Raw genomic sequence first — 115343 nt, 5'->3', positions numbered from 1 at the left:
ACCGATAGCTTGATTACCCTTATCATAAGAAGTCAAGCTGACTGATAGATTCAAAGAATCTCCATTTAAAATGACTCTTGCTGTACTGTTAGTACCTGCAGTAATACATGCAGCCAGTCTACCAGTCGTACCATTGGTTTCATTTTTCATCACCAAAGTCTTGGTGGAACTAATCTCTTCATTGTCAAAAAGATTACGTCCACCTGGATACCAACTATATCCATCTACTTCATAATGTGAATGATAATAATCAGGTGAAGGATAAAAGGATTGAATGAAAGATACAGAATCTATAGTTTTAGGGGTATCTTCACTTTGAGTGATAAAATAATAGCCATAGTCGGAATATGGATTACGCGTACGACGTGTTGCTGTTTTGGAAGTCCAACTGATAGGTCCCTGAGCATAAAAAAGACGTTTTTCCCCTACTGTACAAGTAGGAACCTCCTGTAAATCATCGTAGTATCTAAGCGTATCACTATGAAGTGCTTCATATTGAAGTTTACCGCCATAACCATAAATTTTAACCTTACTCAAATCAGAGAAACCAGCTTTACGGATAACAGCATCTGTTAATTGAAAAACTCCAGATTCAGGAACTCTAATCTTAGCCCATGAACCCTGAGCGAGGACAGAATGTTCCGCATAACGAGAACCATTCCCTTGAGCTACACGCAAAATAGACTTTTGAATACGATTTTTCTTTTGCGATGTTATGGTTAACATAAAGCTAACCAACATCTGATATTTATTATTACGATAAACAATCGGCAGAAAGCTTACCGTAAATCTTCCACGTCCTCTGAAGACAGACAAGTCTGTATGAATTACAGGAGAGGCAGGAAGAACTTCACCTGATAATCTCTGATAAGAAGCTATATCTTCAGAAGTCATATCCATATATTCAGGATAAGACAACTCTGCAGTATAAACGGAATCTTGATAATTCCCCACCAAAGGAATCGTATGTACAAATTCCTGCAAAACAGAATCTAACTTCACATTTTCCGTTGTCAAATTAAAAAAGCGTTTGTGCTTTTGAGCAGTAACGTTCAAACTACACAAAACTAAAAATAGAAGTATAACTCTGAATGCCTTCATGGATAAATTTTTCTTATTTACAATAAAAATCAAGAACCTTTCTATCTTCTAGATAACCTTCCAAATGATCATCAATCTGAACTGGACCACATCCTGTAGGACATCCTGTATAAAGTAAATCGCCCGTCTTTAAGGTAAAATACTGACTGATATAGGCAATAATCTCATCAACCTTATAAAGCATATCACAAGAACATCCTTCCTGCACAGTCTTACCATTGATGTCAAGATGAAAACGAGTCATCTGAATATCTTTTATTTTGTCAAGCTCCATCCAGTCGCCAATAACAGCAGATCCATCAAACCCCTTTGCAAGTTCCCACGGCTGACCTTTTGCCTTCAATTTAGCTTGAAGCTCTCGAGCTGTAAAATCAATTCCAACTGTTACAGCATCATAATAACGTGAAGCGAAGCGAGCTGGAATACTTTTACCCAACTTACATATTCTAACCACAAGTTCAGTTTCATATTCAATACGTCCCATATGATCAGGGATAAAAAAAGGCTTATGGTCTTTCAACAACGCGGAATCAGCTTTTGTAAAAATAACAGGTTCCTCTGTTTTAAACAACGAACCATGCAACGCTTTATTGTGCTGCAAATAGTTCATACCTATAGCAAATATCTTCATAATCGTTCTAATTTTTGACGACAAAGATACATAAAAAAATAATACCAACAAAAAAAGAGTCGGAATAGAAATTCCGACTCTTCATATTGATTATCCCTAAAAGGATACAAATTAATCTGCAGAAAGTGAGAAACGCTTGTAGTCAGTGATCTTAAGATCCTTGTCCTGACTTGCCATCCACTGAGCAACAGAAGCCTTATCGCCGTCACCGAACTGGAATTCCTGATCAACGAGACAGTTCTCCTTGAAGAATTTGTTCATACGACCTTTAGCAATATTCTGAATCATCTGCTCGTTCAATTTGCCTGCAGCCTCTTCAGCAACTGTCTTCTTGATATCACGAGCCTGCTGAGCCTGCTCAGGAGTCAACCAACCCTTAGCTGTGTTAGACTCAATGTGATCATCAGAATCAACGTGAGCTGGATTAATGCCAGCCTTTTTCAAAGCTACGTTAACCTGACGCTCAATCTGCTCTTCCTTAGTCTTCTCAATAGCAACACGAAGTTCTTCGTCCTTAACATTCTGAGGAACGCAAGTTTCGTCAAGAGCAACTGGCTTCATAGCTGCTACCTGCATAGCAACCTTATGACCAACTTCCTCGTTGTTATTATTGAGCTGAACCATAGTACAAAGAGTATGCTTGCCCATGTGGTCATAAACCTCAACATTTGCGCCTTCGATAAAGTTGTAACCATCGATTTCCATCTTCTCACCAGAGATACCAGAACGATGCTTAACTGCAGTTTCTGCGTCATCACCATTAGCAAGTTTCAGAGCCTTAACCTCGTCTATAGACTTAGCCTTAGCAGCGATAGCAGCATCAAGAATTTCTTCTGTCAAACCGATAAAATCCTTACCTGCAGCAACGAAGTCAGTTTCACACTTGATAGCTACCATAGCAGCGAAACCTTCACCCTTCTTTACAAGTACACAACCATTTGAAGTCTCACGATCAGAACGCTTTGCAGCGAGTGCAAGACCACGCTCACGAACGAGCTCAACTGCTCTATTGAGATCACCATCAGCCTCAGTCAGAGCCTTCTTACAGTCAGCAAGACCAGCACCTGTCATCTTACGAAGCTTCTGGATATCAGCTATTGATACAGCCATTTTAAATTCCTTATATTTTATTGATTAATACTAATTACTCAGCCTTAGGAGCCTCATTTGCAGTCTCTTCCTTGCGAGCCTTACGAGGAGCACGCTTCTTATCAGCTGCCTCTTCCTTCTGCTCAGCAGAAGCCTTTTCGTCAGCCTTTTCAGCCTTACGCTCTTCAAGACCTTCAGCGATAGCGCCACAAACAGCACTCAAAACTACCTCTACAGAATCCTTAGCGTCATCATTAGCTGGGATAATGTAATCAACGTTCTTTGGATCTGAGTTTGTATCAACGATTGCAAACACTGGGATACCAAGACGCTGAGCTTCCTTAACAGCAATATGCTCCTTCATTACGTCGATAACGAACAATGCGCTAGGAAGACGGGTCAAATCAGCAATAGAACCAAGGTTCTTCTCCAACTTAGCACGCTGACGTGTAATCTGAAGCAACTCACGCTTAGAAAGGTTAGAGAATGTACCATCATTCATCAACTTATCGATGTTTGTCATTTTCTTAACTGCCTTACGGATTGTAGGGAAGTTAGTGAGCATACCACCTGGCCAACGCTCAATAACATAAGGCATATTAACAGAAGCAGCCTTTTCAGCTACGATGTCCTTAGCTTGTTTTTTAGTAGCGACAAACAGAATCTTCTTGCCAGACTTAGCAATACCCTTAAGAACTTCAGCAGCCTCGTCAATCTTAGCTACTGTCTTGTTCAAGTCGATGATATGAATACCATTACGCTCCATGAAGATATAAGGAGCCATAGCTGGATTCCACTTACGTTTGAGGTGACCGAAATGGCAACCTGCCTGAAGTAATTGGTCAAAATTTGTTCTTGACATTGTCTTTTCTTTTTTAATTGTTTACTTTCTTTTTGAATTCTAATTTTGCCTAGAATCAGCCGGCAAGTAGTCTTTAAGAATCTTACCGGTTTAGATACTAAACTGTTCAGTTTATTCCTAAGGGGAATATTAACGCTTACTGAACTGGAAGCGAGCACGAGCCTTAGGCTGACCTGGCTTCTTACGCTCTACAGCACGGCTATCGCGTGTGAGGAATCCAGCATCCTTCAAAGCTTTCTTATCTTCTGCGTTAATCTTAACGAGTGCGCGAGCAATAGCAAGGCGAAGTGCCTGGCTCTGGCCAGTGAAACCGCCACCGAAAATATTAACCTTAATATCATACTTACCCTCAGCATCGAGCAACTGTAATGGCTGCTTTACTACATAACGAAGAATTGCTGATGGGAAGAATGTTTCGATATCTTTCTTATTAATTGTGATCTTACCGGTACCTTCTGTAACGTAAACACGAGCTACAGCGCTCTTACGGCGACCAATTGCGTTGATTACTTCCATCTTTGTCTTAATTATTTATACTGGTTAATATCAATTGTCTTAGGCTTCTGAGCTTCCTTATCGTGCTCAGCACCCTCGAAAACATAAAGATTGTCCAACAGGGCACGACCTAAACGACCCTTTGGAAGCATACCCTTAACAGCGTGACGAAGAATTTTGTCAACACCATCCTTGCGCTTGCGAAGCTCCTCTGGAGTATTGAAACGCTGACCACCAGGGTAACCAGTATAACGAGTGTAAATCTTATCAGTTTCCTTTTTACCTGAGAAAACTACCTTTTCAGCATTGATAATGATTACATTGTCACCACAGTCCACATTAGGTGTGAAACTTGGTTTGTACTTTCCGCGAAGCAGCTTAGCAACTTTAGAGCAGAGACGACCTACAATCTGATCGCTGGCATCAACTACGACCCACTCTTTCTTAGCTGTTTCCTTGTTAGCGGAAATAGTCTTGTAACTTAAAGTGTCCATTTTAAAAATTAAATTTACTACTAAAAAACTAATTTATTTAATACTATTGAACGAGCAGAGACCTCGCGGCGCCTCCAGTCTAAAAGAGACCATCCACAGCATTCTCTCTGCCGCTTTCCTGATTCACTAACAGTGATACCCGGCCAAAGATAACACGATTAACACAAGAAAGCTGTGAAGACTCTAAGATGCATCTTCACAATTCAGAGTGCAAAAGTACATATTTTATTTGAAATAACCCTTCTACACATTCTTTAGAAAAAGACGTTTTAAATACTATTAACAATATTATGATTATTTAAGTAACTATACACACAACGTAAGTGATACATTTTAAGTATCTTTGCACACATAATCAGTATAAAAATATATGAACCCTATTACTCAAACGATTATATTATCAGCTTCAGCACTACGTCTGATTCCACATATAGGACATTACATGGCTCATCATAAGTTGTTTGACAATGATTTAAGACAGGTACAAGATAAAAAGGCTACTGTATTAAACTTTATCAAAGCGATGACCCGCGAAAAGACTTTCAGAAATCTCTTTTATTATCGCATGGGGGAATATTTAAGCATATTTATCAAATGGCTGTGTCCACCCGAGACAAGTCTGCATATTTGGTGTCCATCCATTGGTGAAGGAGCTCATTTCGAACATAATTATTCTACCTATTTAAATGCAGAAAGCATTGGCAAAAATTTCTATTGCCTACAATTGGTCACTTTAGGAACAAATCATCATAATGGCGAGGAAGGAAGACCTACAATTGGTGATGATGTGAAGATTATGACAGGAGCAATTGTTATTGGCCCTATCCATATTGGCAATAGAGTCACGATTGGAGCTGGTAGTATCGTTCTCAAAGATGTGCCTGATGGGTGTACAGTAGTGGGTAATCCTGCTAAAATAATTAAACAGGAACAACCAGAACAGGAAAAAGATTCGTAATTTTGCAAACATTATGTCGGAAACATTAAAAGAGAAAACAGCTAAAGGTATGTTTTGGGGAGGAATGAACAATGGCATACAACAATTGATCGGACTTGTCTACGGAATCATACTAGCACGACTTGTTGCTAAATCTGACTTTGGTGTTATGGCAATGATTAATATTTTCCCATTAGTTGCCAATGCTCTCAAAGAAAGTGGATTTACAGCAGCATTAGCCAATCTTAAAAATCCTACCCATCGTGACTATAATTCTGTTTTTTGGTTTAATATCATTATAGGCTTCTCTGCCTACATTATACTATTCTTCTGTGCACCACTCATTGCTGAATATTATCATAACCAGGATATTGTAGCACTTTGCCGTTATTCTTTCATCTCGATACTGCTCTCTAGTTTTGCAACAGCTCAGTCCGCTTTTCTTTTCAAAAACTTAAAAGCCAAACAAATTGCGAAATCAGGAATGGCAGCTATTATTATATCAAGCATTATTGGAAGTATAATGGCTTTCCTAGAATTCGGCTATTGGGCTTTAGCCACACAGGGAATTACCTTTGTAGGAACAGATACACTTCTGAAGTGGCACTATTCCTCATGGCGACCTACATGGAACTTTGATTTCGAGCCTGTCAAAAGCATGTTTCGCTTTTCATTTAAAATTCTAGCTACTAATATTATAAACCAGATCAACAATAATATCTTAAACATATTATTAGGTAGACACTACTCGAAAGTTGAAACAGGAGTATATAACCAAGCATATAATTGGAACTTTAAATGTTTCTCTCTTGTACAAGGCATGATTCAACAAGTAGCGCAACCCGTTTTGGCCGATTTAAACGGAGAAGAAGACCGACAACTCAAGGCTTTCCGCAAGATGATGCGCTTTACCTGTTTTCTGACTTTTCCTATGCTACTTGGTTTTGGATTAGTATCTCGCGAATTTATTATCATTACCATTACAGAGGAATGGGTAGCCAGTGCCGAACTACTACAAATACTTTGTATCAGTGGTGCAATACTTCCACTATGTACATTAATGTCAAATTTGGTCATCAGTAAGGGGAAATCAGGTATCAATTTTTGGGTAACCATTTCACTGGGTCTTGCCCAAATTATCACTATGGCCCTGATTTGGCCTTATGGCATCCATACTATGGTAGTCTCTTATGTGGGGCTCAATCTATTATGGCTTTTCATCTGGCATTTTTTTACAAGCAAATTAATTCACTATAACATTTTTCTATTTTTAAAGGATATCATGCCGTTTGCACTCAGTGCTACAGTTGTCATGATAATTACTTATTATTTAACAAGAAACATCGAGAATCTATATATATTATTGGGAGCACGTATTCTAATAGCAGCATTACTCTATTTTGCCGTTATGAAAATAGCACGTGTAAAAATACTCGATGAATGTTTATCTTTCGTATACTCTAAATTCACAAAACTATGAAATTAGCCTTTCTCATATCCGCCCATAAGGATGCCAAGCATCTTAGAGACTTGATAACCAGTTTACCTAAAGGCTCTGAATTTTTCATCCATATTGATGCCAAGAGCAACATTAGGAATTTTGAAGAAAAGGTATATGGTGACAACATCCACTTTATTAAACATCGAGTTAATGTAGTATGGGGAAGCATCAACGAGGTAGAATATCAGATGGAGTTAATCCGCGCAGCTTTATATGAATGCCAAGCAGACTATCTTATAACAATGAGTGGCATGGACTATCCTGTTTGGAGCAACCGTGCCATTTTGGATTACTTCTACAAAGCAAAAGAAGAAGAAAGAGAAATACTACAAGGGATATCCATGCTACACCAAGGAAAACAAGCACAGGAATATCGCCATTTTAGATTTTTCACATCAAAACCTTGGAAAAATGGAAGTATTAAAAATAAATTTCGTGTAGCGCTAAGACATATGGTTGCAGCCACCCCTATACGCAAAACCCTACACATTCACTGTCCAGGAAAGACCTACACTTTATACAAAGGAGCAGCTTGGTGGGCCATCACTCCTAAATTAGCAAAATATATCTTGGACGAATGGGATTATAATAAGCATCTTGTAAACTATTTCAAGACTAGTTTTTGTCCTGCAGAAACTTTTATACAGACCGTTGCCTTTAACTCTGATTTCGCTTCACATTGTATGATTGAAGAAGGAAAATATCAAAGTTTGGAAGCTATTACCCCATTAACATACATTCATTATCATCCAGTAATTAAAATTCTAACAGAAGAAGACTATCCAAAGATCAAGGAATCGAATAAGATGTTTTGTCGAAAAGTCATCTCAAAAACAAGCTATAAGCTCATGGATTTGATTGATAACGACAGAAATAAGGAAGAAGCATAAATATAAAAAAGCATGAAGATATTAATCAACCAAATGCCCAAATTAGTAAAGAAGTCATTCATATATGCTTTCGGAAAAGCAAGGGCCGATATCAATACTGCATTTACAGAATGTGGATATCCTGTGGAAAATGTAGAATGTGTATTCTACAAATTTCCATTTAGAACAAGTTTGAACATTTTATTCCAATATCTCAAATTAGTTCATAAATACAAAGGACAACACGAATATATATTTCAATATCCGGTATCTTGCGACAAAGTTTTTCTGACAATAATAAAATACCTCCATGCCAAAGGCAACAAGGTAACTATTCTCATTCACGATATTCAAACTTTCAGATATCGACAAAATCATGAAAAGGAAATTGCGTGGCTAAACTCGGCAGATCGCATTATCGTGCACACAGAGGCCATGCAAGCTATCCTTCAAAAAAATGGAGTTCACACACCTATGGATATTCTGCATCTTTTTGACTATTATTCAGACGACGATTTTCTTCAAGAAAAAGAGATGCTATCTCATCGGAACGAAGTGGTCTTTGCAGGTAACTTAGCGAAATCTCAATTTCTACCAGCATTATATAAAATGCCAGTACAGAAAATTAGTTTCAACTTATATGGTAACAAGGATAACTTAGACCTTTCATCCTTTGCTCATATTAACTACGGAGGAATTTTCAATAGCGACCATACTGGAAAGATAAAAGGTGGTTGGGGACTAGTCTGGGACGGAAAATCCATTGATACTTGCAATGGTCCCTTAGGAGAATACCTAAGTTATAACCTTCCACATAAACTATCGCTATACCTAGCAGCTGGACTCCCCGTTATCGTATGGAAAGGATCGGCTGTAGCACCCTTTATCGTACAAAATAAACTCGGTATAGCTGTCAATAGTATACAAGAAATTGAAAACATTATATTACATACTTCAGAAGAAACTTACCTGAATTATATCTATAACTGCAGACGACAGGGAAAGATTCTGAGAAGTGGTGGAATGATTAAAAAATTAATACAATAAACCAAGCCATATGAATTATGCACTTATTATAGCTGGAGGATCTGGCAACAGAATGGGTCAAGATATCCCTAAACAATTCATGCACGTAGACAACTGTCCTATCATTATTCATACCCTGATGGCCTTCCAAAAACATCCTGATATACAAGGCATTGCTGTGGTATGTCTAGCAGGATGGGAAACGGTTTTACAATCGTATGCCAACCAGTTTAATATAACTAAGCTAAAATGGGTATTCCCAGGAGGCGATAATGGACAGCAATCCATTCACAATGGCATATTCGGGTTAAAGGAACAAGGATGTAGTGAAGACGATTTGGTACTCATTCACGATGCCGTTAGACCATTAATATCACAAGACATCATTTCTTCCAACATTGCCATCTGCCAAAAATACGGAAATGCCATTACCGGTATACAATGTAGAGAAGCGATTTTAGAGAGTGCCGACGGCTTTACCACAAATCGAAGCATACCTAGAGACCAACTTATTCGCACACAGACGCCTCAAACTTTTCGCTTAGGAGATATTATCCAGGCACACCAGGAAGCTATAGAACGTGGTATCACAAATTCGGTTGCTTCATGTACACTATATGCAGAGCTTGGTGGCAAAGAGATGCATATCGTTGCTGGCTCTGAAAAAAATATCAAAATAACAACTATTGAAGACCTTGAGATTCTTAAAGCTCTTATGCAAATTAGACCTGAATCATGGCTCAAATAACACCTTATCAAAAAGATATTCTCTCATTATTCCATCAAGGAAACTTTCTTGCCTCATTAAATACTGGAAATATCCTTGTGGCTGGTGCAACTGGCCTTATCGGAAGCTGTATCATAGACATTTTGATGGCTAACCCTGACAAGGGCTATCACGTATATGCCGCCGGCAGAAATCGAAAAAGAGCACAGGATAAGTTTAGTCTCTATTGGGAAGATGAGTATTTCTCATTTATCGAAATGGATGTAACCCAACCTTTACAAGGAGACATCACATTCGATTATATCATCGATGCAGCCAGCAATGCTAGTCCAAACTTTTTTAAAACATCTCCCGTTGAGGTTATATTATCCAATATCAATGGTGTATCCCACTTGGCAAATTATGGAAAAAACCATGGACTTCAACGAATGGTTTATATTTCTTCTGGTGAAATCTACGGAGAAGGAAATGGACAAGAATTTAATGAGAAAGATAGTGGATATGTTGACTGTGCTTCATTACGTGCTTGCTACCCGTCTTCTAAAAGAGCGGCAGAGACTCTGTGTGTGGCTTACGCAGAAGAATACCATATCGATATCGTAATTGCACGTTTATGCCATACTTATGGACCTGGATTTACAGAATCGGACAATCGTGTATATGCTCAGTTCATTCGTAACGTACTTCAAAATGAAGATATCGTTTTGAAAAGTAAGGGGCTACAATATCGCTCTTGGCTGTATGTTATCGATGCAGCTCACGCAATACTACAACTTTTACTGAACGGGAAAAACAAAAATGCCTATAATGTTGCCAACGAGAATTCAAATATAACAATTCGACAATTGGCAGAACTAATAGCAGAAAGCACAGGACACCGAGTTATCTTTGATATTCCGAATGATGCTCTACAAGGAAACACAACACCTATAACCAAAGCTTCATTCAATACATCAAAGATTCAGGCAATTGGATGGAAACCACTATTCAATATAAAAGAAGGAATCAACCATACCATAGAATCTGTCAAGAAGGTTTAATCCTTCTTGACAAGTTCTGGTTGAATATAGACCGAATGAAATTTCCGCTTTTCCACAGGAGGAATTTCCATATAGTTACGATAAATATTTTTGAGATACTGATCAGGATTATGTGGCGCTGAAAATTCCAAGCCTTCAAACTTGATTACTGAAACTGGCAATACCTGATCACGCTCATGGGTTATACCATATCCATTGATAATCGGTATATTAGCATAACGCTTAGACTTCACCAAGCAACAAGCTAAATTCCAAAGCCCCGTATATAGATAATATTGAGCACCAAACCAGAAGAATTCAGCAAAAGAGCGCAAAGAATATCGATGCAAATGATGAAGAATAGAATTACTTTTAGAAATACCTTTTGCTAGTTTTTTTATCATAGACTTAGATATCCCAGGATGTTTCGTAAACGGAAATATATCGACATAGATACCTTTTAGATAATCGGATTCAAAATTATCACCATGTTCAATATATAAGGAGTTTAAATCACGCACCTTTACTATAGGCTCTTTTGATGACGGATCATTCCGGGGAGACTGAATGGCCAAATGTGCGGGTAATTCACGAGCAGCAATTTCTTCAAACTTCAACATATCATCATAGCCCATAGCGATATCAATATCGTCATCCCAAGGAATAAAGCCTCCATGCCTTACAGCCCCAAGCAACGTACCACCATCCAACCAATAATCTAGATGATGACGCTTACAAATTTTATCAATTTCCTGTAAAATGCTCAACTGCTTCAACTGGCAGGCACGCAAGTTTTCTTGACTATAGGCTCTTAAGTTTTCGTGAAAATCCATCATAACGTCAACATATACTTAGTAATCAAAACAATATTATAAACAGCCATATAGCTTGTCAAAATACCAACTAATAATCTAACTATCTTACTAGCCTTATTTTTTTCATTGAAGCGCTGGAATAGAAAGCTGATGGCTATCGGAATAATAAACAGCCAATGACATCCCATAATATAAACTTCATTCAGTCCAAATCCCAAAACAAAATGCAAACCAGTTTCAACAGAGATCCATGATAATACCATTAACATAAACTTATCTCGGATACCAACAACTAAGCCCGCCAAAAATAAACAGATAATTAAACCTTCCAGTACATAATTAATCCACCATTTGTAATGCACGACAGAAGGACGCCCAAGGTAAATATCTTTCAACAACCATTCTTGGTGCAAAATGATAGATTCGCCAAAGAAATTTTCAATAGCGGCCTGTCCACGAGGTGCTGATAAATCAGACCATTTCAACATTCCCTTATCTGCGAAATGTTCACCATTAATCTTCTTTTGGAAGGCCTTTACCTGCTTACTTTTCTCAGCCAATTCTGGATTTTTTTTGATTTTTTCAGCTTCTATCTTACGACCTTTTTCTTCGCGAGGTATAACATAGTTCTCATGTTGATAATAATAGGCGCCATAGAGTAAAGAAGCTGGAACAACTAGAACTAATAATACATTTTTCCAATGAAATGTACGCTTACCATCCACAAACCACACTGCAAGCAAAGTCTTAAAACCATTGGTTAAGGTTACACCTGCTGTAAGCACAAAAAGAATAGCCGCTTTATACCATTTATAAGGAGTATGATTTCGAATGTGCATACCTGCACTATACAATGTAAAAGTCAACAAAAATAGTGAGAATATAAAATGATCTGGCGACATCGAAGAAGTTAATATCGTAGCAAAAGAAAACATCATTGCTACCAGCAAATTACTATCTTTTTTAGATAATGCTAAAACTTCTCTAAAAACACGGTACATAAAGACCACCGAATAACAAGCTGCTATCATAATCAATACTGTCATAATGAGGATAGCCGCATTGAAATTATCGGTCAACTCCATGATACCTTTATTTAAACCATAAAAAGGGTAATAAAAAAGGGATATCAAAGGATGACGAGATAACACATAGAATACATCCCATTTATAAATCGTCATATACGCATAAGGATCATAACCTGATAATAACAGCTTATTATTATACAGACTCCAAGCACCTACTAAACCACCCCTGGTAAAATCATCAAAATGTACATATAGCATGAGCGCATTTAAGAAAGCAAAAACTAACCCAGCTATAACAACCAATCTTTTTTCTTCTTTTTTTATTCCGAATATTTTAAACGGATTTAACATGCCTTTTATTTTAAACAATTTTGACGCAAAAATAGTTATTTTTGACGATACAAACAATTTATTGCTATACTTTTTGCGAACATCCTAGAAAATCCCTACTTTTGCATAAAAGAACTATATGAAACAACCAGCCAAAATCGATATTGCCGTTTTAATGCTTTTTTTTAACCGTTCTGAATCTTTTGAAAAAGTATTCAAAGAGGTTAAGAAAGCTAAGCCAACCCGTCTATTTTTGTACCAGGATGGGCCTAGGAACAAGAACGATATGCCAGGTATCCTTGCCTGTCGTGAAATAGTAAAAGACGAGAATATCGATTGGGAGTGTCAAGTGGAACGACACTATTGCGAAAAGAATCAAGGATGTGACCCTTCTGGATACCTTTCACACAAATGGGCTTTTTCCATGGCTGATAAATGCATCATACTCGAAGATGATGTTGTTCCATCTCAATCCTTCTTTCCTTTTTGCAAGGAGATGCTAGATAAGTATGAAAACGATAACCGCATCACCATGGTCTGTGGTTTCAATGAAGATGAAATCAGTCCCAACATTCGGGAAGACTATTTTTTTACGTCCGTCTTTGCTATTTGGGGATGGGCTTCTTGGAAAAGAGTAATCGACCAATGGGATGACAGTTATTCTTTTTTACAAGACCAACAAACGGTACACCAATTAGAAACACTTATTAAAGAACGCCATTTTCGAGCTGATTTTATGAAAATGTGCCAAGATCATGCACATAGTGGAAAACCTTACTTTGAAAGTATTTTCTGGTCGACCATGCTTTTAAATCATGGTCTAGCCATCATGCCTACGAAAAATCTTATTACGAATATAGGTGCAACCACTGACTCCACTCATTATTCGGCCTTGCAAACTATGCCAAAAGCGCTTCGTTTCATCTTTTCCATGAAACAATTTGAACTGGATTTTCCCTTGCGACATCCTAAATATATTATTGAAAATATCGATTATAAACATAGTCTATATCGAAGAAACGGTTGGGGACACCCTGGACTGAAAATTGCGCGTTCATTGGAAGAATTGGTTCTCAACTTGAAATATGGCAACTTCAGTTTTATCCGAAAATCTATTGGAAAACGAATCTGTAAATGGCTAGGCAAAAGTAGACATATTTAAAAGCGCAAAGGCCATGTCAAGTAATGATACAACAGATACCCATGATATAGCCATAGATACAAGGTTATAACAAGCATAAATCCAAAGATAGTCCATTGCGCCCGAGATGGCAGATGACGATACAAATAACCTATTCCTATTGGGATAACGTACACCCAATGGCAGGCCATAATATACACTTCATTAAGGCCAAAGCCTAGTACAAAATGTAAGATTGTAGTATACAGCAAAATTACACTAAGTATCCATCCACATCGTTGTTTTCTACCCAACCAAAGTCCCCAAACAAATAGCATACAGAGTATTGCTTCCACCACATATTGCAGCATCCAGGAATAGCGCACTATAACAGGTCTTCTAACCAGTACATCACCCAACAAATATTGCCGATGTAACTGAATAGACTCTCCTAAAAAATTCTCAACAACTATATCTGTATAAGATGCATATTGATATACATCCTTCATCTGTTGCTGCACGGGATTACCCCACTCTCCCAAACCGTATTTTAAACTCAAACCAGTAATCATTAATAAAAATGTAGGCAACAGAAAAACAGGTATCCAAAAGCGGGGAGAGAAAGTAGATTTTCCATTAGTTATAAGAACTATAAACGCCACGATGATGCCATTACTTAGAGTTACACCGGCTGTCAAAACAAAAAGGATAGCAGCCTCAACTACACCAAAGGAAGTCTGCTGCTTTATTTTGCGACCACTTCGATACAAGGTGAGTAAAAGTAAGAACAAGGAAATGGCAAAATGATCTGGTACCAAGATTGCCACAAGAATATAAGCACACCCAAAGAAAAAATAAGTTAGGGTAATAGCAAATATTCGCTTGATTCCTATTTGTTCTACCAATATCCGATAAAGAAAAATATAGCTATAACAAGACAATACTATTAAGAGTACCCCTATTAGCAGTTGACAGCAATTTACCCCCGTTATCCACCACAACAACCGATTGAAAACATACAAAGGATACATCATCCAAGCCAATAAGGGATGTCGAATAACATCATATCCCTGATGCCAGTCAGTAAGCACACTATAGGTAATTGGATCAAAACCAGACATGTGAAAATTATTCATAAACACATCCCAATTGTGTGCATCATAATCAGCAAAAAGTACAAAAAACTTACTGATTATCAAACTGTGAAAAAAGATAATAAGTAAGAGAAAAAGCAAACTAGGTATACGTTCGTCCGCTTTCAATTGAAAGATACGAATAGCCTTCATCATCTCAAAAGATAACTGTTGAAAAGTATGCCGTTATACAGCAATAGAAATATTGTTAATGTCAGTACCAAAAGCCTGATCATAATGAGCACCTTGCCCGAGAGACGCTTAAAAAGATAACCTATAGCGATAGGTAAAATTATTAAATAATGAGGCGACATGATATACACCTCGTTGATGCCAAAACCAAGTACTACATGAATGAACACATCCATAGCAAAGAAACTGAAAGCTAACCAGAAATAGCGTTCACGAAAAGCACACAATATCCCCATGATAAACAAAAGGAAAATACAGATCTCTACACAATAATTACCTACCCATTTATACTCAACTATAACAGGCCGACGACTCAATACATCTTCTAAAAGATGGTCTTGATGTAATTGGATAGCTTCACCAAAGAAATTTTCGACCAAACTTTTACCACGCGGTGTCGTTATATCAGTCCACTGTGAAAATTCACCATGAGCAATAGGCTTACCCTGGTGCGCAAACATAGCCTTTTTATTTTTGCGTTCATTCTTTTTCTCTTGTTGCTCTGCAAGCAAATGTTCAAAGGCTTGTTTTTGAACCAATGTATCTTTGATATGGGTTGTATCCCTAAAAGCTTTCAGTAATTTTGTTCGTTCCTTCTTCACCTTTATAGCCTTCATCTCTTGTCGATGCAAAAAACGAGGTTTCTCATAATAGTTCCATTCCAATCGACTACCTATCCACAAACAAATTGCTGGCAACATAATCGCAAAAACTAGATTAGTGGGCTTCCAAAATTTCTTTCCATTTACAAAGAAGTTTGCTAAAAATACCTTAATGCCATTATTCAGGGATATACCACCAGTAACAAAAAATAAAATTATCGTCTGCCACTTGGTAAACGGTTTTCCACTTACCATTTTCACACCTGCTACATACAAAGTTAGTAACAACATAAACATAGACATGATAAAATGGTCAGGAACAACCGAAGCTATCATAATATATGCCATACTATACAAGAAAACAGACAATAAAATAGCATCCAAGTACTGTAACCCTAACAGCTCTCGCAAAATACGATAAAGAAAAAGAAATGCATAAAAAGCACAAAACAACAGAATCGCTCCTACTATAAATTGTACGCCATTATGACCTGTTAGCGCAATAACACCTTGATTAAGCTGATAAGGCAGATACATGAAGAAAGCTAACAACGGATGCCTATAAATATTATACTCTGTCCACCAATCAGAAACGACGGCATAGGTTAGTGGGTCAAAACCTGATACGTGGAATTTACTTACAAATAGCCTATGATAATTAGAATGAACTGCTATAAACTGATCTACATATTTATTGATGAATAAAATATGCCAAAAGAGTAGATACACAAGCATCACACAAGCTATACTCCGCTCTTCTAACTTAATTTTAAATATCGAGAAAAAGCTTTTCATGAGAATCCTATTATTTCTTCAAAAAGAATCTTACTAAGATAAAATTAGTTGGAACTGTTATGCAAAACATCGGAATCATAGCCACTTGTTTCGTTACACCTATTCCCACAAATAAATTAAGTATCAAAGTTTGCAAGGCATAATTAACGACATGCGAAAAAGCGAAACCTGCACCTCGTTTGGCACTAGCTTTCACTCTAAAGGTATAATGAGTACTTGCTATAAAATTAAACACAAAACTTATGAAATAGGCTATAGTATTGGCAATTGTAGCAACAACATTGTCACCCATATTTAACATTACTTGCTCCATCACATTTATTAGAAGCAAATAAATGAAGTACTGAATAGCAACAGCGATAACACCTACAACTCCAAAGCGAACAAGTTCACCAAGTTTCTGCTTCTTATCCTTATCGAAATGGTTTATAATGTCCTTGATCTGCATATTCTAACAATTCTTTATCTCCTCGACTATCGCCAAAAGCTTTTATTGAGTATGTTTGGCGTGGTTCATTTAATACCTGTTTTAATCGGTTCACCTTCTCCTGTCCATAACAATTGGGGGTGATGAAACGTCCTGTTAATTTTCCATCTCGCACTTCTAGTTTTGTACCTAACACCTGAAAGGAATCTTCAGCCGAAAAAATAGTAGAGAAAAAAGGGCGTACCCAGTTATCGATACTGGCACTAATTACCAAAATTTGATCTGCTTGTTTTTTTATAGACTGAAGATACTGAAACGCCTGAGGGCGGAAAAGAACATGTTTATCTCGAGCAAAATCATGGCACAGGGTATCAAAAGTCGTAAGCGACATGCCCTGAAAATAGAATGCAAATAATTGTTGCTTAGCCTTACCATTATCATACAAATGCAATTTCATCAAAACTAACAAAGGACTAAACAATAAGAATCCAAATATAAAGCGGAATGTACCCTTACTATATTTGATGAATTCCAAAAGAGTATCCTTATAGGTCAGCGTACCATCGAAGTCAAAAACATATATACTTTTCATGTCACTAGAACACATAGATAATCAATAAGAAGGCTAATACCCAAGCTAATAATACACACTGGGTAAACCGATCGCGTAGAATAACCTTAGTAGGGTCACCACTCTTCTTATCCACGACCGAAACCTGAATATAACGCAATAATCCTACTAAAACAAATATGGATGTAAGATAAAGATAATCGGAGTGAAAATTTTGAATAACCTCAGGACTAACCGTATACATAATATAACATACTAAGGTAACCGAAGCTGTTATCGTTATTGCCTGGTTGATAAACGTAAGATTATAACGAATCGTATTCTTACGAGGTGCCTCTCCTGTTTTTTCCATTCGCAGAACATCATCACGACGTTTAGCAAAACTCATAAAGAGGGTAATGAGGAAAGTCATCAACACAATCCACTTACTAAGTACAACGCCAACCGCAAAGCCTCCGGCCAATAATCGAAGTACAAAACCAAAAGCTACAATACACACATCAATAATCGCATATTGTTTTAATTTAGCGCAATAAGCCAAATTGAGGAGCCAATAAAATAAGATGATACTACCTGTCTGATAAGCTGAAGCGATAGGATTAACACGTTCATTCGGAAGTAACAACAATAAAGACGATGCACTCATAGCCAACAAGAACATTAGTCCCATCAGTCCATAAGCTTGAGGAATCGTAATATCACCAGCAGCAATAGGACGTTTACACTTTACAGGATGACGTCTGTCATCTTCTACATCATAAATATCATTAAAACAATAAATAGAAGAAGCCGCAAAGCTATAGGCTAAAAAAGTAATAAGACCAGCTAATATAGAATTTGTCTGAAATATTACACCAGCAAAAAAAGCTGGACCAAAAACGAAGAAGTTTTTTATCCATTGCTTAGGTCTAATTAACTTAAATAATTGATTTATATTTTGCATAAACTTTGTAATTTCGAACTAATCCAAACTACTATTTTCATTAATATCCATGAAACCGGAAGGGTAATAGCTACACAAACCATAAATATTGGCCAGTATCCCCACGAATGTGGCAGATAATCGAGTACAAAATGAATATGTATCAAATAACACTCCAAACTAAGAGCTCCAATAAAAGCAAAACCCTTATTAACGCATTTTGGGGTACGTCTAAATACTCGATTCAATAACAATATTGTTGTTATAGTCAAAGGTATATACAACATACGCTCCACATAAAGTGGAAATGCTCCATGTAAATGCTGTTCAAGGAAAATACTCGACAACAGAGTCATCAAAAACATGAGCCATATCATCCAAATAGAGGCACCATCCATCGTCTGCTTCTGACGAACCATCTCTCCCATGTTTATTCCGATGAAAAATATAGGAACCCGACTCCAAAATATTTCCAAATGGCCTACTGCATGATGGATTGGTGTTACATATTGCACTAAAATACACCACATGATCATCACAACAGGAAGCCAGCGATAGATAGGATGCTTTCTTATCAACTGCATGTAAGGAGGTGCAAACAAATATAACATCATTATAGCTGGAATGTACCAGAAATTCAACTCGTCATACAACCAAAAACCTATATTAAACGTTATTTCTCCGATAAGATAAGCCCATGCCTTAAAACTAAAACCATGAAAATGAGGAATATAATAGAGACTCGCAATAATAAGCCAAGCAGGATAAATACGAAGGAAACGACGTATATAAAAATGCTTATAAGATGGATTCTTTACCCATGAAAACCACAAACCTATACCACTCAGAAAAAGAAACATATCCACACCAACATTTCCCATTCTTCGCAATCCAAAGAATGCATCCCATCTAGGAAGACTGACATGAAACAGTATAATAAACAACATGGCTGCTCCCATCAATTCACCACGATACTTGCTGATGTTTGCTAGTTCTATATCCTTTATTTTAAGCATTGTCATGTATTATTTCGGTAATTTTTCCATTAATAAGTGAAATACCCATGCCAGACATAAACTGACTATCGCATAGATTAACAACCCCGTATACATATCACCGTTTCTGCTGATCACAATGAATATCTTACGTGTAATAGGATGGCTAACAAACAATGCTGCACTGATACTTCCCACCCAGTTTAAACGATTAAACAAAAAAGAAAAAATAGAAAAATGAGAAGCTAATGCTGTAAGCACCTTAACCATACCCACACTAAATGTGCAGACAAAAACTGGAACAAAATACCAAGTTTGATAGCTATAGCTGCCTGCTACGATAAGTATCGCTGAAACAACCACCATAATTGCATTTTGTTGAGTACTAAGCTGCTTACCAAAATGTGCATACAATAAGCCTAAGCCAAAAGGTAAAACACCTCCTATTGAGCTATAGCGGATATAATTTAAGGTTTCACCCTCCGGATCACAGAAGATCTGAGCTAACCAACAAACAACCATTGCTCCTACTGTCCATTTCCAACTACGACGATAAAGCAACAGACGATAAATGATATAGAGCTGCAGCATAAGACCAAAGAACCAATAAGGACCTGGCCAAATATGTCGGTCAGGATTTACCAAAAAGTTATTGACAAGACCTAATTGAGCAACAACATCTATTACACTATAATTCCACGGTCCTGGAGTTAGTCGATCTACCATGAGGAATGCAACAAAACCCACAATCATCATTTTGAATAACTTCATAAAATGATAACGTATAAATTGAAAAATGGAGTCATGGTGCTTTTCCAAATAAGCTGTACTTTCGTATTTACAAACTAGACCGTAAGCACTTAAGAAAAGGAATATAGGTACTCCATAATGCCCGAAGAAAGATAGCAGATGCATCAATATTTTTCCATCTGAATGCACCATTACTTGGGTAAACCAGTCTACATTATGCTGAAAATACTGATATTCGTTTTCTTTTACTATTGGATTGAGCCAATGACAATAGTTATGCAAGAATATGCCAATTATGGCTATTCCTCGTAAAACACTGCATTCACTTCTTGTAAGAAGTTCCTTTTTCATAGTTATTTCTTTTTCGTTGCTTGATCGCGTAACTTATCGTAGTCCGTAGTACCTTTCAGTATTCTTGGACGATTTTCATTATAATTTGGACTCAAAACATTATATTCTGCATGATAATCCTTGGCATGAATACCTCCCAAATACAATAACATATGAGGTAGAGCATCAGTCATAAACCTACGTTTTTTAGCTTCTATGATCTGCTTATAGATTTGCGGATGTCTATGCGAGAATTTAGGAGAACAGTAAATCCAAAATGGTATCTCAAACTCATATTTTGCCAAAGGATAATCGATAGATGAAGAATGATTTCTACAGATAAATCCACGATTCTCTTCATAACACTCCTCTCCATGATCAGGAACATATACTACAACCGCATCCTTTTTCCTGAATCGCTTGACAATCTGATTAACAATAGAGTCATTATAATAAATGGCATTGTCATAATAACTCAACACCTTACGTTGTCTATCGGTAAGTTCAGGCCGTTCCTCTTCATAACTAGAAGCCCAAAAATGACTTCTACCTTTTGGATAACGGTCTTTATAAGTAACATGCTGACCTATCAAGTGGAATATCACCAAATTATGGTGTATCGTATCTCGTCGTTTCTCTGCTAACTGTATTTTTCCCTCCTTTACAAAATTATCATAATCGGCGAGAAGTCCCTCATCATATTGATGCAGTTCTGTATTTCGTGTATCAAATTGAGCTTTATCCAATGTCGGATTATTTAAGAAAAAGCCACCACTAAAGTCGTATACAGCTTCTTTAGCTTTAGAAAGAAATTGATTCGTCAAAAAGGTTACATGATAACCCGCTTTACGAAACAACTCTGGGAACAATGGATAATCACACCATTCTCCTTTTTGTCCGACTACATGAAGAGAGAACATATTCTTAAATACGAAGCTCGTAAGATTCCAACACGTAACCACATCCGTAAATTTCACTAACTGCCCAGACTTTTCCAGTTCAACTTGCCTTGGAGTTGTGTCTTTGAAATAGCCATATTGCTGAGAATGATGTCTACTGTAACTTTCACCAATAATAAGAACTATCGTAGGAGAAGTATAATCACAGCTATCAACCTTGATTTTATCTGTAGCCGCTATTAATTGATCAATTTGTTGGGATGCTAGAGAATTAGCATAAATACTAAAGGCCAGTCGAGTTATTGGCACATATAATACAGCATGATCACGCTCTGTCAACGTATGTTCCACCTCTCCGATAGTACTTCCTGTCATCAGTTTCCATGTTGCCACTTTATTATGCAAACTTGTGAACAAGCCACAAAACAAGAATATTACACTAGCCATACCAACATAAGGTGCTATCTGATCACGAATATCCTTCAGACGAGCTACAAAAAGCAGATACTCTCCATATGTTGACTTTTGCGCCTGACGATAAATATAAGGTAGCAAGGATACTATAATCTGCACAAGCAGTAACAATAAGATGAAACCTACTTCGCTAAATATAATATCCGGTGATACTAAAGATGAAATAAACTCACCAGCCTCACGGCTATTCGTTTCTCCGACAAGAAGCAACATCGACGGATTTAGGGTTGAATCAAAGTTTACATAACAGTAAACATCCGCCAAAGCTGTAAGATAAAGGATAACATAAATGATCTGTCTGAACCAGAAACGAATCTTTCTAGGAATAATCATCAATGCCAGACACGTAATATACATATCAACAAAGAGTTCTAGATAAAGATTCGCATATAGAGAAGCTTTAGGTGGCGTCGTTATCCATGCACTCATCACACCTAAAAAATACATGAAAACAAATAGAGTTAAGTTTGCCTTGATAGGGACAAACAATCTATCAGAGAAATTCTTTAGCAAAGTCAAGATTTTCATAAGCACAGAGTTAATCTTTATAATATTCAATGACCTTATCATATATTTGATCTGGCACCAAACCTCGAACAGACAAACCTAATTTTACTTTTTCTCGTATTTCAGTGCTACTAATATCCAAAAGAGGGGTATTAACTATTTTCACACATGCAGGTAACGATTCGATATTCATTGGCGAATTTCTACGGGGATAAACAACCACTGGATAGCGATTGAGTATCTCCTCATAACCATACCAACGATCAAAAGCCACCCAATTGTCTGCCCCTATAAGTAATACAAATTCATACTGTGGATACGTAACTGAAAGATAACGTAAAGTATGAAGCATATAAGAAGGTCTTGCCAAGTGAAATTCCACATCACTTGCTTCCAGTCCTTCCTCGTCTTTCAAGGTTTCTTCGACCATTTCCAATCGCTTATCATCATCCAAAAGATTTGATGATTGCGCCTTAAACGGATTCAACGGAGACACAACAAACCACACAGCATCCAAATCTGCCAGTCGAAGAAGGGCTTTAGCCAACTTTACATGACCTACATGGATGGGGTTGAAACTGCCTCCGTAGATACCTATCCTTTTTGGATTCACTATTTATAGCTTATCGTTACTTCTCTAGAAACGCTTTAACCAAGTTAAAGGTTTCCTCCTCTGCCTTAGCCAAATCATCATTTACAATGATATGATCAAACTGAGATGCAAAAGTCATTTCATAATCAGCTTTTGCCAATCGCTGCTCAATGACTTCAGGAGCATCGGTTGCTCTCCCCTCAAGTCTTCTTCGCAACTCTTCTATAGATGGAGGCTGAATGAACACACTCAAAGCACGCTCACCATAAAATTTCTTGATATTGCATCCACCTTTTACATCTACATCAAAAACCACATTTTGACCCTGTTCTGTCTGTTTTTCTACCTGAGACTTCAAAGTGCCATAAAAACGATCTTGATAAACCTCCTCGTATTCCAAAAATTCATCACGAGAAATCTTTTCACGAAACTCCTCAGCTGTCAAGAAAAAATATTCTACACCATTTTTTTCTGTACCACGTGGAGCTCGAGATGTACAACTAATAGAAAAACCTAGATTAAGCTCTGGGTGTTCCTTCATCAAATATTGTACAATAGTACTCTTTCCAGAACCAGAAGGAGCACTAAAAATGACTAATTTTCCTGTTGCCATATTTAGAGAGCATTTAATACTTGTTCCTTAATCTGCTCCAATTCATCTTTCATCTTAACAACGATGTTCTGCATCTCTGCCTGATTACTCTTAGAACCAGTTGTATTAATTTCTCGTCCCATTTCCTGAGCTATAAAACCAAGTTTCTTACCTACAGGCTCATCCTCATTCATGGTTTCGCGGAAATAATTGAGATGGTTGGCCAAACGCTGTTTCTCTTCACTAATATCAAGCTTTTCGATATAGTAGATCAATTCTTGTTCTAAACGATTTTTATCATAATCTACTTCAGGTATTTGCTTTAGACCTTCTACAATACGATCACGAATTTTCTCAACACGCGATTTTTCGAAAGGTTCAATACTCTTCATTAGGCTCTCGATATTATCGATTTTCTCACTAAACTTCTTTTGTAAAGCCGCACCCTCCTGTTTACGGAAACTAATCAAATTATTGATAGCTTCTCGAATCGCTTGACAGGCAACAGCCCATTCTTCTTCTGAAAGTTCCTCTACATCAGCTTTAGAAGCGACATCTGGGAAACGAAGCAAAGTATAGAACCAATCCTGTGGCTCAGGAATACCTGTTTGAGCAGAAATTGATTTTATTTGTTGATAATAATTTTCGACAAGTTTTGTATTAATAGTAGAAGCGTCAGCATCTGCATTCTTTTCAATCCAAATAGAGAAGTCTACCTTACCACGTTTAAGGCTAGCAGCTACTTCCTTACGGATTTCCATTTCTTTTTCACGATAAATAGGGGCGATACGAGTTGAGAGGTCAAGCGACTTACTATTCAGTGACTTAATCTCAACATTAATTTTCTTTTCATTGTAGGTTACGACTGATTTACCGTAACCTGTCATTGACTGTATCATAATTACTTTCACGTTAAATTTCTGCAAAAGTACAAAAAAATGCGAGAAAAAACGTAAATTTGCACCTTATTTAAGAATAATATTTGTTTATGTCGTGTATATTAAACATTGAAACGAGTACCGATGTATGTTCTGTAGCTGTAAGTAACGACGCAGAATGCATCTTCAACAAAGAGGACCACAGTGGCCCTAACCACGCTGTCAACTTAGGTGTTTTTGTAGATGAAGCCTTATCTTTCATAGACAATCACGCCATCCCTTTGGATGCTGTTGCAGTGAGTTGCGGACCTGGTTCATATACAGGTCTTAGAATCGGTGTATCAATGGCCAAAGGTATTTGTTATGGTCGTAATGTAAAACTTATTGGCATTCCTACCTTGGAAATTCTTGCCGTCCCAGTACTTCTTCGCGAAATGGCAAGTGAAGAGAATGCTCTTCTTGTACCGATGCTCGATGCTAGAAGAATGGAAGTCTATGCTCAGATATATAACCGAGCTTTGAAAGAAATACGACCAATTCAGGCTGACATCGTTGATAGCAACACTTATCAGGAATATCTCGACAAAGGACCAGTTTATTTCTTCGGTAATGGCGCTGCTAAATGCATGGAAACGATAAACCACCCTAACGCACACCTTGTGGAGCATATTGAGCCTCTGGCCAAATATATGTTCCCATTAGCTGAAAAACGCATAGCAGAGGGGAAATTTGAAGACGTTGCTTACTTCGTCCCATTTTATCTAAAGGATTTTGTAGCCAAAATGCCGAAAAAATTGTTATAACATTGTACTAACAAGAATTATGAATATAGAAGGATTAGACTACAACACCCAACGGGAAAGACTTGTTTTACCTGAGTATGGTCGTGAAATACAAAACATGGTCAACTACTGCCTTACTCTGACCGACCGTCAAGAACGTCAGAATTGTGCAGAAAGCATTGTTGATATCATGGAGCGCATGATTCCGCAAAACCATACAGATGAGGACTATAAGCAGAAACTTTGGGATCATCTCGCCATAATGAGCAATTTTCAGCTAGACATAGATTATCCGTACGACGTAAGTCAAGCAGCTAGAATAGCCACCAAACCTGAACCTATGGAATACCCAGAGGACAGAAATCCTGTCCGACACTATGGAAAGATGCTGTTTGAAATCTTTGAACAGTTGAAAACGATGGAACCGGGAGAAGAACGCGATGAACTTATCCGTATTACTGCCAATCAGATGAAACGTAATCTGGTACAATGGAGTCATGGCAGTTGTGATGATGAAAAAGTAGCTGACGACTTAGCTCGCTATACTGATGGAAAAGTACAATTGGATCTTGACCATTTCACATTCGACAAAATCACAGAACGTGAAAATGTAAGCAACAAAAAGAAGAAAAAATAAATATGGAGTCTTTTGTCATAGAAGGTGGACATCCACTTAAAGGTACAATTACCCCCCAGGGAGCCAAAAACGAAGCCTTACAGGTTATCTGTGCAACACTACTCACTTCAGAACCTGTACGCATCAATAATATCCCTGATATTCTGGATGTTAACAATCTTATAAAATTGCTTCAGGATATCGGTGTCAAGGTAACTCGGCACAATCGTCATGAATATACATTCCAAAGCGATGAACTCAACCTAAATTATCTGGGGAGCGAAGAGTTTGTCAAGAAATGTTCTCAACTCCGAGGAAGTGTATTGATGATTGGTCCGATTTTAGGCCGATTCGGAGAAGCTACAATTGCCAAACCTGGAGGTGATAAAATTGGTCGAAGACGCTTGGACACTCATTTCATTGGTTTTAAAAATCTTGGAGCTGAGTTTGTACGTAATGAGGAAAAAAATGTCTACCAACTAAAAGCCAAACAGCTAAAAGGTTGTTATATGTTGCTCGACGAGGCTTCGGTTACCGGTACTGCTAATATCATCATGGCTGCCGTAACAGCTAAGGGCAATACTACAATCTATAATGCAGCTTGTGAGCCATATATACAGCAACTATGCCACATGCTCAACGCAATGGGAGCAAATATCAGTGGTATCGGCAGTAATCTCCTCAATATTATCGGTGTGGACAACCTTCATGGTACAGAACACACGATTCTACCAGACATGATTGAGGTAGGTTCATTCATTGGCATGGCAGCCATGGTGGGAGACGGTATCCGTATCAAAAACGTTTCTATCAATAATCTAGGTATCATACCTGAAGCTTTCCGCCGAATGGGGGTGAAGATTATAGAAGAAAATGATGACTTAATTATTCCAAAACAAGAACAGTATGTTATCGATTCTTTTATTGATGGTACTATCATGACTTTAGCTGATGCACCATGGCCTGGGCTCACACCAGACTTACTCTCTGTACTGCTGGTAGTTGCTACACAAGCCAAAGGTACTGTGCTGATACATCAGAAGATGTTCGAAAGCCGATTATTCTTCGTCGATAAGCTTATAGACATGGGTGCCCAGATCATACTTTGTGACCCTCATCGTGCTGTTATCGTAGGGCACAACAGAGAGAAAACACTGAGAGCAGGCCGTCTTACCAGTCCAGATATCCGTGCCGGTATCGCTTTGCTGATTGCAGCTATGAGTGCTAACGGTACAAGTACTATCGCTAATATCGCCCAAATAGACCGAGGCTACGAGGATATCGAGAATCGTCTTAACAATTTGGGAGCTAAAATACGTCGTATCAATGATTAAAGAAGAAGACATATATAAAATAGGTAAATTGGGAAAACCTCACGGTGTACAAGGTGAGGTTTCCTTCCACTTTACTGATGACGTTTTCGATCGTGTTGATGCAGAATATCTCATCTTAAAGCTAGATGGCATTTTTGTACCATTCTTCATGGAAGAGTACCGTTTCCATGGAAGTGAGACGGCTCTGATAAAATTTGAGGATATTGACAGTCAGGATAGAGCTAAAGAACTGACTGGTAGTGAAGTCTATTTTCCACGTCACCTATCGGATAGCGATGAAGAAAATATCTCTTGGGCTGAAATCGTCGGTTTTGCACTGATTGATGCTGCCACAGGTAATACTATTGGTACCATTCAGGGGGTAGACGACTCCACCATAAACACGCTATTTGATATCGAGACCGAGAATCATCAAAATATCCTTATACCAGCATCAGACGACTTGCTGCAGCAGGTAGACGCAGACAAGCGAGAAATCATAATGAATCTACCAGAAGGAATTTTAGATTTAGATTAATGAAAAAACAACTATGTATACTTGGTAGTACAGGAAGTATCGGTACACAGGCACTCGACGTAGTACGTCAGCATTCAGACCTTTACGAAATATACTGTCTTACTGCCAATAACAGTGTAGAGAAACTAGCACAACAAGCTCACGAATTCAATCCTGCAGCCGTTGTTATTGCTAATGAAGACCATTACAAGAAACTGCAAAATTTACTGAGCGACCGTCCTGATATCAAGGTATATGCAGGCCGTGAGGCCTTAGAACAAATTGTCGAAGCAGAACCTATTGATATGGTCTTGGCTTCAATGGTTGGTTTTTCCGGACTCATCCCTACAATCAATGCGATTAAGGCACGTAAAAAGATTTGTCTAGCCAATAAGGAAACGCTTGTTGTTGCTGGTGAATTAATTTGTAATCTCGCTCAACAGTATCATGCTCCTATTCTACCCGTAGACAGTGAGCATTCTGCTATTTTCCAGAGTTTGGTAGGCGAAGACGAAAACGAAATAGAAAAGATTCTCCTGACTTGCTCCGGTGGTCCGTTCCGAAATTTCACACAGGAACAAATAGAAAAGGTTACAGCTGCAGATGCCCTCAAACATCCTACATGGGATATGGGTGCCAAGATTACCATCGATTCTGCTACACTTATGAACAAAGGTTTTGAAGTAACGGAAGCAAAATGGCTATTTGGTGTACCAGCAGACAAGATAGAAGTACTTATCCATCCACAGAGCGTAGTACATAGCGCCGTACAGTTTGCCGACGGAGCTGTTAAAGCTCAGTTGGGTGTACCCGATATGCGCTTGCCTATCCAATATGCATTCTCTTTCCCACAGCGAATTCATTTAGATGGTGACCGTCTCGATTTATTCAAGCAACGTAATTTGGAATTTTTCGAACCAGACACCCAAAAGTTCAAATGTCTGGCATTAGCATTCGAAGCTATCAAAAAAGGTGGCAACATGTCATGTATTGTCAATGCTGCCAACGAAATAGCCAATGCTGCATTCCGCCGCAACGAATGCTCTTTCCTTGATATCGCCGATATTATCGAAACGACCATGGCTAAAACTACATTCAATAATAATCCTGATCTTGATGTTTATCTGCAAACAGATGCAGAAGCACGAAGAATCGCTCAAGAATTAATAAAAAAATAAATAATGGAATCATTTTTGATCAGATTGCTACAGTTTATGCTGTCAATCTCTCTCTTAGTATTACTCCACGAAGGAGGCCATTTCTTCTTTTCTAAATTATTCGGAGTTCGCGTAGAGAAATTCTACTTATTCTTCGATGTTACAATTGGAAAATGGAAAGGAAGTATTTTCAAGTTCAAGCCAAAATTTGGTGACACCGAATATGGTATGGGATGGCTTCCTTTAGGTGGTTATTGCAAAATCTCTGGTATGATCGATGAAAGCTTCGATACAGACCAAATGTCAAAACCTGCTGAAGCATGGGAGTTCAGAAGCAAACCAGCTTGGCAACGACTTCTTATCATGATCGGCGGTGTTACTGTAAACTTCTTTTTAGCCCTCTTCATCTACTCCATGGTTATGTTCACTTGGGGTGAAGACTTTATTCAGATGAAGGATATGAACCTAGGTATGAAGTTTAACAAGGAAGCCAAGGCCCTTGGCTTTCAAGATCACGATATCCTCATTGGAACTGATATCCGCGAATTCAAGGAGTTTAATGTCGACGTTTTTCGCGATTTGTCAGAAGCTCATCGTGTAGATCTTCTACGTAATGGCAAAAAAATGAGTATTGAGCTCCCTGGTGATATCAACTTATTGAGCATGCTGAAAACATCTCCTGTTTTTGTTCGACCATTCCTTCCTGCAGAGGTCGATACCGTATTACCAAATGGACCAGCTGCCAAAGCCGGTATTGTAAAAGGAGATAAATTTATTGCTATCAACAATAAGAAGATTGATTCTAGTAATGAACTAGACGAACAACTAGGACGTCTTGATGACCAAATGGAGAGTGTTACTACTCACAGAGACAGTCTAAAACTCAGAACTATCAGTTTGGTTGTTGCCAAGGCTCAAAGTAGTAAACTGGATACTTTAAACATGGTATTAACCCCTGATTTGAAATTTGAGATTGGCTGGAAATCATTTGCTGATATGTACAAAGTAACTCATGTAGATTATGGTTTTTGGGAGAGCTTCCCTGTAGGAACATCCTATGGATGGAATGTACTCAAAGGCTACGTTAGCGATATGAAATACGTATTTACAGCTGATGGTGCCAAGAGTATCGGTGGCTTCGGGGCTATCGGAAGCCTCTTCCCTGCTCAATGGGACTGGCACCAATTCTGGTTAATGACAGCTTTCTTGAGCATTATCCTGGCCTTTATGAATATTCTACCTATTCCTGCACTCGATGGTGGACATGTACTGTTCTTGCTCTATGAAATGATTACACGCAGAAAACCAAGTGAGAACTTTATGATTAAGGCTGAATATATTGGTATTACTATTTTATTTATTCTGCTCATCATAGCCAACTTGAATGACGTGTTACGCTGGCTCGGCTTTATGTAAGCTAAAATAAATACGATATCCTAAAAAGCTAAAATGATAGCTTTTTTGCAAAAATTACGGATTGTAAGTTTGCTACTCAAATAAACTTGCAATCCGTGATTATTTTTTTTAAATTCATCACTTTTACTTTCAATTTAACATTTTAACGGTTCCTAAACTAAATTTACCGAAAGATTTTCCATTAAAAATCTTACATTTAGAAAGCTGTTTTGTAATTTTGCAACCAAATTGATAGGGAAATTACAAAAACATGAATCAAATGCAACTAAAAATGGAAAATGGATTGTATAATGCCAGCAATGAGCATGATGCTTGTGGTGTGGGTATGGTAGTCAACATCCACGGCAACAAGAGTCACGAGCTTGTTGACAATGCATTGAAGGTATTGGAAAACCTCCGACATAGAGGTGCTGAAGGTTCTGATGGAAAGACTGGTGATGGAGCCGGTATCCTACTACAGATACCACATGAGTTTATTCTTCTTCAAGGCATACCTGTTCCTGAAAAAGGAAAATATGGTACAGGACTTATTTTCTTACCAAAGGATGAGAAAAAACAGCAAGCCATTCTCTCCATCATGATTGAGGAGATCGAGCGTGAAGGCTTATCACTAATGCACCTTCGCAACGTTCCTACCAACCAGGAGTGCTTGGCAGAAGAAGGACTCGCTACAGAGCCTGATATCAAACAAGTATTTATCACAGGTGTTACTGATAATAAAGTTACTTCTTTCGAACGCACGCTTTATACGATTCGTAAAAAAATAGAAAGAAGAGTTGAGGACAACGACTTTTATATCTGCTCTTTATCAAGCAAGACTATTGTATATAAAGGTATGCTCTCAAGTTTACAACTTCGTCAATACTATCCAGACTTAACAAATAATTATTTCACTAGCGGTATGGCCTTGGTACACAGTCGTTTTAGTACCAATACCTTTCCTACATGGAGTTTAGCACAGCCGTTCCGCCTAATCGCTCATAATGGTGAAATCAACACCATCCGTGGTAATCGTAGCTGGATGCAAGCACGCGAAAGTGTCCTTTCTTCAGAAACCTTAGGTGATGTTAAAGAGATATCACCTATCGTACAGCCTGGTCTGAGTGACTCGGCTAGTTTTGACAACGTCTTTGAGTTCCTTGTAATGAGTGGACTTTCATTGCCGCATGCTATGGCTGTTATGGTACCTGAAAGTTTCAATGATAAGAACCCAATCTCTGAAGATCTCAAAGCTTTCTATGAATACTATTCTATTCTCATGGAACCATGGGATGGACCTGCAGCCTTAATGTTTAGCGACGGTCGTTTTGCCGGTGGTATGCTCGATCGTAACGGTCTTCGTCCTGCTCGTTATACCATCACAAAGAACGATACCATGGTTGTAGCAAGTGAAGCAGGTGTAATGGATTTTGAACCTAGTGAAATTGCAGAAAAGGGACGTCTTCAGCCAGGTAAAATTTTACTGATCGATACCGAAGAGGGTAAGATTTACTATGATGGCGAGATTAAGAATCGATTGGCTCAAGAACATCCTTATCGTCAATGGTTGAATACCAATCGTATTCAGTTGGAAAAAATCCGCACAGGTAGAAAGGTTGAGAATAGCATCGAAAACCTTACTCGCAAAGAACTGGAATTTGGTTTTGGTGAAGAAGATGTCGATGGAACAATTGTACCAATGGCTACCAAGGGGCAAGAGCCTACTGCTTCTATGGGTAATGACACACCGTTGGCTGTACTTTCAGACAAACCACAAATATTCTTCAACTACTTCCGCCAGCAGTTTGCACAAGTTACCAATCCTGCTATCGACTCTATTCGCGAGAACCTCGTGATGAGTCTTACTGAGTATATCGGCCGTGTAGGTAGTGGTATTCTCAATCCTGATGAAAGTAACTGTAAGATGGTGCGCCTGCCTCATCCTATTCTGAACAATTCACAACTTGATATTCTCTGTAACATTAGATACAAGGGATTCAACACCATCAAACTTCCTATGCTTTTTGAGCGAAGCAAAGGCGAAGAAGGACTTCGCGAAGCTCTCAACTCTCTTTGTCAACAGGCTGAGAAGAGCGTGGACGATGGGTATAACTATATTATTTTAAGCGATCGCAATGTTGACGAGGAACATGTTGCCATACCATCTCTGTTAGCCGTAAGTGCTGTTCACCATTATCTTATCAATGTGGGCAAGCGTGTACAAACAGCCTTAATTGTTGAGAGTGGAGAAATCAGAGAAGTAATGCATGCCGCATTGCTATTGGGCTATGGTGCATCAGCTCTCTGTCCTTATATGACATACGCCATCCTTGATGACCTTGTAAAGAAAGGCAAGATACAGGAAGATTACCACACTGCTGAAAGTAACTATATCAAAGCTGTCAAAAAAGGTCTTTTCAAGATTATGGCTAAAATGGGTATCAGTACCATTCGTAGCTATCGCGGTGCACAGATTTTTGAAAGTATCGGTCTCTCTGAGAACCTTTTAAAAACCTACTTCGGCACTCAGATATCTACCATCGGTGGTATCGGACTGAAAACAATAGCCAAGGATGCCATAGCTTTCCACGACCAGGCTTTCGATCAAAAGAAAAAAGTAGAATTCTTGCCTAACATGGGGCAGTTCCACTATCGCAAGGATGGTATTGAACATGCTTGGAATCCTGAGACTATTGCCACACTGCAGCTATCTACTCGCAAGGGCGATTACCAACTCTTCAAAAAATTCAGTCAACTGGCTGATAATAAAGAGCGTCCTATATTTATCCGCGACTTCTTTGATATTAAGCGTAACCCTATCGATATCGACAAAGTAGAACCAGTAGAGTCTATCGTAAAACACTTCGTTACAGGTGCCATGAGTTTCGGAGCTTTGTCTAAAGAGGCACACGAAGCTTTAGCACTGGCGATGAATAAACTGGGAGCCCGATCAAACACAGGTGAAGGTGGAGAGGACAATGAACGCTTCCATGGCGAACAGGATGGTATCAGCCTCAACAGTAAAACCAAGCAGGTAGCCTCTGGACGCTTCGGTGTTACAACCGAATATTTGGTAAATGCTGAAGAAATACAGATTAAGGTGGCACAAGGTGCTAAACCAGGAGAAGGTGGACAATTACCTGGTTTTAAGGTAAACGAAATTATTGCCAAAACCCGCCATTCTATCCCTGGCATTTCACTCATTTCACCACCACCTCACCACGATATCTACTCTATCGAAGACTTAAAGCAACTCATCTTCGACTTGAAGAATGTTAATCCTAAAGCAGCTATTAGTGTCAAACTTGTTGCAGAGAGTGGTGTCGGAACCATTGCAGCCGGTGTTGTAAAAGCTAAAGCAGATTTGATCGTCGTTTCTGGTGCTGAAGGTGGTACCGGTGCTTCTCCTGCTTCAAGTATGCGCTTTGCTGGTATCTCTCCTGAAATTGGTATTTCAGAAACTCAGCAAACTTTGGTTAAGAATGGTCTTCGCTCATTGGTACGCCTACAGGTAGACGGTCAGATGAAGACCGGTCGTGATGTTATCATGATGGCTCTTCTTGGTGCTGAGGAGTTTGCCTTCGGTACCTCTCCTCTAATTGTTCTGGGTTGTGTAATGATGCGTAAATGTAGCCAAAATACCTGCCCTATGGGTGTTGCTACTCAGGATCCTCGTTTGAGAGCACATTTCAAAGGCAGTTATAAGTATGTCATTAACTACTTTACATTCCTAGCTCAAGAGGTGAGAGAGTATTTGGCAGAAATGGGATACACTAAACTTAGTGATATCATCGGACATACTGAACTCATTGTACCTAAGAAATCGGGCAATGAAAAATGGGACTCACTCGACTTTACTCGATTACTCTTCAAGGAAAATAGCGAAGATACTTTGTACTGTAGTAAAACACAGAAACATGAACTCGACGGTATCCTCGATCAGCAGTTGATTGCTGGAGCTCAGAAGGCCATTCAGGATAAAGATGAAGTAAACCTCGACTTTGCCATCCGCAATACTAACCGTGCAACTGGTACCATGCTCAGTGGACTTATCGCTGAGAAATATGGAGAAGAAGGATTACCTGAAGGTACAATTAATGTGAAATTTAAAGGTTCAGCCGGTCAGAGTTTCGGTGCCTTCCTCGTAAAAGGTATCGACTTTAAGCTTGAAGGTGAAACCAATGACTATTTTGCTAAAGGCCTAAGTGGTGGCCGAATCGCCGTGCTTCCTCCAAACCGTTCAAACTTCAATGCTGAAGATAATATCATCGCTGGTAATACTGGTCTTTATGGCGCCACTACCGGTGAGGTATATATCAATGGTAAAGTTGGCGAACGCTTTGCTGTTCGTAACTCTGGAGCCATTGCTGTAGTAGAAGGTGCAGGTGACCACTGCTGCGAATATATGACTGGTGGTCGTGTTGTAGTGCTAGGTGAAACTGGTCGAAACTTTGCAGCAGGTATGAGTGGTGGTGTCGCTTACGTATGGGATAAAAACCACAACTTCGACTACTTCTGTAATATGGATATGGTTGAGATAAATCTGGTAGAAGAAGCAAGTTACCGTAAGGAATTGCACGAACTCATCCGTCAGCACTATCTCTATACCGGTTCTAAACTAGCTAGAACGATGCTTGATGACTGGAATCACTATGTTGAAGATTTCATTCAGATAGTTCCTATTGAGTACAAGCGAGTTTTACAGGAAGAGCAGGTGAAGAAGTTGCAACAGAAAATTGCTGATATGCAACGCGATTACTAATTCAAAAGACGAGGAGTAAAAAAAGTTATGGGAAATCCTAGAGCATTTTTAGAAATAAACCGTAAGGAAGCCGGACACAGACCGGTTCACGATAGAATCCACGATTTCGGTGAAGTGGAGCAAACTTTAAATACTAACGATCGACGTCAGCAAGCCAGTAGATGTATGGATTGTGGTGTACCTTTCTGCCATTGGGCATGTCCTCTGGGCAATAAACCACCAGAATGGAATGATGCTATCTACAAAGGCGACTGGAAGTTAGCTTTCAAGTTGCTGACAGCCACCAACGACTTTCCTGAGTTCACTGGACGAGTATGTCCTGCACTCTGTGAGAAAGCCTGTATTCTTAACTTAATGGATCACGAACCTACCACTAACCGTGAAGATGAGTGTTCCATCATAGAAAAGGCTTTCGAGGAAGATTTCGTTCAGCCTCGTATTCCTGAGCGAAATGGTAAAACCGTATGTGTAGTGGGAGCAGGTCCGGCAGGACTTTCTGCTGCTACCCAGCTCAATCAGATGGGTTATCAGGTTACTGTCATCGAGGCTCGTGAAGACGCAGGTGGTCTGCTTCGCTTTGGTATTCCAAATTTCAAACTGAACAAGATTATCATCGATCGCCGCATGGAGGTACTTCGCCAAGAAGGCATTATCTTCCAATTTAATACTAAATTAGTTGATACACCAGCTAAAAAGGGTGAAGAGAAAAAGGGCGAAATCGCTGATGATATCCAAAACGACCCTACTTTAGGTCAGGATAAGACGGTTACAGCCGAGGAACTCAGCAAGCAGTATGATGCTGTCGTAATTACCACAGGTACTCCTACTGCTCGAGATCTCAAGATTCCTGGACGCGACTTAAAGGGTGTATACTTTGCCCTTGAAATGTTGTCTCAACAAAACCGTGTACTCTACGGACAAGAATTCAGCAAAGATCAATTGGTTAATGCAAAGGGCAAAGACGTACTTGTCATCGGTGGTGGTGATACCGGTTCTGACTGTATCGGTACAGCTCACCGTCAAGGATGTAAGAGCGTTACACAGATTGAGATTATGCCTAAACCACCCGTTGGTCCTGATGATCCAAACAACCCATGGCCAAACTGGCCACGAACCCTCAAGACTACCTTCGCTCACGAAGAAGGTTGCGAGCGAAGATGGAATATCAATTCTTTGGAATTCTTAGGCAAAAATGGTAAACTCACTGGTGTCAAAGTACAAGAAATTACTTGGGAGCCTAACCCTGAAGGTGGTAGACCTTTAATGAAACCTGCCAAGGAACCGGAAATAATCAAAGCCGATATGGTACTTTTGGCAATGGGATTCTTGAAGCCTAACCAACCTGAATTTCCTGAGAATGTCTTCGTAGCAGGTGATGCTGCTAACGGAGCTAGCTTGGTGGTACGTGCCTTGGCAAGTGGTAGAGAAACTGCTGCTAAAATAGATAAATACTTGCAAAAGTAATTATCCCTATCAAATATGCATTGCAGAGGGTGAGGTATCGGTGGATATCTCACCCGTTTTTTGGGGCTTAAATTTATCTGTTATATTTAAATTTAGTTGACACAAACTGTCTTGTGATTTGCTTATTTATAATTAGCATTGCTAAAATGTTTCAAATATGGCTATTTTTGTAATATTTTCTAGGTTGTCAAGTCTTTTAGGAAGTAGCGGACACGACTGACAAGGTTTTCAGTACGATTTAAACAATGTTGACAAGTAATTCTGTTTAACCTGGTAAAAACTGTCAAATGAAATTAGGAAAAGACAATTGTTTTGTCAACCTGAATAATACAAAGCAGAAACACTATGTTTACAAGTTAAAAACATCATGTTTACGTGTTAGAAACATAGTGTTTATACCATGAAAACATAGTGTTTGTCAGCTCAAGTGTAAACTTTTACCTATCACCGGCTATGGCTTTGCTGGAACTAAGGGTAGAATGTTGTAGTAAGATACCAAATAGTCAAGCCAAAAGTTGAAGATATTGAGCTAGATAACGATTCCTAGTAACTATGTTTGGGGGATATTTTTTAAAAGTCTACCATAACAGACTGTAGAAGCCAGTAGTTATTCGCCGATACCACTGTGTAACAGATTTTATATTTTATTTTTCGATAGTGTCATTATACATAATAATTATTAAAAAACAAACTATAAATTTAAGTCTGTAAATTATGATAATAAGAAAAAAGTGTTATCTTTGCACTCAAAGATAAACCTAACCTAACAAACAATGAAAAAATTACTATTATCCGCTTTAACACTATTAACCGTATCTTCGACATCTCTCTTGGCACAAAACTTAGTAAAGGGAGACTATGGATATCTCTATTGTCACATGAGTGATAAAGGCGAATGGACAGCCTACGCTGTAAGTCGCGATGGGTATCACTATCAGGATATCAACGAAGGTAAACCTATCTTTGACGCTAAAGAGCATGCACGTATCGAAGGGGGAACACGCGATGCTTACATCACTCGTACACACGATGGTAAGGGGTATCTCATGGTAACAACCGACATGTGTGTGGCTAAGAGTCATAAATGGGATAACTATGGCATTGACCTCCTCAAAAGCGATGACATGATTCATTGGACTAGTGTTACCTTCGACTATCGCAAAGGTCAGAATATATTCTGCGATCCACAAGCCCCATCACCTTATAAAGACTGGTCTACTATTAATCGTGTATGGGCTCCACAGATATTCTGGGATCCAAACTATATCTGGGAGAATGGTGAAAAAGGTGGATACATGATCTATTACTCGATGCTTAACCGCGCAGAAGAAGGCTATGATCGTATGTATTACAGCTATGCAGATAAGACCTTTACCAAATTAACTACACCAAAGCTTCTCTTCGACTGGGGCTATGCTACAATTGATGCTGATATTAACTATCTTCCATCCGACGGCAAATTCCACATGCTTATCAAGAAAGAAGGTGGCAAACCTGGTATTTACACGGCTACCAGTGATTATCTGAATCATGGATGGGGTGAACCAGTAGAACATGATTATGTAAGTTTTGAAGGCAAAAAGAAATGCGAAGGGTCAAGTGCATTCCAGTTAATCGGTGATAAGACTTGGCGTGTAGCTTATATACAATATAGCGACAATCCTAAGCATTATCGCATCTGTAAAGCCGATGAAAATCTACGCAATTTCCACGATCCCGTGGACATCGAAGGGGTTACCGGTCCTCAGCACGGTAGCTTTATGCGCATTACCAAGAAAGAATATAAACGCTTGCTCAAATGGGATCAGAAACTTAAAAAATAAGAAACGCCTTAACAAAAAAATTAAATCGCACTGTGATCTATAGAAATCTCAGTGCGATTTATTTTTTTTATTCGTAAGCTTCCTCATGTACACCCCGAACGGCACGTCCACTAGGATCATTCATATTCTTGAACGATGCATCCCAGGCAAGTGCTTCTGCTGTACTACAAGCCACACTTGGCACAGATGGAACACTCCTAGCAGCACTGTCACTTGGGAAGTGCTCGGCAAAAATACTACGATAATAATATTCTTCTTTATTCTGCGGTGGGTTGATAGGGAATCGCTCTTCTGCATGAGCCATCTGCTCATCACTAACGGCAGAACTGGTAATCTGCTTCAATGTGTCTATCCAACTATATCCTACACCATCACTAAATTGCTCTTTTTGTCGCCAAGCAACTTCTTCTGGCAACATATCAGCAAAAGCTTCACGCACAATTTTCTTCTCCATTGTCTGGCCCGGGCACATCTTTGCCTCTGGATTAGTACGCATAGCAACATCAAGAAACTCTTTATCGAGGAATGGCACACGTCCCTCCACACCCCAGGCACAAAGGCTCTTGTTAGCACGAAGACAATCGTACATATACAATTTGCTCAACTTGCGAACCGTTTCCTCATGAAAAGCTTGTGCATTTGGAGCTTTGTGGAAATAGAGGTAACCACCGAAAATTTCATCGGCGCCCTCACCCGAAAGTACCATTTTGATGCCCATCGACTTAATAACACGAGCCAATAGATACATCGGTGTAGAAGCACGTACCGTAGTCACATCATACGTTTCTATGAAATAAATAACATCGCGTATGGCATCTAACCCCTCTTGGATGGTATAATTTATCTCATGATGTACAGTTCCGATATGATCAGCCACCAATTTAGCCTTAGCTAAATCGGGTGCTCCCTTCAAACCTACAGCAAAAGAGTGCAAACGAGGCCACCAAGCACGGGTTTTACCGTCTTCCTCGACACGATGTTGAGAATACTTCTCGGCAATTGCAGAAATCACAGAAGAATCGAGACCACCACTTAGAAGCACACCATAAGGTACATCGCTCATAAGCTGACGCTTCACAGCGTCTTCCAAGGCATCATGAATGCTCTTTACACTAGATTCATTATTCTTAATGTTATCGTACTCAAACCAATCGCGGCTATAGTATCGTTTCATACCAAGAGCACCACTCCAGTAAAAATGACCAGGAAGGAATGGCTCATAACGGTCGCACTGTCCTTCTAAAGCCTTCAGTTCACTCGCACAATATACTTTACCGTCTTTATCATAGCCGATATAAAGAGGAATTACACCGATAGGATCGCGAGCTATGAGAAAAGTATCAGACTCGACATCATAAAGTGCGAAAGCAAAGATTCCACTGAGTTTTTCAAGCATTTCGGTCAAACGGGTTGGGGTAATTTCGCCTGTAGCTTTCATCTCACGATACAATGCCAAGATTACTTCGCAGTCACTTCCGGTCTGAAACTGGTATTTGTTAGCAAACTCCTTACGTATTTCAAGATGGTTATAGATTTCACCATTAACGGCCAAAACCTGTTTTTTATCAGGCGAAAACAAAGGCTGCTTACCCGATTCTGGATCAACAATGCTCAATCGTTCATGAGCAAGAATAGCAGAACCGCCACAATAGATACCACTCCAGTCTGGTCCACGATGACGAATTTTCTGACTCATCCTCAACGCCTTCTGCCGCCATTCAAGAGTTTGCTCCTGAATATTAAAAATTGATACTATTCCACACATATTGGTAATGATTTAAGTTGCACAAAAACTCCAGTGCCTTACACTGGAGCCATATTTTTTAATTAGAAATCTAACATTAGTTGTAGCAAGACTCACCATGCTCGTAGATATCGAGTCCTTCTTCTTCTATTCGCTTGTCTACTCGGAGACCTTTTACACGCTTGATGGTATAAAAGAGGATAAAACCGCTCACAGCTGCCCAAAGATCAATACATACAATACCCAAAAACTGAGCACCTAAGAATCCAAAGCCATGACCATAGAAGGCTCCCTCACTTACACTGAGCAGACCTGTAAGCAATGTACCAACAATACCGCAGATACCGTGAACAGAACTTGCACCTACAGGGTCGTCAATATGAAGTTTCTGATCAATAAATTCGATACCATAAGGCAAGATTATACCGCAAATAAGACCGATAATAACGGCACCAGTAGGCGATACCATATCGCAACCAGCTGTAATACCCACCAAACCGGCAAGAACACCGTTGAGCATCAATGAGAATGATGGTTTGCCATATTTAACCCAAGACAAAAGCATAGTAGCAATACCACCAGCAACAGCAGCAAGGTTGGTGGTCAAGAATACGTGAGAGATAGCTTCACGGTTTACAGCACCACTAGCAGCTAACTGTGAGCCAGGATTGAAACCAAACCACCCAAACCAAAGGATTAAAACACCTAAAGCTGCAGCCATAAGGTTATGACCAGGAATTGCTTTGCTCTTACCATTCTTATCGTACTTGCCCAAACGAGGACCAAGAATAATGGCACCTATCAAAGCTAATACACCACCTACAGAGTGAACAATAGCACTACCGGCAAAATCGTGAAATACTGTACCGAAGGTGTTCATCATAAAACTACCCTCTTCACCGTTACATAGCCATCCGCCACCCCATGTCCAGTGACCTTCTACAGGGTAAATAAGCAATGATATAAAGAAACTGTAAACACAGTACATTGAGAACTTGGTGCGCTCTGCCATAGCACCAGAAACTATGGTTGCACTAGTAGCGCAGAATACAGTTTCAAAAATCAAGAAGCCTTCTGTAGGCAAACCTGCACTATTGGTATAAAAAGAAAGATCACCAAAGTTTGGCATTCCGATAAAGCCCTGACCATCAGAACCAAACATAAAACCAAAACCTACAAACCAAAAAAGTAACGAACCGACCATAAAGTCAACAAAGTTCTTAAAGAGGATATTGGCTGTGTTTTTACTACGGGTAAAACCTGCCTCACAAAGAGCGAAACCCGGTTGCATGAAAAAGACTAACATGGCTGCTAAAAGCATCCAAATGGTATCGATTGATATTCCTAAATCTTGTACTGTCATTGTTGTGTTTGTTTTGTCGTTAATAATAATGTGCTGTGTTGTTAATAAGATGAGCTTTTACTTTTCCTGTTCGGCATTATACAAGGCGATATCTCCACGCTCACCTGTACGGATTCTAACCGTATCTTCTACTGGAATAACGAAGATTCGTCCATCACCGACCTCACCTGTTTGAGCAGCTTTCTGAATAGCCGATATTGTACGCTCTACGTTTTTTTCTCTTACTACAACATTAAGAAGTACACGTTCGATACTGCTTGTATCGTACATGACACCTCTGTAAATACGTGCCTGGCGCATTTTACCTTCACCACGAACGTCATAATAAGAAAACCATTCGATATCTGCAGCTAGTAAAGCTTCCTTAACATCGTCAAATTTGGTTTTTCTAATGATTGCTTCAATCTTTTTCATGATTTACCTTTCTTTTTATTGATTAAAACCTCTATTGGTTGACATTTTGTAAATTCAACACTGCAAATTTATAACTTTTTGCTATTATATCACACAAATCAGATTCATTTTGAAAGAATAAATTTTATTTAACTTACAACCTTTAAACACTAAACAGCAAAATACTTACAATTTGTTCTATATTTGCATATATTTAGTATCAAATTATAAGATAATGAAAAAATATTTTGGAATATTGATTATTTTTGTATTAAAAAGACGACATTTTGTTGTACATTTGCAAACGTAATCAAACAAATGGTAACAGGAATAAAAGAAAGGGACACAAAATGTCAAATAAGATAAGATTTACAAAAATGCAAGGAGCAGGCAATGATTATATCTATGTCAACACCTTGGCTTATCCAATACCTAATCCAAGTTTGGCTTCACAAATATGGAGTAAGTACCACTTTAAAATAGGAAGTGATGGATTGGTACTGATAGGAAGACCTAGCGATCCCGCCAAAGCTGATTACTCCATGCATATTTATAATGCAGACGGATCTGAAGCTATGATGTGTGGTAATGCCAGCCGATGTATTGGCAAATACCTATATGAAAAAGGACTGACTTTTCAAGAGGAAATCAGACTGGAAACTCTTTCGGGAGTAAAAATACTGAAACTCCACCTTATAGATAATAAGGAAACAGGAAAAACGGAGGTTGAATCGGTAACCGTAGATATGTTAGAGCCTCAACTCGAGGAAAAAGCCCAGTATAATGCAGAAGTAGGAAAAAATATTCAGATAGAAGACAGGATATTTAACGGAACTTTTGTTTCAATGGGCAATCCACACTACGTAATATTCGTTAATGATATTGACACCATCGACATTGCTCGATACGGAAGTAAACTTGAGGTGCATCCTGCTTTTCCACAACGATGCAATATCGAATTTGCAGAAGTAAGAGCTAACGGAGAAATCAGAACCCGTGTATGGGAAAGAGGTAGCGGAATTACCTTGGCCTGTGGAACTGGTGCCTGCGCCACTGCTGTAGCAGCTGCACTGACCGGACGAGCTGAACGTAAAAGTAAAATCGTCATGGATGGCGGAACACTCGAAATAGAATGGAAAGCGAATAATAATCATATATATATGACTGGTCCGGCAGCTTTCGCATTTGAAGGTGAAATCGAGTTACCTGAATAAATAGAAGCAAACTTATAACAACAATAAAAAAAGAAAAAATATGGCATTAGTTAATGAACATTTTTTGAAGCTTACAAACAATTATCTGTTTGCAGACATTGCAAAAAAAGTAAATGCCTTCAAAGTATCACACCCTAAGAAGAGAGTGATTAGCCTAGGTATTGGTGATGTAACCCAACCTCTTTGTCCTGCTGTAATAGAAGCTATGCATAAGGCGGTAGATGAAATGGCCGTACAGGCAAGTTTCCGTGGATATGGACCAGAAAGAGGTTATGATTTCCTACGAGAGGCCATCGTCAAGAACGACTATGCTCCACGTGGTATCCATCTCGACCCTAATGAAATTTTCGTCAACGATGGTGCCAAGAGTGACACGGGTAATATACAGGAAATCGTAAGATGGGATAATAATGTAGGTGTTACCGATCCGATTTATCCGGTATATATCGACTCCAATGTTATGATAGGTCGTGCCGGAATATTCGAAAATGGTAAATGGAGCAATATTACCTATATGCCTTGCGACGATACGAATAATTTCGTACCACAGATACCAGACCATCGCGTCGACATGATTTATCTGTGCTATCCAAACAATCCTACTGGTACTGTATTGACCAAAGAAGAACTAAAGAAATGGGTAAGTTATGCGATTAAGAATGACTCGATTATCTTCTATGATGCTGCTTACGAGGCTTATATACAGGATGAAAACATACCTCACTCTATCTATGAGATTAGAGGTGCACGAAAAGTAGCTATCGAGTTTAGAAGCTATTCTAAAACTGCAGGATTTACTGGTGTACGCTGTGGCTATACTGTAGTGCCTAAGGAACTGACTGCCACTACTCTCGATGGTAGTGAACGGGTAAGCTTGAACCAACTTTGGAACAGACGACAGAGTACCAAATTTAATGGTACTAGCTATATCAGTCAACGTGCTGCTGAAGCCATCTATACTCCTGAAGGCAAAAAGCAGGTAAAAGAAACGATAGATTACTACATGACCAACGCAAAGATAATGCGTGAAAGTCTCACTCGACTAGGATTTAAGGTATATGGTGGTGAAAATGCACCTTACTTATGGGTGAAAACACCAAACAACACAGAAAGCTGGAAATTCTTTGAGCAATTGCTCTATGGAGCATACGTAGTATGTACTCCTGGTGTGGGATTCGGCCCTAGTGGAGAAGGATTCATCAGACTCACCGCATTCGGTACACGCGAAGATTGTAAAGAGGCGATGCAACGTATAGCCGATTGGGTTACTCAGGTATAACCTTATTAACGTATTCTGAAAACACCAAACTATCGGCTAACAACATACACAAACACTAAAAATAATATGATTATGAAAAATCTGAGTAAAATGGGATGCATGGCAGCCATAATGCTAGCCTGCTCCCCTGCTGTTAAAGCGCAGGACGAAGTAGAAACAACAATTGCTGCTGACTTTGTGAACGACTACGTATGGCGTGGACAGCACTGTGGTGATGTTGCAGTACAACCGACATTAGGCATTGGGTATAAAGGATTATCACTGACCGCTTGGGGAAGTATACCATTGACCAACACTGACGATAGCAAAGAGTTCGACTTGACACTCGCTTATGCTACAGGAAAATTCCATGTTGGTGTAACAGATTACTACTTTTCATCAGCAAGTAACTTCAAAACAGGAGCTACTGTAGGAGACAAATATTTCGCTTATGGCGCTAATAGCACAGCTCACACTTTTGAAGCAAACATCGGCTATGACTTTGGACCTGTTTCCATCGACTGGTATACCAACTTTGCCGGCAACGATGGCAGAACACTCGATGGCGATCGGGCATTTTCATCTTATTTCGAGTTGAATGCTCCATTCAAATTTGCCAGCTGTGATTGGAATGCGACCCTAGGTGGTGTACCATATCATGCTGAATTCTACGGTGCCAACAACGCTAGTGGCTTCGCTATTTGCAACGTATCTGTCAAAGCTACCAAAGACATTAAGATAACTGATTCTTTCAGTGTACCAGTTTTTGCAGCCATCAATACTAATCCAAGTTCTCAGAAAGCTTACCTCGTATTTGGCTTTACCCTTCAGCCATAAATAATATACACAAACGACAAAGATATTAATCAATAAAAGATTTCCAAGATGACAAATTTAAGATTCGGTGCTGTAGAATCAGCATCCAAAAGAAAGCCTGTTGAAGTGCTTTCACCCGTAGAAAGACCATCCGAATACTTTGGTAAAAAAGTATTCAACCGACAGAAAATGTACAAGTACCTGTCAGCAGAAGTTTATACCAAGCTCATCGACGTGATTGACAACGGTGCTCAACTAGACCGTTCTATCGCTGATGAGGTAGCAAAAGGTATGAAGCGTTGGGCTGATGAAAACGGGGTTACTCATTATACTCACTGGTTTCAGCCATTGACAGAAGGAACAGCAGAGAAACATGATGCTTTCATCGAGCACGATGGCAAAGGTGGTATGATTGAAGAATTCTCAGGCAAGCTCCTTGTTCAGCAAGAACCTGATGCTTCGTCATTCCCTTCTGGAGGTATCCGTAGTACATTTGAGGCTCGTGGCTATTCTGCATGGGATCCTACATCACCAGTCTTCATCATGGATGATACTCTTTGTATACCTACAATATTCATCTCATATACCGGTGAGGCTCTGGATTACAAGGCTCCATTGCTCCGTGCATTACATGCTGTCAATGTAGCAGCTACCGATGTATGCCACTACTTCTATCCTGACGTCAAAAAGGTTGTAAGTAATCTTGGTTGGGAACAGGAATACTTCCTAGTAGATGCAGACCTCTATGCAGCTCGTCCAGACCTTGCCTTAACCGGTAGAACCCTTATGGGCCACAGCTCTGCCAAAGACCAGCAAATGGACGATCACTACTTTGGAACAATCCCAGAGCGTGTACAAGCGTTCATGAAGGATCTTGAAATTCAGGCGCTCGAACTCGGAATTCCATGCAAAACCCGTCACAACGAAGTTGCGCCTAATCAATTTGAATGTGCTCCAATCTTCGAAGAAACTAACCTTGCTGTAGACCACAACATGCTTTTAATGAGCCTCATGAAAAAAGTTGCTCGCAAGCATGGCTTCCAGGTATTGCTCCACGAAAAACCATTCGATGGTATCAATGGTTCTGGTAAACATAACAACTGGAGTCTTTCTACCGATACCGGTATACTGCTCCACGGTACAGGCAAGACACCAAAGGATAACTTACGCTTCATCACCTTCATTGTAGAAACTCTGATGGCTGTTTACAAGCACAATGGCCTGCTCAAGGCTTCTATCATGAGTGCTACTAATGCACATCGTCTTGGCGCTAACGAGGCACCTCCTGCAATCGTATCTTCATTCTTGGGCAATCAGGTGTCAGAAGTACTTGATCACCTAGAGAAAACTCCTACTAAGGATATTTTCAATATCGAGGGTAAGCACGGTGTAAACATCGACATACCTGAGATACCAGATATCATGCAGGATAACACTGACCGTAACCGTACTTCTCCATTTGCCTTCACGGGTAACCGCTTCGAATTCCGTGCTGTCGGTTCTGAAGCTAACTGTGCTAGTGCTATGATTACACTGAATACTGCAGTTGCAGAAGCATTACAGGATTTCAAGGTACGAGTAGACAAGCTTATTGCCAATGGTCAGGATACTATTGAGGCTATCATTGAGGTAGTACGCCAAGATATCAAGACATGTGCTCCTATTCGCTTCGATGGCAATGGATACTCTGACGAATGGGTAGAAGAGGCAGAAAAGAGAGGCCTTGATGTAGAGCGCTCATGTCCTGTAATCTTCGACCGCTATCTGGACGAAGCTAGCATTAAGATGTTCGAAAGCCAGGGTGTCATGAAGAAGAACGAACTCGAAGCTCGTAACGAGGTAAAATGGGAAACTTATACTAAAAAACTACAGATAGAAGCTCGCGTATTGGGCGACTTGAGTATGAACCACATCATCCCTGTTGCTACACACTACCAGAGTCAATTGGCAAAGAACGTTGGCAACATGATTGCTATCTTCGGAGCCGATGAAGCTAAAAAACTAAGCGAACGCAATATTTCTATCATCAAGGACATCGCCGAACGTACTGCACTTATCGAAAAAGGTGTAGAGGAATTGGTTGAAGCTCGTAAGAAAGCGAACAAGATAGAAAACGAGCGTGAGAAAGCTATAGCTTATCACGATACTGTAGAAACTAAATTTGATGCCATACGTTATCAGATAGACAAACTTGAATTGGAAGTTTCTGATGAACTTTGGACGCTTCCTAAATATAGAGAATTACTCTTCATCAGATAAAGATTATTGAACAATCTATTTCTTTTATTGGTTGTTTAAGTTTGCTGCGGAGTGTCATCGTGACGATGACGCTCCGTTTTTATTATGTTAAAATCAAAAAAAACAATGCATTATAAAGACGAAAATCGAATAATTTAAGTAACTTTACGGCTGACTATGAAATTCTTCCATTCGAATGAATAACTATTACTCTACAAAAAAGAAAGGACCTCACACATGAAAAAGATACTAACTTTAGCAGTATTACTCATCACAACCTGCACAGCATTTGCAGAAAAGATACAATTCAATGTTAAAGGCATCGTTGATAAGAACACATCAAAAGTATTGTTTTATATCAACGACATGAACCGAAATAATCCTCAAATAATACCTGTAAAAAATGGAAAATTCTCTATTACAGGCATCGAGGAACGCAATGCGATACTCTATTTCATGAGTAGTGAGACCGCTGGCGTCATCGCCATGAACGATGGAGAAGACTTAAATATCGATTTAATTAAAGATAAAATCATATTTGGGTCAACCGCAAATCTTGAACTCGACAACATGCTGCAAAATATAAATAGCCGTGCTATCCAATTTGACCCCGTAGCTGAAATTTTCTATAAGACAGAAATAGCAGGTACTGAGAATAGTAAATTGGAACGAGAAATGGCCAACTATTATACCCAAACTTCAAACATGGTAGTGAATTACTGTTTAAAACATCAAAATGATGTAACTCCTGCCTACATTATCAAAGAATTTTATTCGCTTCTGAACTATAAACAATTTGAGCAAGTGCTTAATCCTAATTCGGCCTACTTTTCTCACCCTGAACTCGACGAAGCAAAAGGTGCATTTGCCATGCTTGCCAAACGCAGACCTGGTATCAACTATCATGAATTAAACATGATTGATGCTAATGGGAAACCTGCTAAATTATCTCAATACTTGGGCAACCATTATACCTTAGTAGATTTTTGGGCTAGCTGGTGTGGACCATATGAACAAGAAGTTCTCTATCGTAAGGACGCCTACAAACGTTATCATAACCTGGGTTTTGACATTGTTGGTGTATCGTTAGACAGCAAAGAGAATTTTTGGAAAGATGTTATCAAGAGTCAGGAGCTAAACTGGATTCAGCTCAGCGATTTAAAAGGATGGGAGTCTGAAGCTATCGTAAAATATGGATTAAACATCATCCCTGCAAACGTACTGATAGATCCCACAGGCAAAATTATAGCAACAGACCTTACCGGACTTGACCTTATGGACAAACTCGCAGAGATTTATCAAAAATAAGATATTAATAATAACCCTCGACAACGCTTAGCATGTCGAGGGCTATTTTGTTTAAATTCAAAAGTACCCAAAGGGTGTATTACGATGAATATTATTTCAAATAGAAATTAAAAGAACGTACGAGTGATACACCATCTTCTTCAGCTTTTACCTTGACGGTAAACAACTGATTGTGAGCATTGTTTTTTACTACTAGTTTTTTACCTTTAACAGTAGCTATTCCCTCGCCATCAGCTTGTACTATTGTATAAACTGGCTTTTTGTATCCACGGAAATAAGTTGCTAAGTCTATTTTCGCTTTACCATCAATCTGGAAATTTGGTTCTGCTATCCAATTAAGATATTCCTCAAGATTAGTAAAATGATTACCACTCTTATCACCATTATTATCAGCTACAGTAGGATTAGTACCATACGCCTTTTCCCACCAATCTGGCATACCGTCTTGATCTGAATCCCAACCAGCAGGACGAGAAGCTGTTATTATATTCAAGCCCTCAAAACCTTCAGAATCGCTCTCACGGTCTATCAAACCTTTCTTGTGAGTATAGTGACCTTCTGTAGAAGTTTTACCCTGTAATGTTTCGTCTATCATACGAACATCATGGTTATCAAGTTCAGGCATATTACAACCTACATCAGACAATACATTTTTATAAGCAGCCTCAGCTGATTCTACTTTTGCTAATGAAGGGAAGAAAGGATGATTACGGAAGACTTCCCAATCAACCTTCTGCTTATTCTTCGTACGAATCTTCTGCAATGCTGTTTGATCAGTTGTCTTGGTTTGGTCGAGGTTCTCACGAATATTACCACTCATATAATAGCTCTGAGAGCCTCCTCCTGTACCTTCAAGATCTGCACAGAGCAGGATAGGCTGTGTAGTGGCAGGTCCCATCTTATAGTAGTTGCCTACGAAATTTACCTCGTGCGCTCCACCATCGGTAGCCCGTGATCCCCAATTGTAACATACATTATTAAAGAGATCAAGATGACCAGCATACTTACCATCGAGCAATCCACCACCCATACTCCAGTTTCGACCATTATTATGAGCCAAGAGGTTATGATGGTAAGAAGCTACACCTTCTGGTGAACCTCCACCTATTGTAGCAGCATAACCATGTTCTACATAACGGTTACTCTGCTCCACATAGTGACTATGTCCTGCAAAGTTTAACTCTTCGGAGATCAAAGTATGCTGTAATGTAAGATTCTGCGAATTTCGACTAGAAAAGCCTTCATCAATAGCCCATCCGATAGAACAATGGTCCATGATAGAATGATTGTTGCCTGCCATTCCCATACCATCCATCGTGTTCACATTGGCACCAGTACCAGTCCACTGATCTCCACCACCTAGACGAAGACGAATAAAACGGGTTATACCATCGTTGGCCACACCGAGAGCTTTCGAACGGAACAAGATACCACGACCTGGAGCTGTCTGTCCTGCTATCGTTACAAAAGGGGCATTAACAGCCAATCGACTATTCAATGTAATAACACCGGCCACATCAAAAACAATAGTACGTGGACCATTAACATGGGTAACACCATAACGGAATGTACCTGGTTTATCTTCATCTGATAGAGAAGTTACGTGATACACATCACCACCACGGCCACCAATAGCATACTTACCGTAACCTTCAGCACCAGGGAAAGCTATACGACGAGGTTGGAACATCCAAACCTGTCCTTGGGTAGTTTTGCCTTCTTTGGTTACATCAATACGCCAATAATATTTCTGCATGGGTGACAAGCCTGTCAAATCGTAAGAGGTTGCTGTGGCTGATAAACGAATATTCGTTCCACCACCATGCTCTAATACTTGCTTATCAGTTGCCCAATACAATTGTTGTGAATCTGCTCCATTTACAGCAGCTTTCCATTGCAAATGAGCCGTTCCACCATCAGCACCTGCATGAATATCATTATTTGCTGGGAATGGAGAAGATACCATGTTGTCTGCATTAGGAACATCCAATTCCAAAGAATTTATATAAAAATCAGTAGTACAACTATACTCTATGGTAGCAGTGGTACCCGTAAAAGTGACATACGATTTTGCTGATGATACACGTGTAGCCTCGCGATTACTCTGTGGGATAGAAGCGACTTTCTTACCATTTACGGCAACTTGTATATCAGAGAGATTGGTCAATCCATCTGTGTTATTATGGTAAACCTGCAAAGAATGTTCACCTTCTGGCAATCCCTTGATGATAACAGTAATAGAACGCTTTCCTGCTTCAACTCCGTCCACATGAATACCATCATTTACCAAACGGTCTTTAGCTATCTGTCCTTTATACCATCCTGTACGTACAGAATGATTTTTAGACGTATTCTTGATACATACTTCTACCTGACCATAGTTTCGACTATCCGTAGCATTAGGGGGTAATTCAGGAAGCATCCAACTCGTAAAACCATCTGCAGAAACTTCCGCAGTACGTCTTCTACTCTGATCCAAATCAAAATACTGAGCCTGTGCACCTAAAGCTGCCATAAAGCATAAACCAAAACCAAACGCACGCTTAGTTATCCCCAAAGAGATACGATTGTTTTGAATAGATTTTTTCATCTTTGATAGTTGTTTTTAATTCATTTATCAAGACTTTATGCTTCTCAAAGCCCTTTTACGAGCACACGATGGACATAAGCCTTTCATCATATAGTTTATAGAATTCTTTTCAAATCCCTGAGGAAGCTGAACTTGAGGTATTGGCGTATCTTCAAAACAAAAGATTTTACGACACCCCTCACAATAAAAATGGACGTGTTCATCATCATCGCTGTCCTCACTATGACTAAAACAAACTTCATATTTAACATTTCCATTGCCATCTTCCATATCATGTACAAGATGATTTTCACGAAATAAAGCTAATGTTCTGGAAATATTCGATTTATCTATCGTAACAATGGCTTCTTCTATTTCTTTAAGAGACATCGGATACTTGGCAACAGCAAGCGCTCTTAAAATAATTATTCGATTAGCTGTTGGTTTGATGCCATGCAGTTGCAACAGATTACCATATTGTGATTCTTCCATGCTTATCAATACTCATTAGTGACATGCCAAAGTTACAATTTTTTATAAAACAGCAAAAAAAATATCTGACCAAAATTATTTAGTCAGATATTTCTTTTGCCATGCCTTATAATAGTCTGGTTTATCTATCATCAGTTGGCCCTGAGGATCAATAAAAAGCTGAGTGGTTGTGGCTTTAATGCAAAGTTCATGATCGCTTTCACGATAGATTTCATAACGATAATCCAATCGAGCACCACGCTTATGAACATAATGCGTATGAATTTCGGCTACATCATTAATACGAAGAGAGGCAAAATATTTAATATGCATATCATATATTGGTGCATAAATGCCCGCTTCTTGCATTGTCGCATAACCGATACCCTCATAATGACGTCCAAAAGACTCTCGACCATCTTCGAGATAAGCAACGTAAGAGCCATGCCAAGCAACACACATAGAATCGATCTCGCTAAACTTGACTCTTACTTTGCAGATATCTTCTAAATCCTGCATCGCTTAAGGATTAAAGACTTTATCATTTACACTGCCTCCAAAACGGAAACCTGTGAAAGCATACTTGGTATAACCACCACGACGGTCTTTCATGCTCAGACTAACAAGAGCGTTAGTAGACTTGTTGATAACCAACTCAAAAGAACTAAACATCATACGACGCTTCTCTTTTGCGTTTGCTGCAACTGGCACAATGGTTACTAATACATTGTGACCAGACTGAGCTACTGATACGCCAGAGAGTTTAGATATATCAGACTTACCACCTGAAAGCACACTATAAAAAACTGACTTGAAGGTAGCAAACTGAGCACTAATCTTACTGTTAGCAACATGCTTACGACCCTTCATGACCATTGTAAAGGTATTGCCATTCATAACCAACTGATCCTTACCGCCATTCACAGAAATACAGACCTTATCAGGATCTTTCATATACAAAGAACCTGTAGCAGTAGTATTCTTGGTCAAAGCAGCATTATGCTGGGTCATCGTTACATTTGCGGTTGCAGTCTTAGCACTTTTAAATTTGGCTACAGCCTGAGTAAATGCTGCTTCCTGTGCGAAAGTAGCTGTTACTGCCATCATAGAAAGCAGCACAAACAAAACAATCTTTTTCATTTTCTTAAATACTTAAACTAATATTATTGATATATACTTAAAATTAAGTATAAAGTCCACCATTGATAGAGATCACGTTACCTGTGATGTAACCTGCCTCTGGTGATGCCAAATATCCTACAAGACTAGCTACTTCCTCTGGTTTACCAAATCGGTTAGCAGGTATCGTCTTCTTCAACGCAGCCTCATCTAGACCATCTACCATATCTGTCTTGATAAAACCTGGAGCTATGGCATTAACCGTAATATTACGACGAGCTACTTCCTGAGCCAAAGCTTTTGTAGCACCAATAATTCCACCCTTTGCTGCAGAATAGTTAGTCTGACCAGGAAGACCTTTCAAACCACTCAAACTTGCCATATTTATGATACGGCCAAACTTATGAAGCTGCATGGCTGGAAGAATGGGTTGAGTTACGTTGTAGAAACCATTTAAAGTAATCTGAAGCACGGTAGTCCAGTCTTCTGCTGGCATCAAAGCCATCAAGTTATCACGACGAATACCAGCATTATTAACCAACACTTCGATATATTCATCAGGATGAGCTTGCTGCCAAGCCTCGATAGCACCACGAGTCTGCTCTAAATTACTTACATCAAACTTGAGCAATTCTCCATCTTGACCTTCCTGACGTACCAGCTCGAGTGTTTCCTCTGCTGCATCTGTCTTATTCACATAATTTACAAGGATATGATATCCCATCTGTGCAAGGCGTACACATGCTGCACGACCTATACCACGGCTTCCGCCGGTTACTAATGCGTATTTCATTTTCTTATTGATTGAGTTTCTTATATATTGTTTCTTTACCTAAAATCTCTGCACATGTCATCAAGGCTGTCATCGTTACACCATGTATACCATGGACCATCAAACTTTGACCTGTTAGCAAAAGATTGGGAACAGGGGTACGAGGTGACAACGTAGTCAACATCGGATTATTGTAATCTTTTCGAAGACCATAAGCAGACCCTTGCGATGTAAGGGTATAATCGCGATAAGTTAATGGACTGCTAGAATACACTTCGCTGATCTTCCCTGATAAGCCAGGAATAACACGTTCTGCTAAAGCAATACATTCCTTGATCTTTTGGGTCATCAATTGCTGATACCCTTCCCCACGTCGACCTACCTTGCTATCAGCCCATTCTTCACACTGACTCCATAACATAGGAGTAAGCAAATCTATCTGCCGAGCATACTTTTCGCCATTTTCTGGAACACGACAACTAATCATGACACCTCTTACTGGACCTTTCTTCTGATAGAAATCCCAAACATCAGGCTGATCATAAACAAACTGATTATAGTTGAAATATTCTACACTTTCTGGCTGAAGAACGATTGATGCCGTAAACATACCAAAAGTATTTTCCATTCGACTGATACGTCTCCGGAATATCTTCTTAATATATTGGCTTTCTTGAATCATGTCAAAAGTAACTGCAGGATGAACATCGCTGACAAAGAGATCTCCTTCAAAGCATCGACCATCCTTACATATCGCAGTTACAATCTTCCCGTCTTTCTCTACTAATTGTTCTACCTCTGCCTTACAGAAGATTTCTCCACCATTAGCTTTAATATCACGAAGCAACGCATCCACTATCAGATTACCATCACCTTTTAAGCGCCAGCTACTGGCAATATAACTGCCATTGCAATGAGCAAAGGTAAATAAAGGTAGCGTTTCCTTCCGAAGTTCCAACTTTAAAGAGCTACCTGAAAGGATATTAATTAATAGTTCGTTATGAATAATTTCATGCAGATAATCCCAAGCACCTGTGGTAAACATAGGTGATCCGACAGGAGAATTGACCATATCTGCATGAGAGCCAAATAGTCCTTCAAACTGATCACGGTCGCTGCGCTGAAGCATTTCTACATATTTTTGCAAACCCTCTCTTTCCTCTGGAAAGTCTAAAGCTAACTGCTCTACAAAAGCTTGATATCCCTCAGCATAACGATAAGTACGTTCACCGATGGTAATACGGTCAAAACCATCCGCATCCAAACGTTTCCAAGGTAAATTCAACAAGCCCAACATCTTGAAAGGCTTATACAAAGCCTGTCCTTCTGCCAAACCTCCCACATAATGAAGACCTGTGTCAAAAGACAGACCTTTACGATTATAACTCTGCAAACAGCCTCCAGGTTGCACTTCTCTTTCGAGAAGCACTACTTTTTTTCCTTCTTCTGAGAGGATATGAGCACACTCCAAGGCACCCAGTCCACTTCCTATGATAACAACGTCGTATTTCACGCTTACGGGTTATTGCTTTTCTTTACGAGAAATGAATTTAAATAAAGCCGGTTGAAGAACATAGGCTAAGACAACTGCCGATACCAAACCTACAAGTGTTGAGAAACCTACAGATTTGATAGCAGGGTGAGAAGCCAAAAGCATAGAACTAACCGTGATGACCAAAATAAAGGCACTGAAGAAAATCGCAGACTTATGAAGTCCAAGCAATTTTTTATTTTCCTTACCTCCAATCAATCCATTCATGACAAAGATACTATAATCTACGCCAATACCAAAAATAAATGTAGAAATAATGATATTGATAAGATTAAACTTCATATCAAAAATATCCATAGCACCCAAAACGATAAGCCAACTTAAAATAATTGGCATAAATCCTAAGAGTGTATATTTGATATTGAAACGGAAGCTGAACAATAATACAACGAAGACAAATACCATTGATATCCATTGCAGTATGTTGAAGTCACTATTCAACTTCATCAATGTGTCCTGAGTATAGTAACTCGTATCCAATACAAGCATATTCGGCTCATTGGCTATAGCATCACAAATACGCATATAATCACTGTTGGCTCCTACTTCCGAATTTTTGTCGTACTTCACAGAAGTAAACAGTAAATACTGTCCTGCATATGTTTTCTCCATCAATGTAGACTGATAACCAGCAGGAATAATTCCTGATTTGTATAAAGGATCTGGCTCATAGTCTGCCTCTACAGCCTCAAAAAATGGTTCAAAGGCATCTGTGCTAAAGCCGACCTGAGGGGCTGTCATCGCAATCAACTGACGTACTTTTCCTACTCTGCTTGGAGTCCAGAATTTCTTCCAGGCATCAATACGCTGTTGTTGTACCTTCTCTGATACAAAGATCTGGTTTGTGCTTGTATAGCCTTTAACCAACCCCAGTTTCTGAAGTGAATCTAACTTATGTTGAAGTGCATCAAAATGCTCTATAGCTTCCTCCATTGTTTTACCAGAACTGGCAAAATATGTAGAGTGAATGGCCGATTCTGTCTTCTGTGTCTGTAAGTTTTCAGAATAAACTACCTCAGGAGAACGATAGCCCAGATTATTCATATCTGAATCAAACTGAGTACCATGTATCGCATAAGCGACTACACAAATTAACGTAACCACAATAATACCTGCAAGAAGTGGCTTTTTTTGGTCAAACGGATAAGCATTAATACGATCGATAAAACCAAAGGCTTTCTTGTTGATACGGTTTACCTTATCATCAAGTAATTGTGGCAAGAATATTAAACTAAAAAATGTAGTGCCTGAAATAGCAAATGCTGCAAACAGTCCAAAATCTTTCAACAGGTCGGTATTGATAAAAATAAGTCCCATGAAAGAACCTATTGTTGTCAGACAACCCAAAAGAACAGGTACTGTCTCATCTCGCAACACTTTTTCCGGATCATTGACATACTTATAATGCGTCAGCACATGAAGTACATAACTCATAGCTACGCCAAGAACAATAGCACCAATACCTAAAGCCAACAAAGAGAACTGTCCCTCTATAAAATACATCATAGCTAGTCCAAAGACTGCACCAAATGCCACTGGCAATATTAGTAATGGCAAAGTATCCCAATTGCGGAAACAAATGAAAATAAATGCCAACACAAAAATAAAGGATCCAAAAACAGTAGTAGTTAAATCCTTCTTTATGGTAGAGGAGTTATAGTAGCCACTAGCAGGAGTGCCATGATAGACTATTTTTACTTCAGGATGTGAAGTTTTAAATTTCTCTATTTGCTGGTTAAGCATCTCAAACATAGCAGACCCCTGTCCCGTATTCGTAGCAGAATATTTCGGTGTTATAAAAGCAATACACACAGAGGAATCTGGTACAAAGAAATGTTCGTCAATTGTCTTATAACTGCCTGCAGAACCCGCCATAAGAGGAGCCATCTGCTTCATTAAGACACTTCGGATACCTACAGGATCCATCTGAATTAACTCAGGAAAAGATGAACCAAAACTCCCTGTCATATCCTCCCGATTGGTAATCATCTGTTTATTAAAATGTTCAACAGTGAGCATCGAGTCGATATGTGCATACACTGCAGTATCAATATATGCAGGGAAATGTTCCTGCATATAATCTACAGCATCAAACATCACATCCTCAGGTATATTATAAAACACATCACCTATAACCTGTTCGCCCTTAGGGCGCTTGGCATCCTGAGCATTCAGAGAATCTACAAAAGCATCACAGGCTCTGGCGATTTTTTGAGGAGTAGCTCCTTTTTGCCCTTCAAACAACAGGAAAGTTTTATCCTTAATTCGAAGGCTGGAAAAAGCTAATTTTGTAGTACCATCAGCATTCTTAGATGATGGCATCAACTTGTTAATATCTTCTTCAAGGTTTATTCTAGAAGCAAAAAAGCCGAAGAAAATAAACAAGAAAATCATCGAAGCCCAAAAGATAGGTCGATGATTATGAAAATATTTATAGATCTTTATAACAAGTTCGGTCATATCATTTCACCCTTGAAATCCATATATTGCTGCTGAGCATCAGCAATACTGGCCAATACCTTTACACTCGATTCACCTTCTTCAACATGAACCGTAACATCCAATGTAGGACAGACTGAAGGAGAAGCTACTGCTGTAAGACGGCAGCGGTCGAGCTTATTCATCACCAACTTTCTGCCGACTACCTGCATCACGCATTCCTTTATCATCTCTATATTGCAGACACCTGGAGATACAGGATTACCAGGGAAATGCCCCTGATATACATCGCACTCAGGCAACAGCTCTACATGGAATACGATATTATTATCCTTTTCTTCGCGACTTACTACACGATAGAACTTATTGAGTAATAGCATATCCATTATTTTTCTTCGTCAATATAGATTTTCATTTGTGTATCAGCAACCTTCTCGTCACCTACATATGTTTCACCCATAATGATGGTAACACCCTGTACTGTAGCACCCATAGTTATAGTCGTCTTCATGACATCACCAACAGATGGTCGATGATAACAATGAAAACGTTTGATTTCACCTATATAGCCTACAGGAGGTTCTGTAGCCCCTTCTGCCAGTGCACGATATCCGGCAAAAGCAGATGCTGACTGAGCTATATGCTCAATCATACCAGGCTCAGCCATCTTACCATCTTCCTCTATAAAATAATTGTCGACCTTGACAGTAAGGATGGCAACAGCATTGTCACCATCCACACTATCTAATCGGTCGACCATCATTATAGGATTGCGCTGAGGAATAAGCGCCTTGATATCTTCTGTAATCATTTATTTTTCAACATGACTATCAAGATAGTCGTAAAGATCGTTGAATGTATCAATCTTACGAAGATCCTCTACAGGAATCTTCAATTTGTAAGTATACTGAATAACTGCTACAAGGTCAACAAGACTCAAGCTGTCAAGATTCAAAGTATCCTTCAAATTTGCTTCAGGAGCAAATGTGCTTTCTTCTACTTCGAACTCCTCAGCCAATACAGAATTAACCTGCTTTACAATGTCTTCACGTGTCATAATAATTTTCTTTTTAGTTTATTTTATCTATCGTAAATACAATAATTATAAATTCTTCACTACAAGAGTAGAATTAGTACCACCAAAGCCGAATGAGTTAGAGAGGAACATATCGAAATGCTGTTCGATGGTTTCTGGAATTACATTTACTGCAGCTGTCTCTTCATCTGGATTTTCAAAGTTGATATTACCTGCAATAAAGTCATTTTTCATCATCAACATGGAATAAATCATCTCACTAGCTCCTGCCATCCACATCTCATGACCTGTCTGACTCTTGGTAGAAGTAACTGGCACCTTATAATCACCGAAGATGTCAGCAATTGCTAATGCTTCACGACCGTCACCTGCATGAGTAGATGTAGCATGTGCATTAACATAACCGATCTGACGTGGATCAAGACCACCATTCTTCAAACAAAGCTCCAAAGAACGAGTTGGACCAGCTACATTAGGAGTAGAAATATGATCACCATTACCTGAAAATCCCCATGACATCACTTCACCAAGGATTGGTGCACCACGTTTTACAGCTGACTCGTAGTCTTCCAAAATAACAGTAGCTGCACCACCACCAGGAACCAAACCGTTACGGTCTCTATCGAATGGGCGACTAGCCTTAGTAGGCTCATCCTCACGAGTAGAGAAAGCCTGAATACCATCGAAAGATGCTACACTGTACATATTAGCTTCCTGAGCACCACCACAGATTACATAATCCTGCAAACCCTGACTAATCAACATGGCTGCCAAACCGATAGCTTGAGAACTCGATGCACAAGCTGCAGAGGTTGTCAAGTTGATACCACGCAATTTGAACAGGCAAGCAAGATTCATTGTAACAGTAGAGTTCATTGATTGGAAAATAGCTCCACTACCACAAGCTGAAGTATCCTTAAACTCACGGAACTTATCGAGTGCATGCATTGTTGCCTCAGCAACAGAGTCATTACCATAAATGATACCAACCTCATGTGCATCGATAAAATCCTGATCCATCTTGGCGTTTTCTAAAGCATCCTTAGTTGCCATATAAGCATACTGAGCTTCTTCTGGCATAAACTGACGCATATTACGCTTGACGAAAGGCTTCAAGTCTGGTACCTTGATATCAGCACAAAGAGCAGAACGGAATCCTGCATCTTTACGTTCCTGACTAAAAATGATACCACTTTTTCCCTGATACAGAGAATCTTTTACTTCATCCAAGGTTGTACCCAGGCAAGACCAAATGCCCATACCTGTAATTACTACTCTTCTTTTCATATTTATCATCTCCTGCGTTTTGAAGATTTTTATCTTCAGCACTACAGATTAATAGCTATATATATTTTATTGAATACTCTTTTTATAACAACGTCTTCTCTTGATAATGGATGGACCAAGTGGTTTCCATTGTGAGAGCTCTTTCACGTTATCCTCAAGTTGGGGACCAGTTTCTGCAAATTTAAATCCTAACTTATTATATTTAGGTATTAAATCATCAAAAAGTAAAGCATTTACACCCAATCCCTGCAAATCTGGCCGAACTGCTATCAACAAGAGTTCTACAGTGTCTTCTCTTTTCCATTTCAAGCTCTTCAGTAAATGATACCATCCCAATGGAAACAATTTACCATTTGCTTTTTGCAAAGCATGAGAAAGAGAACCAATCGTTACTGCAGCTGCAACGATTTCACCCTTATTGTTTACTACCATCGGAAGCAAATCCAAATTTAGCAATGGCAGATATTTGTCTACGAATTCATCAGCCTGCTCTTCTGTCATTTTTGAAAAGCCAAATAATGGAGAGTAAGCTGCGTTCAATAATTCAAATAATTTATGACCAATATTTTCCTGGACGAATTGCTTTTTAGTAACGCATTTAACTTGCAGACCAAACATTTCTCCAGACAATTTTGATACACGAGCATACTTGGCTGGTACTTCCTTGGGAACATCTACCCGAATCGAAACCCAGTCAACTGCTTTTTCGTATCCTAAAGCCTCCATATGCTCTGGATAATAAGCATAATTATAGTAGGTAACCATCGAACTTAATTTATCGAAATCTTCCACAAGCATACCTTCTTTATCAAAATCGGTTATACCCAATGGACCTTCGACATTATCCATACCATGATTCCTACCCCAGTTTTCCACTGCTTTCAATAAAGCTTCAGAAACCTGATGGTCGTCTACAAAATCGAAATAGGCAAAACGCACTGTTTTCTTATTCCATTTTTCATTGGCATGGTGATTGATGATACCAACAATTCGGCCTACTACTTTATCATCCCGATAAGCTACAAAGCCCTGTAAATCTGTAAATGCCAACCCCGAATTCTTTTTCGGATCGAACATATTTCTCATATCCATATCCATGTCAGGTACATACTGTTTACAATCAGCATAAAGCACCTTAGGAAAAGCGATGAAATCATTCTCCTCCTGCTTGGTATGGATAGGAATTACTTTAATCATTCCCATATTGGGTGCAAAATTACGTAATATAATTGAAATCACAATATTCTAAAACTCTTAATTATTGGTCTTATTAAGAATTTTTAAGTATATTAATATCATAACTGTTACAGAAATTAATGAGGCGGAAATTCTCAATTAGTCCACCTGATTTCATATGTTTACTGCTAAAATTGACAAAATGTACACAAATATAACGATATCAAATAAAAAGAGCAAGTCATAACTAGATTTTTCCTACAAAAGCCGTACGTTTTATAACATTTTTCATTACTTTTGCACACAAAAATGAGGCTTAAAGAAAATAATAGCAAACTAAACAACATATAAAAGCAAAAATGGCAAACTTAAGATTTGAGGCTGTAGCCGAAGCCGCTAAGAAAAGGCCAGTCGATGTAAGAGTCCCTATTGAGAGACCTTCTGAGTACTTTGGTAAGTATGTTTTCAACCGACAGAAAATGTACAAGTATCTGCCTTCAGACATTTACGCCAAACTGGTCGATGTAATGGATAATGGTGCTCGATTAGACCGTAGCATTGCCAATGCTGTAGCAGAAGGTATGCGACAGTGGGCTATAGAAAACGGTGTAACACACTATACGCACTGGTTCCAGCCTTTAACCGAAGGTACTGCCGAAAAGCATGATGCTTTCGTAGAACATGATGGAAAAGGCGGTATGATTGAAGAATTTTCAGGAAAACTACTTGTTCAGCAAGAACCTGATGCTTCTTCTTTCCCTAACGGTGGTATCCGTAATACATTTGAAGCACGTGGTTATTCTGCTTGGGATCCTACATCTCCTGTCTTTATCATTGACGATACACTTTGTATCCCTACTATCTTCATTTCGTATACTGGTGAAGCACTCGACTATAAGTCTCCATTGCTTCGCGCTCTCCACGCTGTTAATGTTGCAGCTACTGATGTTTGTCACTATTTTGATCCATCTATCAAGAGTGTACATGCTAATTTAGGATGGGAACAAGAATATTTTCTCATTGATTCTGCCTTGTATTCTGCTCGTCCTGACCTGATTCTTACAGGTAGAACGCTGATGGGACATGATTCTGCTAAAAACCAGCAGATGGACGACCATTATTTTGGTACAATCCCAGAGCGAGTTCAGGCCTTTATGAAAGAATTGGAAATCCGCTCTCTTGAATTGGGTATTCCTTGCAAGACTCGCCACAACGAGGTTGCTCCTGGCCAGTTTGAGTTGGCTCCTATTTTCGAAGAATGTAACTTGGCTATCGACCATAATATGCTTCTCATGGGGCTCATGAAAAAAGTGGCTCATAAACATGGGCTTCATGTTTTGCTCCATGAAAAACCTTTTGAGGGCATCAATGGTAGCGGTAAGCATAACAACTGGAGTTTAACCACCGATAATGGTATTCTCCTCTATAAAAGTGGTTCTACTCCAGAAGAGAATCTTCGTTTCGTTGTTTTCATTGTCGAAACATTGATGGCCGTTTACAAGCATAATGGTTTGCTTAAGGCTTCTGCTATGAGTGCTTCTAACTCTCACCGTTTGGGTGCAAACGAAGCTCCACCTGCTATTATTTCTTCTTTCCTCGGTAAGCAGCTGACTGAACTTCTTGACCATGTAGAGAAAGCTGATAAGAAAGCCTTATTTGATGTGGCCGACAAGAAAGGTGTTCAGTTGGATATTCCTGAAATTCCTGAATTGTTCATTGATAATACCGACCGTAACCGTACATCTCCTTTTGCCTTCACTGGTAACCGTTTTGAATTCCGCGCTGTAGGTTCTGAGGCTAACTGTGCTGCTTCTATGATTGTATTAAATACGGCAATGGCCGAAGCTCTCACTAACTTCAAAACACGTGTCGATGCACTTATTGCGAAAGGTGCTGACAAGAAAGCTGCTATTATCGATGTTCTCCGTGAGGATATCAAGACGAGCAAACCGATTCGTTTCGATGGTAATGGTTACAGCGATGAATGGAAGGAAGAAGCTAAAAAGCGTGGTCTCGACTGTGAATCATCTTGCCCTCTATGCTTCGATAACTATTTGCACGAAGACAGCGTTAAGATGTTCGAAGACTTCAATGTACTTCACAGAAATGAGCTCGAGGCTCGTAATGAGGTGAAATGGGAAACTTATACCAAGAAAATTCAAATTGAGGCTCGTACCATGGGCGATATTGCCATGAACCATATCATTCCTGTAGCTACGCACTATCAAAGTCAGTTGGCTAAAAACGTACAGAGCATGATGGAAATCTTTGGTAGAGAAGAAGGTGAAAAACTTACCTCTCGTAATATCAAGATTATTAAGGAGATTGCTGAACGTACAGAGAAGATCGAAACCTTCGTAGAGGAATTGGTCAATGCTCGAAAGGTGGCTAACAAGATTGAAAGTGAACGTGAGAAAGCCATTGCTTACCACGACACAATAGCACCAAAGATGGAAGAAATCCGTTATGAGATTGACAAACTCGAGCTCATAGTTTCAGATGAGCTTTGGACACTTCCTAAATATCGTGAAATGTTATTCCTCGACTAATTTATTTGAAAAGTATTATACCAAAAGGTTCAGCAGAATAGTCTACTGAACCTTTTTCCGTATATATGAAAAAGGGGAACCTTCTATCTGTAGAAGGACTCCCCAAATTATGGTTTTATATAACTTGATTTAGAAACGATATACAACAAAAGACTTAGCTGGAATGGTTATATTAACCACATTGCCTGAAACATCAAGTGAAGATTCCACTGGCTTCACAGCATCCTTATTTTTCAAGGTATTCTCAGCATGCAGATCATTGGCATGTAAAGTAATGACCTTCGCACTCTTCACATTCTTAGCTCCCTTCAGATTTAAAGCTATAGTCTTATCCTCACCGGCAGCATTCGCAATCTTTACGATGTAATTCTTAGTTGGAGCATCATATACTGCTGATGCATAGAGACCATCCTCACCTTTAACGACTTGATCATTTTCTGTTAGTTTCAATACATGAGTACCTCGATTCGTACCATAGAGCATCTGTACATACCAGTTAGCACTGCGTACAGAATTTAAATTATCAAACCAGATCAAATCTGGACGCCACTGCCATCCCTCTACATGAGCGAACAAAGGAGCATAGGTAGCCTGATAAACAACATCTGCATTACGTTCCAAACCCGTCATGAAAGCTGCTTCAGAAAGAGCAGCCTCCCATGAGTTCGGATCACCCTTAGCATGAGCTGCATATTCTCCTGCAAAGACTTTAGGACCCTTACGGTCGTAATTATCATAACGACCTGCATTCTTAAAGAACCAGTCTGGCGACATATAATAATGTTCGTCAACCAAGTCAACCCCTAATTTACGCATTTCTTTCCATCCATAATCAAACTTATCGCCATCAGCAGAAGGACCACTTGAACCACAAATCTTGATATCTGGATATTTTGCACGAATCTGCTTGACGAACTCTGCCAGGCGAACTGGATACATCTCACCCCACTGCTCATTACCAACACCAATCTGCTTCAGATGAAATGGTTTTGGGTGCCCCATATCAGCACGGAGTTTACCCCATTTACTCGTAACCGGACCATTGCAGAATTCTATCAGGTCAAGCGCATCATCGATATACGGTTGCAGGTCTTTCAGAGCTACATGCGCATTTACATCCTGATCTTTATTCTGATACTGGCAAGCCAAACCTACACTAACTACTGGTAATGGCTCAGCACCAATCTTCTCAGACAAAAGGAAGTACTCATAAAAGCCCATACCATAAGTCTGATAATAATTAGGATACATACGATGAGGGAATGTATAATTCCATCGATTTTCGTTCAATGGTCGATTTTCTACGTTACCTACACTGTTTTTCCATTGATAACGTGTTTCCAAATCTGTTCCTTCTACGATACATCCACCAGGGAAACGGAAGATACCAGGATGCAAATCTTCCAAATCTTTTACCAAGTCTGCACGCATACCATTCCAGTTATCTTCCGGGAACAAAGATACATGGTCTAAATCGACGGCATCACCAGACATCAGGAAGATTCGCATTAAACCTTTCTGCTGTGTTTTATTAGAAGTCAGTGTGGCTGTATATTTAGTCCATTTATTGGCAGTTACAACGATGGTATCACGACTGATTGGTACATTATTTTCACCTACCAGCTCTACACGAAAACGAGCTTTTTTACCTTGAAGATTGTTAAGACGGGCATAAACAGAGAACTCATACTTCATGCCTTTCTTAAGCCCCATGCCAAAGAAGCCACGATTTTCCAAACCTGTAAATTTCTGATTATGACCAGCATTCGATAATGTAACATAATGTGGATTACGTTCGAAAGCTGGTTTCACATCACTAACGGAAACGTTTCCAAAGGTATTCCACCCCATTAGACGATCAGGAAATTCAAAACTTCTGTTTTCCACCATTTCAGCATACAGACCACCATCTGCGCCAAAGTTGATATCCTCAAAGAAGATACCATACATTGTTGGTTGAATTTTCGCACCAAGTTTATTAGCTTGTACAGTAAATTGATGTGTCTGAGCACTTGCTGGCAATGCTGACATTGCAGCAAGAAGCAATGCTGATAGTAATTTAGGTTTTTTCATATTGACTAATTATTTATTCTTTAGGTTATTTGCAAGACAAAGTTATTGATTTTATCAAAAAAAGAGGTGGACATTATACGCTATGAAGTGGATAATATCCCCTCTTTTTTTCTTTTTATTATAAAATAGGAGTCAGAACAAAACTAAACTGATAATCTGCAGCAGGAACACGATAAGGTTTCAAAGGCCAAGCACCCCAACTATTAGTACCACCTACACCCATCTGCGCCTTATCAATGCAAATATTCGTGTATACAGATTTCTTCACCTCGTAACTATGTCTCTGCTGTTTATCAAGGCCTTCATCCAAATCTGCAATATTATAATGTAAAGCAGACATATCGCCGATACGCTGATCTACTGGAGTAAACAGCAAACCGACACCATTAGCATCTGTCTGCTTCCACCATCCGATATCAGTTTTGGTTCCAGTTTCTTGTGGACGTATATAAGGGAAGAACTGGTCATCAGTATTCTGTTTCCAGGTTCCCATACGCATACATTCCTTACGATCATTATAATTTTCGATAGGGCCTCTACCGTAGTATTCTATCTGACTCATCTGGTAAGGCATATTCATCACCATACCAAAACGGAACATATCACTTACCTTTTCTTCAGGTGTCATCACCAGCTGTTCTGATACCATTATTTTTCCATTTGGAGCAATGCGATAAGTCATCTCGAAACGTGCCTTTACTTCTGGCATTTCATAAGATGCACGTACCAAAGCCTGTTTTACACCTTCCGATTTTTCTATCGTTACATCAAGTGCTTTCAGATTAAACTGAGGATTCTTCCAAGCTGCAAATTTCTTCTGCATACCTGCACCCATATCATTATCGGTTACAGCACGCCAGAAGTTAGGCTTCAAACTACCTTCTTTACCCAATAAGTCTTTACCTTTTACTTGATATTGCGCCAACCAACCTGTTTTTTTGTCGAAGGCAATAGTAGCTTCATCACTCTTGAAAGTGAGTAAGTTGCTCTTATCATCCTTCACAACTTTTATCTTACCGGTTCCTACACTATTAGCAGAAGCTATTGCTATCTTTTGCTTTTCTATTTCCAATTGGCGATAAGCGATAACCTGACCTACTTTCATCAAAGGTTCAGATTTCTTGAGTTTGAAATCGATATTCAGATAACTATCGTGTCCATCCTCCACCTGATATGGCAAAGTTAGTTCCACAGTCTGTTGAGGGGCTATTTTCAGATCGGCTACCGTTCCTTCTTTTACTATATGACCGTCTACCAAAAGTTGCCAATCCATCTTGACATTCTTCAAATCTTTGAAGAAATTCTCATTGTATACACGTATCTTACCCTGCTTAGCATCTACGGCCTCAGCCCAGATATTCTGATACTGATAAGCCAACTCGTAAGCATGAGGATTCAGCTGACGATCAGGACCAATAATACCATTACAGTTAAAGTTGTTATCACTGGCATCATAGCGATTATAGTCACCACCATAAGTATACTTTATCTTATTCAGTTCGCTATATGGCGTCTTTTCATCTACCTGTATACTCATTGGCTTAACAATTTCACGATGTAAGCCTTGATCTACAAAATCCCAGTCGAAACCACCCTGAAACTTCGGATATTTGCGTATCAACTTCCAGTATTCTGCCAAATTACCACCAGAGTTACCCATGGTATGATTATATTCACACTGAATCAATGGGCGAGTACGTTTCTCATCTTTAGCATAATTTTCGCAAGCATCCACTGGGAAATACATTGGACAGAATATATCTGTAGCTTTTCGATCCATACCAGCCTGCTCGTACTGCACTGGTCTCGAGTTATCCTGAGATTTAATCCAGTCATAAGCATCTTCAAAGTTCTTGCTATAACGAGTTTCATTACCCAAGCTCCATACGATAATGCTTGGATGATTATAGTACATAGACACATTATGCTGATTTCGCTCTAAGATCTGCTTCGCAAACATAGGTTTACCAGAAGGTGCATCATCACCATAACCGAAACCATGACTTTCTTGATTGGCCTCTGCGACAATATACAGACCATACTGATCGCATAATTCATACCAGATAGGGTCATCAGGATAATGGCAGGTTCTTACCGCATTAATATTCAGACGTTTCATAATCTGAATATCCTGTATCATTCGTTCACGACTTACCACATATCCTCCATCTGGGTCCATCTCATGACGGTCTGCACCCTTAATCAAAATAGGTTGACCATTGACGAGCAACTGTGAATTTTTAATTTCTACCTTACGGAAGCCCACTTTCACTGCTGTTGCCTCATAAGAAACCTGAGGTTTAGCTGGGTCATTAAGACTAACTTGCAGGGTATACAAAGTAGGAGTTTCTGCAGACCACTTCTGAGGATCAGCCACCTTAAATTCGGTTTTTATCTCTCCCACTTTAGCATAATTTATCTGTTTTGCCTCTACTAATTTTCCTGAAGGGTCAAAAAGACGTACAGTAACCGCAGCCTTACCTTTTACTTGCATAGCTACCTGTAGCGTTCCATCCTTATAGTCATTGATCAAATCAGGTACGATACGAATATCAGAAAGTTGATTTTGCTTATTCTTGGCATAGAGATAACAGTCACGAGCTACACCCGAAAGACGCCAGAAGTCTTGATCCTCATCGTAGCTACCATCACACCAGCGGAATGTCTGAAAAGCGATCACATTCTCACCTTTCTTCAAATAAGGTGTAATATCAAATTCTGCAGCTACCTTACTATCCTCGGTATAGCCTACATATTTGCCATTAACCCACAGATACATATTTGATGTCACAGAACCAAAGTGAGCAATAACCTGTTTGCCATCCCAATTCTCTGGAATCTTAATGATACGTCGATAACTGCCCACATGATTATCCTTAACCGGCACTTCAGGAGGATTATTCTGAAAATGACCTCTCCAACCAAAACCGATATTCACATATTCAGGATCACCATAGCCATTCATTTCCCAGAGTCCGGGTATTGGGAATGTTTTCCATGAAGAATCATCAAAATCAGTTTTCCAGAAATCAGTTGGCCTCTGGTCGGCATTAGCCACCCAGTTAAATTTCCAGTCACCCTCTAAAGAGCAATAATTGGCCGATGCCTTCATATCGCCTTTCAGCGCTTTTTCAGCTGACTCATACGTAAAGAAGTTTGTATGAAGCAGATAGCGGTTAACCTCATTAACTTGCAAGTCGTGCCATTCAGTAAACGTTGGTTGTAATGTTTTTGGTGTTTTAGACTTAGCAGCACATGCTGGAGATACAGACATCGCTGCCAAGCATAAAGCGATAACCTGATTTGGTTTCATAAAGTTTAATTTAAGTTAGTTATTAGATTTTTACAAAGATAATTATTTTTTTGTGAAGTAATCTGTGTAAAGTGTACTTTTTACTATTTTTATTATTTTAAAGATTGAAGTTTGGTCATAATGATGGTATTGGTTATATTTGCAATATCAACAGTTTTAATGATATTACACAAAATGGAAAATCCTTATATCAAGCAATATCCTGATCTCATGTCAGGCAAAAAGGTTATGTATGTACATGGCTTTATGTCATCTGCTCAATCGGGGACGGTCAAATTGCTACAGGACTGTATGCCGAATGCACAGGTTATTGCCGAAGATTTACCGCTTCATCCTGAAGAGGCAATGCAGTTGCTTAAAAATCTCTGTGACACAGAAAAGCCCGATCTTATCATCGGTTCTTCTATGGGTGGTATGTTTACCGAAATGCTTTACGGATACGATCGTATCTTGACTAACCCGGCTTTTCGCATGGGCGATACAATGTCGAGCAGTACAGGTAAACAGGTTTTTCAGAATCCGCGAAAAGACGGTGTACAGGAATTCATGGTAACCAAGGGATTGATTAAGGAGTACAAGGATATTACCGAACATTGTTTCGAGGGAATCAACGAAGAAGAGAAACAGCATGTATATGGTCTCTTTGGTGATCATGATCCTATTGTCCACACTTACGATCTTTTTCTGGAGCATTATCCTCATGCCATTAAGTTTCATGGTGAGCATCGTCTCATAGATAAAGTGGTGCACCATTATCTCATACCAGTGATTCGATGGATAGACGATAAGCAGAATGGTAAGGAGCGACCTATCGTATACATTGCCTACGATGCCCTGCACGATGCCTTTGACAATGCTACATCAAGCATGCATAAAGCCTACGAAATGTTGTTGGAATACTATCAAGTATATATTGTAGCTTCTGCACCAACTAACCAGCATGACTATATCACCAAGGTACAGACTTGGGTAGAAGACTATTTGTCAGCACCAGCCTTCAACCATATTATCTTCACCAATCAGAAAAATCTGCTGTATGGAGACTATATGATTGATCCGCTACCCGATGATAATTTCATGGGTACCAACATTCAGTATGGTAGCGATGAATTTAAGACTTGGGAAGAAATTATTACTTTCTTTGAAAGGTTGGGGGGACAATAATATCCTTTTCTCTTGACTTCGGATACACTTTCAATTCTACAATTTTTCCTTGGTTCAAAGTAGCTTCTACTGTTGTCTGCTTTGAACCATGTAGTTTAAAGTGTACATTCCAATCCTGAGGCCAAGCTGGGAATATATATATTTTGTCGCCACTTTCTTGCAACAGCATTTCTTGCATACCAATCATACCACTTCCTCCCCAGTTATGATCTGGTGTCCAGTCATGACCAGGGCCCCAGAAAGCAGGAAAACGATAAGGTCCGTTTTTCATTTTCTCGGTATTCCAATAAGCAGCATCCTCTGTAAGTCCTAAGTCTGCAGCCCATATATTAGCTTGCTCCCAACTCACAATACCTTTAAACTTCTTGACATACGGATCATATTTCCAAGTATTAATAGCGATATCAAGACTATCCTTGCCAACTCCAAAAAGACGCCAAGGATATACAGGATAAAGCATCGTTGGTTCTACATTGTTCACTCGGGCCCACACCTGTGCAGGTGCGATAACCTGATGCCCATCTACTTCACGATAAGATATATCGGGCCATTGCTTCAAATATGCCTGATATTTTTTTATTTCTGTAAAATCTGCATGATGTAGCTGCAGATAACTCAAAAGACTTTGGGTTACTACTTTTAATCCTGCTACCGTAGACGAAGGATTATAAGCCATCTTAAAGGTTTCACCACCCGAACCTGGATAGATAATCAGTTTACCGTTCTGATCAACTTGTTTATTACCAAGTTTCTTGGCTATATAACGATAATGCTGGTCAAAGAAATCGAGAGATGATTTAATCCATGGGATATAAGCAGAAATATCCATACCGCCATAGCTTTCTGCTTCGAGAGCCATCTGACAGAACTCTAACACCGTATCCCAAGTATATTCCAACCACGCATTGTACTCCATACCTGGATCGAAATCTACGGGACGCTTCAAGCCGTATTCATCATGCTCTGGTAATCCGAAATTCTCGATTTGCTCAGTGAAAGCTGCTCCTTCATGATTCCAGTATACCTGACTACGCAATTCTGCATTCTTAAGGATACGAACATAAAAATCGAGTTGACTCTTCAGGGCATCATAATCGCCACTCTTCAACATGGGCCAATATACCAATCGCTGATTTTGAGCTGTATGCGTACCGCCTCCCCATCGACGATAATCAGGGGTATAAGTCGATTTAGCATCTACATAATGTGGTTCAAAGGTAAACAGACCTCCATTAAATTTTGTAGGCCATTGTCCATGGGCATTACAGCCCAACATATAGCGAAACAGCGTATAGTTGCGAGTAATTTCTTCGGCCTTGCCTTGACCTTCTATGCAACTGCGATTCCACCAGGCATTCCACCATTTAATGGTATTCTTAAAGTCTTGTTTGGCTTGAATGCTTTTGCTCGTTTGCTGCACCTTAGCCTTCCACTGTGCTACCGTACCCTGCACATCTGCCAGCACAATATCCAAGGAATACTGGCGAAGCGGTTGCTTGGCAGTATAGCGCCATCCCTGATAATCTACTTGCTGATATACACCTTGATAAGTACCTTGAAAAGTAAACTGAGGAGCAGATAGTTTTCCACCAAATATCAAGCGACCTAACGGATTATACATTTGCGGTATATAAGCATTGAGCTTCTGCTGAACAGCAGTTGCATCAAAAACGGTACTATCTGGATTTTGATGATAGAAAGTGAGTTCACTCGGTTTAACATCAAACTGATCTTGATGGGTCATACACCCTTTAGGAACTCTGAATTTATAAGAAGACTGGAAACACTCACCCTTACCGATAGCACGGTCATGATGGCGCCAACTTTCAAAGTTACAGGTAACACTACCTTTTTGCTCCAACTGTACTTCAACATGAATTACCGGTTTGAAGACATCTACCCATAGGGTAACACGCTGGCTACCATCATCCACCACCATATAGCCATCTTTTAATACAAGACGCTGGGTAAAAGAAGCATTCGATTGAAATTTATGAGGCAGCTGAATACGGAAACGACCAACTTTCAATAAGGTATTATTCTCGTCAAAATGTCCACTACGATTTACATAAAACAGCAAATCACCATTTTCCACCCATACATTCATACCAATACTGCCTCCGCCTACAGGCATAGACTCAGACGAATTCAAACTTGGCTTATGCCATACGAAGTCAGCAGGAAGAGCATATCCCAACAAGCTACAACCTATCAGGTATACCAAGAAAAAAAGTTTCTTCATTTCACATTGTTCTTGTCAAACTTACCATTCTATGATAACAACCTGATCTATTACAAGGCTGCAGCACGTAATTTCAACATGCCTCTATGCACGAGATTACGCACAGAATGATAATTCATATTCATGATTTGGCAAATTTCATCATACTTTTTCTCATCAAGATAATAAAGTTGCAAAGCCTCACGCTGACGTGGAGTCAATGCCTCCATCAAATAAGCCACTTTATTCTTTTGATGTAATGATTTTTCCTCTTCAAGATAATCGGTTTCTACATCAACTACCGACTTTCTTTTATCCGCACAATCCAAGTCTACAGATGCATTATAAGACACTTTACGAAACTCATCAACCAGACGGTTACGCAAAGATATTACTAAATAAGAACTTAAACGCTTAACAGCAGGAGATTGGCGTTTATCGAGTAAACGAATAAAAACATCTTGTATACAGTCTTTCACTAACTCTACATCTGATGTTAGGCAACACCCGTAGTTCAGCATTAACTGAATATACATATCATACAAGTCAGAAAAAGCAGAAGCGTTTCCTTCTTGATAGGCTTGTAGTAATTCTAAAGCCCGCTGATCTTTGTCAATAATAGTAGAATTCGTCATTTAGGTAAGTTGTATAGGTTTGTTTGTTGATTGCAAAATTACGTAAATGACGTATGAATGGCATGCAAAATCAGATATAAAAGTGGTAAAAATCGGTATTTACCTACTTTTTTATCCCATTTTAGACTTCTAAAGCTACTTTTATGCGTTTTTTTAAGGCTATCAATTCTTCTTGAGGTATGCAACATTCTTCTTCATCCAAATGGAGCAAAATCTGCTTAGCTTCATCAATATCCTCCTGCGTTGGATGTAAATGAGAAGAATATTGAATATCTCTTGGCATCAGATTTCCATCCAAAATGGATTTAAGGAATTGTGGATCTGCTAATAGATTATACACGTTTTCGGTCATAACAAACTCTCTATTTATATGTCTCTACTATATATTGTATAAGTAAGACGTACGAATTAAAAAAATGTCCCCAACAAATCCGAAGATTCATTGGGGACTTATATAATTAACCTCTAATTTAGTTTTTGGCTTTCCACCAGTATACACCTTTCTTGTCAAGATATTTTTTCATATTACTACGTATACTATTCTTTAAAAGTAGAGTCATATCACCTGTCTTTTCATCAATCTGATACAGAGAACCAGAAGCTGATGATAACCGGTTTATCAGGTCGGCATTGCCTTTCTCTAGATAGAATACGGCATCACCCTGACGATTAGCCATCATACTATTGCCTTCTTCATGATAGGTCGGCTGCATAGAAGCAACCGATTTGAGGAAGGCTGTATCTGTAACAGGGAGATTTGGACAAGAGCCACCAGCCATCAATACAGCCCAGGCCATTTGTGGATAACCCGATGCATAATACACGACAGCCTTGTTTGGATAAGCTTTACGATATTCACTTACCCCACGATAGACATGATCGAAGGTTATCTTACCCGTACGGTTTTGGCGCTGGAACTGACGAGGTGCCAGATTCAAGCCACCACCCGGCTCATAGAGTCCTTTGGCATGATAATACCACTGTTCAATATTGATAATATCCACCACTTCACTTCTGGCTTTATCTTGCAGAATAGCATCCTGTACATCCTTATTAACAGCCAGAGCTACCATAGCCTTTTTACCACGCTTGGCTTCCCACTCCTTAACGGTATCCAACCAAAATTGTACAAAAGCAAGTGGTCCTGTAAACTCTTCACCGATAGAATGGATGACATTCGGCTGATCGGCAAACGCATCTAATACATCCATGATATACTTCTGATGCAGATGCTTACGAACAGGATCTGTCAGGTCATAGAAGTAATCAGCCATAAAGATACGTTTATCACCTGTAAAAGGAACGGGCTCTGGGAATCCTGTATGATTGATATTATTAGCTGTACGCCAAGGACAGTCTACCCAGTGAGCACCGGCTTCTAAGATATTATGTTGAAAATAGTGTTGGTTCAGGAGGAGTAATCCTTGTGAAGCACCCTTCTGGGCAAACTCGTTCAGACGGGCATAATACCAAGGATTGAGGCGTTCCATATCATATTTGCTCAGACCATCCCATGCTTTTCCTTCACCACTGCGGGCTTGTGGCTGCTCATAGAATGGGCCCCACACATCACCATCACGACGACGAACACGCTCATGGTCATCTCGACGGCGATCGTACCACAAACCATAATTCTGCGCATAGAGTACGGTATGACTGTTGACCATCTTCTGGATAACACTATCCACACGGTCTGTGCGCCCATCACCTTCCATACCTGGTACAAAACGAGTCAGACCATATGGCAGTTTAGGGAAGGCTGAATATTTTACGCGTCCGTTCCACCAAGGTGAATTATGACGATTACCCACTACAAGGGCATGATCCATGACGAGTTTACCATTCTCGATAGCAAAAGTATGATTCACCTGATTGATAGGTTGCTCATCTTTGATGCGATCTACAGCGAGTGCACCCTTTGCAGATACAGATGCCGTAAACTGTGCACTATCTATCCACATATCCATCGTCATACGAGGCTGGTGTGCTTCGCGAGCCATTTGTTGAGCTACCTCTATTGGTGGATTGCTCGAAGCTCCCGTATTACGCACATAGGTACGGGTAATCGATGAGACGTCATGCCCCAGGCGCTTACCTAATTGCTGTGCGAAAAGGCTCCATGGCTTCACATGGTTATTCAGCTCATCATAATAACCTGTACCCGAGAACTGTGCCCACGAACCATAGACATAATTAGCCGAGCCATCTGGCAGACTATCAGCCTGAATCGCAGCAGCAGAACACTGATAAGCTGTACTGTTGGCAGTATTCCATCCTGTACCATATTTCTCTAAACGAAGATTACCCATACGGATATCATCGCCATCAATATCAACGATATCAAAGAGTAACCCCGTAGCCCAAGAACCGATACTACCGCTAAACCCATGCGAATTGCGACTTTCACACTGTACAAAGGCATTAGGACCGGCAGCTACTATACCTGCAGCAAAATCGTTGATACCCTCTTCTGAATACAAACGTTGGAAAAGACATTTTTCTCCAAAGGTGAGGAAGGTACGACGACGATAACCTCCTAATTCGGATACAGGATGCTTAGACGTACAGTCTTCTACGGTAATCTGTGAACCACTACGTTGAACGACAACAGCTGAACCCGATAGATTTCTGAAATCGACAAGACGTACCCAGCAATCTTTAGCATGGGCGATATACACTCCATTCCAGGCATGGTCTTCGTCCATGGCATACTTAGTATGATAAGCTGACTGTATCGTGAGATTTTCTACACCAGCATTCACGATTCGACCAGACCAACGATACAAAAGTACCTTACTGTCTGCGTCAGAAGCCTGAAGTTCCATACTCAGAGGAGCATCAAGGGTTACTTGATTTCCTTGAACATGGGTCACCGTACGGCTCCATTCCACATCTGCCTCGCCCGGATGCCAGCCCCAGTAGCCCATATCCTTACCACCACCGAAACTTGCACATTGTAGCTTGTTGATCCAACTCTGAGTAGACGGGCGATAAACGACGACTTCTGTGCCTGCCTTGATTTGGCTGATCGCCTTACCCGACAAGGATAGTTGCTTATTACCTAAAGCCACAGAACCCGTAATGGCCAAGGTATCTGTAATCTGTCGGTTGTCTTGTCCCTCTACATAGACTACAGCGCCACGGTCAACCCCTTCTTTCAGCAACACCGTTTTTTGACGGTCTGAACCACGAAGTACAACTCCACTTGCCGATATACGAAGAGCTTTGCTCAAGTGATAGGTACCAGGAGCGAGCAATACTGCTCCACGGAGCCCCGTCTTCTTGTCCATTTTTTGTCGAGCTACATAGTCGAGAGCTTTCTGTATACGAGCACTCTGATCACCTGTTTCACACGACACATACACCTTGACTGGAGCATTAGGGATTGCCTGTTCACACTGGCGATAACCTACATAGCTATAATCTAATGGGAAGGGTTGTGCAGACACCTGCACAACCCCTAAGGCAACTAATACTATAATCAATAACTTTCTCATGAAATTACTTTTTCTGAGCTGCAATACGCTTATTCCAACCTTCACGCTCTTTATTGAGGTCATAACCTCGCTGAGAGAGCCAGTTGTTAATACGTCCCTTATACTTGCCAAACCATCCATGTTTAGCTTTTGATGTACCTGCATCTACAGCAAATTCACGGGCCTCTTTCAGCCAGTTGAGTATCTGCAGTTTTTCATTTTCCTTGAGAGAAGGAATCATATCCTGATAGGCCTGATAAGTTTTAGGCACTACACCATATGTCATACCATCTTTCACGGCTTCTATCTCCTTGTCAGAAAGATAATTGCCTAAAGCTGCCGCAAATTCAAAGTGGTGTCTATAGAGTTCTGCCTGCAGAGCATCACCCTTCAATTTATCCTCACAATCACTCAGGTAAAAATAACGGTTACAAACGATGTTAACTACATTCTTACGAGTATAGTCGCTGGTCAGATTCAGACCATTAACTATTTTCTCAGATCTACCGAGGATACTTTTTACATAGTCAGCCTTTCTTCCGACACTGTCCAAAGCTACCTGTGCATGAACAGATGCCGAAAGCAAAACTAAACCTATAATAACTAACCCTTTTTTCATATTTGTTCGTCTTACATCAACTTACCCTTTTCGGCAAGTGTATCGTAATTGTTCTTTACATTAGTCCAGTCTACCTTCTTCTTGGTATCGATAGCGTTGATATACTTTTCGATGTTGGTATAACCGTCACCGTTGATATCGCCATTAGCATCTGATGGATCATTAGGATTCAATCCGTTAGCTACCTCCCACTCATCTGGCATACCGTCGCCATCGCTATCCTTGTAAGGTTTTACCTTCTTATACTGAGGGAAACCACCCATCTGGCTGATATCTGTGATGATACCAAGCTTATAAGAGTCGTTCTCCATACGGCGATACTTGAAGTAGCCTTCTGCGTTCTGTGACTTCTTTGACAAACCGGTGACATCACCATAAGGATGCTTCTTATCAAACTTCTTAGCGATATAAGGCTTACCGGTACGAACTTCTTCTACGATACGTTCATCGATAATATCACGGCATGGTACCATAGCACCTACGTTGTCGAGTACCTTGTCAAAGGTCTGCTCCTTAGGAATAATAGTCATGTATGGCATAACGAAAGGCTCATTGCTACGCATCAAAGCCTTTACATCGTCACCGATTACACCATCCTTATCAGCGGTCTGGATACCACCATTCCAGTTGTCTGCTGTTACAGCAGCATTACCTTCCATGATGTTACCTTCGGCATAGATACGGCCAAACTGTGGATAAGGGAAGAGGTTCTTACTACGGCTTTCGCTCTTCACAATACGATAAGCAATATTACCTTCCTTAGGTGTAGCAGGACCTGGTTTGTAATAGTTGTTAATGAAGTTGCTCATGGTAGAGAACTCACCACCATCACAAGTACGATGTACCCAGTTATAAACGATGTTATTCACAAAGTTGAATACACCACCCCAACCGATAGAAGGGTTACGACCAGTATTATCAGCCCATACATTACGCATGAACGAAGCATTCTCACCACCAATGGTACTACCGAAAGCATGGTTATAGGTATCGAGAGCCTTAGCAGAAATGGTATTCTGAATAGTTACATTCACAGTTGGCTCTTTGCGCATAGGTTTACCATCGCCCATATCAAACATATGGCGGTAGAAAGAGATATTCTCATCGAGACCCCACTCGCAAGAGCAGTGGTCTATCATAATATTACCTACAGGATTACCACCGAAGCTATCCTCACGGTTCCATACATTGGTATTACCACGGCGGAAACGCATATGACGAACGATAACATCATGTGTATTTACTTGGAATGACTCACCAGAAATCTGGATACCTTCACCGGGAGCAGTCTGACCTGCGATAGTGATATAAGGAGCACGAACAATGATAGGGGTCTTCAGTACGATATTACCCGATACATTAAAGACAACGATACGAGCACCACCCTGTTCACAAGCCCAACGGAAAGAGCCTACACCATCATCATTCAGATTCGTAACGGTAAGCACTTTACCACCACGGCCACCGAAGGTATACATACCACCACCTTCTGCACCTGGGAATGCAGGAATCTTAGCCTGACGCAAATCGTATGGACGGAAAGCCCATGGCACATAAGGACGACCTTCCATAGCTTCTTTCTTTACAATAGGAAAAGCTACAGCCCATGCTGAGTCTGAATGAGCTGTCCACTCCTTACGAAGATTCTCAAACTTTTGCTGAGCCTCATCTGTAATTTGAGGGTACTGTGCCTTCGCTATATTTGGAGCCAAGGCCAGAACACAAGATGCTAAAACTAATTTCTGTTTCATCTTCAGTTAATATATTGTTTTCTGTTTTCTGTCAATAAGACGATAAAGTGTTGTTTTTGTAACCTACATCTTTTTTGTTTCTATTTACTTTTAAATAATATTTCTCTTCTGTTTATCAATAATTCATTATTTTTGTAACCGATAATAATGCTTATCCTAATCATTAATCTATTAACCTTTTCAAAAAAATAACACAAGATTAGCATGAAAAAAATCATCTTGATGACTACTGCTGTCGCAGCAGCTTTATCCGCTCATGCACAAATGATTGATTTTGACCTACCAGGAAAAACGACCATGGGCAAGGATACCGAATTAAATTACACCTCATGGGCCGTACCTCGTGCCACCAGTGATACCAAGTCGTTCGATAATGGCGTATCGATTACGATTACAGCCGGAGGGGCTGCCTCTGCTGTAGGAAGTAATTGGAACAAGACGTATGTAGAGAGTAAAGGGCTTCGTGTCATCGCTGATGAAGTCGTGGCTTGTAATCTGGTTGATGGTAACATGGTGAAAACGACCGAAGGAAGCTCTTCGCTTATTCTCACCATTACGGGGCTTAGTGCAGGGGTGCATACGCTGAAAGCTTATCATAACAATTCTGACTTAGACCAGTCTATGCCCGATGTAGAAGTTCGCGTTAATGGACAGGTGGTGGCGTCGGGCAAGCCATTTACTTCTGGCGCAGAGAGTACCATCGAGGCGGGTTCTTCGTATATTACCTTTACGGCCAAAGAGGGTGAATCCGTTGTGATTACCTATGCCACCACTCCTGAATCGGGCAAGACTTACTCTACAACGAGCATGATGCTTAATGGACTCGAATTTGATGTGGCTGCTATGACAGCTACAGATCCGACTCCATCTAATCAAGATTATCATGCCGGACAGGAAGATGGCACGGTACAGTTCTCTTGGACTGCTGCCGTAGGAGCCGTAGCTCATAAATTGGTACTGGGTACCGACTCTGCCGAGGTAGCACAAAGCGATGCGTATCTATATGAAGGTGAGAACACTTCTTTTACACAGACTGGTCTTTCCTCCATGCAACGTTACTGGTGGCGTATAGATGAAGTGGATGCTGAAGGTAACATCTACCGGGGTACACCATGGTCATTCCGCCCTTGTCATTTGGCTTTTCCTGGCGCCGAGGGCTATGGCCGATATGCATTAGGTGGTCGTGGCGGCTCGGTTTATCATGTTACGAATCTCAACAACGACCATAACCCTGGGTCACTGCTTTATGGACTGACAGACATCAGTGAGCCTCATACCATCGTCTTCGATGTATCGGGCATCATCGTTATGGATTTTTCTGCAGTCTTTACAAATCCCTATATCACCATTGCCGGACAGACGGCTCCTGGTAAAGGTATCTGTCTGAAGGCTTCTAATGTGAATATCGGTAGCGATAACATCTGCCGATTTATGCGATTCAAGCATGGATATGGTGATACGGGTAATGCTATGGGAATGAGTGGTGCCAACCATAGTATCGTAGACCATACCACAGCTGCTTGGGGTACCGATGAGACGGTATCTGGACGTGGTGCGCTGAATGTATCTTTCCAATATTCAATGATAGCCGAAGCCTTAGGTATCGCTGATCATAAGAATTATTCTGCGGGCACGAATCATGGCTATGCAGCTACTATCGATGGGCGTATCGGTTCATGGCATCATAATCTCTTACTCAACTGTGAGGGACGCAACTGGAGTATGGGGGGTGGTATGGATGGGCAAAATCGTCCTATCGGTGGACTCGATCTCTTTAATAATGTATGCTACAACTGGCATAGTCGTACCACCGATGGTAACTGCCATGCTGTAAACTTCGTGAACAACTACTATAAGATGGGGGCCGATACCAACAAGAAAATTCTCTTCTCGCAAGATTTCGAGGATGCCATAGCTCCGGACGGTGTAGATCAGGCTTACGTAAGTGGTAACATCCGTGAAAATAAGAACCATACACTTACTTACGACAAAAAAGGGGAAACTTACAAGGCTACCGGTAATATACCTACCACTTATAAGTATCTAGTAGACGAGCCTCTCTTTGCTTCTTATGCCACCATTCACACTGCAAAGGATGCCCTTAAGATAGTTACCAGTGATGGTGGAGCAACCATGCCGATGCGCGACGACCAGCATCTCCGTGTCATTCGGGAAGCCATAGAGGGTACCTATACCTATACAGGTTCACGCTCTGGTATCAAGGGGGAAATCGACCATGAAGATGATGCTGGGGGATGGGAGGTCTATCCTGAAGAACATCGCTCTGCCGACTTCGATACTGATCAAGATGGTATGCCTAACTGGTATGAAAAAGTTATCAACAGTGATATCAACACGGCTAATCACAATGATGACCCTGATAACGATGGCTACACGCTTCTCGAAGATTATCTCGACTTTATGGCGCATCCTTACCTGATAGTAGCGCCTAACGAAAGTAAGACCATCAATATGAAGCCTTACTTCCGTGGCTTCTACGGTTTCAACGGTGAGACTTCTGAACCGGTCTATTCCATTACCTCCAATAGTCCCCTTTTTGTCGCTACCGTATCCGATTCTATCATTACTATTCAAGCGAAAGAAGAAGGTGGAATCGGCATGATTACAGTTAAGGTTACCGATACCGATGGTGCAAGTTTCGAACAGCAATTAGGCATCGCCATTACAGGTGAAACGACAGGTATTCACACGGTATGGAATGAGGATCAGATTGAAGTTGCCAAACGGGAATTCTTTACGCTAGACGGCAAGAAAGTGGATAAGTTTGACGCTCACAATGTATACGTCATGAAAATTACCGATACAACCGGTAAAGTGTATTCGATGAAGGTCATCAAAAACTAACAAAGCCAAAAGTACACAAGTATTTGAATTTAATTGACATAAACCGTCTTGTAGTTTGCAAATTCGTAGTCACTATGATAGAAGACCTCGAATATGCGAATTTTGAAGCATTTTCGTATCTACCTGAATATCAATATGTTACAAAAAATCCGTTTCATCGGTTTAATAAATGGGCGACAAAACCCTAGGTCCTAGGGGTCGAAAGCTTAGGGTTAACACGATAAAGTCATAGAGTTTAGCGAACAAAGTCTTAGGTTTCGACCCCTAGGAGCTAGGGGTTTGTCGGGAGAGAGCGTCGAGGGGTGTAGAAAATATCAAATAGGCTGACCAAAAGTTGAATATTTTGAGCTAGATGACGATATTTGGTGGCCATGTTTTTTTTGATATTTTTTTGAAAGAAAAGAAGGTATTCTGTCGAAACAGAATACCCTCTACATATATGGTGTTATCTAAATTACTTCTGAACGAACTTCTTACCGTTCTGAACAACTACACCTTTGTAGTTCTTGCTAACCTTCTGGCCTGCGAGGTTGTAGATAGGAGCATCCGCATTGTTGTCAGCAGCAGCAACAACCTTAACGGATTCAATGCCAGTAACCAATTCTTCCTTCGTCTTGCCTGGAGCGAAAGTATAGCCCTGGAAACCAATCTGAGAGTTACCCTGGAAGAGCCAATATGTCTTGCCGGCTTTAGCATCAATGATCACATTACCCCAGAAGTTCTGATTACCTGCACCTATAACCCATTCACTATTTGATGCACTTCGGAGAGCTACAATCTCATCGTTGGTCAACCATTTTTTCTTGCCTACTTGTTCAGCAGTTGCTTTACCAGCTGTGACATCGTCTTCTGAATAGTTCTGACCATTAATATATCCCTCTACCAAATAAGGAATAGCCTGCTTGGTTTCACCGTCAACAAGGAAAGTGGTACGATTACCTTTGTTAGCCCAAATACCCACCTTCAGAGCACCATCTACAGCTGTAGTAATTTTATAATAAAGACCACTGGCTGGCTCACCACCAGTAGCAGGATCAAAAGCGGTAACTTTTACACGATAAGTTCCAGTACCTACACCATCTGAAAAAATTTCTTCAGCAACCATAGATACAGCAGGTGTTCCTGTACCAGCAACATACCAGAAATCAATATCACCCTGGTTCTTCGCTTCCCACTTGATATCTTTTGTGGAATTGATAGATACTAATTCATAAGTGTGATCTGCTTCACTAATCAAATTTCCGATCGTTATATCCTGACCACCTCCAGCAAGGTCAGCAGGATCACTTGAGCCTACTGCTTCTACCGTAACATTTGTAGTACCAAAATTAACTTTAGAACTTCCGTTTGATACGTTTGTTGCAACTCCGTTACTACCTACTACTGCTGCATATTCTGAAGACAAAGCAGAATTAGTAATAGCGCTATAAGACTCTGTCTGAGCATTTACACCCATCGCTACAAGAGCTACTGAAATAAGAGTAAAGATTTTTTTCATAGACTTTTAGTTTAAATTGTTATTAGATTTTTATTTTTCATGATCCTTTATAACTATAAAACGTATTTTACACGAATTATGTCATCACAAATATAGTATCTTTTTCATAAAAAAAGAAGGCCAACTGAAAAAAAATCAGTTAGCCTTCTTTTTTTTGATATTATATTACTGAATTATTCACCAGTAAATGGGTCGAATGTACCTGCTGAACCTACACGGTCTGCCCAACCGATGGTCTGAGGCATATTCAGGTTATTATTCATGGCACCCATAGAGAGACCTAAGAAGTAATAACGTGGAAGATAGTTAATATACAAAGGTACCTTGTTAGAATCATAGCTATCACCCTTCTTCTGCTTGTAAACCAGGTTTTCAGTATACCACTTCTTCAACACCTCTTCCTGTGAATGAAGGTCTGACTTGCGAAGGTCGATAGCTGCACAACGCTCTACACCTGCTTTGGTCAATGGGTCTGAATCGTATGTAGTACCACCTACGCCATAAGTATCAGCTGTACGATACTCCATGTTCTCACGACGCTGACCATTCATTGGGGTTATGCCTAACCATGTACAGGTATTTCCACCCCAACCGGTTAGAGTCCATGAAGCTGGAGCACCGTCAATATTCTTGAAGTTTGCACCACCATCGAAAAGCAACCAACGACGCATATCATCGAAACGCTTACCCTCGTAAGCGAATTCAATCTGACGCTCATACAGGATAGCACTCATACAAGCGGCCTGATTAGAAGTAAGGTTGCTCTGCAAACCATAGTTATTCGCTGCAGTATAACCTGCACGGGCACGAATCTTCTTCAACTGCTCTACGGCATAGTCTAAGTCGCCTGCACCGCAAGCAGCTTCAGCAAGATTCAACAGAACTTCTGCATAACGAATCTCTGCATAAGGAGCTGCAGAATAAGCAAAACCTTGCTTCTGGCTTGACTGGAAGTTGTACAGTGGAGAACCATTCACATCGTAATCGTCAGAACGCTTACGAACGTAGATACCACAAACATCACTTAACAAGTTGTCTGCACCATAGTCGTTACCACTCTCTACGTCACCAGCATCACTGGTATTGGTATACCATACATAGTTCCAAAGCTCGTAGTTCTGGCCGTTGTTATATGATGGGTTATTGGCATTCTGTACTGTAGGATCACCATTATATGCCCAACGTACACCAGGGAAAGCGAAGGTACGATAGAAACGTGGGTCACGGTTCATGAATGGATAGTTATGAATATCGGTCTGTGTAGATGCAGAATCTGATCTTTCAAGCAGTGTATAGTTACTGCTACCTGCAGGAATCTTACCATCAGACATCGGGAACAAGTCTACAAGCATTGCTGAAGCATTGTAACCGCTACCGGTAGTATTCTTTGGACGAATATAACGCTCCCAACTGTTGTTCTTCTGACCGTCACCACTCAGCAGATTATTGTAAAGAGTTACAAACACAGCCTCCTTAGACTGTATCTGAGAGAACTGACCAGCAAAGTCTGAACCATTCACATTATTGCTGGTGGTATACAAGCCGTAACCGCAAGCATCGATAGTAGTAAGGTCTTGCTTCATGGTGTTGTAAGCACTGGTCCAACGCTCTGTATCGTTGGCACGGTTGAAGAGAGGACTGCACCAAAGCATGAGTACACGACCCTTAAGAGCCAGCGCTGTACCTGCAGATACACGACCCCAGTCGCTACCACTCCAGCCACCTTTAGAAGCAAGCAGCTCAGCAGACTTATCCAAGTCTTCTACGATAAACTCAATACACTCTTTGGCTGATGAGCGAGGAGTATAAGAATCTGAAGAAACATCCTGTACCTCCTTAATGATTGGCACACCACCATACCACTTGACTAACTGATAGTAGCACCATGCACGGAAGAAGTATACCTGACCTAGAAGCTCGTTCTTCTGACTTTCGCTGAGCGTACCCTGCTCAATACCAGCGATACAGTCGTTGATATTACGGATACGACCCCACACAGAAGCCTGAATATTATTCAGGGTATTCTGGAAATAGTCTGGGACATTTCCATTGGCTACGCTCATTTCCTGCTGAGGGTTAGTAAAGACGGTGAAGCCACTGAACTCCTCAGTAGACTTAGACTGCTCATCCTTGACACCCGTGCAGTTATACTTCCAGTTAGCTTCAGCATTTGCATCAGGCAGACACCAGGCATAGATATCATTGACACGTGCACTTGCACCGGTATAATCAGCATATACTTCAGTTGGGGTCACGTTATCATAGTTTTTCTTCTCCTCCAGAAAGTTGTCGCTACAAGATGACAAGGTCATCGCTGTCATCAACCCAAGTCCTAGAGTATTAAATATATATTTTTTCATTTAGAATCAGTTTTAATAATTGAACGACTTCTGTTAGAAAGATAAATTGACACCAATGGTGAACTTACGCAAAGTAGGATAGCTACCATAGCTACACATTGGATCAATAAAGTTATCTGGATATGGATTGTAGAAGCTCAACAAATTCTGTGCTGTAACATTGAAACGGGCTGACTGAATACCAATACCAAGACCTGAAAGCCATGCCTTTGGTACAGTGTAAGCCAAAGTGATACGGCTCAAGGTTACACGGGTATTGCTAATTCTCCAGAAAGAAGAAGCGACAGCATTGATATTGGTATAAGCCAAACTTGGATAATAAGCATCGCGGTTAGCAGCTACAACTACATTACCAAAGCCGTCTGTAATATCCTGATATACATACATATTGTCTACGTTCCAGAATGAAGGCATGTTGCTGGCGTCAATACTAGAATAGTATGGAGAGAGGGCCATAGAAGGCATCAAGCCATAGCTACCCCAGCTTGCTTTCAACTGTGCAGAGAGTGAGAAACTCTTGTAACTTGCACTCAGGTTAGTGGTAAAACCATAAGGGTTGCTTGAACGGGTAGACAAACATACCTGGTCGTCGTCCTTGTTTACGATACCATCAGGTTCACCCAAACCGTTAGTACCACGAACATCCTTATAGATTAACATACCTGGACGAACCTCATCCTTAGACAAGCCCATGTAAGAAGTAATGTTGTACTTCTCGAAATACTCATTGATTTCCTGGAAACTACGGAACATACCGAGGCACTGCATACCCCAAACACCGACGTCTGTACGAGAACCACGGGTAATCTGGCGATAGATGTACTCTTCTTCGAAGTCCATATTCAGCACCTCGTTATCAGAGTAACCGGTATTGATACCAATCTTATACTTGAAGTTCTTACCGATCTTATCGTTCCAGTCCAAACCGATCTCATAACCCCAGCTATTCAACTCACCCAAGTTAGTAGAAGCACTCTGTGTACCTACTGTACCAGGAATAGTCTGCGCAATGTTCATCAACATCTCACGGTTCCACTCACGATAGTGGTCGAAGGTTACACCCAGACGGTTATCAAGTGTCTTGAAGTCGATACCTAAGTTCATCTTATATACCTTATCCCAGTGGATGTCTGTGTTTACAGCTGAGTTATTCTTGTTAATGGTGATACGTTTACTTGATGAGGTAGAAGCGTTTGTACCAAATACGATACCACCGCTGGCATCCTGAGCATAAATTTGCTGCCACTGCCATGGTGAAGCATTATCACGACCGGTCAAACCGAATGAAGCACGAACCTTCAAGAAGTTCACCCAAGGTGCTGCTTTCTGCATCCAGTCTTCTTCACTGATAACCCAACCTGCACTAACTGAAGGGAAAGTTCCCCAGTAGTTCTGTGGAGCAAACTTGGTAGATGCATCAGAACGAAGCAAGAATTCTAACAGATACTTATTAGAATAAGCATAGTTGATACGACCGATGTAAGAAAGAGTACCAGACTCACTTCTGGTAAAGGTCGTATAATTGGTTGTACCCTCTGCTGAGTTAGACTGTCCTGTAGTGAATGAATATGGCTCAGAAACATAACCATATAAGTATTCGCTCTCAGCCTCAGACTTCTCGATAGAGAACAATGCGCCGATATGGTGCTTACCGAAGTCACGGTCATAGTTTACAGTGAAGTTCATCTGATAGTTGTCGGTACGAACCATGTTACGAGACAGGAAGTTACCGTTGGCAATCGTTGAACTTACAAAGTTAGAGTCGTCATAGTAAGAAGTAACATCCTCATCACCTACTGGTGTATAGAGGTGGCTGCCACTACCAAAACGATTCTGCATCTTATATAATGTGTATGAAGAACCATACTCATTATTCTTAGAAGTATTGATACTCTTGGCATAAGAGAACTTCAACTTTAAGCCCTTCAATACGCTGCTCCAACCGAAATCATAGTTCAAGCTACCGTTGATATTCAGGTTAGAAGTCATGGTCTTACTATAGTCACCATTATTCTGAAGCACGTCATAAGCATAATTCTGGATAGAGTTCGCACTTGAATTGCTTACACCATAGCTATAGATATCATAACCATTTACTGATTCTGGGATATAACGAGGACGCATCAACAGGGCACGATAGTCGTTCTCATCATTAGAACTAACTACCTTAACCAATGACTTATTCTTCTTACCATAGTCGCCTGAAACATTCAAGCTTGCAGAAAGCCACTTGCTGATCTTAGCATCTACACCTGCACGGAAGTTCCAACGGTTATAATCTAATTTACCAAGATTACCATCCTGATCGAAGTAAGAGATACCACCGAAATAGCTTACACGGTCTGTAGCACCACTGATGTTAGCACTATGCTGCTGTGTAAAACCACTTGACCAATACTTATCGAGCAAATCGTAGTTGGTATTCTTCATCGCTGCAAGCTCATCAGCCTGGAACAAATCGGTAGTACGGTTTAAAGAAGTATTGGTAGGGTCAGCACCCTTAACAGCATTATAGAGACGACCATACTGGTATGCATCAAGCATCTTAGGAGTACTTACAGCATCGGTAATACCGAAGGTACCACTATAGCTGATACGAGGAGCACCCATCTTACCCTTCTTGGTCGTTACGAGGATAACACCATTAGCAGCACGGGCACCATAAACAGCAGCAGAAGCATCCTTCAATACAGAGATACTCTCAATCTCTGAAGGGTCTAGGTTATTGAAAGCCTCAGCACCTAAGTTCTGGCTTGAGTTACCAACTTTTACATCATTAGGATAGATATAACCATCGATAACGAAAAGAGGCTGCTGAGCAGTAGAACCGATGTCACTCAAAGAGTTAGTATCACGAATATAAATGGTAGCACTCTCACCTGGACGGGCATCACCACCACTCACACTCATACCATTGACCAAACCGCTCAGTGTAGAAGCTAAACCACCTGCTGAGAGGTCTGCCACATCGTTCATATCGACTGTAGCAACAGAACCGGTAAGGTGAGCTTTCTTCTGAGAACCATAACCCACAACAACAACTTCGTTCAAGTCTGAAGAATTTTCTTTCAGCTGGATCTTACCACCAGTGGTGTTCATATCCTGATAGCCGATGTAAGAAACAACTACAGACTTGCTACTACCCGGAACAGAAATGGTATAATTACCTTCCAAGTCTGTAACCACAGCAGTCTTGGTACCAGGAATTTTCACAGTAGCACCGATAACCGGCTCACCATGCTCATCAACAACAGTACCCTGAATCACACGATTTTGGGCCATTGCAGGTACAGCACAAGTAAGTGCCATACCTAAAGTCAATGTCTTAATATATTTCTTTTTCATTTTCCTTGTTTTTTCAGATTTAATTATTCTGCAGTCAACCAACGTGGGTCACCTGTCTTATAAGACAACTGTTCAGCACCCTGTGGAGTCAGATTACCTGCAGCAGGATTAACCAAAGCAGGATCAGTAGTCAAAATCTTACCTGAATCATCGTAAGATTCAGAACCTGATTCAGCAGCACCATCAGCCCAATATGTATTCAGAGCAAAAGTAGCACCTGACGTATAAGAAGAAGCTGCTTTTTGACCCAAAATACGACGAGCAATGCCACCACCACCAACACAACATTTAACGAAAATATTAGCTTCTACATCAAATGTTGTATTTTTATGACCAGCAAAGGCTGAATAATTACAGAACTGACCACCAGAAATACCTAAATTATAGAAGGTATTATTAAGTAGGTTAACACCCTGCTTTTCAGTAGCTCCATATCCGGCACGCTCAGCACGACCACTATTGTTATACTGGATAACATACTTAGCACTAGATGCACCGGTATTATACAAAGAACTGTTCTTTATGGTCAGACTTTTAATGAAACCTGCCTTATAATAGAAATAAGCCTGAGACGAAATAGATGAAGTAGAAGTGAAGTGTACGATAGAGTTATCCATCAAGAAGTTGTCTAGACAGTACTTCACATTATTGTCATACATGAACTTATCGTTCACACCTTCGAACTCACAGTTAGTAATATAGAATGTACCATCCTTGATAACATAGTAATTATTTGTACCACCGAGCAAGTTCAAGATAGATGCAGGAGCATCCTTGCTCAAAGTAATAACAGGTTCAGAAGATGCAGAATAATCGAAGTATAGATTCTTCAATGTCATCGTAGTTGCAGTACGAATACCGGCAGTCTCAGAAGCCATAACGACTTTAGCCTTATTCGTCTTGTTCTGACAACGAAGCATCACCTTATGTGTACCAAAATCTATATAATCAGATAAGGTATATTCTGCACCACCTTCCAAATCGTAAGTAATGATATCAGAAGAATCAGGAATAGCATTCTGAGCAAAATATTCAGTTAAGTTAGTTCCTGCAGGAATAGTAGTATAAGAAGGAGAGAATGTAGAGAAACTTACTACAGTAGAGTCTTCTGCGGTAGTATTACCTAATTTCTCATCACCCAAAGTACGGATACTGAAAGAATAATTCGTATCCTCCTCACGGGTTACGGCAAAAGTATTGTTATCCATGAGTGTATCCTTGACCACTACGGGATTGTCAGGATCAGTAACATTCAGTACATGGCAGTTATAGCCACCTGCACCTTCAACGATATTCCATGAGATAACAGTTTTGCTACCATCTGAAGAAGCAGTAATAGTGATATCATCTGCCGAAGGTGATAGCAGTTGGGTGTTAGTGACATCGCGCACAAACGATTCGTCTTCATCGAAACCGTCTGTAGCGCATGAGCCCAAAATGAGCGTACTCATTGTTGCCAGGGCAAATGTACCAAACCAACGCCTTGTAATGAAATGATTTCCTTTCATGATTGAACGTTTTAAGTTTAACATTGTTATTATTTTATTATATTTTTCTTTTTGAGTTGTTTTTAAAAAGATTGATTTTCTTCATTTTTAAGGTTTGTCTTTCAGAAATATATTTTTTAAATATTCCACATTTCTCGAGAAATTATAGTTTACATCTCGTACCCGTTTTACATCTCGGCTTCGCTCTACGACAAGCCATCCGCTCCACTTCATTTGATCAAGGGTCTTCTTAATCTTTGGTAAATCTATCTCTGGATCATCTGGAAGATTGACGCTGTCGGTATTCGTCGCATGAATCTGAATGATACGGTCTTTTCCCAACTTTTTCAGTTCCTTGCAGATATCTCTGTTGTTATCGGCCGCATCCTGAAAATTATAATAGATCTTGATACCATCGCTCTTGATTTCCTTCAACAGTTGGATAGAAGCCTTGGCATCCAATTGGGTACGGATACCCACCGTAACCCCCTCTGCCTTAGCCATTTCACCAATGTCGTGAAGATAGGCCACAAGCGTATCGCGTTCAGCCCCTTTCTGCTTCCAGCCGTTACCACTACCACCCAATGGCAGAAAGGCAACCTGAGCATGAAAAGCCTTCATGGTCTGAAAACAATCACGAAGTAAGTCTCTATAATTCTGACGTTTGATAAGATTTTGGGCAAAAAAACCACTCATCGCTATAGATGGCACCTGTACACCCAAAGAATCGGCAGTATGACTGAAGACACGAGCATCTTCAGCATTACGGAAACGATTCTCAAAAAGTACACGTTTGCCTAAAGGCCCCATATCCACCTCTACACCATCAGCACCCACCTCACGGGCTTTACTGAATTCGCCAAGTTTCTGTCGCTTAAGAATCATCCAATCGCATACAGCAACCTGATAGCGCGGGGTATTCTGCGCTTCTACAGGGATTACAGGCATCGACATCAATGCCGATAATGCAATTAGCTTTATAGACTTTACAGTCATTAGGTCAAAAGTTATATTTTTAGAAAAAATGATTTAAATCTAGCAAGAAGACGAATGCACCTCATTCTTGTCATCACTTTTTCTAAAAATATTTTAAGATTCTATATATTTTTTAATTTTGACCCTTTTGGAATTCACGTGGACTCATATTATATCGCTTTCGAAAACACTTTCCGAAATAACCTGCATCGCTGAAACCTGACTGATAGGCAATATCAGAAATACTCATATCTGTATTCTTCAGAAGCTCTATCGCATGATTCAACTTATATTCCTTCATATAATCAGAAGGTGAACTTTCGGTCAACGCTTTCATACGCTTAAAAAAGGCACTACGGCTCATGCCCATTTTCACAGCAAAAAGATCGACATCAAAATCTGAATTCGTCAGATTCTCTTCTAATACTTTTTTTACCTGATTCATAAATTCCGCATCTTGTTGCTCCAGGTAAAAAGTTCGCTTAAAATCAGATATTTTTGACTGAATATAAATATTGTTTTTAAGCTCCAGTTGATAACGGGCATAACGTATCGAAAAATAAAGAACGACACAGAACAGAATAAAATATAAGGTATAAGCCCACCAGGTGGCCCACCATGGTGGCAAAACAATAATCGTCATCTCACGACTACTATTGCGATTGGGATTAGAACTGTCTAAAGCTTCTACCACAAAAGTATAAGTACCTGATGGAACATTGGTATATGAAGCAATTCGATTGACTCCATTATAGTGCCAGTCGGTATCATATCCTTTCAACATATAACGATAGTTCACATGACTCTGGTTACGATAATTGAGCGCAGCAAATTCCAGCGTAAACATCGACTGGTCATAATGCAGCACCATAGAATCTGCATATACAATAGAGCTGGTGAGTATCGGATTTTTCAGACGATAGATATTCTGATTGTTGACGGTAGCATCGACAATATATACAGGACAGATGGCATCTGTGGTTTTCAGCTGCTGTGGACGAAAAGCCAAAATACCTTCTTTACATCCCATCCAGAGTTCTCCGTTACGATTGTTGATAGCCGATGATTCCTCCATTCTTACTTTTGGGAAGCCATCGTAACTGTCGAACGAACGAAATTGTTTTTTCCTAGGATTATAACTCGTTATACCATGATCGTTTCCTAACCAAATAGTGCCATAAGGATCTTGTAGCATGGTAATAATAACATCATTCTGTAACCCTTCTTTCTGACCAAACATCTTGAAAGCTGGGCTATGAGTATCTACATGATACTCTGATATCTGATTGAGTCCGCCACCAAAGGTACAAATCCATATATTACGATCCGTATCTTTGTATAAGGCATAAATATCACTGTTGGCTAAAGGATTCATCCCCCTTCGGCGATAGGTTTCAAAAGAGACTTTACGGATATCACGGAAACTTACAGGGAAAGACATCAAACCATCAATGGTACCTACCCAAAGACGCCCTTGTGCGTCTTCGACCATATTACGAACCTCCATAAACTGGCCATAGCCGGGGTATCCCTGCATGCCATGATATTTATTATAGAAAGATATTTTACCCTGTTGCTCATGCATCAGATTGAGTCCACCGTCAAGAGTACCCACCCAAATACGGTGCTTACTATCCTCGAAAGTTTTATAGACATCGTTTCCGCTTATCGAACTTGCATCCTTCGCATGATGACGATAATGTACAAACTGATATGAACCAGGCTTGGTGACATCAGGAATAGCCTGCACTAATCCGTCACCTTTGGTAGAAAGCCAGATACGGCCTCGATGATCTACCATAATATCATATACACTTCCTATACCATACTGTTCGTAGGTATATATCTTTTTCACATGCCCTTGCGCATCGAGCACATAGAGATTCTTATTGCGAGAGCCAAACCATACATCACCATTAGCAAACTGGTATAGACCCTTCACACCATCTCCATTTTCTACCGGCATCGGGATAAACCGGAATTGATGATTACGAAAACCAATCGTATAAATACCATTATTGGTAGACGACAACCACAAGATACCATCCTTATCAAGACGCATGTGAAAAAAACGATTACTGCCATCTGTATCTTGCATACCAGGAGCAGCAGTAACATTCTCAGCCTCCATCGTATGGTGATTGATATGAATACACTCTCCTGCAGGCGTCAGAAAGAATACACCATTCGCTCCAGCATCACAAAAAGTAGGTTGCGTAATCTTACCAAATAAAGTAAACGGATAATGACGGGTTACTTTCGTCTTAGGATGATAATATACTAAAACCGACTGATTCTTCATGGTCCAGCGACCCCCATATCGGTCGACATAAGTATGATAATGCTTGAGCTGTTGAGCAAAATAGGCTTTCCAGTATGCCATAGACGACGGTCTGCCTGTCAAAGGAACAGAGGCTATTAAGAAATTGGTACCTATCAAATTAGCACGTCCTTGACGCAACTGTATAACATCGTCTAAAAGTCTATAATCGAAACGATTAATATGCTTACGTGAATCTACAAGTAACTTCACGGATACCCTACCATGTTTATCAGTAGAAGCCAGCAGAAGATTCTTATCCTTGGTTAGCAGAAGCACATTTCCATAACCATCCGGTTGAATCTTAATAACCTGCAAGTTACGGGTAACCGGTTTCAACTCATCAAATACATCTTTGAAACGAGCCGTTGCACAGAAAAGTACAGACAGCTTCCAATCGAGTGTCTTAATCCATATATTGCCATTACCATCCTCTACCAATGTTTCCACCTTTCGTGGTGATGGATCAGAATTAAGACTAAATGCACTCGTATACGTACGGAACTGTTTACCGTCAAAACGAGTAAGACCATACCACGTGCCTAACCAGACAAAACCATCTCTTGTCTGAAGAGAACAATTAACGATATTGTTTGGTAAACCATTTTGAGTAGTATAATGATTTACCAAAGCATTCGTAAGACTTTGAGCTTGTATATTTATCATACACAAGCCCCAAGCCAATATGATCCATAGAATTCTTCTCATTGCGTTATCAATCCGTACATAATTATAACTCAAAAGATGCTCTATTATTTTGTTATACCAAAATCAGCCTGCTGATCTTGTACTTCCTTCAACATTTGAGCTTTCTGCTCTTCGGTAAACTGTTCACCAGTATACTGCATTGTCGCAGCTGTCTGCACCTTTTTAATAGGAGCCTGTTGAGGTATCATACAAAATGTACCCGTGTATGGTACAGACTCGATGTCGAGGTCTGCTGGTGTAGGAGCATTCGTACCAGGGAACTGCACTTCTGCATGAATATGAATCTTACCAGCCTTACGAGTAGAACGAAGCAACATAGGAGCTGATCCCCACTCTACCAAACGAGGGTTGGCATTGATGGTACCATCATCGATGATTTCACCTTCACCGGTCACCGTAAAGCGAACATACTCTTTAGCCGGACGGCGAACATGACCACTATCATCGATAACCTCAGCCACAACAACCACAAAATCACTACCATCAGCTACCAGATTTTTGCCCATAGTATCGACATACAAACGTAAGTGATTGCTTCGACGAGAAGGCATCTTCTTGGTAGAACATACCACCTTGCCATCAATAATACCTTCGGCTATCATATTTACCTTATGAGGTGATTTCTGCTTATAACTAAGTTCACGAGCTTCCCAGAAATCCCAAGCATGCTTAAATACCACAGGAGCATTATAGGCCTTGTCTACCGGGTGGGTAACTGGCAATGTCGTAACATGAGCACCATCAAATGTAGTAAGACGTACACTGTCGCAATTAGAGAAGACCACCACATTACTATCAGAGAACTGAGTCATCTCATTGGCGATATACACCATCGGTTCATTACCAGCCTCACGCGCATTACGCTGAGCAGCAAACATATAATACGCATATTTGGTTTGGCGGAAAGCATCATAAATACCACCAAAATAAGGATCAGGATGATAACCACGCTGATGGTCGAACGGATGCCACAGACAACCGCCTAAGAATAATCCGGTAGTACGATGCATCTCACTGGCAGAATTAGCCAGCGAAAAAGCCTGAGTCAACATCGCCTGCTCGCCCCAACTACGGCTGGCACGATTCAGAGCATTATGAGCATACCAGTCATCAACATTCTCACCAAACTCACGTGTCAATATATTCTGACGTGGAGCATCAGCCTTTTCATCGTCTCCCGGCCATCCATAAACAACATCATAGTTATCACGAACCCCCTTAGAATGTACATCGGCAGCAGCTACCGGACGATATGGATAAGGATATTCTTCCTTGGTTATCTGCAGAGATTTCAATGAGAAGTCTTCTTTGAAAGGAGTCTCATTGAGAATTGGCTCCCACATCAAAACGCATGGATGATTACGATCACGTCGAATAATATCACGGGTATTCTGCAAGACACGAGGCTCAAACTTTGGATCTTTACCAAAGAACTGCCATCCCGGAGTAGCAACAATAATAAAGATACCCAATTCGTCGCACGCATCCATAAACGAAGGATCTTGTGGATAATGGGCTGTACGAATAAGATTAAAACCTGCATTCTTCAAGCGAAGCACATCTCGCCATTGCTGACTGTTAGGAACGGCATTGCCTACATAGGCAAAATCTTGATGGCGATTGGCACCTACAAACTGACGATAACGCTTACCATTGAGCCAAAAGCCTTCTTTACCCTTAAATTCAAAAGAACGAATACCGATCTTGGTCATACCACCATCAAGCACTTGCTTGCCTTCTTTGACACGGGTAACAAGTCGATATAGATAAGGACGTTCAGGCGACCATAACTGTGGACGCTTTACAGTAGTCTGTTGATAAGCTGTCTGCGCACTATTCGGCTGTAACACCACCTTATTGGTCATCTTCTTGATAACCTTACCTGCTGCATCAAGGATCGTGTTTTCAAGAATTACTGTTTTTGTCGCTTTACCCGCATTAAAGAGTTCGGTATTAACCAACACCCCTGCAGACTGTTCAGAAATATGCTCATAATGAACGAAGATACCTCCACCTGCTTGCTGATTACGCTTGATGGCATTGGTAATATACACTTGATTCTTGGCAATAAGCCATACATCACGATAGATACCACCATGATAAGCAAAATCTAACTGATACTGAGGTTTGCCTGGAGGATACGTTTTGTCATTGGAATTATCGGCCTTTACAGCAATAACGCACTTATCGCCTTTTTTGATACCAAACCTATTCAAGTCTATCATAATCGGCAAATAACCACCAAAATGCTCTTGGGCTAACTTACCGTTAACATAGACCCACTGCTTACCCATGATAGCTTCGAAATAAACTTCGAGGTTATTGGCAGGAGCTACGAAATGCTTACGATACCATGCCACGCCTTGATAGTTACGACAACCTGAAGCCTCAGAAGGCTCAAGTTTCACACAATGAGGGGTAGATACAACTTCCCAATTTCGGTCATTATACGCTACAGCCTCAGCTCCAGGAGCATCACCCAAATGAAAACGCCATTCTGGATTAAAATTCCATACTTGTCGACCTTGATTGGCTATCGGAAACAAACCAGCTACAGATGTTTCATCCATCGCCTGAAGACTGAAACAGCAGAGTAAACCAATTAATAAGGTATAGAGTCTCTTCATTTCGTTACTATGAATATATGTCGCCCTACAGGGCTTTAAATTGAAAATCTATATAAAATAGGAGATATCCCTCCATGCTTATTTTTCCCATGTATCGGTACGGAAAGAACTAACAGGCAAACCGTCATGGAAGAGGTCACCTTGTACCCAGTTCTTAAAGGCATAGCGAACAGCAACCGGCTTTTTCACCTTATCGCTCTTCACATAGACACGATTGCGTGAGGTCCATGTCTTGGCAGGATAAAAGACCTTATCCTCACCTGCAACCTCAAACAAATCACTTGAAGGACCATTCTGGAAATATACCCATTCTTTACTTCTGTCAAAAGCTACAACAGCGGTATCATTATTAAATTCAACATGACTATATGTTGCAAAATCAGGAAGTCCTTGCACCTTATAAGTATTAGACAGAGCCAACACTGCTAATCGTTCTCCTGCCTCACGCTTCTTGCGAGGATGTATACCATATTCTAATCCTGCATCCATCAGTACAGCCATACGACTATTAGGAACCATCTTCTCTACCATAGCCTGCTGCTCGCGAAGAATAGCACTGTTATAATCCCACTGAATAAGATCATAATTATAAGGAGCTATCTGACAGTAATAGAATGGGAAATCTCCTTGATTCCAATCTTTACGCCATCCCTTGATCATCGTAGAAAACAAGTCAGCATAATTGCCGGCACGATTTACATTATCTTCTCCTTGATACCAAATAGCACCCTTCAGCGTATAACCAATGAGTGGTCGAAGCATACCATTATAAAGAGCTGTAGGACAACGTTGTTGTTTCTTATCAACATCTTCTTGACTCCATGGTAGAGTAACTGTTGGAAAATCTTTCTTCAACCAGTCTTTGGCCATCCAAGCCTCACAAGCACTACCACCAAAAGCGGTTACGATGAGTCCTACAGGTACATTAAGGTTCTTACGAAGTGCTTTCCCGAAAAAGTATGCAGTTGCACTAAACTGACGAATAGAAGCAGACGAAGCCTCCTCCCACTTACCAGATACAGAATCTATCGGTGATAACTGTGGATTGCGCTTCACCGTGAAAAAATGAAGATTGGCATCGGCGCCGGTCATGATTTCTTCTATCGCACCAGCTACAGGTTGCCCTTTGAAGCCCTTCATTGGCATCTCCATATTACTTTGTCCACTACATATCCACACCTCACCAATGAGAATGTTCTGCAGTTGGGTTTTATCGCCATCATCAAAGGTAATCGTATAAGGTCCACCTGCTACAGGTGTATTGACCTGCAACTGCCACTTACCATCCTGACCAACAGTCGTGGTATAAGTTTTACCATCCCATGAGGTTTTAACTTTCAAGTGCTTTTCTGCACGGGCTGTTCCCCACAGATTACAAGCACTCTGCTGCTGTAATACCATGCCGTCACTAAAGAATCTCGGCAGTTTTACCTCGGCTCTTGCTGCTAATGAAGCCAAAAGCACCATAGCCGATAACATATATTTCTTACTATTCATATTTCAAAATATTTAATGGTCCTAACAATCCTGCAGGAAGCAATTGGTCTCCCTTCATACGATACTTTGCATTTGTCCAAATATGAGCATAAGGTGCCTTGCCTTTTTCTGCTCCATTCAGTGCATTTGCCCAAGTATTTACTACTTCTATACGAAGGGTATTCTTACCCTTTCGCAAGGCTTTACCGATATGAACTTGATAAGGTGTAGTCCAAGCTGTTCCACAATCTATATCGTTGATGTATACATGAGCAATATCGCGCACTTCACCTAACTGCAAATAGATTTGCTGGGTAGAAGTAATTTTATTATTATATTTAAAGTCAGTGGCATAAACTGCAGTGCCACTATAATATTTCACCTGCTCATCCGTATCTTTTGACCAATCAAGCAACTGCTTTGTAACCTTCTTTTTCCCATTTTCTAAAAACTCTATCTGCCAAGTTTTTGGCGTTAAAGGAATATCGGTTCGTACCTTCGTACGAGGGTTCAACTCTACAAGTTCACGGTCACCTGTCACCGGATCTATACAGTACATCTTCCCATCTGCTTTATCACAAATAAAGAATAGAGACTGATAAGGTTCGAAATGAGCTTTACTCCGTGAGCCTCCACGATAGCTCCACTCAATATCACGAACTTCATTTTTTTGATTCGTCAAGAAATAGATTTCTTGATTTATTGAAGTACGATGAGCAAAACCAATACCTTCAGGCAATTCTACATCGCGCGGCAAACCATACTGTGCAAAATCTTGCTGCTGATATGGCTGATCAATAACAATGATGCCCGCCCGACGACATGCATCTATCTTAGTTTGCACTTCAGCTGAATACCCCTTAAAACTAGGATCCATCTTCGTTTTTCCTGGCAAAACTAAAACTCGATAGCGGATACCACCAGGCATGACAAGGCAGCCCTTTTCGATTTTCGCCTCAGTAAGTAGAGCATCTTTATTCATAGAGTCATAGTGATAACCATGCAAAGCATTTACCCAGTCTTTCATATCGATAATACCAGCAGAATGGTTTACACCTACAGGACTTTCTTCCATCGGTTCGCCCACATTGGCCAAACGTACTTGTTCACTGGCTACTCGATTTTGTCCGAATATACCTGGCAACATGGGAACCAAACGATCTGGAGTCAAAGCTCTACTTGGCATTTCCTCACCGGTAAAGACTGCAATATCAACTACAGGAGTACCCTCTTGCAAGAGTTGCTGACAACGGGTCACGTAATCAACCATAGCTCTACTTTCTTGATACCATGTATTATCTCGCTGAAAGAAGTAACCAATACCATCTAACGTCATACCTGGCTTTCTATCCATCCATGGGTTATGCGTATTCACATGGAAGAAAAGTTTATTCATACCAAGCGCAAAATGACGATCAATCAGCGGTTTTACCATAGCTGGGGTCTCATCCCAAACTCCACGGACTTCAGTCAGACCTTCGGCCTGAACAATATTTTTACCATAAATATGAGCACCACTAATAGCATCAAGCATATCATTAGGCTTATCATGAGTTGGTGAATTCAACCAAAATTCACCCATCGGATTATCAGCATATTTATAATGCTCTAATCCATCGGCGATAAAAGTTGGAGCAATACTCTCCTGCGTAACCTTTCTCCAATGAATATGACCTCGCTCTTCAAGACGCTCAAAGAAAACATCATTCACTAAATCGTTTATCGTCAAACGGATATCCTTGAGTACCTTTTCACTCTTCTCTGCTGATTCCACAGGAATGCCAGCATAAAGTGGAAGATAAGGTATCAGATCATAACCTCTACGTAATTTAAACTCCTTAGCAAAATCACGTCCCCAGTTCTGTGTTCCACATTCCCAAGAATCGATATGCAAATACTTGACTACCGAACCGTGTGGACGATCCAAAAATCTTTTATACCAATGATCAAACTGCTTATCAACAGCCTCTTCATTAAACTTATCCACCTCGAGACCTTTTCCACCACCAGCAGTAGCATTCATCTGCCCGGTAGAAGTATGCCCAAAACGAAGTATACGATAATACTTAGATTTTGTTGATAACTTAGTAATAATCTGATTATCTTTTAGTTGTAAAGGTATAACTTGCTGCAATGCAATACAATCAGCATCGGTTAATTCTTCAGAAGTTGTAGCTTCAGCCACACGCCACGATGCACCCGATTTACCTTCCCACTGATTTACTTTAGCCTCTCCAGAAAGGAGTATATCTTTAAGTTTTAAAACTGGTTTCCACTTAGCAGGATCAAGATCCTCAGAACCCGGTTCCGAACCATCAACAGTCCAATCAAACCTAAAATAGCGCGCCATAGTAGCAGGTATCGCATAAGTAAAACCCGGACCAGAACTTTGCCATCCCTGACGTGCAGGATTAATCTCTTTCACCGTCCAGTAATTTACGCCATCATTAGACGCCTTCAATACCCAACGTTGAGACTGGACATTATTTCCTGATGGTAAAATGGTAAGAGAGCGAACCGTTTCTATCTGACCTAAATCATAGACCAAAGAAGCTGGTTTACTGGCACGATAGGTTCCCTTTTCATTCTGGGACATATCACCCAAGAGCTGGATATGCTTAGGTTGATAACACTTCGTAACATTCAAGTTTTTAACCGGAATAGCAAAAGCCGCAATATCCTCATAATACCCCTGATAAGATTCTGGCTGGCGAAGTGTCAAGTCTCGGAGAGACTTAACCGATACGATGGTATCTGTCCACACCACTTTCTGCATGCTTTCAGCAGGTGTAATCCAAGGTCCACCAGCCAGTGCAAAGCCATCGCTAATATGGATACCCATATCGAGTTTTAAGGAATCAGCTTGCTGGAAAGCATAATCTACCATTTCCCAAAAGGTAGGAGTAAGCTGATCAGCCTGCCCTCCATACTCAGGCCTCACTTTACTATCACGGATAGGCATCAGGTAACATCCCCCCAAACCTATCTGTTTCATCCCAACTAAATCGGCATGAATTCCCGGTTTAGAAACGGCACCATACATCCAGTACCAAAACGTCCAAGGCTTGGTATTATCTAAAACTTGGGCTTTTGCCTCCAAACTTCCTGTCAAAGAAAGAGTGGTTGCAAAAGCCAATGTTGCGATAGATTTATATTTCATCAAAATGCTGAAACTATGTTAGTCGAAAATAAATGCGATTAAATAATCTCGATTAGTCGAATTTCAAGTCAACAACAACAGTCTTGCTGCTTGTCGACCAATATGGCTGTGCGGAAGGACCATTCAAATCAGTTGTATTTACCTTATTACGAACAGCCGGAATTACCTGCAAGATAGAGATACCTGTTGCTGGAAGTTCATAGAGAATATGGTCACGACCATCACGAGGCTGGTAAACTCCGATATTCGATGCATTCTGAATAGCCTTGATACCAATCTTTCCTTCCTCGGTAGTAAGCTGCATCCAGTCTACTTGAGCAAAATAGCCTTTAAATTCAGGATATTCCCAAGATTCACCAGGAATAGGATCATTATAAGCATTCTGCCAATAGCCATACTGAGGACCATCTAAACGATTCTGCCATACACGATATGGCCCCTGTCCTACCCATGCCTTACTCTTGACCTTGCTTTCTGGATAATCAAATGCGATACCCATCAAATCTACGACACCATTAAAATCATATTCGGCCTGCATACGTACACTTCCATCTTTCTGGAAAAGATAATCTACATAATGAAGTGTACCATAATCATAACTTACACGAAGAGTTTTACCTGCAGCAGTATCGAGCCACGTCATACCATGGAAAGCACCTTGATCGGCATATTCTGTATACTGAGTTTTCTTCTTCTCGGCATCCTGATCATCATGATTATAAAACTGGTCGAAACTTCTATCACTTCGTTTAGCTGCGACAAAACGTGGACCGTTAGAGAGTGATATGGTACGACCACCAACCATTACCTTCTCTAATCTACCATTCTTTTTGCTATAATAATAAGTACGCTCTCCAGCCTTTACCAATAGCTCATCGACTGTTTCTGAAGTTGAGACTTCCGAAGCTACAGCAGAGTTCACCGCTGCCGATGGCTGAACCTTAGTACTCCAGGTCATGATAGTATCGCCATGATGGTCTACAGCTGTCAGTTCCACTGCAGAAGTTGATGCAGGGATATTCTTTAAGACGACAACGCTGCTATCTCCTGGTTCTACATGAGGCGCTTCCAAATTACCTTTCTTCAGTACTTTCACCTGACTATTTCCCCATGAAGGCAATTCCAGGCAACGATAAGTAAACTTACAATCCTTGAGATTGACAAAATTGTATGTATTACGAAGAGTGTAAGCGATATCCTTACCCTGAACCGATGCTGATACTTGAACAGGACTCCACACCTCTTTAATCGTATAGTACGAACCCTCTTTCTCAAAGTGAGGACCAACAATACCATCGGCACCAAAGTTACCTACACAGTCTACGATATTATTCAGGTCAGTACGAACCACACCTTCATCAGCTAAGTCCCAAAGGAAACCACCGGCACAACGAGGATTATGCATCATAATCTGCCAATAATCCTTCAAACCTGCACCGTGTCCACCATCATAAAGACCATGCAGGAATTCTGTTGGCATAAAAATTTCAGGCTGACGCATATACTCTAAAGTCTCACCCCAAGAGCGATAATGCTTCGTTTCAAAACCATTACGATTGGCCCATGGATAGAGTACTACACGGTTCTGCTTATCCCAACGACCAAACTCAGAATCAAGTTCATAATTAAAACCGCCCTCATTACCATTGCTCCAGAAGATAATACTTGGATGATTCTGATCACGTGTTACCATTTCCTTCACCAATTGCTGTCCGATAATGGTAGTATGTGCCCAATGCCATCCGCTCAACTCACTCTCTACATAGAGACCTAAAGAGTCACAAGCCTCTAAAAATTCCGGATCTGCAGGATAATGGCTCAATCGAACAGCATTCATATTCATACTCTTGATGAGCTTTACATCCTCTATATTCTTTGCTTTACTGAGCGTTCTACCAGATTCAGGACGGAAGCTATGGCGATTTACGCCCTTAAAAATAACTTTTTTGCCATTGATATATACACCATCATGCTGACGATATTCGATAGTACGAAAACCGAACTTTTGACGTTCGCGATGTAGTATTTTTCCTGTGTTATCCTGTAATGTAAATACTGCTGTATAAAGATTTGGAGTTTCTGCTGTCCATAGAGACGGACGATTAACCTTAAAATCGACCAAGGTCTGATCATTTCCTCGTACTTCTGAGATATTCGATGCAACTACTTTACCTTTAGAATCTACTATTTCTGTTTTAATCTTACCACCAGCCTGCAAACCGCGACTTAAGAAGCAGTCGGCAGTAAACCGTCCATCCATCTTTGCATCAATAGCGACACGATCGATGTTATAAACAGGTTTAGCTACGACAAAAACAGGACGAATAATACCACCAAAGTTCCAATAGTCAGCTCTGCGCTCTGCCATATTAACCTGACTGTTCTCGCTTTCCTTACTTACTTCAACCTCGATGGTATTCTTATGTTTGCCAAAGAAGATTCTGTCAGTTACATCATAAACGAAACGATAGAATCCTCCCTGATGCAAACCATTGCCAGCCTTACGACCGTTGATTTTTACCTTAGCATCTGTCATAACAGCCTCAAACACCAATTGAATTTGGTTGCCCTGCCATTCTGCCGGAAGATAAAAATCATATTTATAATAACCCTTTTCGTTAGCGATACCCTCTGGCTTTGGTATGCCATAGAAGCGCATACCATACTGATATGTGCCAAAACCCTGAAGTTCCCAGCAAGAAGGCACACCGATTGTTGTCCACTTACCTGAGTTTTGACCATCTGTACACTTGAAGTTCCACTTCACCATGTCATCACAACCATGACCAGAAAGGTACTGTCTGCGAGTTTCAACACTTGTTTGTGCAGAAGCAGACAACATAGATATCATTAATCCTGTAAAAAGAAAAATCCGTCTCATACTTGATAGACGGATTTCTATTGGTTTTGTCCCTAAAGAATAGGAGTTTTTACGTTTACTGTGAGATACGAATGCGCAAGGTATGCTTTTTAGTCTTATCAATAGCATATTTCTTGAGAACACCCGGACCACACGAGCTATTGCCTAAACCTAAAACGGCACAATCGATGTGAAGATAGGTGGCATCAGATTCCTGAAGTTGATAGTCAAACTTAGCTTGGAGCATATCGGTTGGCGAATAGTGTAGTGCTTCAAAACTGAATGGAGCATCAAGTGCCTCCACTCGGATTGTTTTACCCGACTTCGTCTGAAGAACAACCAAAGAACACTGCTCATGATTACCATTATCCTGCGGACGTGGATAATGAGTATACTGCTTGGTAACAGTGCTTTTCCAAAGCCCAATGGTAGCCGACTGTAGACGATCAGGATAAGTATCCCACGGACCCAGTCCATACCATTGCAACTGCTCATATACTTTAGGAAGGGTAATAACCATACCCAAACGAGGGAGCTCTGGAAGCGTACCTCGACATTCATAAGTTTGTGTTATATCGATAGAACCATCAGTATTCTTATGCTGATCTGTAGTAACCAAAATACTTCCTGCAACATAGCGATATTCTGTTTGCGTATCAGATAATCTAACTACCTGAGGAGAATCCAGACGATTCGCTTTCCAGTCTTTGTCGAGCCAATTACCAAAGCCTTTATCATTATCGGTACGGGCACGGAAGGCATCAAGGCGAACTTGAGCAACAATTTGGTCTAAGTTTTCTAAAGATGTATTTCTCCCCCTTGTACCCATCTGCTTAGCTGACTTTGCTATTATCTTTTGCCATCGTTCAGCTGCTTCCAATAACGCTGGAGACAAAGCAATCTGCTGGGTATAAATCTGCTGCCCCTGACGAGTTATAGAATAAAGAATGCGAACATCATTCTTCTTGCTGTAAGCATAATCTGTAATTCGAGCCAAAAGTACACTGTCTCCTGGAGCTACATTCGGCAAAGTGAGATGTTTCACCTTTTTACTTACCCCATCCTCCTGTATTGCATACGTAGCTTGATAAGCATTAAGCGGAAGATGTGAACTATGATTATAGATCCAAATTTCACCACCTTTCTGACGAATCTGTACAGGAGAATAGACATGTTTTACCTCTTCATATTTAGCATTAGTCTGGCGATCTGCGAAAACGACACCATTCAAACTAAAAGCGCCCGAACTTGGTTTATCACCAAAACCACCACCATAGAGCATACCTTTACCCTTTGCATAAACACCCTGATCTACCCAATCCCAGATAAAGCCACCCAACATACGTGGATGAGAATAGATTTCATCCCAGTATTCCTGGAAATTGCCTAAGGCATTACCCATTGCATGAGCATACTCACTTGTCAAGACAGGTCGGGTATCATTCTTTCGCTTAGCGATATCAAGCAGATGCTCCCATCGTAAATTCTCAGCACGCTCCTGACCAGAACCCTCAGCTACATTCGGATTGAGATATTCTTGTTTTACACGTGGATAAAAACGGCTGATAACATCAACACATGATGGATCGGTATAAGGGAATGTTTGTTCATCATACGATAAAGTATCCCCCCAAGCCTCCAACTTATCTGCTGGCAAATAAGGAGTCTGTGCACCTTCATAATGTACGAAACGAGTTGGATCGTATTCATGAGCCCAACCTGCCAAAGCGGCCTGATTAGCACCAAATCCACTTTCATTACCTAAACTCCAGAAGATTATACTAGGATGATTCTTATCGCGCTCTACCATACGTACAAAACGGTCCATGTAAGCTTGATGCCAATCAGGGGTAGAGGCTAAAATGCCACGGGTACCATGACTTTCGATGTTAGCTTCATCAAAGAGATAAAGACCTGCACTGTCGCAGAGTTCATACCAACGAGGCGTATTCGGATAATGACTCAATCGAACGGCATTAATATTTGCTGCTTTAAGCAAACGAATATCTTGCTGCATACGTTCTTCTGTCATCACTCGAGCTGTATAAGGATCATGTTCATGGCGATTAACACCACGGAGACGAACCTGCTGACCATTCACTAAAAAGCGACCGTTATCAATCTGCAGATAACGAAAACCTATTTTTTGTTGCGCACACTGCAGTATATGTCCAAGAGAATCGGTCAGTTGAAGTTCTAACTGATAGAGATAAGGAGTCTCAGAAGTCCATAGTTTCGGTTGATTTACAGTCATCGCAATACGTCCAAACTTACGTTCTCCTCGTTGAGGAAACCATTCGTTCATACCAGCTGCCTTATAAGTCAAGTTCAGTACATCAGCAACATCTACATGACTTCGCCCTACCTCCTGCCCCGATGCATCCTTGAGTATAGCCTGCAACTGACAACCATCACCTGTTTGGGTACCATACACACGAAAATCAGGATTGATGAGAAGTGTCCATTTATCGAACGATGGCTTCAATGCTGACGTAGCATTCCCATAATAACGTGCAACGATATTCGAAGGTAAGGTACGAATAGCATAATCACGTAACTGTATATCTGGAGTATGGAAAATAGTAACATCACGATGAATGCCTCCAAAACGCCAGAAATCCTGATCTTCAAGATAACTACCATCACAATATTTATAAACCTCGATGGCAATTTGATTCTGACCAGCCTGCAAATAAGGGGTAATATTAAATTCTGATGCCCCCATAGCATCTTGACTATAACCTACTCGTTGACCATTAATCCACACATAATAGGCACTCTGTACACCATCTAAACGAAGATAAGTCTGTCCGCTCTGCTTCCATGAAACAGGAAGCATAAAAGTACGACGATACTGTCCTGTAGGATTACGCTCCTCATAAGTAGTCCAATCCTTTTTAGGGGATTGAGTCACATAAGGTGGAGCAATCTTAAAGGTATAACCAGCAGACATATAGAGAGGAGTACCATACCCATTCATCTCCCAATTGGCTGGCACCTTTAAGGTTTTCCAACTTTTGTCGTTGAAATCAACACGATAGAAATCTTTAATGCGTAGCTCTGGATTCTTGGTCCACTTAAATTTCCAAATGCCATTAAGCGACAACTGACTATCGCCTATCTTCTGTTGATAAGGTAAAAAAGCAGAACGAGCTGGTTCCCGATTGATTTCGAGTATATGGTGATTTTCCCAATCCTGCACCTGGGCTATAGCCACCAAAGGCAGAAAAGTGAATAATAAAGAGATCCCTTTTCTCATATCTAAACTTTTTATGTTTATTATTTTATATCAGTACTGTTTTTACTGTATCAAAACTACACAAATATTATATTTAACAGCAGTATCATTTATTGTACTTCTAATGTTTCAAATTCAAGTTTACCTGCATTTGAAAGAATAACTTGATATACACCTGCGTTAATCTGAGTTGCTGTCGTTGTGCTCACTGTCTTAAACTTCTTTGGAGTTGGCGGGAACGTTATCTCAGCATCACGCATAACGACATGCTTACTATCGATAACCCGAAGACGAGCCTTAACAGGAGCTCCTGTTACATTTTTATAACGGAAACGAAGAGCATACTCTTTTGCCACACCAGGAGTAATTTTCCATTGAGCTTTTGCAATCTGATTATATTTCACAGTAGGGAAAGCATCAGCAGACTGTGGCAACTTGTCCTTTGGATAAGTAGCCAACGTATCAGTATCAAGATTTGCCCAGTAATGTGAAGACAAAGTACTAGGTAATGGAGTAAAGTTTTCAACATTACCTTTTCGAGCTATAGCGAGAGCACTGATTACAGCTTCACCTACTTTCACCTCCGGAAAATCGATGACCAACTGACCATTCGTCACACGAACCTCTACAGTATATTTGTAAGCTCCTGCATAACCAGCTTCAGCCCATAAATCAACATCATGAAGTACAGTATTACCATTAATAGCAACATCAAAGATGCGTTCACCTTCACAATCCATTTTAGCTCCATAACGTGCCCCCCACCATGGCTCTGCCATATAAAGCTCCACACGGTACAAACCATCAGGAACTGCAAAATGATAGTTCAGACGATGACGGCCCCAACGATAGGTTTGGAAAAGAGCATCATCTGTTGTACCATGAATATCGTCATTTATACGTCCTTGACTGGCCATGAATGGATTTAAACCAAATTGCTGTGACCATGACGAAGAATAAACGGTATCATCTTGCATCCATAACTGGCCATACTGATCTGTGTAAGCATCACCACCACAGTTGATACGATAGAGATAAGTATAATCTTGCCTTCCCTTCAAATCAACCGGATGACGGTCGGCTGCCGTTGGAGTCAACGTATCCGTTTCTGCAGGAGTAAAAGAGTTACGATACGCATAGAAAAGTTCAGTAGGCTGTTCCCAAGGGGTTAGTAAACCTTTATAATTAAAAGGTCCCACCTTGTCTATCATACGAAACGCCTCATCAGGCTGTACACGTCCAGGATTCTCATGGCTCACGAATACCCACTGAAAATGTCCACATACACTATCACGAACAGAAAGTGCTTTTTGACTCTTGAGCATCAGCAGTTTTAAAGCAGAATCTTCTGAATACTTATGCGAACCACGAAGTCCAAAAGTACGCCATGCACCATATTCCCCATTAAGCAACTGATTAGGTTGCATTAATTCTTTATCGTAATGATCAGCAGTTCCACCATAAGTACCACTCCAATTTTGAATCACATTCCAATCAGTTCCTTCACCACCATTACAAGTAGTAATAGCACGCTGATCTTGACAAGTAGGATCCATTTCACGAATGATAGCACTGCATTCCTCTGCAAATTCCTTAGGTAAAATACTTTCATTTTGCAAGCCCCAGAGAATAACACTCGGACTATTACGACGCTCTTTAATCCACTGACGTAATTTGGACTTAAAGGCTTCACGGAATTGAGGAGTATCATACCAGATATGAGCTGAGAACTGACTCCAGAAAAGCATACCTTGTTCATCAAGCAACTGCTGATAATAAAGATGATGTGGCTGATGGGCCTCACGGAAAGCATTAAAGCCAGCCTGACGCATCATCTTAACACGGGCCGCCACCTGTTCTTTGCTGAAGGCATGACTGGCTCCAAAAAGATGTTCATAATCACAGGTACCATTGATAAAGACTTTTTTCCCATTAAGAAGGAAGACATTCGCACTTCCATCTTTGCGATGCAATGGCCATGAGATAGAACGGATACCAAACTCTGTATTGATTTCATCAGTCGTTGTTCCTCCCTCACGTTTAATCATTGATGCTAAACGGTAGAGATATGGATCATCAAGGCTCCATAGATGAGGATTCACGATAGCCGTCTGCTGACGAATAGTCTTGGTCTCACCAGCTTCCAGGTGTACTTTCTCTGTCAAGCGGAAATAGGTCTTACCACTCGATAAATTAAGTTTATTTACCAATTCGATATCAACAGGCTTACTGCTATAGTTTTTCACATCTGTATCAACAAAGACACTATCACAAGCAGCATTGTTCCAAATATGTACGCCAAATGGTTCTATACGAACTTCATCCGTCTCGATTAAAGTAACAGGACGGTAAATACCAAATGGCTGCGAACCTTCACTAAAGCCCCACTCTGAAGAACATCCGCCACAAACCCATGGAGATGCTGTCTGATATGCAGGATGATCTACGAGTACTTCCAATTGGTTTTCACCAGACTTGATATATGATGTTACATCAAGAGTATAGGTCGTTCTACCTACCAGTTCTTTCTTATAAGTATGGCCGTTGAGAGTAACCGTAGCATAAGTACCTACTCCCTCAAACTGAATAAAATACTGTTTACCTTCTTGTTTTGCTAGTGTAAACACTTTTTTATACACAGCAGAACCATGTAGATTTCCATGTTTCAGCTGGCGATAGCCATAATAATCATCCAGGTTATTTGGTAGATTACACTGCATCACACCCATCTTCTTCGTAATAGAGTCTTCAGAAGTCTTCAAGAAGCGAACCTGCCAATTCTGATCTAAACTAACCAACGTACGTTTACCCTTCTTGTCTGGTTCTGGGAAATCCACATTCGAGCGTCCCATAGGAGCACTGGTAGCCACTGCTATACCACGCTGACCTTCACGATTCACCGCACAATAAAAGTGGTATACCACTCCACCATGCTTCACGACACAACTCTTATGAGCAAAAAGATTATCATACGGTTTGGTTGGATATACTAAATCTGCACCCTTCCAATCCTGCCAATGAATTAAGTCTTTACTGACAGAGAATGTATTATAGGCGTCATATTTACGTTCCGGATTATATGCCGAGAAATAAAACATGACATAAAAAGGATCTTTGTCGATGTTTTTATCTGACATACGTACAATTTGAGCATCACCAGTAATAATGCCTGGCGCCTCATGGAAATATACAGGATTTCCCCCGTATCTCTCCCACTTCTTCAAATCATTACTCAAAGCTATTCCGATACGCTCGGCTTTCATGTTATTAGCAGGATTTATTCCACCTGCATTATAAAACATGATGAACTTCTTACCCAACTGTTTACGTTTATCAAGATAGATGGTACTCTTATACTGAACCAGCTTCTCCCACCACTGTACATCCTTATCGAGAATACTCAACAAAGGTGTATCTGAAGAATTCCATTCATGCGCCTGAGTAATAGAAGATTTTGTCCACGCCATACCTATATTCAAAGGTTCACGAACGGCTTCATATCCCGTACCATGTCCACCAATATACGTCATCCAATGCTTGCCGCGATAAGACTGCATTTCATAACTTCCACCCCAAGTCCAATCTATGAGTGATGGAAATCCTCCTCGCTGATTCATATCCCAACCACTGTCCTTATAAGACAACAATCGACCTAAGGTTTTCCAATGTAACAGATCATCACTTTCTGCCATCCAAGTTTCATACCCTCTACCATCTAATCCACTTTTGCCATTATAGCATACATAGGTCATATACCATTTGCCATTTTCTTGATAAACGGTAGGACAGTCTATCTGATGATAGGTATCCTGAGGGGCCACCACCATACCATACTTATAAGGTGACTTTACTTCTTGATAGATTCGTTCCATTGCCGCAGAAGACATGACCTGAGCATGAAGAGCCTCAGGAAGGAACAAAAGAAGAAAAATAATCGATTTTGAAAAAGATTTCATACTATATTGTATATGTAAAGAACGACAAGCGAGTTGATGAACGCATCAACCGACTTGTCGTTCCTTTATATTTTAATAGAATAACCAGTCGATGGCTTTATCAGCTCCAGACAGACCTACTTCACGAGGTTTTATCTTATCTGAAGTGTAACCCAATACCAGAATAATACCCTTTGGTAATAATAGAGTATGATGACCAGGTTTAAAGGAATATGGATGTACATTTACCTGTGGCATACCATCAATACGAATTGCTGATGTATAAGCAGGCTCAGCCTGTCCATATTCATTGGCTGTAGCATCTATCTCCAGTTTTGGAGCTTGTGCATATTTAATCTGGTCATCTCTGAAGTAACCTACTAGCAGTGTTACATTTTTATCACAAGTGAAATCAAGTTTGACAGCCTCTTGCCGCTGCTGATTTGTACTGAAGACATAAGCTTTCAAACCATCTAACTCTGGAGCATAATCGGTTACCACACTATCTAAATCAGAGAAAAGACGTACTCCTTTTTTCAAAGTAACCGTCTTAACATCTTTAGGAAGAGTTACCTTAGCAGGTTTCAAACTTCTTATTACCTCTTCTTTTTCAGTATAGGTACCAGCCTCCTTAGCTTTAAGCATAGCGATATTCTTCTTGAAATCTACGATTTCCTTTTCATAGACTGGTAACATCTCCTCCCAATGCTTGTATTTGCCATCATCACCTCCGATAGGAATTCTACGCATGGAAGTCTGCATACTGTTAGCATAAAGATAACTATCTTTTGTCAAATTTACCAATCGACGATAGTAATCCAAACTCTTTTCCATCAAAGGCAAAGCCGCATCCAGTTCCTTAATATCTTTACCCCACTTATAGTTGAGTACATGCAGAGCAGCCTTTACCTTCCAACCAAAAGCATAAGCAAAGGCCTGATAGCACAACATATCATTCTGGATACGCTTAAACTCATCTTTGTCAGAGGTAACTTGGCCGGCAACAGCATCTATTGCTGCAACAGCCTTATCCCCATGAGCCATTGCTTGCTCTATGATATCCAATGGCAACTCACCGTTATGAGCTTCATGCTTCCATTCCTTCTCAACATATTCTATGAGTTTTTCACCTTCAGGCCCACAACTTTCATAAAAGCCTGGATAGATCGTATATTTATAAGGATTGACAAGCTGTGCCATCTTCATACCCAAGAGTAAGGTTTGACGGTTACCCTCTGTAATACCAAAACGACGTAAGAGTTTTGGAGCAATTTCTCCACTTTCCTCATAAGCCTTACGGATACCATCACCTGTATTAGCTCCATATTTGGTATCGAGGATACCATCCCAATAAACGATTTCATCCTGACGATTACGATGACAGTTCCAAGCATAACGACCCCATGTCTGATACCACATCCAATCTCGGTCAAGCTGATTTTCACGCTTACCATCTGCTAGTTTATCTGCACTATAAGGCCAGTCCCAATATGAAGCCTGTGGATAAATATGAAGAGCATTAGCATGATGAACATTATGCATAGCTTGAGTAGCTTTCTGGACAAAATCAGGTGAAGACCAACGGAAAGGTTCCAGGTTGGCCAATACATGAACATTCTCAATATGTGTAGAACCCAAAGAAGCCAAGTCTGTGTGAATTTTAGCCCATGGACCACGTGGTTCATAAGTAGTAAGAGATTCTCCATTATACTTATGCATTGTATAAAGATTGCGATAGAGAGGCAATGCAGCATCCATCACCATCTTACAATCTGTATCGTGGGCACGAAGAAGCAAAGGTGGCTCATCAGTACGTCCCAAAGCTTTTAAACCATCTTTTACTCCTGGGATAATCGTTTTGGTAAACCATTCCACATCATCCTCATAAGTATCCATAGCTTCACCCAGACAAGCTAATAAACCTACATTCGGATACTTCTCGATAAAGGCTGCAATACTCTTACGGGTATAATCGCTAATGAGAGGAGTAATCGGACGGTGACGATCTTGTGTCTTCAAACCATAATGTTCTGCAAAAGGTTTACTCAAAAGAATATTATAAAACATCTGGATAACAAAGATACCACGCTTATCAGCTTCATGAGTAAGAAAAGAAAACATTTCTTCATTTTTCTTGAAGGTTGCATCGTCCACCTCTACAGCAAATGGATAATCTTTAAGCTTTACCAAAGAAGCAAACGGATGACCATTCCAAAGATAAAGTGAATTCATACGATTATCTACAAGCATATCCAGATACTTGATCCACTGAGCCTTATCATAGAACCAAGGGAAAAGTTCTGGGGTATACGGATATTCATATACCGCACGACCTGGAAGAAGATAAGGTTTCTGAATGCCCACGCATGAGCCTCGAAGAACCATCTCTGGTGCATCTTTGATTTCACGAGGTAAATTCAAACTTTTATGTTGCCGTACATAATCTGCAATCTCATTACAAGCATAGATTACACCAGTACCATCATTACCTATTACCAAGATACGTTTACCTTTGGTTAATATCGTAAAACCTTCTTTCTTCAAACCTACGGTATCTTTGGCTAGAGACAAATCGATACGATAATCACCCTTCTTGCCAACCACAGATTGATAGCCTAAAGCCGATAATTTCTTTTGCAAATATTGCGCAGCAAATTGTTCACGATTACCTGCTTTTTTACTCATCGCAATACCTACGGTCTGTGCCCAAGTGAGTGAGCTTACACCCAAAAGAACAACCGAAGCTATATACCTTAATGTTATCATGTCTTATTTCAACAGTTTTAAATTAATTTTTTTGTATGCAATACGCTCTCTACGCCAAGTATATACACAGTGAAGATTACCATCCTTACCCTGGATAATAGCTGGATAAGAATATTGGCTAACAGGACTATCCTCAAGTGTAAGAGAATGATGCCAATGTTCACCATCTTCGCTGACAGCAATACTCAATGGAGTACGAGGACCTTTCTTGGTACCCATCAAGGTTTCGAAATTATTATAAATAAGTACATGACGACCATCTTTCAAGGTAACAGCATCTGTACCACTTTGATTATTCTCAACCTCAGAGAGTTCTACTTTGCTCCAAGTTTCACCATTGTCTGAACTGTATGATTTCGCAAGTTTAGCATTATGACTACGCATCAAGACCATCAATCGACCATCCTTAAGCTGAAGAATACTAGGTTGGATACACTTAATAGGATGTACCTTTTGGTCATCGGTTAACACAGCATCCTCTGCTTCTATCGGACCAACATATTTCCATTCCTTGGTTTTAATATTATAGATTTCAACATGGAATTTCCACCAGTCACCCTCTGTACTTGAAGGACATAGCAAACGATCACCTATCAATACAGGCTTATTCTTTACAGGACCGATAAAACCCTTTG

80 protein-coding genes (2 of these 80 running past the window's edge) are annotated in these 115343 nt (G+C 40.2%); 24 read left to right on the top strand and 56 right to left on the bottom strand.

Going from position 1 to position 115343, the window contains the following annotated elements; translation table 11 throughout:
• The 6 genes from porU to rplM form a co-directional block, all read right to left on the bottom strand.
• Positions 1 to 1101 carry the start of a type IX secretion system sortase PorU gene (gene porU / locus L6471_RS05325; protein ID WP_237797520.1) on the bottom strand. The gene continues 2445 nt to the left of window position 1, outside the view, so 1101 of the gene's 3546 nt are visible here — the first part of the coding sequence; its start codon is at positions 1099 to 1101; the stop codon falls past the left edge of the window.
• Between the two features lie 13 nt (positions 1102 to 1114).
• The gene (locus L6471_RS05320) at positions 1115 to 1732 is read right to left on the bottom strand and encodes a fumarylacetoacetate hydrolase family protein (protein WP_006283578.1); all 618 of its coding nucleotides are present in this window, start codon (positions 1730 to 1732) and stop codon (positions 1115 to 1117) included.
• Between the two features lie 111 nt (positions 1733 to 1843).
• Complete coding sequence (gene tsf, locus L6471_RS05315) at positions 1844 to 2842, bottom strand: translation elongation factor Ts (protein WP_006283579.1); 999 nt, start codon at positions 2840 to 2842, stop codon at positions 1844 to 1846.
• A gap of 34 nt (positions 2843 to 2876) precedes the next feature.
• Positions 2877 to 3683 (bottom strand): 30S ribosomal protein S2, encoded by an 807-nt coding sequence (rpsB, locus tag L6471_RS05310; protein ID WP_027453091.1) that lies wholly within the window; start codon positions 3681 to 3683, stop codon positions 2877 to 2879.
• A gap of 129 nt (positions 3684 to 3812) precedes the next feature.
• Positions 3813 to 4199, bottom strand: a complete 387-nt coding sequence (rpsI, locus tag L6471_RS05305) for a 30S ribosomal protein S9 (RefSeq protein ID WP_006281296.1) — start codon at positions 4197 to 4199, stop codon at positions 3813 to 3815.
• An 11-nt stretch (positions 4200 to 4210) separates the two neighbouring features.
• Positions 4211 to 4672 (bottom strand): 50S ribosomal protein L13, encoded by a 462-nt coding sequence (gene rplM, locus L6471_RS05300; RefSeq protein ID WP_006281297.1) that lies wholly within the window; start codon positions 4670 to 4672, stop codon positions 4211 to 4213.
• 370 nt (positions 4673 to 5042) lie between these two features.
• Here rplM and L6471_RS05295 point away from each other — a divergent pair, with 370 nt between their 5' ends.
• Genes L6471_RS05295 through L6471_RS05270 form a run of 6 tightly spaced genes read left to right on the top strand, consistent with a single transcriptional unit; the run spans position 5043 to position 10772 of the window.
• Positions 5043 to 5630, top strand: a complete 588-nt coding sequence (locus tag L6471_RS05295) for a serine acetyltransferase (RefSeq protein WP_006281298.1) — start codon at positions 5043 to 5045, stop codon at positions 5628 to 5630.
• A gap of 13 nt (positions 5631 to 5643) precedes the next feature.
• Entirely contained in the window at positions 5644 to 7089 is a 1446-nt protein-coding gene (locus L6471_RS05290; RefSeq protein ID WP_094448341.1) for a lipopolysaccharide biosynthesis protein, read from the top strand.
• Entirely contained in the window at positions 7086 to 8000 is a 915-nt protein-coding gene (locus L6471_RS05285; RefSeq protein WP_074548186.1) for a beta-1,6-N-acetylglucosaminyltransferase, read from the top strand. Before L6471_RS05290 ends, L6471_RS05285 begins: the two co-directional genes overlap by 4 nt.
• 12 nt (positions 8001 to 8012) lie before the next feature.
• Positions 8013 to 9026 (top strand): hypothetical protein, encoded by a 1014-nt coding sequence (locus L6471_RS05280; protein ID WP_094448340.1) that lies wholly within the window; start codon positions 8013 to 8015, stop codon positions 9024 to 9026.
• Between the two features lie 10 nt (positions 9027 to 9036).
• A complete protein-coding gene (locus tag L6471_RS05275; RefSeq protein ID WP_006281302.1) occupies positions 9037 to 9753 on the top strand; it encodes an IspD/TarI family cytidylyltransferase in 717 nt (238 codons plus the stop codon).
• On the top strand, positions 9741 to 10772 hold the full coding sequence (locus L6471_RS05270; RefSeq protein WP_006281303.1) for an NAD-dependent epimerase/dehydratase family protein: 1032 nt from the start codon (positions 9741 to 9743) through the stop codon (positions 10770 to 10772). The genes L6471_RS05275 and L6471_RS05270 overlap by 13 nt, the downstream gene beginning before the upstream one ends.
• Here the strand turns inward: L6471_RS05270 and L6471_RS05265 are convergent.
• A complete protein-coding gene (locus tag L6471_RS05265; protein WP_006281304.1) occupies positions 10769 to 11587 on the bottom strand; it encodes a LicD family protein in 819 nt (272 codons plus the stop codon). The genes L6471_RS05270 and L6471_RS05265 overlap by 4 nt on opposite strands.
• On the bottom strand, positions 11584 to 12945 hold the full coding sequence (locus L6471_RS05260) for a DUF6080 domain-containing protein (RefSeq protein ID WP_006281305.1): 1362 nt from the start codon (positions 12943 to 12945) through the stop codon (positions 11584 to 11586). Before L6471_RS05260 ends, L6471_RS05265 begins: the two co-directional genes overlap by 4 nt.
• A gap of 118 nt (positions 12946 to 13063) precedes the next feature.
• Here L6471_RS05260 and L6471_RS05255 point away from each other — a divergent pair, with 118 nt between their 5' ends.
• Complete coding sequence (locus L6471_RS05255; protein WP_094448339.1) at positions 13064 to 14086, top strand: hemolysin activation protein; 1023 nt, start codon at positions 13064 to 13066, stop codon at positions 14084 to 14086.
• Here the strand turns inward: L6471_RS05255 and L6471_RS05250 are convergent.
• Genes L6471_RS05250 through L6471_RS05200 form a run of 11 tightly spaced genes read right to left on the bottom strand, consistent with a single transcriptional unit; the run spans position 14083 to position 24724 of the window.
• A complete protein-coding gene (locus tag L6471_RS05250) occupies positions 14083 to 15330 on the bottom strand; it encodes a DUF6080 domain-containing protein (protein WP_027453094.1) in 1248 nt (415 codons plus the stop codon). The two genes, L6471_RS05255 and L6471_RS05250, sit on opposite strands and share 4 nt — an antisense overlap.
• A complete protein-coding gene (locus tag L6471_RS05245) occupies positions 15330 to 16766 on the bottom strand; it encodes a DUF6080 domain-containing protein (RefSeq protein ID WP_237797519.1) in 1437 nt (478 codons plus the stop codon). Before L6471_RS05245 ends, L6471_RS05250 begins: the two co-directional genes overlap by 1 nt.
• Positions 16767 to 16776: 10 nt before the next feature.
• Positions 16777 to 17214, bottom strand: a complete 438-nt coding sequence (locus tag L6471_RS05240; protein WP_006281309.1) for a GtrA family protein — start codon at positions 17212 to 17214, stop codon at positions 16777 to 16779.
• Positions 17180 to 17785, bottom strand: a complete 606-nt coding sequence (locus tag L6471_RS05235; RefSeq protein WP_237797518.1) for an HAD family hydrolase — start codon at positions 17783 to 17785, stop codon at positions 17180 to 17182. The genes L6471_RS05240 and L6471_RS05235 overlap by 35 nt, the downstream gene beginning before the upstream one ends.
• Before the next feature lie 4 nt (positions 17786 to 17789).
• Complete coding sequence (locus L6471_RS05230) at positions 17790 to 18707, bottom strand: decaprenyl-phosphate phosphoribosyltransferase (protein ID WP_006281311.1); 918 nt, start codon at positions 18705 to 18707, stop codon at positions 17790 to 17792.
• Positions 18695 to 19708: an acyltransferase family protein gene (locus tag L6471_RS05225; RefSeq protein WP_237797517.1), complete on the bottom strand. Its 1014-nt coding sequence runs from the start codon at positions 19706 to 19708 to the stop codon at positions 18695 to 18697. The genes L6471_RS05230 and L6471_RS05225 overlap by 13 nt, the downstream gene beginning before the upstream one ends.
• Before the next feature lie 3 nt (positions 19709 to 19711).
• Positions 19712 to 20782, bottom strand: a complete 1071-nt coding sequence (locus L6471_RS05220) for an acyltransferase family protein (protein WP_006281313.1) — start codon at positions 20780 to 20782, stop codon at positions 19712 to 19714.
• Positions 20783 to 20784: 2 nt separating this feature from the next.
• Positions 20785 to 22662 (bottom strand): sulfatase-like hydrolase/transferase, encoded by a 1878-nt coding sequence (locus L6471_RS05215; protein WP_237797516.1) that lies wholly within the window; start codon positions 22660 to 22662, stop codon positions 20785 to 20787.
• Positions 22663 to 22672: 10 nt separating this feature from the next.
• Positions 22673 to 23254 carry a nicotinate (nicotinamide) nucleotide adenylyltransferase gene (nadD, locus tag L6471_RS05210; RefSeq protein WP_006281315.1) on the bottom strand — a complete coding sequence of 194 codons (582 nt, stop codon included), beginning with the start codon at positions 23252 to 23254 and terminating at the stop codon, positions 22673 to 22675.
• A gap of 16 nt (positions 23255 to 23270) precedes the next feature.
• Positions 23271 to 23846, bottom strand: coding sequence for a guanylate kinase (gmk, locus tag L6471_RS05205; RefSeq protein WP_006281316.1), 576 nt, complete (start codon positions 23844 to 23846; stop codon positions 23271 to 23273).
• Positions 23847 to 23848: 2 nt separating this feature from the next.
• Positions 23849 to 24724 (bottom strand): YicC/YloC family endoribonuclease, encoded by an 876-nt coding sequence (locus tag L6471_RS05200; protein WP_074548176.1) that lies wholly within the window; start codon positions 24722 to 24724, stop codon positions 23849 to 23851.
• A gap of 89 nt (positions 24725 to 24813) precedes the next feature.
• Here L6471_RS05200 and tsaB point away from each other — a divergent pair, with 89 nt between their 5' ends.
• The 9 genes from tsaB (at position 24814) to L6471_RS05155 (ending at position 38532) form a co-directional block, all read left to right on the top strand.
• Entirely contained in the window at positions 24814 to 25506 is a 693-nt protein-coding gene (gene tsaB, locus L6471_RS05195; protein ID WP_006281318.1) for a tRNA (adenosine(37)-N6)-threonylcarbamoyltransferase complex dimerization subunit type 1 TsaB, read from the top strand.
• A gap of 19 nt (positions 25507 to 25525) precedes the next feature.
• On the top strand, positions 25526 to 26122 hold the full coding sequence (locus L6471_RS05190; RefSeq protein WP_006281319.1) for a DUF4290 domain-containing protein: 597 nt from the start codon (positions 25526 to 25528) through the stop codon (positions 26120 to 26122).
• 2 nt (positions 26123 to 26124) lie between these two features.
• The gene (gene murA, locus L6471_RS05185) at positions 26125 to 27435 is read left to right on the top strand and encodes a UDP-N-acetylglucosamine 1-carboxyvinyltransferase (protein ID WP_006281320.1); all 1311 of its coding nucleotides are present in this window, start codon (positions 26125 to 26127) and stop codon (positions 27433 to 27435) included.
• Positions 27428 to 27952, top strand: coding sequence for a ribosome maturation factor RimM (gene rimM, locus L6471_RS05180; RefSeq protein WP_006281321.1), 525 nt, complete (start codon positions 27428 to 27430; stop codon positions 27950 to 27952). Before murA ends, rimM begins: the two co-directional genes overlap by 8 nt.
• On the top strand, positions 27952 to 29109 hold the full coding sequence (locus L6471_RS05175; protein ID WP_006281322.1) for a 1-deoxy-D-xylulose-5-phosphate reductoisomerase: 1158 nt from the start codon (positions 27952 to 27954) through the stop codon (positions 29107 to 29109). The genes rimM and L6471_RS05175 overlap by 1 nt, the downstream gene beginning before the upstream one ends.
• Before the next feature lie 3 nt (positions 29110 to 29112).
• Positions 29113 to 30504, top strand: a complete 1392-nt coding sequence (rseP, locus tag L6471_RS05170) for an RIP metalloprotease RseP (protein WP_027453099.1) — start codon at positions 29113 to 29115, stop codon at positions 30502 to 30504.
• 259 nt (positions 30505 to 30763) lie between these two features.
• Complete coding sequence (gene gltB / locus L6471_RS05165; RefSeq protein WP_027453100.1) at positions 30764 to 35245, top strand: glutamate synthase large subunit; 4482 nt, start codon at positions 30764 to 30766, stop codon at positions 35243 to 35245.
• Positions 35246 to 35272: 27 nt separating this feature from the next.
• Positions 35273 to 36709 carry a glutamate synthase subunit beta gene (locus L6471_RS05160; protein ID WP_006281325.1) on the top strand — a complete coding sequence of 479 codons (1437 nt, stop codon included), beginning with the start codon at positions 35273 to 35275 and terminating at the stop codon, positions 36707 to 36709.
• A gap of 773 nt (positions 36710 to 37482) precedes the next feature.
• Entirely contained in the window at positions 37483 to 38532 is a 1050-nt protein-coding gene (locus tag L6471_RS05155) for a glycoside hydrolase family 43 protein (protein ID WP_027453101.1), read from the top strand.
• A 67-nt stretch (positions 38533 to 38599) separates the two neighbouring features.
• Here the strand turns inward: L6471_RS05155 and asnB are convergent, their stop codons facing one another.
• From asnB to L6471_RS05140, 3 genes are all read right to left on the bottom strand, one after another.
• Positions 38600 to 40297 (bottom strand): asparagine synthase B, encoded by a 1698-nt coding sequence (gene asnB / locus L6471_RS05150; protein ID WP_237797515.1) that lies wholly within the window; start codon positions 40295 to 40297, stop codon positions 38600 to 38602.
• A 76-nt stretch (positions 40298 to 40373) separates the two neighbouring features.
• A complete protein-coding gene (locus L6471_RS05145; protein ID WP_006281328.1) occupies positions 40374 to 41639 on the bottom strand; it encodes an ammonium transporter in 1266 nt (421 codons plus the stop codon).
• Positions 41640 to 41696: 57 nt separating this feature from the next.
• Positions 41697 to 42053, bottom strand: coding sequence for a P-II family nitrogen regulator (locus tag L6471_RS05140; RefSeq protein ID WP_006281329.1), 357 nt, complete (start codon positions 42051 to 42053; stop codon positions 41697 to 41699).
• Positions 42054 to 42382: 329 nt separating this feature from the next.
• Here L6471_RS05140 and dapF point away from each other — a divergent pair, with 329 nt between their 5' ends.
• The 5 genes from dapF (at position 42383) to L6471_RS05115 (ending at position 48866) form a co-directional block, all read left to right on the top strand.
• Positions 42383 to 43246 (top strand): diaminopimelate epimerase, encoded by an 864-nt coding sequence (dapF, locus tag L6471_RS05135; protein WP_006281330.1) that lies wholly within the window; start codon positions 42383 to 42385, stop codon positions 43244 to 43246.
• A 40-nt stretch (positions 43247 to 43286) separates the two neighbouring features.
• Positions 43287 to 44525, top strand: coding sequence for an LL-diaminopimelate aminotransferase (locus L6471_RS05130; RefSeq protein WP_006281331.1), 1239 nt, complete (start codon positions 43287 to 43289; stop codon positions 44523 to 44525).
• 66 nt (positions 44526 to 44591) lie between these two features.
• Entirely contained in the window at positions 44592 to 45341 is a 750-nt protein-coding gene (locus tag L6471_RS05125; RefSeq protein ID WP_006281332.1) for a hypothetical protein, read from the top strand.
• Between the two features lie 48 nt (positions 45342 to 45389).
• A complete protein-coding gene (locus tag L6471_RS05120; protein WP_006281333.1) occupies positions 45390 to 47579 on the top strand; it encodes a glutamine synthetase III family protein in 2190 nt (729 codons plus the stop codon).
• A gap of 216 nt (positions 47580 to 47795) precedes the next feature.
• Positions 47796 to 48866 carry a peroxiredoxin family protein gene (locus L6471_RS05115; protein ID WP_006281334.1) on the top strand — a complete coding sequence of 357 codons (1071 nt, stop codon included), beginning with the start codon at positions 47796 to 47798 and terminating at the stop codon, positions 48864 to 48866.
• 91 nt (positions 48867 to 48957) lie between these two features.
• Here L6471_RS05115 and L6471_RS05110 read toward each other — a convergent pair whose 3' ends face one another.
• From L6471_RS05110 to L6471_RS05055, 12 genes are all read right to left on the bottom strand, one after another.
• A complete protein-coding gene (locus L6471_RS05110; RefSeq protein WP_237797514.1) occupies positions 48958 to 51456 on the bottom strand; it encodes a hypothetical protein in 2499 nt (832 codons plus the stop codon).
• A gap of 27 nt (positions 51457 to 51483) precedes the next feature.
• Positions 51484 to 51927, bottom strand: a complete 444-nt coding sequence (locus tag L6471_RS05105) for a Fur family transcriptional regulator (RefSeq protein ID WP_006281336.1) — start codon at positions 51925 to 51927, stop codon at positions 51484 to 51486.
• Between the two features lie 75 nt (positions 51928 to 52002).
• Positions 52003 to 52425, bottom strand: a complete 423-nt coding sequence (locus L6471_RS05100) for an acyl-CoA thioesterase (RefSeq protein ID WP_006281337.1) — start codon at positions 52423 to 52425, stop codon at positions 52003 to 52005.
• Positions 52426 to 52428: 3 nt separating this feature from the next.
• Complete coding sequence (locus L6471_RS05095) at positions 52429 to 53046, bottom strand: LolA family protein (protein WP_006281338.1); 618 nt, start codon at positions 53044 to 53046, stop codon at positions 52429 to 52431.
• A 43-nt stretch (positions 53047 to 53089) separates the two neighbouring features.
• On the bottom strand, positions 53090 to 53818 hold the full coding sequence (gene fabG, locus L6471_RS05090; RefSeq protein WP_006281339.1) for a 3-oxoacyl-ACP reductase FabG: 729 nt from the start codon (positions 53816 to 53818) through the stop codon (positions 53090 to 53092).
• A 4-nt stretch (positions 53819 to 53822) separates the two neighbouring features.
• Positions 53823 to 55310, bottom strand: coding sequence for a phytoene desaturase family protein (locus L6471_RS05085; RefSeq protein ID WP_237797513.1), 1488 nt, complete (start codon positions 55308 to 55310; stop codon positions 53823 to 53825).
• 9 nt (positions 55311 to 55319) lie between these two features.
• Complete coding sequence (locus L6471_RS05080) at positions 55320 to 57809, bottom strand: MMPL family transporter (protein ID WP_237797512.1); 2490 nt, start codon at positions 57807 to 57809, stop codon at positions 55320 to 55322.
• On the bottom strand, positions 57806 to 58174 hold the full coding sequence (locus L6471_RS05075; RefSeq protein WP_006282186.1) for a beta-hydroxyacyl-ACP dehydratase: 369 nt from the start codon (positions 58172 to 58174) through the stop codon (positions 57806 to 57808). The genes L6471_RS05080 and L6471_RS05075 overlap by 4 nt, the downstream gene beginning before the upstream one ends.
• Positions 58174 to 58599 carry a hypothetical protein gene (locus tag L6471_RS05070; RefSeq protein WP_006282187.1) on the bottom strand — a complete coding sequence of 142 codons (426 nt, stop codon included), beginning with the start codon at positions 58597 to 58599 and terminating at the stop codon, positions 58174 to 58176. The genes L6471_RS05075 and L6471_RS05070 overlap by 1 nt, the downstream gene beginning before the upstream one ends.
• Positions 58600 to 58845 (bottom strand): acyl carrier protein, encoded by a 246-nt coding sequence (locus tag L6471_RS05065; RefSeq protein ID WP_006282188.1) that lies wholly within the window; start codon positions 58843 to 58845, stop codon positions 58600 to 58602.
• Positions 58846 to 58890: 45 nt separating this feature from the next.
• Positions 58891 to 60111, bottom strand: coding sequence for a beta-ketoacyl-[acyl-carrier-protein] synthase family protein (locus L6471_RS05060; RefSeq protein ID WP_006282189.1), 1221 nt, complete (start codon positions 60109 to 60111; stop codon positions 58891 to 58893).
• Positions 60112 to 60177: 66 nt separating this feature from the next.
• A complete protein-coding gene (locus tag L6471_RS05055; protein WP_237797511.1) occupies positions 60178 to 61314 on the bottom strand; it encodes an N-acetyltransferase in 1137 nt (378 codons plus the stop codon).
• A gap of 332 nt (positions 61315 to 61646) precedes the next feature.
• Here L6471_RS05055 and L6471_RS05050 point away from each other — a divergent pair, with 332 nt between their 5' ends.
• A complete protein-coding gene (locus L6471_RS05050; RefSeq protein WP_006282191.1) occupies positions 61647 to 63836 on the top strand; it encodes a glutamine synthetase III family protein in 2190 nt (729 codons plus the stop codon).
• A gap of 129 nt (positions 63837 to 63965) precedes the next feature.
• Here L6471_RS05050 and L6471_RS05045 read toward each other — a convergent pair whose 3' ends face one another.
• Positions 63966 to 65909, bottom strand: coding sequence for an alpha-L-arabinofuranosidase C-terminal domain-containing protein (locus L6471_RS05045; RefSeq protein WP_237797510.1), 1944 nt, complete (start codon positions 65907 to 65909; stop codon positions 63966 to 63968).
• Between the two features lie 118 nt (positions 65910 to 66027).
• A complete protein-coding gene (locus tag L6471_RS05040) occupies positions 66028 to 69222 on the bottom strand; it encodes a glycoside hydrolase family 2 TIM barrel-domain containing protein (protein WP_404830162.1) in 3195 nt (1064 codons plus the stop codon).
• Between the two features lie 174 nt (positions 69223 to 69396).
• On the opposite strand from L6471_RS05040, the gene L6471_RS05035 reads away from it, so the two are divergent.
• Positions 69397 to 70386: a YqiA/YcfP family alpha/beta fold hydrolase gene (locus L6471_RS05035; RefSeq protein ID WP_027453109.1), complete on the top strand. Its 990-nt coding sequence runs from the start codon at positions 69397 to 69399 to the stop codon at positions 70384 to 70386.
• Here L6471_RS05035 and L6471_RS05030 read toward each other — a convergent pair.
• The 6 genes from L6471_RS05030 to L6471_RS05005 all read right to left on the bottom strand — a co-directional run bounded on the left by L6471_RS05030 (position 70355) and on the right by L6471_RS05005 (position 79088).
• Complete coding sequence (locus tag L6471_RS05030; protein ID WP_237797509.1) at positions 70355 to 72628, bottom strand: DUF5703 domain-containing protein; 2274 nt, start codon at positions 72626 to 72628, stop codon at positions 70355 to 70357. The genes L6471_RS05035 and L6471_RS05030 overlap by 32 nt on opposite strands.
• A 50-nt stretch (positions 72629 to 72678) precedes the next feature.
• Positions 72679 to 73242, bottom strand: coding sequence for an RNA polymerase sigma factor (locus tag L6471_RS05025; RefSeq protein WP_006282196.1), 564 nt, complete (start codon positions 73240 to 73242; stop codon positions 72679 to 72681).
• A 121-nt stretch (positions 73243 to 73363) separates the two neighbouring features.
• On the bottom strand, positions 73364 to 73594 hold the full coding sequence (locus tag L6471_RS05020; RefSeq protein WP_027453112.1) for a hypothetical protein: 231 nt from the start codon (positions 73592 to 73594) through the stop codon (positions 73364 to 73366).
• 118 nt (positions 73595 to 73712) lie between these two features.
• Positions 73713 to 76739, bottom strand: coding sequence for a DUF6298 domain-containing protein (locus L6471_RS05015; protein WP_237797508.1), 3027 nt, complete (start codon positions 76737 to 76739; stop codon positions 73713 to 73715).
• Positions 76740 to 76743: 4 nt separating this feature from the next.
• Complete coding sequence (locus tag L6471_RS05010) at positions 76744 to 77337, bottom strand: DUF3826 domain-containing protein (RefSeq protein WP_094448325.1); 594 nt, start codon at positions 77335 to 77337, stop codon at positions 76744 to 76746.
• Positions 77338 to 77348: 11 nt separating this feature from the next.
• Positions 77349 to 79088 carry a polysaccharide lyase gene (locus tag L6471_RS05005; protein ID WP_027453114.1) on the bottom strand — a complete coding sequence of 580 codons (1740 nt, stop codon included), beginning with the start codon at positions 79086 to 79088 and terminating at the stop codon, positions 77349 to 77351.
• 204 nt (positions 79089 to 79292) lie between these two features.
• On the opposite strand from L6471_RS05005, the gene L6471_RS05000 reads away from it, so the two are divergent.
• On the top strand, positions 79293 to 81953 hold the full coding sequence (locus L6471_RS05000) for a hypothetical protein (RefSeq protein ID WP_237797507.1): 2661 nt from the start codon (positions 79293 to 79295) through the stop codon (positions 81951 to 81953).
• 454 nt (positions 81954 to 82407) lie between these two features.
• Here the strand turns inward: L6471_RS05000 and L6471_RS04995 are convergent, their stop codons facing one another.
• From L6471_RS04995 to L6471_RS04930, 14 genes are all read right to left on the bottom strand, one after another.
• Complete coding sequence (locus L6471_RS04995) at positions 82408 to 83451, bottom strand: hypothetical protein (RefSeq protein WP_237797506.1); 1044 nt, start codon at positions 83449 to 83451, stop codon at positions 82408 to 82410.
• A gap of 173 nt (positions 83452 to 83624) precedes the next feature.
• Positions 83625 to 85811: a RagB/SusD family nutrient uptake outer membrane protein gene (locus L6471_RS04990; RefSeq protein ID WP_027453116.1), complete on the bottom strand. Its 2187-nt coding sequence runs from the start codon at positions 85809 to 85811 to the stop codon at positions 83625 to 83627.
• Positions 85812 to 85844: 33 nt separating this feature from the next.
• A complete protein-coding gene (locus L6471_RS04985) occupies positions 85845 to 89156 on the bottom strand; it encodes a SusC/RagA family TonB-linked outer membrane protein (protein ID WP_237797505.1) in 3312 nt (1103 codons plus the stop codon).
• Between the two features lie 23 nt (positions 89157 to 89179).
• Positions 89180 to 90664 carry a DUF4992 family lipoprotein gene (locus tag L6471_RS04980; RefSeq protein ID WP_237797504.1) on the bottom strand — a complete coding sequence of 495 codons (1485 nt, stop codon included), beginning with the start codon at positions 90662 to 90664 and terminating at the stop codon, positions 89180 to 89182.
• An 87-nt stretch (positions 90665 to 90751) separates the two neighbouring features.
• Complete coding sequence (locus tag L6471_RS04975; protein ID WP_039870979.1) at positions 90752 to 91639, bottom strand: sugar phosphate isomerase/epimerase family protein; 888 nt, start codon at positions 91637 to 91639, stop codon at positions 90752 to 90754.
• A 112-nt stretch (positions 91640 to 91751) separates the two neighbouring features.
• A complete protein-coding gene (locus L6471_RS04970) occupies positions 91752 to 94646 on the bottom strand; it encodes an AraC family transcriptional regulator (RefSeq protein ID WP_237797503.1) in 2895 nt (964 codons plus the stop codon).
• A gap of 44 nt (positions 94647 to 94690) precedes the next feature.
• Positions 94691 to 97273 (bottom strand): glycoside hydrolase family 2 protein, encoded by a 2583-nt coding sequence (locus L6471_RS04965; RefSeq protein ID WP_237797502.1) that lies wholly within the window; start codon positions 97271 to 97273, stop codon positions 94691 to 94693.
• Positions 97274 to 97351: 78 nt separating this feature from the next.
• Positions 97352 to 98770 carry a sialate O-acetylesterase gene (locus L6471_RS04960; protein ID WP_039869959.1) on the bottom strand — a complete coding sequence of 473 codons (1419 nt, stop codon included), beginning with the start codon at positions 98768 to 98770 and terminating at the stop codon, positions 97352 to 97354.
• Complete coding sequence (locus L6471_RS04955; protein WP_237797501.1) at positions 98763 to 101909, bottom strand: glycosyl hydrolase; 3147 nt, start codon at positions 101907 to 101909, stop codon at positions 98763 to 98765. The genes L6471_RS04960 and L6471_RS04955 overlap by 8 nt, the downstream gene beginning before the upstream one ends.
• Positions 101910 to 101961: 52 nt before the next feature.
• Positions 101962 to 104790, bottom strand: coding sequence for a glycoside hydrolase family 2 protein (locus L6471_RS04950; RefSeq protein ID WP_237797500.1), 2829 nt, complete (start codon positions 104788 to 104790; stop codon positions 101962 to 101964).
• Positions 104791 to 104845: 55 nt separating this feature from the next.
• A complete protein-coding gene (locus tag L6471_RS04945; RefSeq protein ID WP_237797499.1) occupies positions 104846 to 108028 on the bottom strand; it encodes a glycoside hydrolase family 2 TIM barrel-domain containing protein in 3183 nt (1060 codons plus the stop codon).
• 89 nt (positions 108029 to 108117) lie between these two features.
• Positions 108118 to 111894: a malectin domain-containing carbohydrate-binding protein gene (locus tag L6471_RS04940; protein ID WP_404830168.1), complete on the bottom strand. Its 3777-nt coding sequence runs from the start codon at positions 111892 to 111894 to the stop codon at positions 108118 to 108120.
• Between the two features lie 141 nt (positions 111895 to 112035).
• Positions 112036 to 114708, bottom strand: a complete 2673-nt coding sequence (locus L6471_RS04935) for an alpha-d-galacturonidase (RefSeq protein ID WP_404830161.1) — start codon at positions 114706 to 114708, stop codon at positions 112036 to 112038.
• Between the two features lie 3 nt (positions 114709 to 114711).
• Positions 114712 to 115343, bottom strand: the 3' end of a protein-coding gene (locus L6471_RS04930; protein WP_027453128.1) for a family 78 glycoside hydrolase catalytic domain. It continues 3121 nt past the right edge of the window; only the last 632 of its 3753 coding nucleotides appear in the window; the start codon falls outside the window, past its right edge; the stop codon is at positions 114712 to 114714.

Source organism: Segatella bryantii (assembly GCF_022024215.1).
GTDB lineage: Bacteria > Bacteroidota > Bacteroidia > Bacteroidales > Bacteroidaceae > Prevotella > Prevotella bryantii.
This window is presented reverse-complemented; position numbering and strand designations above follow the sequence as displayed.

What these genes read in the sequence shown, in the direction of transcription:
- L6471_RS05235 (WP_237797518.1), bottom strand. Translation starts at nt 17,785, where the DNA reads ATGAAAAGTATATATGTTTTTGACTTCGATGGTACGCTGACCTATAAG.
- L6471_RS05145 (WP_006281328.1), bottom strand. Translation starts at nt 41,639, where the DNA reads ATGACAGTACAAGATTTAGGAATATCAATCGATACCATTTGGATGCTT.
- L6471_RS05320 (WP_006283578.1), bottom strand. Translation starts at nt 1,732, where the DNA reads ATGAAGATATTTGCTATAGGTATGAACTATTTGCAGCACAATAAAGCG.
- L6471_RS05115 (WP_006281334.1), top strand. Translation starts at nt 47,796, where the DNA reads ATGAAAAAGATACTAACTTTAGCAGTATTACTCATCACAACCTGCACA.
- L6471_RS05270 (WP_006281303.1), top strand. Translation starts at nt 9,741, where the DNA reads ATGGCTCAAATAACACCTTATCAAAAAGATATTCTCTCATTATTCCAT.
- L6471_RS04970 (WP_237797503.1), bottom strand. Translation starts at nt 94,646, where the DNA reads ATGAGAAGAATTCTATGGATCATATTGGCTTGGGGCTTGTGTATGATA.
- L6471_RS05280 (WP_094448340.1), top strand. Translation starts at nt 8,013, where the DNA reads ATGAAGATATTAATCAACCAAATGCCCAAATTAGTAAAGAAGTCATTC.
- L6471_RS04960 (WP_039869959.1), bottom strand. Translation starts at nt 98,770, where the DNA reads ATGAATAGTAAGAAATATATGTTATCGGCTATGGTGCTTTTGGCTTCA.
- L6471_RS05100 (WP_006281337.1), bottom strand. Translation starts at nt 52,425, where the DNA reads ATGCAGGATTTAGAAGATATCTGCAAAGTAAGAGTCAAGTTTAGCGAG.
- L6471_RS05050 (WP_006282191.1), top strand. Translation starts at nt 61,647, where the DNA reads ATGGCAAACTTAAGATTTGAGGCTGTAGCCGAAGCCGCTAAGAAAAGG.
- L6471_RS04935 (WP_404830161.1), bottom strand. Translation starts at nt 114,708, where the DNA reads ATGATAACATTAAGGTATATAGCTTCGGTTGTTCTTTTGGGTGTAAGC.
- L6471_RS05095 (WP_006281338.1), bottom strand. Translation starts at nt 53,046, where the DNA reads ATGAAAAAGATTGTTTTGTTTGTGCTGCTTTCTATGATGGCAGTAACA.
- L6471_RS04940 (WP_404830168.1), bottom strand. Translation starts at nt 111,894, where the DNA reads ATGTCTTCTGCGGCAATGGAACGAATCTATCAAGAAGTAAAGTCACCT.
- L6471_RS05070 (WP_006282187.1), bottom strand. Translation starts at nt 58,599, where the DNA reads ATGATTACAGAAGATATCAAGGCGCTTATTCCTCAGCGCAATCCTATA.
- L6471_RS04990 (WP_027453116.1), bottom strand. Translation starts at nt 85,811, where the DNA reads ATGAAAAAATATATATTTAATACTCTAGGACTTGGGTTGATGACAGCG.
- L6471_RS05000 (WP_237797507.1), top strand. Translation starts at nt 79,293, where the DNA reads ATGAAAAAAATCATCTTGATGACTACTGCTGTCGCAGCAGCTTTATCC.
- tsf (WP_006283579.1), bottom strand. Translation starts at nt 2,842, where the DNA reads ATGGCTGTATCAATAGCTGATATCCAGAAGCTTCGTAAGATGACAGGT.
- L6471_RS05230 (WP_006281311.1), bottom strand. Translation starts at nt 18,707, where the DNA reads ATGCAAAATATAAATCAATTATTTAAGTTAATTAGACCTAAGCAATGG.
- L6471_RS05015 (WP_237797508.1), bottom strand. Translation starts at nt 76,739, where the DNA reads ATGAGAAAGTTATTGATTATAGTATTAGTTGCCTTAGGGGTTGTGCAG.
- L6471_RS05040 (WP_404830162.1), bottom strand. Translation starts at nt 69,222, where the DNA reads ATGAAACCAAATCAGGTTATCGCTTTATGCTTGGCAGCGATGTCTGTA.
- rimM (WP_006281321.1), top strand. Translation starts at nt 27,428, where the DNA reads ATGATTAAAGAAGAAGACATATATAAAATAGGTAAATTGGGAAAACCT.
- L6471_RS05245 (WP_237797519.1), bottom strand. Translation starts at nt 16,766, where the DNA reads ATGAAAAGCTTTTTCTCGATATTTAAAATTAAGTTAGAAGAGCGGAGT.
- L6471_RS05130 (WP_006281331.1), top strand. Translation starts at nt 43,287, where the DNA reads ATGGCATTAGTTAATGAACATTTTTTGAAGCTTACAAACAATTATCTG.
- L6471_RS05045 (WP_237797510.1), bottom strand. Translation starts at nt 65,909, where the DNA reads ATGAAAAAACCTAAATTACTATCAGCATTGCTTCTTGCTGCAATGTCA.
- tsaB (WP_006281318.1), top strand. Translation starts at nt 24,814, where the DNA reads ATGTCGTGTATATTAAACATTGAAACGAGTACCGATGTATGTTCTGTA.
- L6471_RS05060 (WP_006282189.1), bottom strand. Translation starts at nt 60,111, where the DNA reads ATGAAAAGAAGAGTAGTAATTACAGGTATGGGCATTTGGTCTTGCCTG.
- L6471_RS04945 (WP_237797499.1), bottom strand. Translation starts at nt 108,028, where the DNA reads ATGAGAAAAGGGATCTCTTTATTATTCACTTTTCTGCCTTTGGTGGCT.
- fabG (WP_006281339.1), bottom strand. Translation starts at nt 53,818, where the DNA reads ATGAAATACGCATTAGTAACCGGCGGAAGCCGTGGTATAGGTCGTGCA.
- L6471_RS05275 (WP_006281302.1), top strand. Translation starts at nt 9,037, where the DNA reads ATGAATTATGCACTTATTATAGCTGGAGGATCTGGCAACAGAATGGGT.
- dapF (WP_006281330.1), top strand. Translation starts at nt 42,383, where the DNA reads ATGTCAAATAAGATAAGATTTACAAAAATGCAAGGAGCAGGCAATGAT.
- L6471_RS05105 (WP_006281336.1), bottom strand. Translation starts at nt 51,927, where the DNA reads ATGGAAGAATCACAATATGGTAATCTGTTGCAACTGCATGGCATCAAA.
- L6471_RS05120 (WP_006281333.1), top strand. Translation starts at nt 45,390, where the DNA reads ATGACAAATTTAAGATTCGGTGCTGTAGAATCAGCATCCAAAAGAAAG.
- L6471_RS05035 (WP_027453109.1), top strand. Translation starts at nt 69,397, where the DNA reads ATGGAAAATCCTTATATCAAGCAATATCCTGATCTCATGTCAGGCAAA.
- L6471_RS05175 (WP_006281322.1), top strand. Translation starts at nt 27,952, where the DNA reads ATGAAAAAACAACTATGTATACTTGGTAGTACAGGAAGTATCGGTACA.
- L6471_RS05010 (WP_094448325.1), bottom strand. Translation starts at nt 77,337, where the DNA reads ATGAAAAAAGGGTTAGTTATTATAGGTTTAGTTTTGCTTTCGGCATCT.
- rpsI (WP_006281296.1), bottom strand. Translation starts at nt 4,199, where the DNA reads ATGGAAGTAATCAACGCAATTGGTCGCCGTAAGAGCGCTGTAGCTCGT.
- L6471_RS05020 (WP_027453112.1), bottom strand. Translation starts at nt 73,594, where the DNA reads ATGACCGAAAACGTGTATAATCTATTAGCAGATCCACAATTCCTTAAA.
- gltB (WP_027453100.1), top strand. Translation starts at nt 30,764, where the DNA reads ATGCAACTAAAAATGGAAAATGGATTGTATAATGCCAGCAATGAGCAT.
- rpsB (WP_027453091.1), bottom strand. Translation starts at nt 3,683, where the DNA reads ATGTCAAGAACAAATTTTGACCAATTACTTCAGGCAGGTTGCCATTTC.
- L6471_RS05240 (WP_006281309.1), bottom strand. Translation starts at nt 17,214, where the DNA reads ATGCAGATCAAGGACATTATAAACCATTTCGATAAGGATAAGAAGCAG.
- L6471_RS04985 (WP_237797505.1), bottom strand. Translation starts at nt 89,156, where the DNA reads ATGAAAAAGAAATATATTAAGACATTGACTTTAGGTATGGCACTTACT.
- L6471_RS04975 (WP_039870979.1), bottom strand. Translation starts at nt 91,639, where the DNA reads ATGACTGTAAAGTCTATAAAGCTAATTGCATTATCGGCATTGATGTCG.
- L6471_RS05155 (WP_027453101.1), top strand. Translation starts at nt 37,483, where the DNA reads ATGAAAAAATTACTATTATCCGCTTTAACACTATTAACCGTATCTTCG.
- L6471_RS04965 (WP_237797502.1), bottom strand. Translation starts at nt 97,273, where the DNA reads ATGAAGAGACTCTATACCTTATTAATTGGTTTACTCTGCTGTTTCAGT.
- L6471_RS05025 (WP_006282196.1), bottom strand. Translation starts at nt 73,242, where the DNA reads ATGACGAATTCTACTATTATTGACAAAGATCAGCGGGCTTTAGAATTA.
- L6471_RS05285 (WP_074548186.1), top strand. Translation starts at nt 7,086, where the DNA reads ATGAAATTAGCCTTTCTCATATCCGCCCATAAGGATGCCAAGCATCTT.
- L6471_RS05200 (WP_074548176.1), bottom strand. Translation starts at nt 24,724, where the DNA reads ATGATACAGTCAATGACAGGTTACGGTAAATCAGTCGTAACCTACAAT.
- murA (WP_006281320.1), top strand. Translation starts at nt 26,125, where the DNA reads ATGGAGTCTTTTGTCATAGAAGGTGGACATCCACTTAAAGGTACAATT.
- L6471_RS05260 (WP_006281305.1), bottom strand. Translation starts at nt 12,945, where the DNA reads ATGTTAAATCCGTTTAAAATATTCGGAATAAAAAAAGAAGAAAAAAGA.
- L6471_RS05065 (WP_006282188.1), bottom strand. Translation starts at nt 58,845, where the DNA reads ATGACACGTGAAGACATTGTAAAGCAGGTTAATTCTGTATTGGCTGAG.
- L6471_RS05215 (WP_237797516.1), bottom strand. Translation starts at nt 22,662, where the DNA reads ATGAAAATCTTGACTTTGCTAAAGAATTTCTCTGATAGATTGTTTGTC.
- L6471_RS05055 (WP_237797511.1), bottom strand. Translation starts at nt 61,314, where the DNA reads ATGGGAATGATTAAAGTAATTCCTATCCATACCAAGCAGGAGGAGAAT.
- L6471_RS05005 (WP_027453114.1), bottom strand. Translation starts at nt 79,088, where the DNA reads ATGAAACAGAAATTAGTTTTAGCATCTTGTGTTCTGGCCTTGGCTCCA.
- L6471_RS05030 (WP_237797509.1), bottom strand. Translation starts at nt 72,628, where the DNA reads ATGAAGAAACTTTTTTTCTTGGTATACCTGATAGGTTGTAGCTTGTTG.
- rseP (WP_027453099.1), top strand. Translation starts at nt 29,113, where the DNA reads ATGGAATCATTTTTGATCAGATTGCTACAGTTTATGCTGTCAATCTCT.
- L6471_RS05225 (WP_237797517.1), bottom strand. Translation starts at nt 19,708, where the DNA reads ATGACAATGCTTAAAATAAAGGATATAGAACTAGCAAACATCAGCAAG.
- L6471_RS05265 (WP_006281304.1), bottom strand. Translation starts at nt 11,587, where the DNA reads ATGATGGATTTTCACGAAAACTTAAGAGCCTATAGTCAAGAAAACTTG.
- L6471_RS05125 (WP_006281332.1), top strand. Translation starts at nt 44,592, where the DNA reads ATGATTATGAAAAATCTGAGTAAAATGGGATGCATGGCAGCCATAATG.
- L6471_RS05220 (WP_006281313.1), bottom strand. Translation starts at nt 20,782, where the DNA reads ATGAAAAAGGAACTTCTTACAAGAAGTGAATGCAGTGTTTTACGAGGA.
- L6471_RS04980 (WP_237797504.1), bottom strand. Translation starts at nt 90,664, where the DNA reads ATGAAAGGAAATCATTTCATTACAAGGCGTTGGTTTGGTACATTTGCC.
- L6471_RS05080 (WP_237797512.1), bottom strand. Translation starts at nt 57,809, where the DNA reads ATGACCGAACTTGTTATAAAGATCTATAAATATTTTCATAATCATCGA.
- L6471_RS04955 (WP_237797501.1), bottom strand. Translation starts at nt 101,909, where the DNA reads ATGAAATATAAATCTATCGCAACATTGGCTTTTGCAACCACTCTTTCT.
- L6471_RS04950 (WP_237797500.1), bottom strand. Translation starts at nt 104,790, where the DNA reads ATGAGACGGATTTTTCTTTTTACAGGATTAATGATATCTATGTTGTCT.
- gmk (WP_006281316.1), bottom strand. Translation starts at nt 23,846, where the DNA reads ATGGCAACAGGAAAATTAGTCATTTTTAGTGCTCCTTCTGGTTCTGGA.
- L6471_RS05290 (WP_094448341.1), top strand. Translation starts at nt 5,644, where the DNA reads ATGTCGGAAACATTAAAAGAGAAAACAGCTAAAGGTATGTTTTGGGGA.
- L6471_RS04995 (WP_237797506.1), bottom strand. Translation starts at nt 83,451, where the DNA reads ATGAAAAAAATCTTTACTCTTATTTCAGTAGCTCTTGTAGCGATGGGT.
- L6471_RS05190 (WP_006281319.1), top strand. Translation starts at nt 25,526, where the DNA reads ATGAATATAGAAGGATTAGACTACAACACCCAACGGGAAAGACTTGTT.
- L6471_RS05110 (WP_237797514.1), bottom strand. Translation starts at nt 51,456, where the DNA reads ATGAAAAAATCTATTCAAAACAATCGTATCTCTTTGGGGATAACTAAG.
- L6471_RS05295 (WP_006281298.1), top strand. Translation starts at nt 5,043, where the DNA reads ATGAACCCTATTACTCAAACGATTATATTATCAGCTTCAGCACTACGT.
- asnB (WP_237797515.1), bottom strand. Translation starts at nt 40,297, where the DNA reads ATGTGTGGAATAGTATCAATTTTTAATATTCAGGAGCAAACTCTTGAA.
- L6471_RS05255 (WP_094448339.1), top strand. Translation starts at nt 13,064, where the DNA reads ATGAAACAACCAGCCAAAATCGATATTGCCGTTTTAATGCTTTTTTTT.
- rplM (WP_006281297.1), bottom strand. Translation starts at nt 4,672, where the DNA reads ATGGACACTTTAAGTTACAAGACTATTTCCGCTAACAAGGAAACAGCT.
- L6471_RS05250 (WP_027453094.1), bottom strand. Translation starts at nt 15,330, where the DNA reads ATGAAGGCTATTCGTATCTTTCAATTGAAAGCGGACGAACGTATACCT.
- L6471_RS05075 (WP_006282186.1), bottom strand. Translation starts at nt 58,174, where the DNA reads ATGGATATGCTATTACTCAATAAGTTCTATCGTGTAGTAAGTCGCGAA.
- L6471_RS05140 (WP_006281329.1), bottom strand. Translation starts at nt 42,053, where the DNA reads ATGAAAAAGATTGAAGCAATCATTAGAAAAACCAAATTTGACGATGTT.
- L6471_RS05160 (WP_006281325.1), top strand. Translation starts at nt 35,273, where the DNA reads ATGGGAAATCCTAGAGCATTTTTAGAAATAAACCGTAAGGAAGCCGGA.